This window comes from Brachyspira suanatina, assembly GCF_001049755.1.
Classification (GTDB): domain Bacteria; phylum Spirochaetota; class Brachyspiria; order Brachyspirales; family Brachyspiraceae; genus Brachyspira; species Brachyspira suanatina.
On sequence record NZ_CVLB01000001.1, the window covers coordinates 1787667 to 1903009 of the forward strand.

The 115343-nt window shown below is 27.3% G+C and carries 103 protein-coding genes, 2 tRNA genes and 2 pseudogenes (2 of these 107 cut by a window edge); 40 read left to right on the forward strand and 67 right to left on the reverse strand.

Annotation, left to right across the window (positions count from 1 at the left end):
- The 17 genes from BRSU_RS07660 to galT all read right to left on the reverse strand — a co-directional run.
- On the reverse strand, positions 1–145 hold the start of the coding sequence (locus BRSU_RS07660; protein ID WP_048594779.1) for a TSUP family transporter. 656 nt of this gene lie to the left of the window's left edge; the window shows 145 of its 801 coding nt (coding positions 1–145); it begins with the start codon at positions 143–145; the stop codon falls past the left edge of the window.
- On the reverse strand, positions 142–849 hold the full coding sequence (locus tag BRSU_RS07665; protein WP_048594780.1) for a phosphatase: 708 nt from the start codon (positions 847–849) through the stop codon (positions 142–144). Before BRSU_RS07665 ends, BRSU_RS07660 begins: the two co-directional genes overlap by 4 nt.
- Before the next feature lie 13 nt (positions 850–862).
- Positions 863–1480 (reverse strand): cytidylate kinase-like family protein, encoded by a 618-nt coding sequence (locus BRSU_RS07670; RefSeq protein ID WP_048595153.1) that lies wholly within the window; start codon positions 1478–1480, stop codon positions 863–865.
- Positions 1481–1706: 226 nt separating this feature from the next.
- Complete coding sequence (locus tag BRSU_RS07675; RefSeq protein ID WP_014487489.1) at positions 1707–2507, reverse strand: AAA family ATPase; 801 nt, start codon at positions 2505–2507, stop codon at positions 1707–1709.
- Positions 2508–2509: 2 nt separating this feature from the next.
- Positions 2510–2704, reverse strand: a complete 195-nt coding sequence (locus BRSU_RS07680) for a hypothetical protein (RefSeq protein WP_014487488.1) — start codon at positions 2702–2704, stop codon at positions 2510–2512.
- A gap of 124 nt (positions 2705–2828) precedes the next feature.
- Positions 2829–3797 (reverse strand): radical SAM protein, encoded by a 969-nt coding sequence (locus BRSU_RS07685; RefSeq protein ID WP_048594781.1) that lies wholly within the window; start codon positions 3795–3797, stop codon positions 2829–2831.
- A gap of 375 nt (positions 3798–4172) precedes the next feature.
- Positions 4173–5321 (reverse strand): M20 metallopeptidase family protein, encoded by a 1149-nt coding sequence (locus tag BRSU_RS07690; protein WP_014487486.1) that lies wholly within the window; start codon positions 5319–5321, stop codon positions 4173–4175.
- A 192-nt stretch (positions 5322–5513) separates the two neighbouring features.
- Complete coding sequence (nifS, locus tag BRSU_RS07695; RefSeq protein WP_048594782.1) at positions 5514–6680, reverse strand: cysteine desulfurase NifS; 1167 nt, start codon at positions 6678–6680, stop codon at positions 5514–5516.
- 18 nt (positions 6681–6698) lie between these two features.
- Positions 6699–7532, reverse strand: a complete 834-nt coding sequence (gene nifU / locus BRSU_RS07700; RefSeq protein ID WP_048594783.1) for a Fe-S cluster assembly protein NifU — start codon at positions 7530–7532, stop codon at positions 6699–6701.
- 89 nt (positions 7533–7621) lie between these two features.
- A complete protein-coding gene (locus BRSU_RS07705) occupies positions 7622–7798 on the reverse strand; it encodes a (2Fe-2S)-binding protein (RefSeq protein ID WP_014487483.1) in 177 nt (58 codons plus the stop codon).
- Between the two features lie 216 nt (positions 7799–8014).
- Complete coding sequence (locus BRSU_RS07710) at positions 8015–8467, reverse strand: hypothetical protein (protein WP_048595154.1); 453 nt, start codon at positions 8465–8467, stop codon at positions 8015–8017.
- 79 nt (positions 8468–8546) lie between these two features.
- The gene (locus BRSU_RS07715; RefSeq protein WP_048594784.1) at positions 8547–9680 is read right to left on the reverse strand and encodes an MGDG synthase family glycosyltransferase; all 1134 of its coding nucleotides are present in this window, start codon (positions 9678–9680) and stop codon (positions 8547–8549) included.
- Positions 9681–9844: 164 nt separating this feature from the next.
- On the reverse strand, positions 9845–11509 hold the full coding sequence (locus BRSU_RS07720) for a S1 RNA-binding domain-containing protein (RefSeq protein WP_048594785.1): 1665 nt from the start codon (positions 11507–11509) through the stop codon (positions 9845–9847).
- Between the two features lie 49 nt (positions 11510–11558).
- Positions 11559–12230: a (d)CMP kinase gene (gene cmk / locus BRSU_RS07725; protein ID WP_048594786.1), complete on the reverse strand. Its 672-nt coding sequence runs from the start codon at positions 12228–12230 to the stop codon at positions 11559–11561.
- Between the two features lie 139 nt (positions 12231–12369).
- Positions 12370–12795, reverse strand: a complete 426-nt coding sequence (locus tag BRSU_RS07730) for a hypothetical protein (protein ID WP_245158065.1) — start codon at positions 12793–12795, stop codon at positions 12370–12372.
- A 135-nt stretch (positions 12796–12930) separates the two neighbouring features.
- Positions 12931–13923, reverse strand: coding sequence for a glycosyltransferase (locus tag BRSU_RS07735; protein WP_048594788.1), 993 nt, complete (start codon positions 13921–13923; stop codon positions 12931–12933).
- A 3-nt stretch (positions 13924–13926) separates the two neighbouring features.
- Positions 13927–14901, reverse strand: coding sequence for a galactose-1-phosphate uridylyltransferase (gene galT / locus BRSU_RS07740; protein ID WP_048594789.1), 975 nt, complete (start codon positions 14899–14901; stop codon positions 13927–13929).
- 179 nt (positions 14902–15080) lie between these two features.
- Between galT and BRSU_RS07745 the strand changes: the two genes are divergently transcribed.
- Complete coding sequence (locus BRSU_RS07745) at positions 15081–16019, forward strand: glycosyltransferase family 92 protein (RefSeq protein WP_048594790.1); 939 nt, start codon at positions 15081–15083, stop codon at positions 16017–16019.
- Here the strand turns inward: BRSU_RS07745 and BRSU_RS07750 are convergent.
- A complete protein-coding gene (locus BRSU_RS07750; RefSeq protein WP_048594791.1) occupies positions 16016–16876 on the reverse strand; it encodes an alpha-1,2-fucosyltransferase in 861 nt (286 codons plus the stop codon). The genes BRSU_RS07745 and BRSU_RS07750 overlap by 4 nt on opposite strands.
- 114 nt (positions 16877–16990) lie before the next feature.
- On the opposite strand from BRSU_RS07750, the gene BRSU_RS07755 reads away from it, so the two are divergent.
- The gene (locus BRSU_RS07755) at positions 16991–18010 is read left to right on the forward strand and encodes a glycosyltransferase family 8 protein (RefSeq protein WP_048594792.1); all 1020 of its coding nucleotides are present in this window, start codon (positions 16991–16993) and stop codon (positions 18008–18010) included.
- A gap of 3 nt (positions 18011–18013) precedes the next feature.
- Here BRSU_RS07755 and BRSU_RS14325 read toward each other — a convergent pair whose 3' ends face one another.
- Positions 18014–18877: a putative sugar O-methyltransferase gene (locus BRSU_RS14325; protein WP_083997871.1), complete on the reverse strand. Its 864-nt coding sequence runs from the start codon at positions 18875–18877 to the stop codon at positions 18014–18016.
- Between the two features lie 183 nt (positions 18878–19060).
- On the opposite strand from BRSU_RS14325, the gene BRSU_RS07765 reads away from it, so the two are divergent.
- Complete coding sequence (locus tag BRSU_RS07765; RefSeq protein ID WP_048594793.1) at positions 19061–19300, forward strand: hypothetical protein; 240 nt, start codon at positions 19061–19063, stop codon at positions 19298–19300.
- A 9-nt stretch (positions 19301–19309) separates the two neighbouring features.
- Positions 19310–20305, forward strand: a complete 996-nt coding sequence (locus BRSU_RS07770; RefSeq protein ID WP_048594794.1) for a hypothetical protein — start codon at positions 19310–19312, stop codon at positions 20303–20305.
- Here the strand turns inward: BRSU_RS07770 and BRSU_RS07775 are convergent.
- Entirely contained in the window at positions 20298–21149 is an 852-nt protein-coding gene (locus BRSU_RS07775; RefSeq protein ID WP_048594795.1) for an O-fucosyltransferase family protein, read from the reverse strand. The two genes, BRSU_RS07770 and BRSU_RS07775, sit on opposite strands and share 8 nt — an antisense overlap.
- A gap of 567 nt (positions 21150–21716) precedes the next feature.
- Here BRSU_RS07775 and BRSU_RS07780 point away from each other — a divergent pair.
- Positions 21717–22901, forward strand: a complete 1185-nt coding sequence (locus BRSU_RS07780; protein WP_048594796.1) for a glycosyltransferase — start codon at positions 21717–21719, stop codon at positions 22899–22901.
- Between the two features lie 12 nt (positions 22902–22913).
- Here BRSU_RS07780 and BRSU_RS07785 read toward each other — a convergent pair whose 3' ends face one another.
- Complete coding sequence (locus BRSU_RS07785) at positions 22914–23771, reverse strand: aldo/keto reductase (RefSeq protein WP_048594797.1); 858 nt, start codon at positions 23769–23771, stop codon at positions 22914–22916.
- Positions 23772–23798: 27 nt separating this feature from the next.
- The gene (locus tag BRSU_RS07790; RefSeq protein WP_048594798.1) at positions 23799–24836 is read right to left on the reverse strand and encodes a mechanosensitive ion channel family protein; all 1038 of its coding nucleotides are present in this window, start codon (positions 24834–24836) and stop codon (positions 23799–23801) included.
- 133 nt (positions 24837–24969) lie between these two features.
- Here BRSU_RS07790 and BRSU_RS07795 point away from each other — a divergent pair, with 133 nt between their 5' ends.
- Together BRSU_RS07795 and BRSU_RS07800 are read left to right on the forward strand one after the other, a co-directional pair.
- Positions 24970–25731: a hypothetical protein gene (locus BRSU_RS07795; RefSeq protein WP_048594799.1), complete on the forward strand. Its 762-nt coding sequence runs from the start codon at positions 24970–24972 to the stop codon at positions 25729–25731.
- An 80-nt stretch (positions 25732–25811) separates the two neighbouring features.
- The gene (locus tag BRSU_RS07800) at positions 25812–26159 is read left to right on the forward strand and encodes a YqfO family protein (RefSeq protein WP_048594800.1); all 348 of its coding nucleotides are present in this window, start codon (positions 25812–25814) and stop codon (positions 26157–26159) included.
- 16 nt (positions 26160–26175) lie between these two features.
- Here the strand turns inward: BRSU_RS07800 and BRSU_RS07805 are convergent, their stop codons facing one another.
- The 6 genes from BRSU_RS07805 to BRSU_RS07830 all read right to left on the reverse strand — a co-directional run bounded on the left by BRSU_RS07805 (position 26176) and on the right by BRSU_RS07830 (position 30602).
- The gene (locus BRSU_RS07805; RefSeq protein ID WP_048594801.1) at positions 26176–26955 is read right to left on the reverse strand and encodes a hypothetical protein; all 780 of its coding nucleotides are present in this window, start codon (positions 26953–26955) and stop codon (positions 26176–26178) included.
- 26 nt (positions 26956–26981) lie between these two features.
- Positions 26982–27353, reverse strand: a complete 372-nt coding sequence (fliE, locus tag BRSU_RS07810; protein WP_012670384.1) for a flagellar hook-basal body complex protein FliE — start codon at positions 27351–27353, stop codon at positions 26982–26984.
- 38 nt (positions 27354–27391) lie between these two features.
- Positions 27392–27853, reverse strand: coding sequence for a flagellar basal body rod protein FlgC (gene flgC / locus BRSU_RS07815; RefSeq protein WP_012670385.1), 462 nt, complete (start codon positions 27851–27853; stop codon positions 27392–27394).
- Between the two features lie 35 nt (positions 27854–27888).
- A complete protein-coding gene (flgB, locus tag BRSU_RS07820; protein ID WP_012670386.1) occupies positions 27889–28317 on the reverse strand; it encodes a flagellar basal body rod protein FlgB in 429 nt (142 codons plus the stop codon).
- Between the two features lie 541 nt (positions 28318–28858).
- Positions 28859–29941: a tetratricopeptide repeat protein gene (locus tag BRSU_RS07825; protein WP_048594802.1), complete on the reverse strand. Its 1083-nt coding sequence runs from the start codon at positions 29939–29941 to the stop codon at positions 28859–28861.
- 1 nt (position 29942) lies between these two features.
- A complete protein-coding gene (locus BRSU_RS07830; protein WP_048594803.1) occupies positions 29943–30602 on the reverse strand; it encodes an HAD family hydrolase in 660 nt (219 codons plus the stop codon).
- Between the two features lie 196 nt (positions 30603–30798).
- Here BRSU_RS07830 and def point away from each other — a divergent pair, with 196 nt between their 5' ends.
- The 4 genes from def to BRSU_RS07850 all read left to right on the forward strand — a co-directional run bounded on the left by def (position 30799) and on the right by BRSU_RS07850 (position 34322).
- Positions 30799–31362 (forward strand): peptide deformylase, encoded by a 564-nt coding sequence (def, locus tag BRSU_RS07835; RefSeq protein ID WP_048594804.1) that lies wholly within the window; start codon positions 30799–30801, stop codon positions 31360–31362.
- 6 nt (positions 31363–31368) lie between these two features.
- Positions 31369–32031 carry an HAD family hydrolase gene (locus BRSU_RS07840; protein WP_048594805.1) on the forward strand — a complete coding sequence of 221 codons (663 nt, stop codon included), beginning with the start codon at positions 31369–31371 and terminating at the stop codon, positions 32029–32031.
- Positions 32032–32136: 105 nt separating this feature from the next.
- Entirely contained in the window at positions 32137–33381 is a 1245-nt protein-coding gene (locus BRSU_RS07845; RefSeq protein ID WP_048594806.1) for a M23 family metallopeptidase, read from the forward strand.
- A 113-nt stretch (positions 33382–33494) separates the two neighbouring features.
- Complete coding sequence (locus tag BRSU_RS07850) at positions 33495–34322, forward strand: GGDEF domain-containing protein (RefSeq protein WP_048594807.1); 828 nt, start codon at positions 33495–33497, stop codon at positions 34320–34322.
- A gap of 146 nt (positions 34323–34468) precedes the next feature.
- Here the strand turns inward: BRSU_RS07850 and BRSU_RS07855 are convergent, their stop codons facing one another.
- Positions 34469–36064, reverse strand: a complete 1596-nt coding sequence (locus BRSU_RS07855; protein ID WP_048594808.1) for a potassium/proton antiporter — start codon at positions 36062–36064, stop codon at positions 34469–34471.
- A 215-nt stretch (positions 36065–36279) separates the two neighbouring features.
- Here BRSU_RS07855 and BRSU_RS07860 point away from each other — a divergent pair, with 215 nt between their 5' ends.
- From BRSU_RS07860 to BRSU_RS07885, 6 genes and pseudogenes are all read left to right on the forward strand, one after another.
- Positions 36280–38256 carry a lysozyme inhibitor LprI family protein gene (locus BRSU_RS07860; protein ID WP_048594809.1) on the forward strand — a complete coding sequence of 659 codons (1977 nt, stop codon included), beginning with the start codon at positions 36280–36282 and terminating at the stop codon, positions 38254–38256.
- Between the two features lie 118 nt (positions 38257–38374).
- Positions 38375–39340: pseudogene (locus tag BRSU_RS07865) on the forward strand (Rpn family recombination-promoting nuclease/putative transposase).
- A gap of 143 nt (positions 39341–39483) precedes the next feature.
- The gene (locus BRSU_RS07870; RefSeq protein ID WP_048594810.1) at positions 39484–41412 is read left to right on the forward strand and encodes a lysozyme inhibitor LprI family protein; all 1929 of its coding nucleotides are present in this window, start codon (positions 39484–39486) and stop codon (positions 41410–41412) included.
- Positions 41413–41549: 137 nt separating this feature from the next.
- The gene (locus tag BRSU_RS07875) at positions 41550–43223 is read left to right on the forward strand and encodes an ankyrin repeat domain-containing protein (protein ID WP_048594811.1); all 1674 of its coding nucleotides are present in this window, start codon (positions 41550–41552) and stop codon (positions 43221–43223) included.
- Between the two features lie 134 nt (positions 43224–43357).
- Positions 43358–45286 carry a lysozyme inhibitor LprI family protein gene (locus BRSU_RS07880; protein WP_048594812.1) on the forward strand — a complete coding sequence of 643 codons (1929 nt, stop codon included), beginning with the start codon at positions 43358–43360 and terminating at the stop codon, positions 45284–45286.
- Between the two features lie 130 nt (positions 45287–45416).
- Positions 45417–47399 (forward strand): annotated as a pseudogene (locus BRSU_RS07885) (lysozyme inhibitor LprI family protein).
- 87 nt (positions 47400–47486) lie between these two features.
- Here BRSU_RS07885 and BRSU_RS07890 read toward each other — a convergent pair.
- The 5 genes from BRSU_RS07890 to BRSU_RS07910 all read right to left on the reverse strand — a co-directional run bounded on the left by BRSU_RS07890 (position 47487) and on the right by BRSU_RS07910 (position 53951).
- Complete coding sequence (locus BRSU_RS07890; protein ID WP_048594813.1) at positions 47487–47906, reverse strand: helix-turn-helix domain-containing protein; 420 nt, start codon at positions 47904–47906, stop codon at positions 47487–47489.
- A 2-nt stretch (positions 47907–47908) separates the two neighbouring features.
- A complete protein-coding gene (locus BRSU_RS07895) occupies positions 47909–48610 on the reverse strand; it encodes a JAB domain-containing protein (RefSeq protein WP_048594814.1) in 702 nt (233 codons plus the stop codon).
- Between the two features lie 150 nt (positions 48611–48760).
- Positions 48761–50278 carry a hypothetical protein gene (locus BRSU_RS07900; protein WP_048594815.1) on the reverse strand — a complete coding sequence of 506 codons (1518 nt, stop codon included), beginning with the start codon at positions 50276–50278 and terminating at the stop codon, positions 48761–48763.
- A gap of 177 nt (positions 50279–50455) precedes the next feature.
- Entirely contained in the window at positions 50456–52945 is a 2490-nt protein-coding gene (gene feoB, locus BRSU_RS07905) for a ferrous iron transport protein B (protein ID WP_048594816.1), read from the reverse strand.
- Positions 52946–53093: 148 nt separating this feature from the next.
- On the reverse strand, positions 53094–53951 hold the full coding sequence (locus BRSU_RS07910; RefSeq protein WP_048594817.1) for a DMT family transporter: 858 nt from the start codon (positions 53949–53951) through the stop codon (positions 53094–53096).
- Positions 53952–54243: 292 nt separating this feature from the next.
- On the opposite strand from BRSU_RS07910, the gene BRSU_RS07915 reads away from it, so the two are divergent.
- The 7 genes from BRSU_RS07915 (at position 54244) to secA (ending at position 64530) form a co-directional block, all read left to right on the forward strand.
- Positions 54244–55254: an ABC transporter substrate-binding protein gene (locus BRSU_RS07915; RefSeq protein WP_083997872.1), complete on the forward strand. Its 1011-nt coding sequence runs from the start codon at positions 54244–54246 to the stop codon at positions 55252–55254.
- A gap of 128 nt (positions 55255–55382) precedes the next feature.
- Positions 55383–56393, forward strand: a complete 1011-nt coding sequence (locus tag BRSU_RS07920; protein ID WP_048594818.1) for an ABC transporter substrate-binding protein — start codon at positions 55383–55385, stop codon at positions 56391–56393.
- 35 nt (positions 56394–56428) lie between these two features.
- On the forward strand, positions 56429–57457 hold the full coding sequence (locus BRSU_RS07925; protein WP_048594819.1) for an ABC transporter substrate-binding protein: 1029 nt from the start codon (positions 56429–56431) through the stop codon (positions 57455–57457).
- A gap of 81 nt (positions 57458–57538) precedes the next feature.
- Entirely contained in the window at positions 57539–58567 is a 1029-nt protein-coding gene (locus tag BRSU_RS07930) for an ABC transporter substrate-binding protein (protein WP_048594820.1), read from the forward strand.
- A 78-nt stretch (positions 58568–58645) separates the two neighbouring features.
- Positions 58646–59770, forward strand: coding sequence for an ABC transporter ATP-binding protein (locus BRSU_RS07935; RefSeq protein WP_048594821.1), 1125 nt, complete (start codon positions 58646–58648; stop codon positions 59768–59770).
- Positions 59763–61412 carry an ABC transporter permease gene (locus BRSU_RS07940; protein WP_048594822.1) on the forward strand — a complete coding sequence of 550 codons (1650 nt, stop codon included), beginning with the start codon at positions 59763–59765 and terminating at the stop codon, positions 61410–61412. Before BRSU_RS07935 ends, BRSU_RS07940 begins: the two co-directional genes overlap by 8 nt.
- A 175-nt stretch (positions 61413–61587) precedes the next feature.
- Positions 61588–64530, forward strand: coding sequence for a preprotein translocase subunit SecA (gene secA, locus BRSU_RS07945; RefSeq protein WP_048594823.1), 2943 nt, complete (start codon positions 61588–61590; stop codon positions 64528–64530).
- An 87-nt stretch (positions 64531–64617) separates the two neighbouring features.
- On the opposite strand, the gene BRSU_RS07950 is transcribed toward secA, so the two are convergent.
- The 11 genes from BRSU_RS07950 to BRSU_RS08000 form a co-directional block, all read right to left on the reverse strand.
- Positions 64618–64992: a hypothetical protein gene (locus BRSU_RS07950; RefSeq protein WP_048594824.1), complete on the reverse strand. Its 375-nt coding sequence runs from the start codon at positions 64990–64992 to the stop codon at positions 64618–64620.
- Positions 64993–65113: 121 nt separating this feature from the next.
- On the reverse strand, positions 65114–66805 hold the full coding sequence (locus BRSU_RS07955; RefSeq protein ID WP_048594825.1) for a hypothetical protein: 1692 nt from the start codon (positions 66803–66805) through the stop codon (positions 65114–65116).
- A gap of 34 nt (positions 66806–66839) precedes the next feature.
- Positions 66840–67652 carry a hypothetical protein gene (locus tag BRSU_RS07960; protein WP_048594826.1) on the reverse strand — a complete coding sequence of 271 codons (813 nt, stop codon included), beginning with the start codon at positions 67650–67652 and terminating at the stop codon, positions 66840–66842.
- A 262-nt stretch (positions 67653–67914) separates the two neighbouring features.
- Positions 67915–68883 (reverse strand): hypothetical protein, encoded by a 969-nt coding sequence (locus tag BRSU_RS07965; protein WP_048594827.1) that lies wholly within the window; start codon positions 68881–68883, stop codon positions 67915–67917.
- Positions 68867–70207: an LptA/OstA family protein gene (locus tag BRSU_RS07970; protein ID WP_048594828.1), complete on the reverse strand. Its 1341-nt coding sequence runs from the start codon at positions 70205–70207 to the stop codon at positions 68867–68869. The genes BRSU_RS07965 and BRSU_RS07970 overlap by 17 nt, the downstream gene beginning before the upstream one ends.
- Positions 70191–70754, reverse strand: coding sequence for an LPS export ABC transporter periplasmic protein LptC (lptC, locus tag BRSU_RS07975; RefSeq protein ID WP_048594829.1), 564 nt, complete (start codon positions 70752–70754; stop codon positions 70191–70193). Before lptC ends, BRSU_RS07970 begins: the two co-directional genes overlap by 17 nt.
- Entirely contained in the window at positions 70732–71283 is a 552-nt protein-coding gene (locus BRSU_RS07980) for a KdsC family phosphatase (RefSeq protein ID WP_048594830.1), read from the reverse strand. Before BRSU_RS07980 ends, lptC begins: the two co-directional genes overlap by 23 nt.
- Before the next feature lie 39 nt (positions 71284–71322).
- Positions 71323–71395: transfer RNA gene (locus tag BRSU_RS07985), tRNA-Arg, on the reverse strand.
- A gap of 33 nt (positions 71396–71428) precedes the next feature.
- Positions 71429–71511, reverse strand: a tRNA-Ser gene (locus BRSU_RS07990).
- Positions 71512–71586: 75 nt separating this feature from the next.
- Positions 71587–72336, reverse strand: coding sequence for a tRNA pseudouridine(38-40) synthase TruA (truA, locus tag BRSU_RS07995; RefSeq protein WP_048594831.1), 750 nt, complete (start codon positions 72334–72336; stop codon positions 71587–71589).
- A 68-nt stretch (positions 72337–72404) separates the two neighbouring features.
- On the reverse strand, positions 72405–73370 hold the full coding sequence (locus tag BRSU_RS08000; protein WP_048594832.1) for an ABC transporter substrate-binding protein: 966 nt from the start codon (positions 73368–73370) through the stop codon (positions 72405–72407).
- A 177-nt stretch (positions 73371–73547) separates the two neighbouring features.
- Here BRSU_RS08000 and BRSU_RS08005 point away from each other — a divergent pair, with 177 nt between their 5' ends.
- Both BRSU_RS08005 and BRSU_RS08010 read left to right on the forward strand, forming a co-directional pair.
- Positions 73548–74600, forward strand: a complete 1053-nt coding sequence (locus BRSU_RS08005; RefSeq protein ID WP_048594833.1) for a DegT/DnrJ/EryC1/StrS family aminotransferase — start codon at positions 73548–73550, stop codon at positions 74598–74600.
- Positions 74601–74635: 35 nt separating this feature from the next.
- Positions 74636–75451: a metal ABC transporter permease gene (locus BRSU_RS08010; protein WP_048594834.1), complete on the forward strand. Its 816-nt coding sequence runs from the start codon at positions 74636–74638 to the stop codon at positions 75449–75451.
- 405 nt (positions 75452–75856) lie between these two features.
- On the opposite strand, the gene BRSU_RS08015 is transcribed toward BRSU_RS08010, so the two are convergent.
- The 3 genes from BRSU_RS08015 to BRSU_RS08025 form a co-directional block, all read right to left on the reverse strand.
- Complete coding sequence (locus tag BRSU_RS08015; protein WP_048594835.1) at positions 75857–76912, reverse strand: variable surface family protein; 1056 nt, start codon at positions 76910–76912, stop codon at positions 75857–75859.
- 85 nt (positions 76913–76997) lie between these two features.
- Entirely contained in the window at positions 76998–77738 is a 741-nt protein-coding gene (locus BRSU_RS08020; RefSeq protein WP_048594836.1) for a metal ABC transporter ATP-binding protein, read from the reverse strand.
- Positions 77739–77747: 9 nt separating this feature from the next.
- Positions 77748–78611, reverse strand: coding sequence for a metal ABC transporter substrate-binding protein (locus BRSU_RS08025; protein WP_048594837.1), 864 nt, complete (start codon positions 78609–78611; stop codon positions 77748–77750).
- Positions 78612–78788: 177 nt separating this feature from the next.
- Here BRSU_RS08025 and BRSU_RS08030 point away from each other — a divergent pair, with 177 nt between their 5' ends.
- Genes BRSU_RS08030 through BRSU_RS08045 form a run of 4 tightly spaced genes read left to right on the forward strand, consistent with a single transcriptional unit; the run spans position 78789 to position 81064 of the window.
- A complete protein-coding gene (locus BRSU_RS08030) occupies positions 78789–79193 on the forward strand; it encodes an META domain-containing protein (RefSeq protein WP_048594838.1) in 405 nt (134 codons plus the stop codon).
- 32 nt (positions 79194–79225) lie between these two features.
- Positions 79226–79636, forward strand: a complete 411-nt coding sequence (locus BRSU_RS08035) for an META domain-containing protein (RefSeq protein WP_048594839.1) — start codon at positions 79226–79228, stop codon at positions 79634–79636.
- 2 nt (positions 79637–79638) lie between these two features.
- The gene (locus BRSU_RS08040) at positions 79639–80367 is read left to right on the forward strand and encodes an ABC transporter permease (protein WP_048594840.1); all 729 of its coding nucleotides are present in this window, start codon (positions 79639–79641) and stop codon (positions 80365–80367) included.
- Positions 80357–81064: an ATP-binding cassette domain-containing protein gene (locus tag BRSU_RS08045; protein ID WP_048594841.1), complete on the forward strand. Its 708-nt coding sequence runs from the start codon at positions 80357–80359 to the stop codon at positions 81062–81064. The genes BRSU_RS08040 and BRSU_RS08045 overlap by 11 nt, the downstream gene beginning before the upstream one ends.
- Here BRSU_RS08045 and BRSU_RS08050 read toward each other — a convergent pair whose 3' ends face one another.
- The 9 genes from BRSU_RS08050 to BRSU_RS08090 all read right to left on the reverse strand — a co-directional run bounded on the left by BRSU_RS08050 (position 81065) and on the right by BRSU_RS08090 (position 90089).
- A complete protein-coding gene (locus BRSU_RS08050; RefSeq protein WP_048594842.1) occupies positions 81065–82072 on the reverse strand; it encodes a calcium/sodium antiporter in 1008 nt (335 codons plus the stop codon). It lies immediately after the preceding gene.
- Between the two features lie 32 nt (positions 82073–82104).
- Positions 82105–82722, reverse strand: coding sequence for a membrane protein (locus BRSU_RS08055; RefSeq protein WP_048594843.1), 618 nt, complete (start codon positions 82720–82722; stop codon positions 82105–82107).
- 144 nt (positions 82723–82866) lie between these two features.
- A complete protein-coding gene (locus BRSU_RS08060) occupies positions 82867–83199 on the reverse strand; it encodes a cupin domain-containing protein (RefSeq protein WP_048594844.1) in 333 nt (110 codons plus the stop codon).
- Positions 83200–83318: 119 nt separating this feature from the next.
- On the reverse strand, positions 83319–84935 hold the full coding sequence (locus BRSU_RS08065; RefSeq protein WP_048594845.1) for a CTP synthase: 1617 nt from the start codon (positions 84933–84935) through the stop codon (positions 83319–83321).
- A gap of 103 nt (positions 84936–85038) precedes the next feature.
- A complete protein-coding gene (locus BRSU_RS08070) occupies positions 85039–87042 on the reverse strand; it encodes an alpha/beta hydrolase family protein (RefSeq protein ID WP_048594846.1) in 2004 nt (667 codons plus the stop codon).
- A 27-nt stretch (positions 87043–87069) separates the two neighbouring features.
- Entirely contained in the window at positions 87070–87996 is a 927-nt protein-coding gene (locus BRSU_RS08075) for a pseudouridine-5'-phosphate glycosidase (RefSeq protein ID WP_048594847.1), read from the reverse strand.
- Between the two features lie 40 nt (positions 87997–88036).
- The gene (locus tag BRSU_RS08080) at positions 88037–88981 is read right to left on the reverse strand and encodes a carbohydrate kinase family protein (RefSeq protein ID WP_048594848.1); all 945 of its coding nucleotides are present in this window, start codon (positions 88979–88981) and stop codon (positions 88037–88039) included.
- Positions 88982–89043: 62 nt separating this feature from the next.
- A complete protein-coding gene (gene recR, locus BRSU_RS08085; protein WP_048594849.1) occupies positions 89044–89649 on the reverse strand; it encodes a recombination mediator RecR in 606 nt (201 codons plus the stop codon).
- A gap of 5 nt (positions 89650–89654) precedes the next feature.
- A complete protein-coding gene (locus BRSU_RS08090) occupies positions 89655–90089 on the reverse strand; it encodes a YbaB/EbfC family nucleoid-associated protein (protein WP_048594850.1) in 435 nt (144 codons plus the stop codon).
- A 157-nt stretch (positions 90090–90246) separates the two neighbouring features.
- Between BRSU_RS08090 and BRSU_RS08095 the strand changes: the two genes are divergently transcribed.
- Both BRSU_RS08095 and BRSU_RS08100 read left to right on the forward strand, forming a co-directional pair.
- The gene (locus tag BRSU_RS08095; RefSeq protein WP_048594851.1) at positions 90247–91716 is read left to right on the forward strand and encodes a CsgG/HfaB family protein; all 1470 of its coding nucleotides are present in this window, start codon (positions 90247–90249) and stop codon (positions 91714–91716) included.
- A complete protein-coding gene (locus BRSU_RS08100) occupies positions 91716–92315 on the forward strand; it encodes a hypothetical protein (RefSeq protein ID WP_048594852.1) in 600 nt (199 codons plus the stop codon). Before BRSU_RS08095 ends, BRSU_RS08100 begins: the two co-directional genes overlap by 1 nt.
- Positions 92316–92397: 82 nt before the next feature.
- Here BRSU_RS08100 and BRSU_RS08105 read toward each other — a convergent pair whose 3' ends face one another.
- The 3 genes from BRSU_RS08105 to BRSU_RS08115 form a co-directional block, all read right to left on the reverse strand.
- Positions 92398–92889, reverse strand: a complete 492-nt coding sequence (locus BRSU_RS08105; RefSeq protein ID WP_048594853.1) for an FtsB family cell division protein — start codon at positions 92887–92889, stop codon at positions 92398–92400.
- A 320-nt stretch (positions 92890–93209) separates the two neighbouring features.
- The gene (hdhA, locus tag BRSU_RS08110; RefSeq protein ID WP_048595157.1) at positions 93210–94013 is read right to left on the reverse strand and encodes a 7alpha-hydroxysteroid dehydrogenase; all 804 of its coding nucleotides are present in this window, start codon (positions 94011–94013) and stop codon (positions 93210–93212) included.
- Between the two features lie 67 nt (positions 94014–94080).
- Positions 94081–95400 carry an MATE family efflux transporter gene (locus BRSU_RS08115; protein WP_048594854.1) on the reverse strand — a complete coding sequence of 440 codons (1320 nt, stop codon included), beginning with the start codon at positions 95398–95400 and terminating at the stop codon, positions 94081–94083.
- A 301-nt stretch (positions 95401–95701) separates the two neighbouring features.
- Here BRSU_RS08115 and BRSU_RS08120 point away from each other — a divergent pair, with 301 nt between their 5' ends.
- The 3 genes from BRSU_RS08120 to BRSU_RS08130 all read left to right on the forward strand — a co-directional run bounded on the left by BRSU_RS08120 (position 95702) and on the right by BRSU_RS08130 (position 98238).
- A complete protein-coding gene (locus BRSU_RS08120; RefSeq protein WP_048594855.1) occupies positions 95702–96448 on the forward strand; it encodes a hypothetical protein in 747 nt (248 codons plus the stop codon).
- Positions 96449–96655: 207 nt separating this feature from the next.
- Positions 96656–97159 (forward strand): BatD family protein, encoded by a 504-nt coding sequence (locus BRSU_RS08125; RefSeq protein ID WP_209435139.1) that lies wholly within the window; start codon positions 96656–96658, stop codon positions 97157–97159.
- A 35-nt stretch (positions 97160–97194) separates the two neighbouring features.
- Positions 97195–98238 (forward strand): AAA family ATPase, encoded by a 1044-nt coding sequence (locus BRSU_RS08130; RefSeq protein WP_083997873.1) that lies wholly within the window; start codon positions 97195–97197, stop codon positions 98236–98238.
- Positions 98239–98297: 59 nt separating this feature from the next.
- Here BRSU_RS08130 and BRSU_RS14820 read toward each other — a convergent pair whose 3' ends face one another.
- The 3 genes from BRSU_RS14820 to BRSU_RS08140 are packed head-to-tail and all read right to left on the reverse strand — an operon-like array spanning position 98298 to position 100313.
- Positions 98298–98699, reverse strand: coding sequence for a hypothetical protein (locus BRSU_RS14820; protein ID WP_245158066.1), 402 nt, complete (start codon positions 98697–98699; stop codon positions 98298–98300).
- Positions 98692–98919, reverse strand: a complete 228-nt coding sequence (locus BRSU_RS14825) for a hypothetical protein (protein ID WP_245158067.1) — start codon at positions 98917–98919, stop codon at positions 98692–98694. Before BRSU_RS14825 ends, BRSU_RS14820 begins: the two co-directional genes overlap by 8 nt.
- Positions 98920–98924: 5 nt before the next feature.
- On the reverse strand, positions 98925–100313 hold the full coding sequence (locus BRSU_RS08140) for an AAA family ATPase (RefSeq protein ID WP_048594856.1): 1389 nt from the start codon (positions 100311–100313) through the stop codon (positions 98925–98927).
- A gap of 431 nt (positions 100314–100744) precedes the next feature.
- On the opposite strand from BRSU_RS08140, the gene flgG reads away from it, so the two are divergent.
- Positions 100745–101539: a flagellar basal-body rod protein FlgG gene (gene flgG / locus BRSU_RS08145; protein WP_020063899.1), complete on the forward strand. Its 795-nt coding sequence runs from the start codon at positions 100745–100747 to the stop codon at positions 101537–101539.
- 37 nt (positions 101540–101576) lie between these two features.
- Here the strand turns inward: flgG and BRSU_RS08150 are convergent, their stop codons facing one another.
- The 3 genes from BRSU_RS08150 to BRSU_RS08160 form a co-directional block, all read right to left on the reverse strand.
- Complete coding sequence (locus BRSU_RS08150) at positions 101577–102134, reverse strand: lytic transglycosylase domain-containing protein (protein WP_048594857.1); 558 nt, start codon at positions 102132–102134, stop codon at positions 101577–101579.
- A gap of 190 nt (positions 102135–102324) precedes the next feature.
- Positions 102325–103164: a diaminopimelate epimerase gene (gene dapF / locus BRSU_RS08155; protein ID WP_048594858.1), complete on the reverse strand. Its 840-nt coding sequence runs from the start codon at positions 103162–103164 to the stop codon at positions 102325–102327.
- A 172-nt stretch (positions 103165–103336) separates the two neighbouring features.
- Positions 103337–104788 (reverse strand): catalase, encoded by a 1452-nt coding sequence (locus tag BRSU_RS08160; RefSeq protein WP_012670459.1) that lies wholly within the window; start codon positions 104786–104788, stop codon positions 103337–103339.
- Positions 104789–104994: 206 nt separating this feature from the next.
- Here BRSU_RS08160 and hemH point away from each other — a divergent pair, with 206 nt between their 5' ends.
- The 4 genes from hemH (at position 104995) to BRSU_RS08180 (ending at position 113906) form a co-directional block, all read left to right on the forward strand.
- The gene (gene hemH, locus BRSU_RS08165; RefSeq protein ID WP_048594859.1) at positions 104995–105990 is read left to right on the forward strand and encodes a ferrochelatase; all 996 of its coding nucleotides are present in this window, start codon (positions 104995–104997) and stop codon (positions 105988–105990) included.
- A 174-nt stretch (positions 105991–106164) separates the two neighbouring features.
- A complete protein-coding gene (locus BRSU_RS08170) occupies positions 106165–111954 on the forward strand; it encodes an Ig-like domain-containing alpha-2-macroglobulin family protein (RefSeq protein WP_048594860.1) in 5790 nt (1929 codons plus the stop codon).
- Positions 111955–112051: 97 nt separating this feature from the next.
- Positions 112052–113338, forward strand: a complete 1287-nt coding sequence (locus tag BRSU_RS08175; RefSeq protein ID WP_083997874.1) for a PDDEXK-like family protein — start codon at positions 112052–112054, stop codon at positions 113336–113338.
- A 13-nt stretch (positions 113339–113351) separates the two neighbouring features.
- Positions 113352–113906, forward strand: a complete 555-nt coding sequence (locus BRSU_RS08180) for a hypothetical protein (RefSeq protein WP_048594862.1) — start codon at positions 113352–113354, stop codon at positions 113904–113906.
- 542 nt (positions 113907–114448) lie between these two features.
- Here BRSU_RS08180 and BRSU_RS08185 read toward each other — a convergent pair.
- On the reverse strand, positions 114449–115343 hold the 3' portion of the coding sequence (locus BRSU_RS08185) for a BspA family leucine-rich repeat surface protein (protein WP_048594863.1). 1724 nt of this gene lie beyond the right edge of the window; only the last 895 of its 2619 coding nucleotides appear in the window; its start codon lies off the right edge, out of view — the gene reads right to left on this strand; its stop codon occupies positions 114449–114451.

The following is a 115343-nucleotide window of genomic DNA, read 5'->3' on the forward strand; positions in this document are numbered from 1 at the left end:
TACAGGATGATAAGAAACTTATTTTACTTACTTCAAGAACATTTAGAGAATCAAGTACAGGCTTTATTATAATACCGCCGCCTATTCCGCAAATAGCACCTATTACAGATGCTAATAAACTTACAATCAAAAAAAATACTATCATTTTTCTATACCAAGATATTCCATCAATTTATAATAATCAGTATTTAATATAAGATCTGCTGGAAAATCTATAGATAATAATAATTCTACAGCATCTTTAAAATCACCTACTTTATATTTTGAATGGGCGTCAGATGTTATTACAATATTAGTTTCATATCTTTTACAAGCTAAAGCAACTTCACGGCATATAGGGCTGCTTCCTTTTCTAACTTTAAAAGATGATGAATTAATCTCTATTAATTTATTATGCTCTTTGCATAATTTAACTATATATTCGATATCAAATTTAAATTTAGGATTACCAACATGACCTAAGCAATCAACATTAGCATTCTTTACAACTTCTGCATATCCATTTGTATGATCTTTTACAGTAAGAGGACCTATAGCATCTTCATGATAAGAAGCTACAACAAAGTCTAAATACTCTAATACATTTTCACTCAAATCTAGCTTACCGCTATAATCTACTATATTTGCCTCGCATCCTCTAAGAAGTCTAACTCCATTAATATAATCTGGCAGGCCATGCATAGCCTTAAAATGTACTGATTTAGCTCCATCACTAGAAGCAGGGCCATGATCTGTAATAGCTAAAGCTAGAAAACCTTTCTCCTTAGCTGAATTTACCATTTCATCAACTGTACTATATGCATGCTCGCTAACTAAAGTATGAGTATGCAAATCGGCTATTATATTCATAATAAATACCTTATCATAGCTTTGACTTAGCTATTTTTTCTATTAATTCTATTGTATTATCTATGCCTATAAAATCACTATTCAAACAGGCATGATAATTTCTCGCATCTCCCCAATTTTTTCCTGTATAATAATTATAATGTTTAGCCCTTAATTTATCTCTTTCTTTTAAAATTTTTTCTATATTTGCACTATCTAATTTATATTCTTCAACGGCTCTTTTTATCTTACTTTCCATATCAGAATAAATAAATATATTAATACAATTATCCATTCCTTCTAATATATGATTAGCACATCTTCCTACTATAACGCAAGAATGTTTAGATGCCACTTCTTTTATAACATTGCTTTGCGCAAAAAACATAGTATCTTGTAAAGATTCTCCATTACCAAATACCATATTTCCGGCATAAGAACCTGTTATAGCAAAATTAAAAAGAGAAGCTCCTGTTAATTTTTGTTCATTTTCTTTAATATATTCCGGAGAAAATCCTGTTTTATCTGATGCCATTTCTATTATAGCTTTATCATAAAAAGGTATATTTAAATCCTTAGCAACCATTTCTCCAATATATCTTCCGCCGCTGCCGAATTCTCTGCTGATAGTTATAACAATATTTTTACTCATAAGCATATACCTCATATTTTTTATATTAATAGTTTACCAATATTATCTGTATTTGTCAAATTTAAACAACTTCTTTTCTTATATTATATGCAAATATTTTATATTATTGCTATTAAATTAAAAAATAAAAGACTATATTACTACATTTTATATGATACAATTTTAATAAAAATCAGAAATTAGTTATGCTGAAAAGAAAGCACAATAGATAATAAATATATAAAAATCAGAAGAAATCAGAGAAAGTTTTTTCTCTTGCATTTTCATCTTTCATTACGCCTATATCATATAAATACCTAGTAACGGCTAATGAAAAACCGCCTTTGATTGGTGTTTTAGGATATAATATTATTATAGGTGTTCTCTTTTGAACGGATATCATAACCTTTTCTTCGTCAAACAAAACAGGCCCTAAAAGAACCAAATTAATATCAAGAGAAAATTTTGATGTTACTTTTTTTACTTCTCTGTATAAATTGATAGCCCAATCTATATTTTTTACTTTGTTTACTATCAAATACATCTTATCTGTCATGTTATTGACATATATCATCTTCATAAGTCTGTAAAGATCTGTAAGAGCTGTAATTTCAGGATTGGCAACAAGTATTATATCATCAGACATTTCATAGAAACGCATCATAGGCTGAGTAATTCCAGCAGCATAATCTATAATAACATAATCATATTCCTGTGATAATACTTTCAAATCTTTAGCTAAATTTGATAAATTGAAGTCATTTTCAAACTGAACAAATCTCTGTATATTAACTCCGGCACTGATAACATCTATACCATATTCACTTTTTATAACACAATCTTTTAATGTCAAAGTACCTTCAAAATATTCCTGAAGTTTAGATTGAGGTTTTACATGAAGTAAAATAAATACATTTGAACAGTTAATATCTATATCGAAAACCAAAACTTTATATCCTCTAGAAGCTAATTCTGCAGAGAAATTAACTGAGCATAAAGTTTTGCCTGCACCACCCTTTCCACTAGAAAAAGATATTATTCTTCCCATAATTATTGTCCTGTATACAATTTTAATACTTGAGCCACTTTAAGACGAACATTTTCATCCCAATCTAATATATGCGGCTTTAAAGCTTTAATTACAGTAATTTTATCGGAATTTTCTACATTTTTTGCTAACTCTTCAAGAGCCTCAAGTCTTTTTTCAACCTCTTCGCTTTCTAAAAGTGCAAAAATTTCATTCATAGTTTCTTCCTTAAAATCTAATAAATAATACTATACTTAATATATATTATACATCATATGATATTTTTGTCAAAAATAAAACTTATTTAATTAAATTTAAAATATAATTGTATCAATATGTAAATTACTGCATTTCAAAAGGCTTTTCTTTAGTAAAATCAGGATTATAATTGTCAGAGCTTTCCATTTCCTGAACAAGTAAATTTTCAAATCCCAAATCCAAAGCATAATCAACTAAATCATCATACTCTTTTTTGTATAATTTTCTGTTTATACTTTCAAAATTGCAGGCTTTAAATTTAGGATTATACTGCGACATCAAAGATATTGTAGTATTTAAAAAACCTCTCTCCTTAAGTTCTATCAATACATCATAAGAATCTGATTCATTATTTGGAAGTATCAAATGCCTTATTATTATACCTTTTTCAGCAATGCCTTTTTCATTAACAATTAAATCGCCTACTTGTTCTTTCATTATCTCTATTGCATTTATTGCAGTATTAAAATAATTTTCAGCCCTAGAATATTTAAAAGCCTTGTCATCAAAAACATATTTTAAATCAGGCAAATATATATCAACAATACCGTATAGACAATCCAATAATTCTTTAGTATCATAACCATTAGTATTATAAACTATAGGAAGATTAAGCCCTTTTTCAAAAGCTATTTTTAAACCTTTTAATACAGGATAAATAACATGAGTTGCACTTACAAGATTAATATTTTCTGCACCTTGTTTTTCTAAATCCAAAAAATAATCTGCCAATGTTTCAATATCAATTATCTCACCTACTCCGTCAGAACTTATTTGATGATTCTGACAAAACACACAGCTTAAATTACAGCTTGAAAAAAATACCGTACCGCTTCCGCCTTCACCTACAAGCATAGGTTCTTCACCGAAATGCAAAGTATGAGATGCAGTTTTTATATGATTGGTATCTTCAAAAATTTTGCATCTTCCTATTTTGTTTTTATTGCGATTAACATTGCATATATGTCCGCAACAAATACACTTATCATAAAGAAGTTCTGCCTTTACTAAAGCTTCATCTATATTTTTTAAATGTTTTTCATTATAGTTCACAGTATATCCCGATATTTTTTAGTATATACTAAAAATTTTTAACTTTGTCAATTTTTTATTGTTCTTTTTCCCGCCGCACGCCTGCCGAAGGCACGCACAGCGAGGCGGACTTCATCAAAGAACCATACGAAGTACGCCTACGGCGAAAGTGCAAGTATAAAATTAGCACTAAATAATATTAATTTTGTCTTACATGTAAGATAAAATATTAAATTTAAGCTAAAATATAGCCTTTTTGCTTCTTTGTGGAACAAAAGAAGTGGGGGTGTGGGTGCTAGTCCCCACTAATAACAAAAATAAAAAAATAATTTTTGATAAAATATAGTTGTTTAGTATATACTAAAATAATATTTTTTAATTAATCAAATTTTATTATCATTTATTATTTTCTAAATATTTAATAGCCCATTCGCTCATCAAAACAGGAGGCTGATATAATTTTGATTCATCTATCTCAAATTTACTATTATGATGAGGTATATTCTTTTCTGTCATAGTAGAAAATAATATAAAAGCTCCGTCAATCTTCTCTAAATAATCAGCAAAATCTTCACCTGCCATTGATAAACTATAATGAGATGCTTTTTTAAATCCAAGTTCATTACAAACTTCATTTAACTGCTCATATATTTTTGCATTATTAACAACAGGTGCCCCTCTTCTTTTTATAACAACTTCAGCCTTAGCTCTGTTAGCTGCTGCAATAGATTCTGCTACCTCTTTTATTCTCTCTGTTATAAATGCTCTATTCTCTTCGCTGAAAGTTCTGAAAGTACCTTCGATATTTACTTCTGTAGGTATTACATTATACTGAGTTCCGCCATGCAGCATACATATAGATATTATAACCGGATCTGTTGCAAGTATCTCTCTGCTTTTTATATTATAAATACCCTGCACTATTTGGCTTGCTGTAAGCATAGGATCAATAGAAAGATGAGGATATGCTCCATGTGCACCTTTTCCTATAACTTTAATAAATACTCTGTCATTAGAAGCCATTAAAGGACCTTCCTTCAATATAAACTCTCCGCTTGGAGTATCAGCAGACAATGTACCTATATGAGTACCTACTATAGCTTTAACTCCTTCAAGAAGTCCGGAATTAAGCATATTATGTGCCCCTACAGCCAATTCTTCTGCAGCCTGAAATACTAATCTTACTTTTCCTTTCAATCTTGATTCATTTTCTTTCAAATAATGAGCTGCACCTAAAAGACATGCAGTATGTGCATCATGTCCGCATGCATGCATATTACCATTTTTAGAAGCGTATTCGCATCCAGTTTCTTCTTGTATAGGTAAAGCATCCATATCTGCTCTTATAGCCACCACATTATCACCGCTTCCTATATCACAAACTAATCCGCTGTCAAGCGAAGATTCTTTATAAGAAAGTCCTAATTCTTTTAATTTATTTATAACATAATTTTTTGTCTGAGGAAGTTCTGTACCAACTTCAGGAATTTGATGCAGATCTCTTCTCATAGAAACTATAATATCATTTAATTTTTTGTAATCCATTTTATCTACCTTAATAATTATTTTTTAATAGTATATAGATATTAATCATTAAGTCAATATTAAATAAATTATTTCAAATTATATATTTATAAAAAAATTAGTATTATTTAGTACTAAAATTTTAAACTATCTAATAAAAAAGCCCATCATAATAATATGACAGGCTATTTAAAAATTTCAAAATATTAATTTTTAATTTCTATAAGGAGAGATATCTCTTAATCTTTTAACAATCTTTTCTATAGCATCGGCAGTGTACATTATCTCTTCCATAGTGTTGTCCAATGATAAAGAAAATCTTGTAGAACTATGTGCATATTCAAAAGGCACACCCATAGCTTGAAGCACGGGGGAAGGTTCTAATGTACCAGATGAACAGGCACTTCCGCTTGAAGTACAAATTCCATATCCGTCTAATAAAAGAAGTATGGCTTCGCCTTCTATATTTTTGAAACTAATATTCGCTGTATTGCTTACTCTATTAGCTCCTTTACCATTTATTTTAACATCAGTTATTCTCTTTAAAACTTCAGCCTCTAAAGTATCTCTAAGTTTAGCAGTATGCTCCATAAATCTAGGAAGTTCAGCCTTAACCATAGAAGCAGCTTTACCCAAACCAATAATATAAGGCACATTCTCAGTACCTGCACGGCGTCCTCTCTCCTGATGCCCTCCAGTTTGAACAGTTCTTAATTTAGTACCGTTCTTGATATATAAAGCTCCAATTCCTTTAGGTGCATGTATTTTATGACCTGCTATTGTAAGCATATCAATATAAGGCTCATCTTTCATATTAAGAGGCAATTTACCGGCAGCCTGAACAGCATCAACATGGAATACTGCTCCTGCATTTTTTACTATCTGACCTATTTCTCTTATAGGATAAATAACACCTGTTTCATTATTAGCATACATTATAGATACTATAGCTGTATTTTCATTGATGGCATTTTTTAATTCGTCAATATTTATATTTCCGTCATTATCAACAGAAAGATAAGTAACTCTATAACCATGTCGCTCTAGAGATTTGCATGTTTCTATAACTGCAGGATGTTCAACCTTTGTAGTTATAATATGATTCTTAGTAGGATATGCTTCTATAGTTCCTCTAATAGCCATATTATCGCCTTCACTTCCGCATGAAACAAAACATACTTCTATAGGCTCGCATCCAAGAAAATCAGCAACCTGTTCTCTTGCTTTTTCCATCTCTTTATGAACAGCTCCTGCAGGAGTGTACATACTAGAAGGATTAAAGTATTGATCCTTAAAATAAGGAAGCATAGCCTCCAATACTTCAGGGTATACTCTAGTTGTGGCATTATTATCCATATATATTATTTTTTTCTCTTCCATAATATCAACTCCATATAATCAAACACCTACAACTTCTAAATCTTTAGAAACAAGTTCCTGTAATTTAGGTTCAACAAAACCTTTCAAAGTATTTTTTGAAGAAGCACAAGCTGAACAAGCTCCTTTAAACTCTATCATAACTTTATTACCATCAACATCTACAAGTCTGCAGCTTCCTCCGTCCATTTTAAGCATAGGATTGATAACTCTCTCCAAAGCTTCCTCAATCTTTTTGATCTTCTGAACAGTAGTCATAGGAGCATTTTTAGCTTCTCTCTCTATCTCTGCTAACTCTTCATTGAGTATATCTTCGATTTTAACTTTACAAGCTCCGCATCCGCCACCTGCTTTAGTGTAGAAAGTAACTTCATCTACAGTCTTTAAGTTATTCTCTCTGATTGCCCTTTTTATTTTTGTATCTGTTATACCAAAACATTTACAAATGATAGCTCCTTCATCATGCTCATCATCTTCAGTAGCAATTCCTCTGTAATTATTAATGGCTTTTTCTAAAGTTTCCATTCCCATAACAGAACAATGCATTTTCTCCTCTGGAAGACCGCCTAATTCCAAAGCTATATCTCTGTTAGTGATTTTTGAAGCTTCATCAAGAGTTTTACCCTTAATCATCTCCGTTAATATGCTGCTGCTTGCTATAGCTGAAGCACAGCCGAATGTTTGAAATTTAGCATCTTCTATAACTTCAGTATCTTTATTTATTTTTAATGTTAATTTAAGTGCATCTCCGCACACGATACTACCTGTCATAGCTTCTGCATCAGGGTTTTCTATCTCCCCTACATTTCTAGGATTTATAAAATGATCCTTTACTTTATCTGTATATTCCCACATGTTCCTACCTCCATCTAAGTTAATTATTTAATAATATAAATATATTAAATAATTTTGGGATATAAAAATAATATTTTTTATTTTTTAAATTATTTATTCATTTCGTCTAATATTTGTTTTATAGCAACCTGACATCCGCCGCATCCTGTACCGGCTTTGGTTGCATTAGAAACTTCTTCTACTGTTTTTAATTTTTTTGATTTGATAGCATCTCTAATTTGATTTTCAGTTACTGCCATACAAAAACATATTGTTTTATCAGCCATTTTTAGATTCTCCTATTATCTAATTAATTTTAAGAAAATAGAAAAATATGAATATCACATTAATCTATTTTATAACCTTCCATTGTTAGAATATTATAACATTTTAATAAATAAATATCAAGCATATTTTACGTATATAATTTATTTTTTAATATACGGGTATGTATTAAGAATAAGTGTAAAGAATTTTATAAAATTATGATAAAACTTAAAATATTAGTTTTGATTAACTGTTTCTATTAAAATAGCTTCTGATTTATTATATTCAATATTTTCTAAATTCACCATTCTAAAATTATCTCTTACAGCATAGAATCTTATATTGGCATTAGGAGGAGCTTCATTACTGCCATCTGATAATGTAAGTATCAAGTCGAATATTTGATATGAATAATTTTCTTCAAGTATATTTTTTAAAGACATAAACATTTTTAATGCAAGATTAAGAACTTCTCTAACATTCAAACTATTTGAAATATATATCTCATTATTTTCCCATTCAAAATCTGTTAAATTTTTTCCAACAAAAGAAGTTCTGCATAAAGTACAGTCTGTTTCATTACTTATAACCCAATATTTTTCATTTTCAGAATTTTCTCTCTCGAATATAGAATAATAATTTTTTAATTCTATATTTGATAAATCTATATCAGAAATCAATTCTTTCATCTTTGCATTAGTAATCAATATATTAACCTCTTTAATTGATGAGATATTTTTTATATATCATTTTATTATAAAAAAGATTTTATTTATTTTCTGAGTCTTTATACAATTCATCAGCAATATATTTAACTATCTTTTCTCTTACATCTCTGCCGTAATAATCGAATTGCTTTTCTCTCATTTTTACTAGATTCTCTCTATTATTGGCAACAAGTAAGTCTATTTTGTTAAATATATCATCTGTAGAACTAGTATCATATCCTAAACCATTATTATCAATATATATAGGATTCTGCTCTTCCTGTCCAGGTAAAGCTCCCATAGATACAATAGGTATCAAACAGTTAATAGCTTCTATAATAGCTGTAGGGCCTGATCTTGTTATTAATATATCATTCTCATGGAATAATTTAGGGAGTTCTTGAGTATATCCCATTATAATAGGCTTATGCTCTTTTGAAGAATAAACTTTATTTAACTTATTAAATGTTTTTTCATTTCTTCCGCATACAACAGTTACTTCGCATTTATATCTTTCATATAAACCGTCTATTATATACATAAGTCTTTTAGTTCTTTCAGAATTATTAAGCAGAAGTATTTTCAATGTATTATTAATATTTGTATTTTTTATTACTTCTTCTTTAGTTTTATATAAAGCATTGAATCCCTCTCTAACAGGCAAACCAAATGTTATAATTTTTTCTTTATCCACTCCATTTTTCATCATATATTCAGAAGCTTCATAAGAAGGGCTTATAATTTTATCAGCTCTGTTATCAAACCACAATTTGCTTATTGTAATTAAATCTGTTATTATAATAAAAAATTTTGTATTTATCTTTTTCTTCTTTAAAATACTTAAAAGGCTTCCGCTAAACATTGGATGAACATTAACTATTATATCAGGTTTATATTCTTTTAAAAGCTTTAAAAATTTTCTTTTAACATGAATGGCATTATTTTTATTGATAATATCTCTATTTTTGAAGGAAAATCTAAAAATTCTATACCATAATTTAGGGGCATATTTTATACAGCTGTTATAAAGTCTTTCAGCAGCCATAAGATCAGGACCGCCAAGTGTGAAACCATTTACAACTTTACATTCTATTTCTTCTGAATATAATGCTTTGAAACCCTGTAAAAGTGAAGTATGAACGCTTTTATGACCATGACCTGTATATTCTGACGATATAATAAGAATCTTTTTCATAATATACCTTTACTTATAATAATTACATATAAATTATACTTTAATTGCTTCATTTGTCAATAAATATTTAAAATATTATTATATATAATAATATTAAATTTAATAAAAAATCCTAATACCATAATGATATTAGGATTTTTAATTTCAAATTATTATTTATTAAATCAATTGTTAATATTGTCAAAAGGATTATAAGTTAAAGAAGTAGGCTCAGCTTTAGAAATATAATTTTGTGTTTCTTTCTTGTTTTGAGCTTCCATATATTCTCTTCTTGACAATGAAATTCTTCTCTTACTTTGATTAACTTCTCTTACAACAAATGGATAAGTTTCTCCTACTTTAACAACCTCTTCTAAAGTGCTGCCTTTAGGAATTTCTACTTGAGAAACATGCATATATCCTTCTAAATCATCTTCCAAAGAAACGATAGCACCAGAATCAACTATAGCTTTTACAGTACCATCAACTATAGAACCCTGAGGATGTGCTTTTTCAAATAATCTCCAAGGACTATCTTTAGTATGTTTATAGCTTAACTTAATTCTTTGTTTATCTCTGTCTATAGACATGATAACCATATTAACTTCTTCGCCTTCTTTTATATAGTCTTTCATATTAACTATGTTGTTTCTCCAATCAAAATCGCTTATATCACATATACCTTCCAAACCATTAGGAAGTTCAAATACAGCAAAGTTTTTAATGATTCTTTTTACTTTACATTTTACAGCAGATTTAACAGGGAAATCTTTTTCAACTGTATCCCAAGGATTTTCTTTAACTTGTTTCAATCCTAAAGTAAGTTTTCTTTCAGCAGCATTCATATCAAGTATTTTACACTCTAAGAAAGCACCTTTCTTAACAAAATCACTAGGATTATTAACATGAGAATTCCAGCTTAAATCTGAAACATGAACAAGTCCTTCTATACCATCAGCAACTTTTACAAAAGCACCGAATTTTTTAACATTAGTAACTTCTCCATTTATAATATCACCTATATGATATTGCTCTACAAATTTACCCCAAGGATCTTCATCTAATTGTTTAATACCTAAATCAACTTTACGATTCTCTTTATCAATATGAAGAACTTTGAACATTCTTTCTTCACCTTTTGATATTATAGACTTAGGATTTACAACTTTATCCCAAGACATATTAGGTATAGCAAGGAATCCGTCAAAACCTGGTGTAATTTCAACAAAAGCTCCGAATTTTTCAATATTTTTAACTTTACCATTAATAATATCATTTTCCTGAAGATTGTTTAAGAATGTTTCTATTCCAGCATTTTGAGTTTCTTCTAATAATACTCTTCTAGAAACTACAACATCTCTTCCATTCTTCTTGATTACTCTAAACTCATACTCTTTACCTATATAATCAGCTTCTTTAATTCCTCTAGCTAAATCTATTTGAGAAAAAGGACAGAATGCCTGATGTCCCATTATAGATACTTTAAATCCGCCTTTGATAACTTCTTTAACAACACCTGTAATTGCAGTATTATTTTTAACAGCATTATCTATTAATTCTTGAGATTTTCTCTTATCTATTTCACTCTTAGACAATATAACATAACCTTTATCATCTTCGCCTGAAACAATAGCTTCTATTTCCTCTCCAATAGTAGGTTCTTTATCAAATTCGCTTCTTTTAATTTTACCTTCAGATTTAGAATCGAAATCTATAAAAACATCAGTGTCATCAAACTGAACCACTTTGCCTTTAACGATTTTTCCTCGGCTTAAAAATGTATTATCACTTTCCTCTAAAGCCTTGCGAAATTCAATTTCATCATTTGATAAATTTTTATTATCTTCCATTGTTCCTTCTCCCTCCTGTACTTTGACAGGTTAAAAAATAATCTAACATTTAATTAGACTTTATATTAAAAATCACATTAGCGATTTTTTCAACTACTTCATCAATAGTCATACTAGTAGTATCTATTATATTGGCATTTTTAGGCACCACAAGCGGACTATCTTCTCTATTTGAGTCAAACTCATCTCTTTTTCTTATACTCTCCCTAACCTCTTCATAAGTAATATTCTTACCTTTGGATATTTCTTCAGAATATCTTCTTTTAGCTCTTTCATCTAAAGAGGCATCCATATAAAATTTATATTTGGAATCAGGGAATACTACACTACCTATGTCTCTACCATCTACAACATAATTACCGCCTTCTGCTATTTTTCTTTGTAGAGATACCATATTCTGTCTTACAATGCTTATAGAAGAAACTTTAGATACAAGATTAACAACTTCCATACTTCTTATAGCTTCTGTTACATCTTCATTATCTAAATATATTCTGCCAGCATTATCAAAGTTAATACTTAAATTATTAAGAGCTGATATGACTTCACTATTATTATTTATATCAATATGATGCTTAATCATATAAAGGGTTACAGTTCTGTACATAGCTCCTGTATCTAAGTATTTAAAAGATAATTTTTTGGCTAATAATTTAGCTATTGTACTTTTACCTGCCCCGGAAGGACCATCTAAAGTGATTATTTCGTATGTACTTGACACCTATAACCTTTTTTAATTAATATAATTTTCTAGACAGTATATCATAAGTAATTATAATTTGCAAATATTTATTTTAATAAAAAACAAACTTTATTACATTTTTTAAATATTTTCTAATAAATAATACATACTATCAATCTTATAAATAAAAATGAATACTAAGCAATATATTTGTATCCGTATAAAATTGCAAATAAGATGCAGATAAATTTCTTATCATATTATTATAATTAACATTCATTGAACTAGAATATGAAAAAGAAGCAGATACTTTTTTGTTGTTATCTAAAAAATACCACTCTATAGTTTTTAAAGTCCTAAAAAAATTTAAATAGCTTACAGAAGTTTCTACAGATTTATTATATCCCATAAACTCATATAAATTAAAAAATATTGATATTATAGGAAGTTTATTTTGAATCATAAAAAAATTGCTTAGCATAGGAAAATCAATAGTATTTAAATTAATGGAATAATCTTCAAAAACTATATCATTTACATCTGTTATACCATCATTAGCAAAAGTTATACCATAAAAACTATCATTAACTGTTAAATTTTGCATACAATATATTTTAAATGAAAATATAAAAAAAATAAACAATATATATTTATAAATATACATTTTTTACAAACCCTAATAAATTTCACGGGTTAAAAATATAAAATATTTATATTTTTGCAATATGTAAATACAAATTTATTCAAAAGATTTATATTTTTTTATAGAAAAATTAGCTACTCGCTTGAATTTAGTTATTATTCTGACAATTCCATAAAAAAATCCAAGCCCATAAAAAAAATGGGTAATAAAAAACATAAATGGATATATAAATATGCCGCGAATTTTTGATATAATGCCTTTATCAGAAAAAGAGTAAACAATTCCTGCCAATGATGTCATTATTATGTAAACTAATAATGGAAGAAAATAAAATTTTAATATACTTAATTGAGAAAAATAATAAGCACATAATACTATTGGAAGCAAAAGTATATAATTAGCAAATAAAGAAGGCAAAATAAATATTAAATTTTTAACATTAAAATCTCTAAACAACTGTTCAAATCTTCCCCTGCCATAATTAAGAAGCATTTTTATATAAGATTTTAAATTTGATCTGGGAGGTCTTTGAACTATTATTTTAGGATTATATATCAATTTATAACCAAGAGAGAGTATTTTATCTATTAAGGCATTTTCTTCATTAGGATATAAATCTTCATTAAAAAGACCTGCTTCAAATAAAACATTTCTCCTTACAAATAAATTGCAAAGTATAACATCTCTATCGCTTCCTTCTTTTACATCATTATTATCAAATCTATATCTATTAGCTATAGGACCTACAGCATAATAAGCTCTCATGCATTTATCTATATACATTTCTATTAAAGAATTAACTTGATGTATAGCAGGTCCGCCAACTATTGCTATTTTTTCATCTGATTCAAATATAATATTAGCTTCTTTGATATTATCAGCACTAACAATAGAATCATTATCTAAAAAATATACAATATCCCCCAATGACTGTTTAATACATTCATTTCTTTGTACAGTAGGATGTGTTCCTTCTGCTTGAAAAATTTCAATATTTTCCTTAGGGTAATTAGATAGATACACCCCTTCTAATGTTTTTTCTATATTTTCACCAACTCGGTGCGGTATTATAATAGTAAATTTCAGCAATTTCTACATTCCCATATATCTTATATATGCCGTTCTCAATTGAGAAGCCATTTCCTCTGGACTTGTAGGATTGCAAGGTGCCCATGCTCCTGTTTCAGAAGAAGCATTAAATTTCTGTTTCTCCTTAGTTCTCATAGGAGGGAAAAATTCTATATGATAATTCCATATATCACTATAATTAAAGCCGTCATTTACAGGCGCACTATACATACACATCATATAAGGGAATTTCATATCAAACAATAAATCTAAAGTAGAAGTAGCTTTTTTCAAGGCATCTGCTAGAGATAAACTTTCATCTTTATCAAAATCTATGATAGAATTTTTCTGTTTTTTAGACATTATCATTATACCATAAGGATATTCTGATGCAAAAGGCAAGAAACATATAAAATGATCATTTTCAAATATGACTCTCTTATTATATTCTATTTCCTGCTCAATCATATCTAAAAATAGATTTCTGCAATTAACACTATAATAACTAGAAGCCATCTCAATTTTTCTTTTGACTCTCAAAGGTATCCAACTATAACCATATATCTGTCCATGAGGATGAGGCATTGTAACTCCTACAACTTCTCCTTTATTTTCAAACGGCATAATATATTTTATTTTTTTATTTTTAGATATTTCTTTCATTCTTTCCTGCCACAAAGCTACTAATTTAGCAATATGATCTACAGGAAGTTCTGGTAAAGTAGTATTATGATCTGGAGAGTATAAAATAACCTCACATTTACCTATAGAAGGAGCTGTTTTGAATAATTTTCCATTATCAACTTCATCAGGATAAGGAGGCTCAGAAGATAAAGCAGGAAAGTCATTATCATAACAAAGAACCTCATAACTATCTGGTACTTTTCCGCTGCCGGGACAAAATGGACAATAATCTTTAGGCATTTGAGGACGTGACTGTCTATGACTAGCTATCATAACATAATCTCCAAGCAATGGATTATAACGCAATTCTGCCATAATTAATTCTCCTTAAATTCATTTATATAAAAATATAATTTCTGATCTACAAATATATTATATACATTTTTTAATAATAAACAATATATAAAACAATTATAATTCAAAAATATAAAATTATTTATTTTTTATTATTTTTAATATATAATAAAACGAATATATTTTGGAGACATATTATTATGTTTAGAAGAATATTTAATATTGATACAATAAATAGAATAACTTGGTTTATACCCTTTAAACAGTTAAGAAACGATGTAAGAGATTTGCTTATAACATTACTAGATACATACAGAAGAACTAATATTATAAAAAATAGAATAAATTTCCCGGAAAACAATAAACCTAAAGATTATATATCAATATTGGCTACAGTGAAAAATGAAGCTCAATATATAAAGGAATGGATTGAATATCATAGAATTATAGGTGTAGAAAGATTCTATATATATGATAATGATAGCAATGATAATTTACAAGAAATATTGGAACCTTACATAAAAGATGGAATCGTTATATATAATTTTTTTGGAGGTATTGGAAAGCAGTTAGATATATATGAAGATGGAATAGATAGATATGGTAAAAATACATTTTGGATGGCTATAATTGATTTAGATGAATTCATAGTTCCAGTAGAAAATTATGATTTGAAAGATTTTTTAAAATATTATGAAAAATATCCTGCTATCGCAGTAAATTGGATACAATTTGATGGAAACGATCATATAGAAAAACCTAAAGGATTAGTAATAGAAAATTATAAAAGAGCATTTAAATTAAATCATCCATTAAACCAAATTACTAAATCTATAGTTCAGCCTAAATATGTAATGGAATATTTAACCGCACATCATTTCCAATATTTTAATGGATTTGCTGTAAATGAAAATTTTGAATATTCAAAAGAAAGAGATATGCCTAATTCTGTAAAAAAAATAAGAATACATCATTATGCTACAAAATCTTTAGAAGAATATAAAGCAAAAATTAATAAAAAAGATAATGATGGTATTATAAAAAATGATATGGGTATATATAAAGCAGAAGATTCATATATAGATAATACAATTGATAAATACATACCTGAATTAAAAAAAAGATTGAATATGAATTAATCTAAAACTTCAGGAGTATTGTTAATTTTAATATTAAAATTTGATACATTTATTATATCATCTTTACTATATATATGATATAAAGGCACATTTCCTATATAACTAGCCCATATTGTAAATGTAGAAGGGGCTCCAATTATATAATCGCATAAACTTAATAAACTATGATCCTCATGCCATTGGCATTTTGAAACTACATAATCATGATTTGGTTTTAAAGTTACCTCTTCATTAGAAAAAATTATAAATAAGATTTTTTTATTTGGAAATAAATTATAAAACTGATCTATCTTATCATTATAAACTTCATCTTCATAATAAAATCTGCCATTGTTCCAATATTTATAATCGCCTCTTCTTATATGAACACCAACTTTTAAATCATAATCCTCAAACTTATTTTTTATATTATTGTAATTTTCTGAATTAAGATTAATAGGAGTATATTTTTGTGCGAAATAATCCCTATATTGATATACTAAATTTGTAACTCTAAAATCCCAACCCGAAACAAATATAGTTTTATTTTTATTATCAAGTATTTGACTATTGTATAATTCTATATTTTGCCTTAAATTAATATCCATATAATCATATATTAAATAATTTTTTATATGCATTTTTTTACAGAAATTAGATATACCTTCAATAATACCATATCTAGTATTGAGTGATGGTAAAAGTATAGGAGGAAGTTTTTTAAAACTATATTTATCTTTAATACCATAAAAATCTTCCATATCATAAAATTCTAAATTATGATATTCTATATTATTATGTTTACAGTAAGCCTCAAAATGAATATTCTGAAGCAGTCTATTACTTTTATCTCCGAATCTTTTATAAAGAAAAACCATATCAAAACCTATAAATATTCTAACTTTATTATAAAGTATAAATTTAAATTTGCAAATTATAAAATTGATGATAATATTATTAAAATACTATAAAGATATTTAGGAAAAAATAAAATGATAGAAATGAATATATGCTTTGCATCCGACAATAATTATGCTCCGTATATGGGGACAGCTATAGCATCGGTATTAAAAAATAGCTTAGAAGATGAAAAAATAACATTTCATTTAATAGATGGCGGAATAACAAAAGAAAATAAAGATAAAATACTATCATTAAAAAGCATAAAAGACTGTGAAATAAAATTCTACACACCTGATATAGAAAGATACAATGATTGGTTTGAAAAAACTAAATACAAAATGTATTATTCCCCAGCAACATTTTATAGAATTTCAATACCTAGTTTAATAAAAAATGTAGATAAAATTTTATATTTAGATTGCGACATAATAGTTACAAAAAGTTTAAGAGAATTATTTTTAATGGATCTTGAAAATTATTATGCTTTCGTTGTTTTACATAAAGCAATAATGGAGGATGAAGTAGAATTTTATGGTGATTTATTTTGTGCAGGATTTTTAATGATAAATAATAAGTTATGGAAAGAAAACAATATAGAACAGAAATGTATAGAATATTACGAAAATAATTATGAAAATTGTTTTAATGATCAAGATGTTTTAAATGAAATATTAAAAAACAAAGTTAAATATTTACCTGAGAAATGGCTTTTTTTTGCTGATAAAAGATATCATTATGAAGATCCAAAATTGGAAGATGTTATTATTATTCACCATTTAGGATTAGTTAAACCTTGGGAAGAAAATTGTCATGGTAGTTTATTAATAGATGAATATTGGAAATATTATCAATATACACCTTGGTTTAGAGATGAGCCTATAACAGCTTTTCAAACTATTTTAAAACAGAAATTTTATGATTATGATGATGTACGTTTAAAGGGAAACTGGATAAAACTATTTGGTATATACAGCAGCAATAAAGTACTTCAAATAGTAATATTTGGAATACAAATAAATATAAAAGTAGATTATGTAAAGAGAAGAGATATAGGAAGACTTCTGCCTTTCAAAAAATGGCGTGACAGATTCAGAGAAAAATTCAAGTAAATATTATTTCCAAACTATTATTTTATTCTCTGGATGAGTCAGTGGCACCTCATCATATAAACTAATATTTGTAGGAATAAAATTACTATACTCCTTTAATTTATATGGATTTAACGAATGATTAGAAGTATTATTATATGTTATATATCCATTTTTAGAATATTTTATTGTATTATCAATATATAAATCTTGAATTTCTTTTTTTAATTCACTAAAAGCATAATTTGATATAAATAAATCATATTCTTTAGGTTCTAATTTATCTGCTGACACAAAATTTAATTGAGTTTTAATATCAGTAAAATTACTTAAATATTTTTTAGATAAAGATAATACAGGATCTAAATCAATAAACGTATAACTTTTAATATTTTTAAAATATGACATTATTATTCTAGCTTGTCCGCCATAACCAATACCTACCTCACATATATTAAAATCAGATAAATCTCCAAAATGCAAAATTAAATCAGATAGAACTTTTATATATCTTAAAGTGGATGGAGTTATTAAACCTATATCTTGATATTCTTTTTTTAAAGCACCGCCATATAAATCATTTCTTGTAAAATCTTTAAAATTTTCTTTATTAAAATAGTTTGTTTTATTAATAATATCTAAATAAATTTGAGCATGTTCATAGCTAGTATGTTCCAATACAGTAGTATATATAGGATTCTGTCTAAAAGTATTAAATACATCATCATCATTTGAAGCCAATTCACAGAAAGAAGTATAATCTAATGTATCAGATATACTAGTACCAGATGATGTTTCTGAATAATATCTTATCTTATTTTTTATTTTATCTCTTAATTTCTTATTTGGTATAAACCAAACTAATTTATTTATAAAATCTTTATTCATAAAAAAATCCAAATGGTAAATTATAACTTTGAATAGCATAAAGTATAAAGTATAAATATATAAAAGTCAAATTATATCATAAAACATTGACAAATATATATATAAATTTATAATAATATAGTTAAAAAAATAAAACTATTTCACATATATTTTTGTATATAAACATATCATTGGGATAAAATTATGCACTTCAAATTAATAAATGAACTAGTTTGGTATGTACCTATAAAAAAGTTAAGAAATACCGCTATAGAACTTTTAATACTTCATTTTAAAAAATTTTATCCTATTAAAAATAATCAATTTAAATCTATATCTTTATATAACTACAAAAATATATTTAATTATAATAAATACAATAATTATAAGCCATTTAATAATATAATTAATCATTATAAAAATAAATTATTATTAGATAATTAAGGAATTTTTATGAATAAAGCTGTTTTACTTATAGTATTCAATAGATTTGATACTGCCAAAAAAGTATTTGAAGCAATAAGAGAAGTAAAGCCTCCTCGTTTATATGTTGCTGCTGACGGTCCAAGAAAAAATAAAAGAGGAGAATATAAAAAATGCATGAAAGTGAGAGAAATCATAAAATATGTTGATTGGGAATGCGAAGTAAAAACTTTATTTAGGGATGAAAATTTAGGATGCGGAAAAGCTGTATCTGGTGCTATAAATTGGTTTTTTGAAAATGAAGAAGATGGTATAATACTTGAAGATGACTGTTTGCCTAATAAATCTTTCTTTTATTATTGTGAAGAACTATTAAATTATTATAAAGATAATGAAAAAATAATGCATATAGGATCAAATCATATAGGAGAGCCTTATTCTGAATATACTTACAATTTTACTTCTATAATGAGATGTTGGGGATGGGCTTCTTGGAGAAGAGCTTGGAAACATTTTGATTTTACATTAAAAAGATATGATTATAAAGATATAGAAAGAAAAATTGAAATAATATACAAAGATAAAAACATGCAGCATTATTGGAAATCTATCACTTTATGCATGATGAATTTAGGTATAGATACTTGGGATTATCAATGGGTTATATCCATAATAGCTAATGAAGGTCTTTGCATAGATCCTAATATTAATCTTGTAAGTAATATAGGATTTACAAAAGAAGGAACTCATACCTTTGATTCTGACTGTAATGTCGCTAATTTACCTACATACAATATAGAAAAAATAATACATCCTCCAAAAATAGAAAGAAATATGGAAATAGATGAAAAAATACTTCATAAATGGTTTGGGGTCAAATATTTAGAAGAATTAATACCTGAGGTTGAAAGACTAAACTACATAATAACTAAAATAATAGATAAAATAGCTTGGTATATACCTATTAGAAGCATTAGAAACAATTGGAGAGATAAGTTTAAAAAGAAAATGATGAATATTAAATAATATTATATATACCGTTTAATATAAAATCTGATAATTCTATATTTTTATGTTTATCTTTAATATGGTACATTGGAACATTACCTATAAAGCTAGCCCATGATGTAAAAGTCGAAGGCGGTCCTATCAAATAATCACATATACTCATTAAACTATGATCTTCATACCATTTGCATTTTGAAATAACATAATCATAATTTGGTTTTAAAGTAATTTCTTCATTTGAAAATAGAATAAACAATATTCTTTTATTTTTATGTAAATTTACAAACTGCTCTATTATATCATTATATACATTATCCTCATAATAATATTGTCCGCCATTCCACTCTTTATAATCACCTTTTCTTATATGAATACCTACTTTTATATCATAATTTACAAACATATTTTTTATACTATTATATTCTTCAGAATTAAGATTAATAGGGGTATACTTCTTTACAAAATAATCTCTATACATATTAATATAATTATTGCATCTAAAATACCAGCTTTTTACTAAAATAATAGATTTTTTATGTTTTAATATCTGCTTCTCATAAAGTTCATAATTATTTTCATGCCATTTTTGATCATATACATATAACAATATTAAACTAAATTTTACTTTATTAATTTCCCATATTACATTTTCTGTTATTTTTCTTTTTTTAGTTAACACATATGAAAGCAGTTTATTCATATTCGTATAATTTACTTCTGTTTTAATACCATAAATATCTTCCATATCATAAAAATCAAGATTATAAAATGGTATATTATAATGTTTACAGTATGCTTCAAAATGCATATTCTGGATCAATCTATTACTATGATTGCCGTATCTCTCATACAAAACTACCACATAAGTCTCCTAAATGTAGTTTTGTATAAAAGATGCAACATATATACTCTTATATTTTTTTTAAATATAAGGTATAATAGAAATATGTATAATATTACAATACTAGACTGTAGACTGTAGACTGTAGACTGTAGACTGTAGACTGTAGACTGTAGACTGTAGACTGTAGACTGTAGACTGTAGACTGTAGACTGTAGACTGTAGACTGTCTTTTACACTATAAAAAGATAAATATACTATCATTAATTTTATTTTATAGTATAATAAAAAAATGTCAATAAAGAATTTTTTAATGAATAAAATGATTTTATATAATTGATATATATTTATTTAATATACTAAATTTATTTTTTGATAATTAAAAATGCAATCAGCAATAAATTTAAAAAATCATATTATCACACACATTAACTTTAATATATTATTTAATTGCATTTTTTGAGAATAATATTCTAAATATTGTTTAAAATACAAATTATCAAAAATTTGGTATACAATTACAAATAAAATGTTTATTATAATTCTTAATAATATAATATCATTATATTTTTATAAATGGAGTTTATAATGGAGAATGTATGTCAATGCGAAGAATGTAAAAGCGGTAAATATAACCCTTTAGACTATGTTGTAAAAAATGAAGACTTAAAAATATTAGATGAAAAAAGACCTTTAGGAATATCCGGACATTTAAGAGTAAAAAATGAAGCAATGTCGCTTGCTCAATCTATAGATTCCTGTATTGATGCTTTAGATGAACTTATAGTAACATACAATACATCAGAAGATAATACAGAAGAAATTTTAAAAGAATATCAAAAAAAATATCCAGATAAAATAAAGCTTTACCATTATAAACCAGATATTATTAATTATACTTCTACTGAAAAAGAACTAGAAGAATTTAAAGCAAAAAAAATGTTTTATAATACAGAAAGTATACATAGTTTAGCAAATTACTACAATTTTGGTTGTATAAAAATTAAATATAGATATTATCTCAAAATAGATGCTGATCAAATTTATTTTAAAGATAAATTATTAGAAGTAAGAAAAGCTTTGCTCTATGATTTAAATAATGTAAATAAACTAAAAGAATATAAAAAAATTATAAAATTTGCTAAGTATAATATATTTATGGAAAAAATTGCTTGGCTAATACCTAATATGAAATTTAGATATGATTTTAAATTAAAATACACTTATAAATTATATAAAAAAATAATTGAAAATCTTGGATTATTTAATTTAATTATATTTTATAGATTAGCAAATAAAGATAATTGTTGTTATACAATTGCTGGAATACAAACAGTAATGTATAATAATAAAACATATGTACCTAAAAATGTTAATCATTTAAAACTTACAACTTTCAACAGCTGCGGAAATGATCATTCAATATGGATACCATATAGTAAGAATAAGTTTATAACATCAAATTCACCAATGGAAATAATAGAAAATAATAAAGAAGGTAAAGAATGTCCTTTAGGATTTTTTTGGCTTCATTTAGCACCAATAAAAAGAAAAATTAATGTTGATAAAAATGATTTGATTACAAATATATTAGATATAAAAAATATAAATTTAGAAGATTTTTCAAATTCCAAATTAAAATTTTCAGAAGATTTATCAATTTATTGGGCGAAAATATTTTTTAATTATGATAAAAAATACCTAACAAAAGAATTCTTTGACAAATATTTTAATAATATATTGGAATACATTATAAAACATTATAAACAATAATATATATTTGTTTTATACTATATCCAAAGGAACTTTTTTATTAGGCTTTGGAAATTCTTTATTTATCATCTCTATATCTTCATCAGTAAGTATAATATTTTGGCTTTTAATATTTTCAGCAAGATGTCTTCTGCTTGCACTCTTAGGTATAGGAATATATCCTGAAACCTTCATAATGAAAGCTAATGCTATCTGTGATGCTGATGCATTATGTTTTTTAGCTATTTCAAGAACTGTATTATTTCTAAAAATATTTCTTCCAAGTTCTCCTGCCCTTCCTAAAGGCGAATATGCCATAACAGATATGTTTCTATCCTTCATATATGGTGCTAAATCAAATTCAATTCCTCTTGAATCTAAGTGATATAATACCTGATTAAGTACGCATTTATCACCATCTTTCAATGACTCAAGTTCTTTCATATCATCAACATCAAAATTAGAAACGCCCCAATCTCTTATAAGCCCTTCCTTTTTGGCTTCTTCCATACATTCAACTGTTTCCTTTAAAGGTACTCTTCCCCTCCAATGAAGTAAATACATATCTAAATAATCTAATCCCAAACGCTTCAATGATGATTTTAAACTATCAAATATTTTATCTTTTCCTGCATTATGTGGATATACTTTAGAAATTATAAAAATATTTTCTCTTTTAATATCGGTTTGCTTTAATGCCTCATATATCAATATTTCAGCCATACCATTTCCATACATTTCAGCAGTATCTATTAATTTTACACCATTATTCAAAGCAAATAATATAGATCTTATTTCTTTATCTTTTTTGGCTTCATTCTCGCCTAATCCCCAAGTTCCTATACCAAAATTAGGCATTTTATTATTAGATTTTAATAATATATAATCCATAAATAATCCTTAAAATAATTTTATTTATCATTCTTTGCTTATATATAAAGTTCTTGAAGGGAATGCAAAACCCACACCTAATTTATTAAATTCATCTATTATTTTATAATTAATATCTTCAACTATTTTTACAAATTCAGCATAATCAGGTATAGTTACATGATATATAACTTCAAAATTAAGAGAAGAATCAGCAAATTCTATAAATCTAGCACTGTAAAACTCTGTATTATTAGTGCTTTCTATAATTGTCTGTATAGTATTTGGTATAACTTTTAATTTTTCTAATGGTGTAGAATATTCAACTCCTATTACCATATATTGTCTTCTCTTTTCTAATATTCTATAGTTTTGTATTCTAGAAGAAAGAAGATTTGTGTTAGATATTAAAAGCTGTTCTCCTGTATTTCTTCTAATACGAGTAGACTTTATTCCAATATATTCAACAACACCTTTATCGGCATCTACCTGTATAAAATCCCCTTTCAAAAAAGGCTTATCAAACACTATGACAAAATAATTGAATAGATCAGCTATTATACTCTGTGCTGCAAAAGCTACTGCTACACCGCCTACTCCAAGTCCTGTTATAAAAGTATTAACATTAACACCCAAATTTGAAAGTATAGTCAAAAAACCTATTACCCATACAAGAACTTTTAATATTGTAATAATACCATCAGATATAACAACATCTTTTTTCTTTGATAAATAATTATTGGTAAAGTTAGTTATTACATCGCATATAAACAATGTACTAAAAACTATTATAAATACCACAACTATTTTTCCAAAATATCCGCTGGCTTCCTTTGGAAGATGAAGTCCTATTCTAGCTATTGCCAATGAAGCGATAAATATAATAGGTTTTGTTCTTTTTTTAATACTCTTTGTTAAATCCACAACAAAAGGACTTTGAAATCTAGTATTTAATTTTAGTAAAATTTTTAATAGAAACATCAATGCCAAACGCATAGAAACTACACTAATAATTAATATTCCTATAGCTATTAAATATTGGAATAATGTATTATTCCAAAATACTGTTTCTTTAAGATACTGCATATTTTCTCCAACTTCGTACTAATTTTATTAACATTAATTTTACTATATAATATCAATTTTTCAAATACAATTTGACATAAAATAAATAGTATATTAGTATATATAACAATAAAAAAATAATGGAGTCAAAAGAATGAAACAAATTTTTAATATTATTATCATATCTATTTTATTTATTGCCTGCGGAGGAGAAAAAACAGATACAGCTGTTCCATCTGATACAACTAATACAGCAACTGCCAGAGATGCCGGCACATTAACAATAGATTTCCAAGCTATTATAGGCGATACAAATAATAGTGTAATAAGCAGCAATTCATATTTAAAAGTTACAGGTACTTATGGTGATATAGACGGAAAAATAGATGCAGCTACAGCTGCTTCTACTCCTTCAAGAACACCTGATCTATTAAACAAATACAGATCAACAGATAATAATGTATTAAATAATAGAATGGAAGTAAGTATGGGACAATTCTTACTATTCGGTACTGCTAATGCTTCAAGATATATAGATGATGGTATGTCTGGTTCTGGAATAGCTCAAAGAACTGCTGAAGGAAAAACAGGTCCTAAAGTTACAGGAACTGGAATAACAAAAGGAGCTGACGGAGTTATAACAATAAGATTCGTACATGCCGGCGGTAAAACAGTTGATCCTTATGTTTTTGAAATGAAATCAGATGCTAATGGTATTTTCAAAATTGGCGGCGGTACTGAAAACTTTAAAAGAAGCGAAGCTGTTGTTACAAATGATTTTGATTTCAATACTGATGCTGCTTCTTTGATAGTTGATAAAGCTAAAGAAGGTACTCCTTATTGGAAAGGTGATTTACAAGCTACTTTTGAAAATAATATAATAAAAATTACTGGTACTTTAACTGAAACAAAATAATATTTTAATATGATTATAAAAAGAGCATGGTATTTTTACTATGCTCTTTATTTTTAAATAATTTTTAATGGGAGTTAATCATGAATATAAGAAAAGTAAAAATAGAAATATATATACCTGAAAAATATACTCAAAAACTTAGAGAGGCTTTAAACAATATAGGAGCTTTAGGCGTTGGAAATTATGATAATGTAATGTCTGTAACAAAAATAACAGGTTATTGGCGTCCTTTAGAAAATGCTAATCCTTTTGACGGAAAAGTTAATGAAATATCAAAAGCCCCTGAAGATAAAGTAGAATTTTCAACAGATGTTAAAAATATAGAAAATATTATCAAAGTGATGAAAGAAGTTCACCCTTATGAAGAGCCTGTTATAAATATCATTCCGCTTTTAAATGATAGGTTCGATGTGAATTTAAATTATTAATTTTTTATTTATAAAGTTATAAAGAAAATATATCTTTTATAATATAAACAAAATCATTCTTTGGAAATTTATTTAAGTTTATTACATTTTCTATTGCATCAGCAAAATATAATTTATTATCACTTGGTAAATATGATATGCTGAATATTTGTGCATTGCTGTTTAATAATTTTTCTTTTGTATATCCATATTCTGACATGTCTATGAGTCTGCTTGGTATATTATCACCATAGAAAAGAAAAACAGCATGATTATATAATTTAGCTTTTACTATTTTGTCTTTATCATTATCATCTTTTTTGAAAAGTTTTTGATTATCATCTACATACAAATCAAATATTTCATTAAGTTCATTTTTTATATTATTTAAAACAGCTTCCCCATCTTTATCAATATCAACTAAAAAGAAATAGTAAGCATGTATTATAATAGATTTTTTATTTTTTATAACTTCAGCATTAATAAAAACTCTTGATGAATTAATAGAATACATACTGTATCCGAAATATCTTAATCTGTCTATTATATTTTCTTTACTTACTTTTTTATTTATATTATGCTCTAATATAGAATTATTTTTTATGAATAATAATTTTCTTTTATTGATATTAGAAGCATCAATATACAGAAATACCAAAGTTATTATTTCAAGTATTATTAAAATTATAGTTATATATATTTGATTATTGTTATAGATTGAAAAGAAAATTAAGTTGGCAAACGCTATGGCTATTATACCATAAACGCTTGCCCTTAATAACTCTTTTTTGAAGGAGAACAGCTTATTATTGTTCATTATTACTAATTTATTTGATGAATTTATTATCTATAAGTAGTTACTTCTTGATAAGCTCTTACAGCTCTATCAATTACAGCTTTTGTAAAGCTAAGAGATAATTCAGCTTCAGCAATGGCGTTCATTACATCTGATACATCAACCTGATCAGGTCTAATACCAGCTTGAACTATTATATTATCTCTGTCAACCTGTTTCTGATTTACAGCATCAATGGCATCGCTTAACATTGTACCGAAATTGCTTATTAAATCATTGCTTGAACTTCTTCTTAACTGCTGAGCAGGTCCATAATGTCTAGGGTCAGTAGTTTTAAGTACAAATCCGTAATTATCTCCTACATTACCTGTTCTTGTATTATTCATACTATAAGCATTCATTACATTATTAATATTCATAAAAATATCCTTAAAATATTATTGCTGTAGTAAAAAAATTAATATCTTATTATATTCAAAGCACTTCCAAACATAGTTTTAGCTGACTGAATCATAGTAGAGTTTGCTTCATAAGCTCTTGAAGCCTCCATCATATCAACCATTTCTGTAACAGGGTTAACGTTAGGCATTTCTACATAACCAGCTTTTTCACCATATTTGATAGCATCAGGATGAGAAGGATCATATACAAATCTAGTTGCAGTTTCCATATCCTTTTCTATGCTGAATACTCTTACTCCTGTACCAACATTAGGTTGTAAAGCATCTGGTAAAAATGGGCTTCTGTATTTATTGCCGTCATCTCTAGGCTTGAATATTACTCTGCTTCTTCTGAAAGCTCCGCCCTCTGTAGTTCTTGTTGTATTAACATTTGCTATATTATCAGCTATAACATCTAATCTAGTTCTTTGAGCAGTTAAACCGCTTCCTGATGTATTTATAATTGAAAATATTCCCATTTCTGTTACTCCTTTAATAATTTAAATAATACTGATTAAGCATTACCTATCATTCTTCTGATTTCTCTATATTGAGCATTAACTATTTGCGTAAACATTTGATATCTTAAAGTGTTTTTAGCTTCTTCAGCCATTTCTTTATCTATGTCCACATTATTTTTATCATTTCTATAGCTAGTATCATAATCTACTGTAATAGTAGGTGAAACTTGTTTATAATCCATAGGCATATGAAAAGGAAAATGTCTTGAATCAGTTCTTTTAGCTTCCATACCATTATAATTTTCACTGTCTAAAGCTCTAGCAAGCTGATATTCAAAAGTTACATCGCTTCTTTTGAAATTAGGTGTAGATACATTTGCTATATTATCGGCTATAACCTCAGCTCTAAGTCCATAAACATTTAAAAGCTTCTTGGCTACTGTCATAGTTTTAGCATAGGTTGTATCAGCAAACATACTCATAGTTATAACCTCTAAATTATAAAATTATACTTATGAATATTGTCGGTTTAATGAAAAAGTGCTTTAACAATTTTTTAGGATTATATTATGTAAATTATATTGGTATATACCTAAACAACTATATTTTGTCAATTTTAATTTTTTAATTTTATTGTTTGTGGTGGCTTTACCCACCGCTCTGCGTGCCGTAAGCAAGGACCTACTCAGTGTTGCCACAGGCGAATCCTGCCTCGCTGTGCGTGCCTTCGGCAGGCGAGAAGCTTATATCATCGATAAACTCGGATACGCTTCGCGAAAGGCTATATTTGGATTTAATTTAATAAAGTATCTTACATGTAATACAATTTTAATATAATTTACTACTAATTTTATACTTGCACTTTTTGCAACTTTGGCGAAGCCCTCAGAGCGTAAGCGGCGGGAAAAAGTTGAATAAAAAAATTGACAAACTTAAAAATTTTTAGTATATATTAATTTAACAATCAATATCGTAAAATACTATTTTATAAAATGTATTATAATTAGATTAAATTTTATATTTTTATTTGAAATACAAACTATTCATAACTTCTTTAGCGAATGATATTAAATTACTGCTCACTGTAACAGTTGCTGATATTGTAAGTATTATAGATTCTTCGCCTTTACCTACTACAGTTATAGCATTAAAGAAATCATTTTTATTTATCTTTGATATGAATATATACTCTGCAAATAAATCATTATATTCTTCTCTTTGTCTTATTGATATAGGTGTAATTATAGAGTAAAGCTCCCCTCTTCTGCTTCTAAATCCGTCAAAAAGCTCTTTTATAGCAACTTCATCATATTTTTTATCGCTATAGCTTATGATCATTGATATTCTCTTATCAGAACTTTCTATTTTTAATAAAGATCCTTCTATAGAGGCATCGAAATTTTCAGGAACTAATAAATTAAATCTGTCAGGATTAGCCTGTATTGCTGTTAATCTTCCTGTATCAAATTTTGAATTACCTATTAAATATTTTATATTATTTATTCTGTTTATAATATTTGAATCATTTTTATTTATAGTTAATGCTCTGTCTAAAATATTCAAGGCATCATCATATTTATATAATGCTCTATAAGCTACAGACATATTAATCATAGATAAAACATCTTCATTATCTATTGATATGGCTTTTTTATATTTTTCTATAGCCTCATTATGTTTTCCTTCTATAGAAAGTAAAATTCCGTACTGTCCGTAAACACTTGAATCAGCATTGCCAAAAGATATCAGCTTTTCTATTACATTCTTTGCTTCTTCATATTCATAAGTGCTTATAAGTGCCTCTATCTTGTTTTCAAGTAAATCTTTATCATCTTTTATAAAATTAAGAGCATTATCAATCAATTCTATTACAGATTTGAAATCATTTTCTTCATAATATATGTCAATTAAAACTAAGTATCCATATTTGTATTTATTATCTTTTTTTATCAGTTCTAAAGCTAATTTTTTGGCATAAGAAATATTATTTATATCTATAAGATTATTAATTTTTTCTGCAATAATATCATTATTTTCTTTGATGATATCTTTAATATCTTCATCTATTGCTGCATTATCATAGACATTATTAATATTTTCAGTCATATTATCTCCAATTAACTATAGTAAAACCTTTATCTTTATTTTTTAAAGCATGCTCTTTTAATTTATTATCAGGATTAACGCATACTTTAGTGTCGGCAAAATTAAAAAGAGGTAAATCACTTATAGAATCGCTGTATGCTATATTTTTATCGCTATGATGAGGAAAAAAATGCTCAGTAAATAATCTGTATCTTTTAGCAGCACCATAACAATTTTTACCGTACATATATCCTGTATATTTTCCCCTAAAAGTCCATAACTCAGTACCCATACATCTATCAAAACCTAAATTTTCAGCTATATATTTAGCATAAATCTCAAAACTAGCAGTAACTAAAATCAATGTATATCCCTGATTTTTTAGCTTCTTTATCTCTTCTAAAGCATCCTTATAATATAAAGAAGGTACAACCTCATCAGCAAATTCTTTACCTATTTTATCTCCAAATTCTATATCTATATTTTTGAATATATGTGCTATTTGGTATTTTATTTTTTGATTATCTATTATTTTTAAACAAAATAATAAAAAATAAGGTATCAAAGCTATATAATGCATTATACTTGAAGGATTTTTTTTTAAATAGAACATCATAAATGGAAATATGGAATCTTTATTTAATATAGTTTTATCCAAATCGAAATATGCAACTCTCATCATAAAATGTATTCTACTACAAAAAAATCATTTGTCAAAGGAATTTTCAGATTTTAACTTATAATTAATAAAAAAATTATGTAAACTAAAAAATCGCTTGACTATAAATAAAAAATTTAATATTATATATTAGATTTAATATTAATTAATAATTGTTATAAATAATAGTTTATAAATATATATAATTTTAGGAGATAATATGCTAAGAGAATTAGTGATATACGGAGATGATAGACTGCAGAAAGTATCAGAAAAGATAGAAAAAATAGATGATGAAATACTCACTTTAATAGATGATATGTTTGAAACTATGTATAAAGAGAGAGGAGTAGGACTTGCTGCTGTTCAGATAGGAGTATTGAAGAGACTTGTAGTTATATCTGTTCCTGATTTTGATGATGAAGAAAAACCTGATTTCAAATTAGCCTTAATAAATCCAGAGATAATATGGCATAATGATGAAACTGAAAGTTTAGAAGAAGGATGTCTTTCTTTCCCTGAAATAAGAGATGATGTTGCTAGATATACTCAAATTAAAGTAAAATATTTGGACAGAGACGGTAATGAACAGATACTTGAAGCTGAAAATTACATAGCTAAAGTACTTCAGCATGAAATAGATCATACAAATGGAATATCATTTATAGACAGATTAGAATCATATCAGAAGAGAAGATTAAAAAGAGAATTAAAAGAACTCAGAAACAATACAGTTAGAGGCATAAAAAAGGCAAGCAACAGAGAAATGTTAAAAAATAGCTGATTAATTATGATAAAAAATATAATATTCGATTTAGACGGAACTTTAGCTGATTCTATATTAGATATATATAATTGTGTAAATTCTGCATTAACACATTTTAATATAAAAACTATATCTTTAGAAGATGCCCGTCAATTTGTTGGAAAAGGCGCAGGAAGACTAGTAAAAAAAGCTGCTAATAAATATAGTGATAGTACTGAAAATGAAGAGGAAATATACCAATTTTACCTCAAATACTATGAACAACATTGTGTTGATAATACAAAACTTTATGATGGAGTTTATGAAACCTTAGAACTATTATACAATCATAATATTAATATGTTTGTAATAAGTAATAAACCTAATAAAATGACTCTAAAAACTACAGAAAAACTAAATATATCTAAATATTTCAAAGCAATTATAGGAGATGGTGTTTATCCATACAGGAAACCTGATGTTAATATATGGCATAGTTTAAAAAAAGATTATGATTTAACAGAAGATGAAACTATTATGGTTGGAGACGGAATACCTGATTATGAATTTGCTTGTAATGCAGGTATAAAATGTTTATTAGTTCTATATGGAATAACAGATAAAAACATTTTGTTAGAATTAAAAAACAATTATTATTTAAATTCATTCAATGAGATTGCCGATTATATAATTAATAAAAAATTTTAATTTAAAAAAATTATATACTTGACAATACTATAAAATATTTGTATATTAGAATGAATTATTTATTAGTAATATGATAAGTATTAATTTAACAGTAACAGTAACAATATGAAAAATAATAAATTTAAGTACACTAAAATCCGAGATAATAATACTATTTCTTCTTACATAGAGGATATATTATTCAAAATCAAATCAAAATTAAGTAATAGTAATAATATTCAAAGAATAAGAACAACTTATGTTCATTCTACAAGATATATAGGAAATAACAAAAAAAATAACATATTTCTAACAATAATTAAAAAGTTTTCATTAGCTGTAATATCATTATCGTTATTTATGATTTTAGCTAATTTTTTAATAATTAATATGCGTCATACTTCTAAAGGAGTGGTTTTACCTGATGATAAAGCACTTGCTAATGAAGCATATTCTAAAATATTGGATGAAATATCACCAGAACAAGTAAGCTATAATACTTCAAGCATATCAGAAGTACCTACGGTAACATCAGCTGTAACATTAGAAAATGCTACAGATATATTCTATAATTCTATAGCTTCTGATAATACTTTGGTTGGAGATGGCACTATTGGAATGAAATATGATGAATATATCATAGAAGAAGGTGATAATCTTACTACAATATCAAGAAAAATAGGTGCCAATTTAGATACTTTAGTTAGTGTTAATAAAATAACTAATGCCAATAGATTAAGACCTGGACAAAAAATCGTAATACCTAATCGTAACGGATTATTATACACAATAAAAAAAGATGAATCTATAGAAGAAATCGCTGAAAGATATGATGTATCATTAAATAGAGTTCTTTCTTTCAATAAAATAAGCGATCCTAATGACATTGAAGTTGGAGATGATATATTCCTACCAGGAGCTAAATATACTTTAGATGAAAGAATAGATAAATTCGGACAAATGTTCAGCATTCCTACTACTATAACTAGAATAAGCAGTGTATTTGGATATAGAGTTCACCCTATAACAGGTGTTAGAACTAAACATATGGGCGTTGATATACCTGGAAGACTTAATACTCCTGTATATGCAGCTAGAAAAGGAAAAGTAATATTTGCCGGATACAGCGGAGGTTATGGTAATTTAGTAATAGTTCGTCATGATAAGGGTTATACTACATATTACGGACACCTTAATTCAATAACTACAAAAGCAGGTGCTACTGTAGGTGTTGGCGTTATGATAGGAAGAATGGGAAGCACAGGAAGATCTACAGGAAGTCACTTACATTTTGAAGTTAGAAGAAATGGTGTGGCATTAAACCCTGCTGATTTTATACCTATAAAAAAATTCTTAAGAGGAAGAAGATAATAAATATTTAATAATAAATAAAGGGATTCTTATAATAAGAGTCCCTTATTTTTTATATTTCAGAAATTATTAGTATTTGCAATATATTTTGATTTTTGTATAATGTTTCAATTATGAATGATGTTATTAAAGTAATTAATATCCTAAATGATATACCAGAACCTTTTTCTGTAGACGGAATAATAAAGACTTTTGAAGCAAGCTCTAAAGATTTTATCAAAAGTTTTGCTGTCTACTTTTACAAAGAAGAAATAGGAGAAGCAAGATTATGGTATACATCTAAGAATAAATTAGTTATTAATGACAAAACAAATAATAAAGAATATACATTATTTGCTAGAGGTAATAAATTCGGATATATAATAATTAATACAGATAAAAACGAAGATAAGATACAAATACTCATAAATTATTTATCAATAATATTATATAGCGAAAAACTTTCATTTCTGGCAAACAGAGATAAGCTCACAGGTTTATACAATCGAGGATATATAATAAAATATCTGCAGGAAAAAGAAATTACTAATGAAATATATTCTATAGTTATAGTTGATCTAGATAAATTCAAACATTATAATGATACTTACGGACATAATATAGGAGATCATGTATTAAAATTAGTATCACAAGTAATGAAAAACTCTTTAAAAAACATGAAATATAAATCTGTATTAGCAAGATATGGAGGAGAAGAATTTATTATAGTATTTGATATCGATAATAAAAAAGATCTTCTCAATGCTATGGAAGAAATAAGAAGTTCAATAATAGAGACAGATTTATCTACAGAAGAATACTCCCTAAAAGCAACAGCATCTTTAGGCGGTGCTATAAAAGAAGAAAATACCACTTTAAGAACTTTTATAAATAAAGCAGATCAATCATTATATAATGCCAAAGAAACAGGAAGAAACAAATCTGTTATATTAGATTTTTAATTAATTTTTTGGAAAGATTAGAAATAATAGTCACTTTTATTTAGCTTTAGTATGTTAAAGCTAAATAAAAGTGGGAGATTATTTATGAAAAATACTATATAATATAACCATTACCACAAACTATGGTAAAAAATAAATATAAAAATTTAAATATCTCTAAGAAGAACTATATCTTTATATTTAATAGTTGTATTTCCTCTGGGTATAACAGTTCCACCTTCCCTTTTTATCATAACTATTAAATTATTTTTAGGTAAATTTAAATCTTTTAATTGCTTATCTTTCCAAGGATGACGATTATTAATATGTATCTCTCTAAGACTAATATCATAATATTTAGTTTTTTTAGCATTAAGTATAACAACATCCCCCTGCTCTATTACAGTTTTACCATGAGGAATAATAGTACTATCTCCCCTTTCAACTGTTACTATAATAGATTCTTCAGGAAGTTCTATTTCCATAATAGGTCTTCCAACCCAATGATGTGTAGGAGGTATTTTCACCTGTATAAGCTCCATATCTGAATCATCAACATAGTCGTTGAAAGTTTTAAGTACATCTTCATCAGAGTCTACCAAATCAAGCTTTTTAGCTATTATAGGAAGCAATGTACCCTGAAGCAATACAGATATTATAGCTAGGAAAAATACCACATGAAATATATCATAACTTATAGAATTATTATTAACTATTACAAATATAGCAAATACTATAGAAGCTGCTCCTCTAAGTCCTGCTGCCATAACAAGAATCTGCTTTTTCAATGATATTTTAAATGGTGTTAATATGGCAAATACAGCTATAGGTCTTGCTGCTAATGTTACAAATAATGCTACATAAATAGAAGTTGGTGCTACACTTAATATTCTTGAAGGAAAAGATAAAAGTCCAAGTAAGAAAAACAGAACCATTTGCATAAGACCAGTAACACCATCAAAGAAATGAACTAAAGCAACTTTATTTTTAATCTTTGTATTTCCCAAAACTATACCAACTACATAAACAGTTAAATATCCGTTTCCTCCTATAACAGAAGAAAAAGAATATGAAAGCAAAGCTACAGCAAGTACAAATATAGTATCAAGTCCATTAATAGGAAATCTGAACCTTTTTAACATATTATAAGCCATAAAAGATACAGCCGCTGCAACTGCCAAAGCAAAAACTATTTGAGAAAAAACCATATAGGCAATAGCTAAAGGAGATGTAAGAGTTTTTCCTATAAGCCCTAAAAATATAACTGTAAGCATATAAGACATAGGGTCATTACTTCCGCTTTCAAGCTCAAGCAATGAAGCAAGTCCGTCTTTAAGGTTCAAACTCCTAGAACGAAGTATTGAGAACACTGAAGCAGCATCTGTTGATCCTACAACAGAACCTATTAAAAAGCTTTCAAAAAAATTTAATTTAAGCAAATAATGACATAATAATCCTGTAATCATAGATGTTATAAAAGTACCTACAAATGAAAGGAGAAATGCCTGCTTTGATACAGGTTTGGCAGCTTTCCAATTAGTGCCGAATCCTCCGTAAAACATAATGAATATCAATGTTATAGTACATAGTTCTTCAGCAATTTTATAATCATTAAACTCTATTTTTAAAATACCATCTGTACCAAAAACCATTCCCAAAACTAAGAAGAGTAAAAGAGATGGTACACCTACTTTAACCGAAATTTTACTTACTATTATGCATAGTATAATTATTATAGAAGATAACAATATAGATGAATTCATAAAAACCTATTATTAAAAAATATATTTATATAAATTATATAAATATATATGGTTTTAAAAAAAATACAAATATTATTTTTTAATTAGTAATAAAAATATAATTGAATATATTATTTCAATTACATTTACAAAAAACTAATTGATTTATAATTGATTTTTTGTTTGTCATAATTTATCATTCCATAAAAAATAACAATACATACATTGGGTACTATATGAAAAATGTTATTTTTGTAATTACAGCATTTATTTTAGTGATTGCTGTAATTTCATGCGGCGGAAACAAAGAAACAAATCAATCAGAACAAAATACTCAAACTAATCAAAAATCACAAAACAACAATACACAATCTCAAAATATTCAAACTAATACATCACAAACAAATAATCAAAAAGAATTCTTTGATATGAAATATGTTTATAAAGGTATTAGAGCAGATAAAACCAAATTTGATGAAAAGCTTAAAAAATTAAGAGAAAATAATGAATATGCAAAAAGGAATTTTGATTTTCTTAATAGGAAATTTGCAAATGATGATGAAAGAAAAAAATATTCTATAGAGTTTATATCAAATGTTAATTATGCTACATTAGATCTGGAATTCTTAATAAGCTGGGGTAACTGGGGTATATATAGTGAAGTTGAAGATTATTATGCTGTTGGATATTTATATGTTGATCAAAATTTAGCATTAAAAAAAGCAAGAGAAGAATTATTAAAATTAAATAAAAAAGATGCTGATGTTTATTTAGCTTTATTCTTATCTCATTTTGCTTGCGATTCGCTTTATTATTTTGAAGAAGAGAAAAAATATTTAACAGAATGGAAAAAAGCAGGCGGAACTAATATATCTATGATGATAGAAAAGTATGATGATGATAATGCTTATAGTAATAAAATGAAATTAGTTGATTATATAATAGAAGCTCCCAATTCTTTAAGAGCAGAAAAATTAGTTGCTGATGCTTATAAAGATAATTTCTATAAGTACATTGTAAAAGATAATGGATATATAGATTTATTCAATGAAAATAATTATTCTTTAACTTCAATTGAATTGGAAGGTACAGCCCGTTTATCTTCAGTAGAAATAGCAGAAGAAATAGGCAATACAAATATAATGAAGAAATATATAAAAACTTATATAAATAATAGATTAGCTAATGATGATATACAAGACTATTTAGAATATTATCAAAATTATTACAATATTAATGCCGTTTATTGTTATGACGGTTGGAATAACCTTAATTTACTTGAGTTTAAAAAGAATACATTTTTAATTGAAAGCACTATGAAGGGATTAGTAAATATGCATTATTATAATCCTGATTTTATAAAAGATAATTTATATGCTCCATTTAAAGAAATAAAAAATTATAATTTCAGACTTGTAGATATAGATAAAGTAAAATCTGCTGAAATTAATTCGATTTCTACAAATGATTTGAAAGATTATACTAAAGACTCTAAATTTATAGATTCAGGCAATTTTGATATAAAACAATATTCATCTTATATAGCTAGCAACATGTATTATCCTTTACATAGCGTATCTTTCTTCTTATGTGATATCAATAATGACGGCAAAGAAGAATTAATGCTTTCAGGAAAATATACGAGTTCTACTGGAAGAGGCGGTATAGCACATTATACTTTACTTTTAAAAGATAATTTGGAAATAGATTTTGATTCAGAAACAGGACAGTTTATTAATTATCGAGATTTTCAAGATTTGGGATGTACTCAAAAAATATACACAGAAAATGGCAAAAATAAAATGTTTTTATTGGATACTCTTAATAATGAAGCATATAATATATTTATTGATAATAATGAAATAAAGAATGCAGATTATTTTGATTATATTACATATAGTTATCAGCCCAAATTGGAATGGAAAGGAAGTATACTTGACGGAGTACCTGAAGGAGCTTTAAAAACTGATGCAAGTTTTGATATGTCTAAAGCAGAGAATGCATCAGACAAAGCAATAGTGTCCGATAGAACTTTAAGAGTAGCTGATAAACTTATAAGCGATGCCTACTTTGCTAAAAAGACTACTTTGGATAAACAAGGTCAGGAAGAATTATTAGAACAAAGAAGAGCGGAAATAAAAACTATTCAGGAAGCAAAAGGCGATATTAAAGCAATAGAAGCTGAGATGCTTAAGATTTTGAATATACAATAATTTTTAATTGTTTAAATAAAAAGTGCATGCATTATATATGTATGCACTTTTTTTATTGATAAAAATATACAAATTTCATAAACTTTACTTTTATAATTATTTTTTGTATAATAATATTATGAGAGATTTTGATAAATTAAAACAAATATTAAATGAACCAGTTACCATTGAAAATTTAAATAGAATTAATGATTATTTTATACGCTATTTGTTTTCGCATGCGGGCAATGAAAATATAGCTTTAAATTTTATTAATGCAGTATTTAAAGATTTAGACTTTGAAACTTTTAAGAAAATAGAAATATTAAATCCTTTTAATATTGCAGAAAATTATGATGAAAAAGAAAGCATTGTTGATATAAAGGCTACTACAGAAAAAGGAATAACTGTTTTAATAGAAATACAATCCAGAGGAAATGAAGATTTTGTAAAAAGAGCTTTATATTATTGGGCTTATAATTATAGTTCTAGTTTAAATAGAGGTTCTTTTTATGATGGATTAAAGCCAACTGTAAGTATTAATATTACAAACTTTATACTAACAGATGAAGATAAAGTGCATAGCTGTTATATATTAAAAGAATTAAATAATAATAAGATTTTAACAGATCATTGTCAACTTCATTTTGTTGAGCTTCCTAAATTCAATTTTAACGATATTAATAAAATAGAAAATATTGATAATATACATAGAGAATTCATTTCTTGGGTAAAATTTTTTTATATAAAAAATTATGAGCGTCTAGTAAATTTATTTACTAGACTCAAAAAGCGAATAATTTTTTATTTATAAATTGGGGAAGATATGTCTATCTTAATGAAAGAAAATACTATATTTGAGGAAGTAGAAAAGAAATGCCGTACTTTTGTTAATGATAGTCCTGTAATGGATAAGTATAAAAAACGAGAAGTAGATACATATTTCTTTAATAAGAGTATGGAGTTGGATATAAAGAAAGCTAAAGAAGAAGGTATTAAAGAAAATCAAATATTAACAGCTAAAAATGTGAAAAAAGAAAATATAGATATTAATATTATAAGTAAAATAACAGGATTGAGTATAGAAGAAATAAAAAATTTATAATAAATATAAAAGTTATAATAAAAAAGTGCTTGCATATTTTTTATATGTATGCACTTTTTTTATTATGAAAAATATTTTTTAATTGAAATTTTGATAGTTTTAATTTATTATACAAAAATCAAAATACTTACGGACGGTTTAATATGAAAAATTTTATTTCTATAATTGCAGCATTTATTTTAATGATCGCTATTATTTCCTGCGGAGGCGGAAACAAAGAAGCAAATCAAACATCACAAAATACCAACTCTCAAACTTCATCAGACAATCAAAGTAAACAAACAGATAATCAAAAAGAATTCTTTGATATGAAATATGTTTATAAAGGTGTTAGAGTCGATAAAGCTAAATTTGATGAAGAGCTTAAAAATTTAAGAGAAAATAATGAATATGCAAAAAGAAATTTTGATTTTCTTAATAGGAAATTTGCAAATGATGATGAAAGAAAAAAATATTCTATAGAGTTTATATCAAATGTTAATTATGATCCATTTAGTGAAACATTCAGCAGTTGGGATAAATATAATGAAGATTTGACAGATTATTATGCTGATGAACATTTATATGTTGATCAGAATTTAGCATTAAAAAAGGCAAGAGAAGAATTATTAAAATTAAATAAAAAAGATGCTGATGTTTATTTAGCTTTGTTCTTATCTCATTTTGCTTGCGATTCGCTTTATTATTTTGAAGAAGAAAAAAAGTATTTAACAGAATGGAAAAAAGCAGGCGGAACTAATATATCTATGATGATAGCAAAGTATGATGATGATAATGCTTACAGCAATAAAATGAAATTAGTTGATTATATAATAGAAGCTCCTGATTCTTTAAGAGCAGAAAAATTAGTTGCTGATGCTTATAACAATGGTTTCTCTAGATATATTGCAAAAAATAATGGATATATAGATTTATTTAATGAAAATAATTATTCTTTAAGTTCAATTGAATTGGAAGGTACAGCTCATATAGCTTCAGTAAATATAGTACCGGAAATACTTAATACAAATATAATAAATAAATATTTAAAAACTTATGTTACAAATAGACTCAGCAATGATAAATTATATTTTGATGATGCGGAGTATTTTAGAAATTATTATGATCATAATAATGAAGATGCTTATGACGGATGGAATGGGCTTAGTTTTCTTCAGTTTAAGAAGAATACATTCTTAATTGAATCAAGAGTAAATATGCATTATTATAATCCTGAGTTTATGAATGATCATATATATGCTTCATTTGAAGAGGTAAAAAATTATAATTTCAGACTTGGAGATATAGGTGAAGTAGAATCTGCTGAAATTAATTTAATTTCTACAAATGATTTGAAAGATTATGCTAAAGGCTCTAAATTTATAAGTTTCGGTAAATTTGATGAAGAAAAATATTTGGAGTATATAGATGAAACAATGGGTTGGCGTGTATATCCATCTTTCTTTTTATGCGACATCAACAATGATGGTAAAGAAGAATTAATGCTTTCAGGGGATTATGATTATGGCGGAGGAAGAGGCGGTACAGTGAATTTTACTTTACTTTTGAAAGAGAATTTGGAAGTAGATTTTGATTCAGAAATAGGACAGCTTATTAATAATCAAGATTTTCAGGATTTAAATAAAAGTCAAAAAATATATACTGAAGACGGTAAAAATAAAATGTTTTTGTTAAATGAAGCTTCTAGTGAGGCTTTGGATATATTCATTGATAATAATGAAATAAAGAATGCAGATTATTTTAATTATATTACATATAGTTATCAGCCAAAATTGGAATGGAAAGGCACTATACTTGACGGAGTACCTGAAGGAGCTTTAAAAACTGATGCGAGCTTTGATATGTCTAAAGCAGAAAATGCATCAGATAAAGCAATAGTGTCAGACAGAACTTTGAGAATGGCTGATAAACTTATAAGCGATGCATATTTTGCTAAAAAAGCTACTTTGGATAAAAAAGGACAGGAAGAATTATTGGAGCAAAGAAGAGCAGAGATAAAAACTATTCAGGAAGCAAAAGGCGATATTAAAACAATAGAAGCTGAGATGCTTAAGATTTTGAACATACAATAATTTTAATAGTTTAAAAAAAGTGCATGCATATTTTTTTATATGTATGCACTTTTTTATTGGTAAAAATATTTTGTAATTGAAATTTTAATTATTTTAATTTATCATAAAAAATAACAATACATGAAGAGGGTAAAAACATGAAAAATATTATTTCCATTATTTCTATTTTTGTTTTAACGGTTTCGATAATTTCCTGCGGAGGCGGTAACAAAGAAACAGAACAAACAGAAAATACTCAAACTAATCAAACAGAAACTAATAAAGTATATGTTAATCCAACAACTACAAATGAAAATCATAATACAGATATTGATATTAACATTGATACAACTAAATATACTAATGAATATATTCAAGGTACAGAAATGGATCCTATACCTACAGGATATAAAAAAATAGATGAAATACTTAATGAACATAAATATAAAGCACCAATATACGAAATATCAAAATTATTGGCAGAGGAAGGCTTGGAAGGAAAAATCACTGAAATGACAAATTTTGGTGATAAATATATATATCAAGATTCTACTCCTTTGTTTTTGGCAGTACAATTCGGATACAATGATTTAGCAAAAGAGCTTATAAAAGAAGGTGCTGATGTTAATGCCAGAGCAAGCGGTATGGAAACAGAAACAGAAGGCGGTCTTGATATGCTTTACTATGCTGTTAGAAATAATAATCCTGAAATGACTAAAATCTTAATTGATAAAGGACTTGATAAAAATAGAGATTATGGTTATGAATATTCTACTTATTTGACAGATATTGCTATTGGCAACAACAATCTTGATATACTTAAACTTCTTGTAAAAAGAGGAGATTCAAAAGAAACTTTAATTCCTGATGCAGTAAGAGAAAATAATATAGAAATGGTTAAATATTTATTATCTATAGGACAAGATATAGATGCACAAAGATTTTTTGACGGTTTTTGGGTTGATTCTCCTTTGAAAGTAGCAGCTGAAAACGGATATATAGAAATGGCTAAATTTTTAATTGATGAAGGAGCAAATTTAAACTCAGCTGATGATTATATGCTTTATGCATATAATAATTATGATATAACTAAATTATTAGTAGATAATGATGTTTTTAATCTTAATACTAATACAACTAGAGAAGAAGCTATAGAATTAGTAAAAGACGGCAAATATTATGAAATAGAAAAATTATTATTAAGTGAAGATTCAAATAATATAGACGGATATGATGAATTAATGAATGCTATATCTAAAGGCGATATGAAAGCATTAGAAAAACTTGTAAAAGATGATACTGATTTGAATAAACAATATGATAAGATTACGCCTCTTGGTTTAGCTGCTGCTAGAAATGATAGAGAAATGGTTAAATTCCTAGTAGAGAAAGGTGCTGATATAAATTTAGAAGACGGATACGGATATACTCCTTTAATAATAGCAATGAAGTATCGTAATATTGGTTTAGCTAAAGATATTATTGATTTGAAGCCGGATTTAAATGCTATATGTTCAGCAACAGGAGATACTCCTTTAACATATTTAGTAGATAAAGTGAAATTTGGATCAGATATTTGTTATTATTTGATAAAAAATGGTGCTGATGTAAATAAAAAAAATAATAACGGAGATACTCCATTAATAGTTTCCGTACAAAATTTTATTTTAAGTTATGGTATATTAGGAGTTCTTATAAATATGGGTGCCGATTATAACATTAAAAACAAAGAAGGAAAAACAGCTATGGATATTGTTATGGAAAAAGATGACAAAGCAACACTTTATCATTTAAATAATCCTGACGATTTAGAATACTATCTTACTATATAAAAAATAATAAAATAAAAAGTGCATGCATATTTTTTTATATGTATGCACTTTTTTTATTCTTAAAAATATTTTGTTGAAAATTTAATTATTCTAATTTATAATGCGAAAACTACAATACATACGTGGGGTACTATATGAAAAATGTTATTTTTGTAATTACAGTATTTATTTTAATAATTGCTGTAATTTCATGCGGCGGAAACAAAGAAACAAATCAATCAGAACAAAATACTCAAACTAATCAAACATCACAAAACAACAATGCACAAAATACTCAAACCAATACTTTACAAACAAATAATCAAAAAGAATTCTTTGATATGAAATATGTTTATAAAGGTGTTAGAGTAGATAAATCTAAATTTGATGAGAGGCTTAAAAATTTAAGGAAAAATAATGAATATGCAAAAAGGAATTTTGATTTTCTTAATAGGAAATTTGCAAATGATGATGAAAGAAAAAAATATTCTATAGAGTTTATATCAAATGTTAATCATTCTCCTTTTGAAGCAGATTTCTATAAGCCTGATGAATATGATTATTATGCGGCTGAATATTTATATGTTGATCAAAATTTAGCATTAAAAAAAGCAAGAGAGGAATTATTAAAATTAAATAAAAAAGATGCTGATGTTTATTTCGCTTTGTTCTTATCGCATTTTGCTACAGATTCGCTTTACTATTTTGAAGAAGAAAAAAAGTATTTAACAAAATGGGATAAAGCAGGCGGCACTGATATATCTATGATGATGTCAAAAGGTTATGATAATAATAATACTTATATAAAAAAAATGAAATTAATTAATTATATAATAGAGGCTCCTAATTCTTTAAGTGCAGAACAATTACTTGCTTATGCTTATAACAATGATTTAAGTTATTATATTTTAAGAGAAGACGGATATATAGATTTATTTAATGAAAATAATTATTCTTTAATTTCAATTGTAGATGTAGGTAAATATAAGGTCTCTTCATTAAATATAGTACCAGAAATAGTTAATACAAATATAATGAACAAATATATAGAAACTTATATAAAAAATAGATTAAGTAATGATAATATTAATAAAGATTTAGATTATTATCAAAATTATTATAATCTTGATACTGAAGATGCTTATGATGGATGGAATGGACTTAGTTTTCTTCAGTTTAAGAAAAATACATTTTTAATTGAACCAAAAGCAAAGATGCATTATTATAATCCTGAGTTTATAAAAGATCATTTATACGCTTCATTTGAAGAGATAACAACTAATTTCAGACTTGGAGATATAAGTAATGTAAAATCTGCTGAAATTAAGTTAATTTCTACAAATGATTTGAAAGATTATACTAAAGGCTCTAAATTTATAAATTCAGGTAACTTTGATAAAGAAAAATATTCTAATTATATAAGTGAAAAAATTGGGTGGCCTTTGCATTCACCGTCTTTCTTTTTATGCGATATCAATAATGACGGCAAAGAAGAATTAATGGTTTCAGAGGGATATGATTATATAACAATAAGAACCAATATAGTGAATTGTACTTTACTTTTGAAAGAGAATTTGGAAGTAGATTCTGATTCAGAAATAGGACAGCTTATTAATTATAATTATTTTCAAAATTTAAACTGTATTCAAAAAATATATACTGAAGACGGTAAAAATAAAATGTTTTTCTTAGATGTAAATACTGATAAGGCTTTGGATATATTCATCGATAATAATGAAATAAAGAATTCAGATTATTTTAATTATTTCACATATAATCCTAAATTGGAATGGAAAGGCACTATACTTAAAGGAGTACCTGAAGGAGCCTTAAAAACTGATGCGAGCTTTGACATGTCTAAAGCAGAAAATGAATCAGATAAAGCAATGGTATCAGACAGAACTTTGAGAATGGCTGATAGACTTATAAGCGATGCATATTTTGATAAAATGGCTACTTTAGATAAACAAGGTCAGGAAGAATTGTTGGAGCAAAGAAAAGCAGAAATAAAAGCTATTCAGGAAGCAAAAGGAGATATTAAAGCGATAGAAGCTGAAATGCTTAAGATTTTGAATCTACAATAATTTTAATAGTTTCAAAAAAGTGTATGCATTATATATGTATGCACTTTTTTTATTCTTAAAAATATTTTGTTGAAAATTTAATTATTCTAATTTATAATGCGAAAACAACAATACATACAGAGGGTTTATTATGAAAAATGTTATTTTTGTAATTACAGCATTTATTTTAGTGATTGCTGTAATTTCATGTGGCGGCGGAAACAGCGGTAACAAAGAAACAAATCAATCAGAACAAAATACTCAAACTAATCAAAAATCACAAAACAACAATGCACAAAATACTCAAACAAATACTTCACAAACAAATAATCAAAAAGAATTCTTTGATATGAAATATGTTTATAAAGGTGTTAGAGCAGATAAAACCAAATTTGATGAAAAGCTTAAAAAATTAAGAGAAAATAATGAATATGCAAAAAGGAATTTTGATTTTCTTAATAGGAAATTTGCAAATGATGATGAAAGAAAAAAATATTCTATAGAGTTTATATCAAATGTTAATTATGCTACATTAGATCTGGAATTCTTAATAAGCTGGGGTAACTAGGGTATATATAGTGAAGTTGAAGATTATTATGCTGTTGGATATTTATATGTTGATCAAAATTTAGCATTAAAAAAAGCAAGAGAAGAATTATTAAAATTAAATAAAAAAGATGCTGATGTTTATTTAGCTTTATTCTTATCTCATTTTGCTTGCGATTCGCTTTATTATTTTGAAGAAGAGAAAAAATATTTAACAGAATGGAAAAAAGCAGGCGGAACTAATATATCTATGATGATAGAAAAGTATGATGATGATAATGCTTATAGTAATAAAATGAAATTAGTTGATTATATAATAGAAGCTCCCAATTCTTTAAGAGCAGAAAAATTAGTTGCTGATGCTTATAAAGATAATTTCTATAAGTACATTGTAAAAGATAATGGATATATAGATTTATTCAATGAAAATAATTATTCTTTAACTTCAATTGAATTAGAAGGTACTGCCCGTTCATCTTCAATAGAAATAGCAGAAGAAATAGGCAATACAAATATAATGAACAAATATATAAAAACTTATATAAATAATAGATTAGCTAATGATGATATACAAGACTATTTAGAATATTATCAAAATTACTACAATATTAATGCTGTTTATTGTTATGACGGTTGGAATAACCTTAATTTACTTGAGTTTAAAAAGAATACATTTTTAATTGAAAGCACTATGAAAGGATTAGTAAATATGCATTATTATAATCCTGATTTTATAAAAGATAATTTATATGCTTCATTTAAAGAAATAAAAAATTATAATTTCAGACTTGGAGATATAGATAAAGTAAAATCTGCTGAAATTAATTCAATTTCTACAAATGATTTGAAAGATTATACTAAAGGCTCTAAATTTATAGATTCAGGCAGCTTTGATATAGAACAATATTCATCTTATATAGCTAGCAACATGTATTATCCTTTACATAGCGTATCTTTCTTCTTATGTGATATCAATAATGACGGCAAAGAAGAATTAATGCTTTCAGGAGAATATACGAGTTCTACTGGAAGAGGCGGTATAGCACATTATACTTTACTTTTAAAAGATAATTTGGAAATAGATTTTGATTCAGAAACAGGACAGTTTATTAATTATCGTAGTTTTCAAGATTTGGGATGTACTCAAAAAATATACACAGAAAATGGTAAAAATAAAATGATTTTATTGGATACTCTTAATAATGAAGCATATGATATATTTATTGATAATAATGAAATAAAGAATGCAGAAGTTTTTGATTATATTGCATATAGTTATCAGCCAAAATTGGAATGGAAAGGCAATATACTTGATGGAATACCTGAAGGAGATTTAAAAACTGATGCCAGCTTTGATATGTCTAAAGCAGAGAATGCATCAGACAAAGCAATAGTATCAGACAGAACTTTAAGAGTAGCTGACAAACTTATAAGCGATGCGTATTTTGCTAAAAGGGCTACTTTAGATAAACAAGGTCAGGAAGAATTATTAGAACAAAGAAGAGCAGAAATAAAAACTATTCAGGAAGCAAAAGGAGATATTAAAGCGATAGAAGCTAAAATGCTTAAAATTTTGGGTATACAATAAAATAAATCAATCCCTTATATTTAATATAAAACTATATTAAAATATAAGGGATTTTACTAAAAGAAGATGGATAAAGTCTATAAAAATTCAATCTATGATATTTTTCAAATCCCTTATTATAGTATCTATATTAGATAACTGCAAAGCCGAATAATTTTTAAGTTTATTTGCTATATATAAAAGTTTCTTAGTTTTTTCTATATGATCATAACTAAATAATATAGCTATAGGCACATTCAAAGCATTAGCTATTTTATTTAAATTTATTATAGATATGTTTCTTTTACCTACCTCAACACTTTGAAGATATTTAGCTGATATTCCAGACATTTCTGCTATTTCTGATATTGTTTTAGTCTGTGATTTTCTTATAGCTCTTATATTTTTTCCAACAGAAGATATAAGCTCATCATCTTCTATCCATCTCTCTTTATTAGTATTATCTTCTTCTTTATTATCACTAAGCATATTATTATAAAAAGGTTTCTTTAAATTAGTAGTAAGCATACTCAAACCTCCGCATTATGTTTGTATTTGTCAAACATACCATCTTCCCTAAAACTATAAAAAGAATTACCGGCAACTATAATATGATCTATCATTTTTATTTCTACCATTAAAAATGCTTTATATAAAACCTTTGTAATTTCAATATCCTCTTTTGATGGTTTGGATATACCAGATGGGTGATTATGAGATATTATAACATAACTTGCTCCTAATGATAATGACTTTTCTACTAAATCCCTTGGATATATAGTAGCAGAATCTATTGTGCCTCTGAATATATGATCCATAGATATGAATCTTTTATTTACATCTAAACAAATAATAGAAAAAGTTTCAAATTTTAATTTTCCTAATTTTATAATAAGATAATTAATTAAATCTTTTTTCTTTATATGAGGGGAAGCTACTTTCAAACTGCTCAGTAAATAATACTCCAAAATAGAAGGAATACTTTTTATTAGACTAATCTTTTTTGAATTAAGCCCCTTAACCTTTGACAGTTCTTCTTCTGAAGCATTAACTATATTATGCAGATTGTAAAAATTATAATAAAGTTTTTCTACTATAGTATTTGCTTTCTCTAAGGATATGCCATTAGAGATAATTGAAGCTAATATTTGTTTTTCATTCACTATATCAGCATTACTGCTTGCTAAGGCACTACTGAATTTTGTATTATCATTATAAAAATCATTATACATACGCATTTCCTTAATAAATTATAGTATAGCCTTAGTTAAACAAATTCTTTTTTAAAAATAAGCCATTTATTAAAGAAAATAAACAGTATATATTTAACTTTTATAACTTTTTTAAAAAAATTATCATTATTATAAAAAATTTATATAATATCAATAAGATAATGTATATATTAATTTTATTCTTCCACTTGATTCTGCACCATTATTTTCACCAATAGCAGAATCTTCTATTACAGCATAGAAAACTTTAGTTTCACCTTTTTTCAAAGTAAATCCCTGAGTGTATTCTACTATTTTTGTATTATTGGCTCCGGTTATATCTTTAAAAATAAAAGCGTCTTGAGTACTGTCATAATTAAAATTAATATCAGGAGAATCATAATCAGTTATCAGAGTTTCAGTACCAATAGATAAACCTTTTTTATCATACATAGAAATTTTAGAATCTAAAGATATACTAATAGTATTTTTATCTTTATCTTCATACTGAATATCTGTGGTATAAATAGTGGAAAGAATACTTTTAGTTTCCCCTATATTCAATTTGAATAAAGAATCAAAAAATAAACTAGGTTTTTCTTTTGAAGTTATAGTGTTTATTGTTTTTGTTCCATTAATGGTATTAGCTATTCTCATATCATAGCTTAAACCAGCATGATCTAAATATTCATCACTTCCAATAGTTTTATCATTAAAACTTCTAGCACTGATATTTTCTATTTCTAAATTTTGAATCTGCAAAGCTATTTTATTTTTCTCTATAACTTTCATAGGCATATAAGGAGAACGTCCAGGTTTTCCAATATCAGCAATATCCCTTGATAAATCTATTTTACTGCCTTCTACTCTAGGAGCATAACTATTATCATTTGCTATAGATAAAGTGCACCAAGGATATATCTCTATAGTACCATCAGAATGAACTATACCTACAGGATCATATTCATAAAAATAAGTAAACCCATCAATAGCAAACTTAATCTGACTATTTAAATTAGCACTGTCAGCGCTAGCTTCCCAGCCTAATTCAACAGATCCCCATTCTATAGGGGCGGGTATTCCTAAAATTGATTTCCATTTCACAGGTATAGCAAAAGCAAATACTAATTTTGAATAACTATCTATTGCTATTAAATAATTATCAGTGTCAAGTCCGGCACTTCCTGTAAATCTATAAAACCAAAATCTTTTTAATCTATCGCTTTTATTGTATGCACTTGTTGATGAGAAAGTAGGATTCATATTCTTATACATATAATATTTAACTTTATTAACTGTGAACCCTGCTGCTTTAGTATTAGTTCCGTCATAATAATATTCATTTCTGGAAAGATCATTAATTTTCCAAGTATCATCTTTTATAAGCATATATTTAGGTTCATTTTTTAATCCAAAAGAAGCAGCTATAACATATTCACTGTCAAGATCAAGAGTAAAGTTTCTATAATTAGGAGTATTCCAAGGCTTTTTTCCGTCATCATTATTAAAAGGATCTTCACTAGGATCTAAAATATCCTCTCCTCCAATATCAGGTTCATCTGTACCATTTCCGCTGCTTGCACTACTCATTTGCTGATAATAATATCTGGGACTAAAATAACTTCCGCAAGTATTTAAAAATATTAAATTAAATATTAACAATAAAATAATAAATAAAGTATTTTTCATAAAAATAAAATCTCATATGTAATTTTACTTTAAATTATACTAATAAAATAAATTAAGTAAACAATATTTTTATTGATTATTCTACTAATTATCAATATAAAAAAAAACGCCCAAGACCTTGCCTAAGCAAAGCCTTGGACTAAACACTATATTAAAAAACTATCCTATGGATCAAAACTATATAATACCTGCTATTCTTCCAGCAATCTGATAGAAAGCAAAACTTACTACCCAAGCAACTATTAATGTATAAATCATTAAGAAAGGTATCCATTTATTACCTATCTCAGCACCTATAACACCAACAGACGCAAAACAAGGGAAATAAAGCAGTACAAAAAGAAGTAATGTATATGCCACTACAGGATTAAATACTGGATCATTCTGTAATGATTCTGTGAGAACTGTTTCATCTCCATCTTCTATAGATTTAATCTGTGCTATAGTAGAAACTAACACCTCTTTAGCAGCACCTCCAGCAACAAGCCCAATAGCTATTCTCCAATCGAAACCTAAAGGCTTTAATACTGGTTCTATAAATGTACCTATCTTACCAGCATAACTATTTTTTAAACCTTCAGAAGCAACTAATCTGTCATATTCAGCAGTGATAACTTCTTTATCATTAGCATCTAAACCCTGACTAACAGCCAATGATTTAGCTTCCTGCATAAGTCTTGCATTATCTTCATCGGTAGGCTTATATTGAGGGAATGTCATTAAAGCCCATATTATAACAGAAGCAGCAAATACATAAGTACCGGCTTTCTTAATATACATCCAGCCTCTGTCAAACATATGTCTTAATACAGCCTTAGCTCTTGGTATTCTATATGGAGGAAGTTCCATTACGAAAGGAGTTTCCTCACCTTTGAAAAATGCTTTTCTAAATATGAATGCCATTATAAATGCCATCAATACACCAATCATATATATACTAAACATCACAGAAGCGGCCATTTTAGGAGCAAAGAAAGCACCTATAAACAATATATAAACAGGAAGTCTAGCACCGCAACTCATAAATGTTGTAATTAGTATAGTTACTACCCTATCCTTTTTACTTCTCAATGTTCTAGCTGCCATAACAGCTGGTATAGTACATCCGAAACCTAAGAAAAGAGGTATAAATGACTGACCATGCAAACCTAATTTATGCATTATTTTATCCATTAAGAAAGCAGCTCTAGCCATATAACCGCAATCCTCTAAAAATGAAATTCCAGTGAACAATATCAATACTAATGGTAAGAATGATAGTACTGCCCCTACCCCTCCTATAATACCATCAACAACAACAGATTGTATCAAACTGCCTTCAGGAAGCAAACTGCCTACCAAACCAGATAATGCCCCTATTCCTGCTTCAAGCCAAGCTTGAGGATAAGCTCCTACAGTAAATGTTACTTTAAATATCAGCCATAATACAACTAAGAATATTGGAAGACCAAGCCATTTATTTAAGAATATTACATCAGCGGCCTCTGTAAAATTGAATGCCTGTATATTATCTTTATGAACAGCCTCCTGTAAAGCTCCTCTTATATATGAGTATCTTTTATCAGCCATTATAGAATCTGTTTTGGCATTCATAGAAGTTTCTAATTTAATTATTTCTTTATTTAATACTTCTATTACCTCGCCGCCATTATTACATTCTCTTCTTATAGAGTGAATAGCTCTTTCATCTTTTTCTAAAGTTTTAATAGCAAGCCATCTTTTATGAATCTCGCTTATATCTCCATGCATAGTATCTACAATATTCTTGATAGAGTTTTCTACTTCTTCTCCATATCTTATAGCAGAATCTCTATGAAGCTTATTTCCTGAAGTATGCATCTTTTCTATTTCATCTAATATTCTAACAACGCTTTCATATTTATTTCCATGAACTTTCATCACTGGGAATTTGAAAAGCTCACCCAAATTCTTTTCATCTATTTTAATACCATTCTTTTCAGCATGCTCATACATATTGAGTACGCATACAATAGGAATACCCAATTCTACAAGCTGCAATGTGAGATAAAGATTTCTTTCTAAATTTGTAGAGTCTATAACATTTATTATAAAATCAGGCTTTTCATTAAGAAGAACATCGCATGCCACTACTTCATCTTGAGAATAAGCACTTAAACTATAAACACCGGGTAAATCTATCAAATCATAAGTATAACCATTATAAAGCATATTAGCCTGTCTTTTTTCTACTGTTACACCCGGATAATTAGCAACTTTATAATTAGCACCTGTTAAAGCATTGAATATAGTTGTTTTTCCAGAGTTAGGATTTCCTGCCAAAGCTATTTTAAATTTAGTATTATTTGACGGAACTTTTATTTTCTTTGCTATATCACTTTTACTTTCTATTAAAGTATCATCTCCCTCTTTTACTTCTTTATGTTCTATATGCTTTAATACTCTTTCTTTTTTTATTTCTACATTTGATTTAGCAACTTCTATTCCATTAGCCTCAGATTTTCTAAGAGAAATTTCATAGTCCATAATATGAACTTGTATAGGATCTCCTAAAGGTGCTTTTCTAACAACCCAGCCTTTAGCACCGGGAGTAAATCCCATTTCTATAATTCTTTGTCTAATCTCACCATCAGTGGCTACTTTATCAACAACAAAACCTTCTTCAATATCTAGTTCTGTTAATTTCATAAATAACTATCTCCTTTATATATTTTTATAACAGAAATTAATAGACACTTACAAAGTGTTTGTACATTCTAACATTTAAAATAAAATTGTCAATATACTAAAATACATTTTTGTTATTTTATTACACAAAAAAGTAATAAAATAACAATTATTTTTTACTGCCTATCACCATACTTATTGTAGAGAGTATTATTAAAACAGAACCTATAATAATATTAATAGTAAGCTCTTCTTTATATATAAAAATAGATGCAACAACTGTAGTAGCCGGTTCAAACATATTAAGTATAGATGCTAAAGAAGAACCCAATCTTTTTACACCATAAAGCAAAAGCCCAAGAGAAAATATTGTACATACTAAAGATATTACAGCAAAATTTCCAAATACATAAAAATTATTAAGAATCTGTAAAGAACCCGTAAACATTCCAATTATAAAAAAAGCAATTGATACAAATAAAGACATATAGAAAAGCGAAACCATAGTATCAACTTCAGAAAAACTGCATTTTTTATTAGCTATTATATAAGAACCGTAAGTAACGGTAGTTATTAATGCATACACCACTCCCAAAAATGATTCAATCTCTACAACTTGAGTAAGCATTACTATTCCGACAAGAGCAAATATTATAGAAAAAACTTTTAATATATTAGCTTTTTCTTTAAACATAAATATCATTACAAGGAGAACTATAACAGGATATCCAAAATGTATCATATTACTTAATCCCGCAGATATATACAATAAAGATTGTGATAAGAAGAAGAATGTAAGTCCAAGACCTATTATACTAAATATTAATAATTCTATAAATTGTCTTTTTGTTATTTTAAAACTTTTTTTTGAAACAATAATAATTATAAACAAAAAAATTGCTGTAAGAAAATATCTATAAAAAACTATTGAAAGCGAAGAATAATTATAGGCAATAATATTCTTAACAAAAATAGGAAGAAAACCATAAGCAATAGAGCCTATTATAACTAATAAAATATTTAACATTGAAGTCCTCTATAATAATAATATAAATGTAATAAAATAAATATTTAGAATAAAAATTAGAATACTGTTTTAAAATTATGAAATAAAAGAAAATATCATTACATATATAAACCCTAAAATATTATAGTTAATTAATGATATATTATATTCTTAATAAATCAATATAGTGCTTATACAAAAAATATTCTTTTAATAATTTACATATTTAAAATAAGTATTTTCTATTTAGTATTGATTTACATAAAAATATCTACTATAATAAATATATAATAATAAATTAAGGATTTTTATTGTGAAAAAATATATACTAACTATATTATTTTGTGCTATGTTTTTCTATTCATGTTCTTCAAAAGAATCAAATATTTCAAATGATAATTCACTTGTAATATATTGTCCGCATCCTTTAGAGTTTATAAATCCTCTTATTGATGATTTTAAAGCTAAAAATCCAGGTATAAATGTTGATGTTATAGCAGCCGGAACAGGAGAACTTATAAAAAGAGTTGAATCTGAAAAAAATAATCCTTTAGGAGATATACTTTGGGGCGGAAGTTTGAATCTTATAAGAAATAAAATAGACCTATTTGAAAATTATACTTCTACTAATGAAGAAAATATTGCTGAAGCATATAAAAATACTGAAGGAGCTTTAACTAGATTCACTACTATGCCTAGTGTTATAATGGTTAATACAAATCTAGCAGGCAACATAAAAATAGAAGGTTATGAGGATTTACTTAATCCTGCATTAAAAGGAAAAATAGCTGCTGCTGATCCTTCTGCTTCTTCATCTGCTTTCGAGCATTTGGTAAATATGCTTTATGCTATGGGCAAAGGCGATCCTGAAAAAGGTTGGGATTATGTACAAAAATTATGTGCTAATTTAGACGGAAAATTATTAAGCGGTTCTTCTGCCGTTTATAAAGGTGTAGCTGACGGTGAATATACTGTTGGTTTAACTTTTGAGGAAGGCGGTGCTAATTATGTATCTGCTGGTTCTCCCGTTAAATTAATATATATGAAAGAAGGTGTTGTTTTTAAAGCAGATCCTATATGCATAATAAAAAATGCTAAGAACTTAGAAAATGCTAAAAAGTTCGTTGACTATGCCACAAGCTATGATGCTCAAAAAATAATAAATGATGAATTAAACAGAAGATCTGTAAGAGTTGATTTACCTTCTTCAACTATACTTCAGTCTGTAGATACTATTAATATAATCAAAGATGATGAAACTGTAGTTGATCAAAATAAACAAAATTGGCTAAATAAATTTAAAGATATTTTTACTAGTATATAAGAAATACAATATTTCATTATTGTAAAACATTTCTAGCCTTTTATAAAAGATGCATTTTTTATATTATACATCTTTTATTAAAGAATATATAATATTTTTCATAGATTAATAATTTAAAGGAGTTCGTTATGAAAAACTTTATTCTTTTCATCATACTGATGCTATCAATGACTTTATTCTATTCATGTTCTTCGGGAGATTCAAAAAATGCTAATTCATTAGTAATATACTGTTCTCATCCATTGGATTTAATGAATACTATTTTAGATGATTTCAAAGCTAAAAATCCTGATATAAATGTTGAAGTAGTTACAGCAGGTACTGGAGAATTATTAAAAAGAGTAGAAGCTGAAAAAATGAATCCATTAGGAGATGTTCTATGGGGAGGAACATTGAACAGTGTTAAATCAAAAACAGATTTATTTGAAAGTTATACTTCTACTAATGAAGCAAATATTTTAGATGATTTTAAAAATACAGAAGGACCTTTCACTAGATTTTCAGCAATACCTAGCATATTAATGGTTAATACAAATCTAGCAGGCAACATAAAAATAGAAGGCTATGAAGATTTACTTAATCCTGAATTAAAAGGAAAAATAGCTGCTGCTGATCCTTCTGCTTCTTCATCTGCTTTCGAGCATTTGGTAAATATGCTTTATGCTATGGGCAAAGGCGATCCTGAAAAAGGTTGGGATTATGTACAAAAATTATGTGCTAATTTAGACGGTAAATTATTAAGTGGTTCTTCTGCTGTTTATAAAGGTGTAGCTGATGGTGAATATGCTGTTGGTTTGACTTATGAAGAACCTGGAATAAGCTATATGTCTTCAGGCTCTCCTGTAAAAGTAGTATATATGAAAGAAGGCGTTATATCTAAGCCTGACGGAGTATATATTATAAAAGGTAGCAAAAATTTAGAAAATGCTAAAAAATTCATAGACTATTGCGTAAGTTTAGATGCCCAAAATATGCTTGTTGAAAAATTAAGCAGAAGGGCAATAAGAAATGATGCTGTTATTACAGATATGGTAAAACCTATGTCTGAAATATATTCTATTACTGATAATGCTGATGTTGTAGAAGAAAGCCGTCAAAAATGGTTGGATAAATTTAAGGATATTTTCACTAGTATCTAATAATTTATAAATAAAAATTAAAAAGGATTGATATCATGAAAAAAATTATTCTAATCTGCAGTGCAGTAATACTATCACTAGCACTATTTTATTCTTGTTCTTCAAGCGAATCTGGTACACAAAGCGGACAAGGCGGTAATTCACTTGTAATATATTGCCCTCATCCATTAGAATTTATAAATCCATTGGTAGATGATTTTAAAGCTAAAAATCCGGGAATAAATGTTGATATTATAGCTGCTGGAGTTGGAGAACTTCTTAAAAGAGTTGAATCTGAAAAAGATAATCCATTAGGCGACATACTTTGGGGAGGAAGTTTGAATACTGTAAAACCTAAAGTAGAATTATTTGAAAATTATACTACTACTAATGAAACAAGCATAGCAGATGCATATAAAAATGTTGAAGGAGCTATTACAAGATTCACTGCTATCCCAAGTGTTATAATGGTTAACACTAATTTAGCAGGAAATATAAAAATAGAAGGGTATGAAGATTTACTTAATCCTGCATTAAAAGGAAAAATAGCATTTGCTGATCCTTCTGCTTCTTCATCTTCTTTTGAGCATTTAGTAAATATGCTTTATGCTATGGGTAAAGGCGATCCTGAAAAAGGATGGGATTATGTACAAAAATTATGTGCTAATTTAGATGGTAAATTATTAAGCGGTTCTTCTGCTGTTTATAAAGGTGTAGCTGACGGTGAATATACTGTTGGTTTAACTTTTGAGGAAGGTGGCGCTAATTATGTATCCGCTGGTTCTCCTGTTAAATTAGTATATATGAAAGAAGGTGTTATCATTAAACCAGATGGTATATATATAATAAAAAATGCTAAAAACTTAGAAAATGCTAAAAAGTTTGTTGATTATGCAACAAGCTATGATGCTCAAAAAATAATTAATGACAAATTAAACAGAAGATCTGTAAGAAGTGATTTACCTCCTTCTGATATACTTCAATCTGTAGAGACTATAAATGTTATTACAGATGATGAAACTGTAGTTGATCAAAACAAACAAAATTGGCTAAATAAATTTAAAGATATTTTTACTAGTATCTAATAAATAAAAAACTAATATAAAAGAGTATAATATATTTTATACTCTTTTATATTATAAATTTAAATTAAAAAGGAATCATATATGAAAAAAATTGTTCTAATCTGCAGTGCAGTAATACTATCACTAGCACTATTTTATTCTTGTTCTTCAAGCGAATCTGGTACACAAAGCGGACAAGGCGGTAATTCACTTGTAATATATTGCCCTCACCCATTAGAATTTATAAATCCATTGGTAGATGATTTTAAAGCTAAAAATCCAGGAATAAATGTTGATATTATAGCTGCCGGAACAGGCGAACTTTTAAAAAGAGTTGAATCTGAAAAAGATAATCCATTAGGAGATATACTTTGGGGCGGAACTATAAGCATGGCTAAACCTAAAATTGATTTGTTTGAAAGCTATACATCTACAAATGAAGATAATATAGCAGAAATATATAAAAATACTGAAGGTGCTTTGACAAGATGTACTGCTGTTCCTAGTATATTAATGGTTAATACTAACTTGATAGGTGACATAAAAATAGAAGGTTATGAAGATTTACTTAATCCTGCCTTAAAAGGAAAAATAGCATTTGCTGATCCTTCTGCTTCTTCATCTTCTTTTGAGCATTTGGTAAATATGCTTTATGCTATGGGTAAAGGCGATCCTGAAAAAGGATGGGATTATGTACAAAAATTATGTGCTAATTTAGATGGTAAATTATTAAGCGGTTCTTCTGCTGTTTATAAAGGTGTAGCTGACGGTGAATATACTGTTGGTTTAACTTTTGAGGAAGGTGGCGCTAATTATGTATCCGCTGGTTCTCCTGTTAAATTAGTATATATGAAAGAAGGTGTTATCATTAAACCAGATGGTATATATATAATAAAAAATGCTAAAAACTTAGAAAATGCTAAAAAGTTTGTTGATTATGCAACAAGCTATGATGCTCAAAAAACAATAACTGATAAATTAAACAGAAGATCTGTAAGAAGTGATTTACCTCCTTCTGCCATACTTCAATCTGTAGATACTATAAATGTTATTACAGATGATGAAACTGTAGTTGATCAAAATAAACAAAATTGGCTAAATAAATTTAAAGATATTTTTACTAGTATCTAAAAACAAGAACTATGCAAAGAGTATAAATAGTTTTATACTCTTTGTGTTTATAAATAATAAATAAAAAGAGAGGTTATAATGAGTGTATCTATATCCATTGAAAATGTAGTAAAACGTTATGAGAAGCTGACAATAATACCTGATCTTTCATTAGAGATAAAAAATGGAGAATTTTTTACTCTGCTTGGACCATCTGGATGCGGCAAGACAACACTGCTTCGTATGATTGCAGGCTTTAATACAATAGAAGGAGGAGAAATAAAATTTGATAAAGATGTAATCAATAATATTCCTGCTCATAAAAGAAATATTGGTATGGTATTTCAAAACTATGCAATATTTCCACATATGACTGTTAGAGAAAATGTTGAATACGGATTAAAACTCAGAAAAGAAAATAAAGAATCTATGAAGAAAAAAGTAGATGAAATGCTTCATGTGGTAAAAATAGAAGAATATCAGGACAGACTTCCTGAAAGATTATCTGGAGGACAGCAGCAGAGAGTAGCTTTGGCCAGAGCAATAGTTATCACTCCAAGTGTTTTACTTATGGACGAGCCTCTTTCTAACCTAGATGCCAAATTAAGAATAGAAATGAGAAGTGCAATAAAAGATATACAAAGACATGTAGGCATTACAACTGTTTATGTTACACATGATCAGGAAGAAGCACTTGCAGTATCTGACAGAATAGCTGTAATGAAAAACGGAGTTATACAGCAAGTTGGAAGCCCTGTAAGTATTTATACAAGACCTTATAATGTATTTGTCGCTACTTTTATAGGACATTCAAATTTATTCTATGCCACTATAAAAATTGAAGGAAATGATACTTATCTTTTATTTAGATGCGGATATAAATTGAAAATGGATAATTTATCAGATGTAAAAAATGGCGATGAAGTTATTGTTGGAATAAGGCCTGAAGAATTTTTTGTTAATTCTGAAAATCAAGATGGCATCAAAGCAAAAATATTATCTAAAACTTTTCTTGGAAAATATACTAATTATTTCTTACATTTCAATGATAATGAAGTTGTTCCTGATCAGCCTAGCATAGAATATTCACAAGACTCATCATACACAGATAGAATGTATGAGAAAGATGAAGTTATAACTTTAAAACCTAATGCTAATAAAATCAATGTATTTACTCCAGATATGGAAAAAAGTCTTATTAAAGGAGTAAAAAAATATGAATAAACGTTTAAAAATAGATTTTTGGACTTATATTACTTTAATAATAGCTGTAATTTTTGCTTTATTTTTAGTATATCCATTATTCTCTTTGTTTATAAGCAGTTTTAAAGATCCTGAAACAGGAGCTTGGACTTTAGATAACTTTTTACGTTTCTTCAGCAGAAAATATTATTATCAGGCACTTGTAAATAGTTTTTCAGTAACTATATGTGTAACTATATTAGCTATAGTCATAGGGACTCCTATGGCATATTTTATGAGTGTTTATAAAATAAAAGGTAAAACTTTTTTGCAAATACTTATAATAATATCCATGATGTCTCCTGCTTTTATAGGTGCTTATTCTTGGATACTTTTATTAGGAAGAAGCGGAGTAGTAACTAAATTTTTTTCTGGATTTGGAATTTCAACTCCTACAATATATGGTTTCGGAGGAATATTATTAGTATTTACTTTGAAATTATATCCATTTATATTTATGTATGTTTCTGGAGCTTTAAGTAAAATAGATGTTTCTTTAATGGAAGCTGCAGAAAGCTTGGGCTGTTCTCCTTTCAAAAAGGTTGCTACTATAGCTATGCCTTTAATAACTCCTACTGTATTGGCTGGTTCATTATTGGTATTTATGAATGCATTGGCTGATTTCGGTACTCCTATGCTTATAGGTGAAGGATACAGAACTATGCCTACTATGATTTATTCTGAATTTGTAAGCGAAGTAGGAGGAAATGCCAATTTCTCTGCTTCTATGGCTAGTATTATGGTATTTATAACTGCTATGATGTTTATAGCTCAAAAATACTTTGTTAATAAAAAATCATTTACCATGAGTTCTATGAATCCTATAAAGCCTAAAGAAATCAAAGGAATTATGTCTGTATTAGTACATATATTCATTTATTTCATAGTATTTTTATCTATAATCCCTCAGCTCACAGTTATATATACTTCTTTCTTAAAAACAAACAGAGCTATATTTGTTAAAGGATTCTCTTTTAATAGTTATATTTCAATATTCTCTTCTCTTGGAACTTCTATAAAAAATACTTATCTATACGGAATTATAACTATATTTATTATTGTTATAATGGGTATGTTTATAGCATATATTTCAATAAGAAGAAAAAATATTTTAACAAGCGTTATAGATACAATAACTATGTTTCCATATATAATACCTGGATCTGTTTTGGGTATTACACTTCTTTTAGCTTTTAATAAACCTCCTATAATATTAAGCGGAACATCTATGATAATAATAATGTCATTAGTTATAAGAAGAATGCCTTATACTTTGAGATCAAGCTCTGCCATACTATATCAAATAAGCACGAGTATGGAAGAAGCCTCTATAAGTTTAGGAGCTTCTCAAGTAAAAACTTTCTTCAAGATAACCGCTATGATGATGCTTCCCGGTGTTATTTCAGGAGCTATATTAAGCTGGATAACAGTAATTAATGAATTGAGTTCCTCTGTAATATTATATACAGGAAAATCAAGAACAATGGCTGTTTCTATTTACCAAGAAGTTATAAGGGCTAGTTACGGAACTGCTGCTGCTTTATCCACAATATTAACCTTATCAACTATAATATCTCTTTTAATATTCTTCAAATTAACTGGTAAAAAAGAAGTAAGTTTATAATATACAATTAATAACAATTACTATGGGATCATAGGATAAATATCTTATGATCCTATTTTTATATTATCTAAAATTGCAATTTTTCTACTTTATTATATTTACATTTTATGTTATTATTAAGTTTTAATAAAAAAATATTTTACCTATATATTAGATTTTTAAGGAGTTTATACTAATGGGAGCAATGGACTTAGTATTCAAATTAATATTCGGCTCTAAAGAACAAAATGATGCTAAAATATTAAAACCTATAGCAGAAAAGACATTAACATTTGAAGAAGAAATAAAGAAATTAAGCAATGAAGAACTTACAAATAAAACAAAAGAATTCAGAGAAAGAGTAGAAAAATACATAGGATGCAAAACAGAAGAATTAGATTTAAGCAAAGAAGAAAATAAGAAAAAACTTCAAAATATATTAGATGATATACTTCCAGAGGCATTTGCCGTGGTTCGTGAGGCTAGTATAAGAACTACAGGAATGAGACACTTTGATGTACAGGTTATGGGAGGAGCAGTACTTCATCAAGGAAGAATCGCTGAAATGAAAACAGGTGAAGGTAAAACTCTTGTTGCTACACTTGCCGTTTATCTTAATGCTTTAACAGGACTTGGAGTGCATGTAGTTACAGTAAACGATTATCTTGCTAAAAGGGACGCTGAATGGATGACTCCTATATATTCTATGCTTGGTATAAGTGTAGGAATACTTGATAATACTAGACCTCATTCACCGGAAAGAAGAGCCGTTTATAACTGCGATGTTGTTTATGGTACTAATAATGAGTTCGGATTCGACTATTTAAGAGATAATATGGTAACTAGAAAAGAGGATAAAGTTCAGAGAAAATTCTACTTTGCCATAGTCGATGAGGTAGACAGTATTTTGATAGACGAAGCTAGAACACCTCTTATCATATCAGGACCTGCTGAGAAAAACATAAAAATGTACTATGAAATTGACAGAATAATACCAATGCTTAAACAGGCTGAAGTTGACGAGAGAATGCGTGAGGTGGCCGGCACTGGTGATTATGTATTAGATGAAAAAGATAAAAACGTATACCTTACAGAAGAAGGCGTACACAAGGTAGAAAAACTCCTTAATGTTGAGAACTTATACGGAGCCCAAAGCAGTACTATAGTTCACCATGTTAATCAGGCATTAAAAGCACATAAAGTGTTCAAAAAAGATGTTGATTATATGGTTACAGATGGAGAAGTTTTGATTGTAGATGAATTTACAGGACGTGTACTTGAAGGAAGAAGATATAGTGACGGACTTCACCAAGCAATAGAAGCTAAAGAAAAAGTTGCTATACAAAATGAATCACAAACTTATGCTACAATTACATTCCAGAACTATTTCAGAATGTATCCTAAACTTTCAGGTATGACTGGTACTGCTGAAACAGAGGCAGAAGAATTCTATAAAATATACAAATTAGACGTTGCTGTTATACCTACTAATAAACCTATAGCAAGACAGGATTTATCAGATAGAATATACAGAACAAGAAAGGCTAAATTTGAGGCTTTGGCAAAATATATTAAAGAACTTCAGGATGCCGGAAAACCTGCTCTTGTTGGTACTGTATCAGTGGAAATGAACGAAGAATTATCAAAAGTATTCAAAAGACATAAAATCAATCATGAAGTATTGAATGCCAAAAACCACTCAAGAGAGGCTGCAATAATAGCACAGGCAGGAGAACCAGGAGCCGTTACACTTGCTACAAACATGGCAGGACGTGGTACGGATATTGTGCTTGGAGGAAACCCTGTTGCTAAAGGTGTTGCTGAAATAGAGCAAATACTTGTACTTATGAGAGATAAAGCTTTCAAAGAGAGAGATCCTTACAAAAAAGAAGAATTAACAAAGAAAGTAAAATCAATAGACCTTTATAAAGAGGCTTTTGTAAGAAGTGTTATATCTGGAAAGATTGAAGAAGCTAAAGAATTGGCACAAAAAAACAATGCCGATGAAATGATAGAAAAGATTGACAGAATAATACAAATAAATGAAAAAGCTAAAACAGATAAAGAAAGAGTACTTGCAGCTGGAGGTTTGCATGTTATAGGAAGTGAAAGACATGAGGCAAGACGTATTGACAATCAGCTTAGAGGTAGAAGCGGAAGACAGGGAGACCCAGGACTTAGCGTATTTTTCTTATCTCTTGAAGATGATTTAATGCGTTTATTCGGCGGTGAGAGAGTTTCTAAGATGATGCTTGCTATGGGAATGGGTGAAGAAGAAGAACTTGGACATAAATGGCTTAACAAATCAATAGAAAATGCTCAAAGAAAGGTTGAAGGCAGAAACTTTGATATAAGAAAGCATTTGCTTGAGTATGATGATGTTATGAATCAGCAGCGTATGGCTGTTTACGGTGAGAGAGATTATATACTTTACTCTGATGATATATCTCCTAGAGTAGAAGAAATCATATCTGAAGTAACTGAAGAAACTATTCAAGACATATCAGATAATAAAAAACATGTTGATCCTTTAGAAGTAACTAAGTGGCTTAACAGTTATTTAATAGGCATAGATGAAGATGCTGCTAACAAAGCTGTAGAGGGCGGTGTTGACAATGCTGTAAAAAATCTTACTAACCTATTATTAGAAGCATACAGAAAAAAAGCGTCCGAAATAGATGAAAAAATATTTAGAGAGGTAGAAAAAAACATATTCCTTTCTATAATAGATAACAGATGGAAGGATCATTTATTTGCTATGGACAGTTTAAGAGAAGGTATAGGACTTAGAGGATATGCCGAGAAAAACCCTCTTACAGAATACAAACTTGAAGGTTATAAAATGTTCGTAGCTACTATGAATGTTATACATAATGAGCTTGTGAACTTGATAATGAGAGTAAGAATAATACCTAATTCATTTGACAGTATGGAAAGAGAGAGTGCATTTGATGGCGGTGTTGAAGAGAAAAGCAGTGCTAGTGCTATGAATGGAGGTAATGCACAAGCTATTCAAAGCAAAGTAAAAACTGCACAGGCTAATGTTAAAATGACTCAGAAAATAGGAAGAAATGATCCTTGTCCTTGCGGAAGCGGTAAGAAATATAAACATTGCCATGGAAAGGATAATCCTCAGTAAGTAAAAGAAAAAAGAATTAATGCAAAAATTAAAGGTATATATAATTGATTTTATATATACCTTTTTTATTTATAAAATATTAATTTTTTACTTTGTATTTTTTAATTCCTTATTACTTATAGGGTGATTTGAACCTTTTCTCACACTGAAAACTATACTAGTATTACCATAAAAATTAATTATATAAGTATAATCTTTATTATTAACTGATTTAAGAGTAAAATTTCCAGTAGTTACTGCAGATGTTATATCATAAGTATCATTAAGAGCTACGCCATCTACATTTAGAACACTAATAGTTAAATTTTGACTATCTGCTTCTGTTACAGTTACTGTAATATTTTTAGCAGTATCTTGATAAGTACCATTTCTGTCTTTGAACTTAATACCTTGCTGCGTAAAAGGTGAAGTACAAGAAAGTAAAAATAAAGATATTAATAATAAAATAATTTTTTTATACATTTTATTTATCCTAACATTATATAGTATATATTATATAAAAAATATAGTTTTTGTAAATACTAATTGATAAAAAAGCGGAGAGAGTTTTTTATTCCTCCCCGCTTAATTTCCTTATTATAAATTATTTTCTGTTAGCGGCATATCCATACGAAGAACCTGAACCAGGTGTTAATATTGTTCCATAACTTCCGCTTACTTTTATAGTGCCATCATTATTACCCTCTAGAACAACCCATCCATGTCTAATATCACCTAATGTACCTGAAGTGCCTTGAGGAACTCCATAAACAGCCCTGTAATTATTATTTGCATCATTATCAAATCTGCTTAATGTATATGTAAATGATTTACTTCTCCATTTATATTCAAACCATTCCCAATATTCCTCTTCATAAGTCAAAGTAAATTCAGTTCCATCAGAATTAAATTGATAAACTATATTTCTAGTAGAGCTATCTCCAGTTCCTTCAAATCTAGCACCAATAACTCTATCTGTAAATATAGGACCATAATCTTTAAAATCTGGATCTAATGAAGTACCATTAAAAGATATTGTATCTTTATTATTTACTTTTACCAATGACACTATAACAGTATCTGAAGGATTAGCAGTATTTTCATATATAGCCTTATACTTAGAAGTAATAGTTTTTACTTTATATGTTTTTTCTTCTCTAGCGCCAGCATTATTATATGTTTCTACTACAAATCTTATATTTGGGACATTCACATCTGTTCCTGTACCATTTTCAAATGTATAAGAATATGATTTAAGACTAAGACTGCCATAATTTCCTGATTTCCATAAATTCAAATCTATTGCTGATGTTCCATCAACCATATATCCTGAATAATCACGATATTTAAATTCCTGATAATTAGCTTTAACAGCATTTATATTATCTTTAAAAGTTTTTTGATCTTCTTCAGGAGCAGGTTCTGTAGATGATGCATCTAAAGGTCTGTAAGGAGAATAACCATGACCTGTAGGAGTAGGTTCAGCCCTTTTATCAAAATTATGATCTTTAGGCATATAAGAAGTAGGTGCATCTGTAAACTCTTTTTTATAATGTTCATATAAAATAACAGCTCCATTTGCTGTAACATATCCTATAGGATCATATTCATAAAAGGCTTTTTTATCTCCATGTTTTTCAATAGCTTCAAATTGAGTAGGTATTTTATCACCAAGAACTGATTCTGTACCTGTAATAGCTCCAAAAGCAAATATAAATTTAGAATAAGTATCCACTGCTATAAGATATTGCTTAAGTGTAGCTGCTGAAGTAGCCTTACCATTTATAGCATAAAAATTAAACCTATCCATTCTTCCAGGCAAATATCCTAAACTGCTGTATAGAGGGTTATTTGCAGCATATTTATATACTTTTAATTCAGTGATACCAATAGTTAAAGGACCACTAACAACATAATTTTCTCCGTCTTTACCATCATAATATTCTGCAGGTATATTATTCCAATCAGAGCCGCCCGGTATCCAACTTCTAGTATTATCATTAAAGAAATTGTATATAGGAAGTTTATCTCCTTGAAAGCTTGCTTTAAATAACCAGCTTTTAAAATTTTCTGCAGGAAACTGATAATTAGGATCATTATAATCTTCAGGAAGTTTAAATGGATCTTCATCAGCAGGAACATCATCCGGAAGTTTTTCAGGACCTGTATCAGGTGCCTCACCCGATGAAGAGCTGCTTGATTTATTATAATAATACCTAGGATTAAAGAAATGCCCTCCGCATGACATCATAAAAATAGATATTATAAGCAAAAATAATAAATAAATCTTTTTCATATAATTTTCCTTACAATTTATAAACAATAATTAATTATCCTTTAAATGCTAGACCTAATGTTATACCAAAATCTAATGAGTTGATATAATAAGATTTTAATGGTGTTTCTAATGTAAAATTAGGATCTTTAACAGGCTCCATTAACTTATACAAACTATCCGGCATTGTTATATATCCAGGTGAATATACATTAAATCTTGTATAAGCACCTAATATTACCTCAACTCTGTCATTTACAGGCTGATTATATTCTATCATAAATTTCATACTAAACATTACAGGATTCATATTTTTGATCATAAAATCTGTTACTATTATTTCACCTATTTCTGGGAAACCAGCCATCTCTTGGTCAAAATATGCTAAATATTCAGGAGATAAATCTGCAATTAATTTTCCTCCTATATGTAAACCTAATGCTAATCTACTATTTAAGAAATAAGCTTTAGTTCCAACACCAAAACTTATTACAGGAGCATAACTAACATTTATATAAGCAGCTGCTGTAACATCTCCTACTTTATTACCAGCAATCTGTCCTGCAAATCCATTTCCAATACCTATAGAAACAAATAAACTCATACCGCTGAATTTATCTGGAGCCATACCATTAAACCATCTTTCAGAACCAAATAAATAACCAAGTTCCGCTTCACCATCCATAGTATATCCTACAGACCCCTTCATATATGCAGCACCTATTTTAGCTAAATCTTCTTTACTGATAGAAGGTAGTGTTGCTGTACCATTAAAATTTGCCTTTAATGCCCAAATAAAACCTTCGTCAAAACCATGCACCAGTGAAAAACTAACTAGTAGTAAAATGTTAATAAATATCTTTTTCATAATAAAATAATTTTCTCCATATATTAAAAATCGACATAATAATAAAAATGTTTATATGTGAATTGTACTATCTTTTAATTTTTAGTAAATACTGTTTTTATATGGTTTTACAAAAAATTTACCATTATCTTTATTTAATAACCAAAAACACTACATATCAAACATATATTTTAGACACTTAATAATTTTTGTATTAATTTTTATAGACATTTTTTGCATAATGTTGATTTTTACATAGTTAATTTATACTATTTTATTATGTTTAATTTTTAATACTATCCTTATAATATTTAATTGTTTTATAAGGAGTATTTAATTGAAAATTTATTATGTTACTATACCAGTTAACATAATCAAATCTATTAACTTCAGACATTATAGAATGTTTTTCATCAGAATGTATATCATATTTTGGAAACATCATTGCTATAGTTTGAATAATATAATATGAGAATATATTCTTTAATGTTTCATTATCAATTGATGAATTTAAAAATTGATAAGTACTTATTATGGAAATTGATTTGCAAGGTCTTATATTATTATTTTCACATACTATTCTATCTACAAATCCTCCATCAGAAATAGATTTAGCACTCATTCCCCTATAATTTGAAGTTAATGGCATATTCACTATCACTATAGAACTATCTCTAAATTCATTAGCAACTATCCTCCAATACAAAGATGTAAATATAAATAATCTTTTAGCATCAATAAGTTCATTCCTTCCTTTTACAGGACTATTCCAAACATTCAGTATACTCTGTTCATAAGAAGGTGCTATATTTTCTGCTATTACTTTTAGAGGAGTTCCATATTCATATCCGAATAATTTTTTTATATTTGCACTGGTTTCATTTGAAAGTGAATATAATATATCTTTCTCTAATTGATTGTAATCTATATTCTTTATATCTATAAAATCTCTTTTAAAAATATCTGAATTTTCTATTATTATTTTTCTATTGTCTGAATAAAATTTATTATCATCAATACCATTTTTCAAATTGTATTTTATTTTATAACCTAATATATCATAAGTAAGTTTTGATAAATCATCATCGAAAATATCAAGAAAATCACCAGGAGTAAAACCGACAATACTATCATCTTTTATATAAGTTATATTAACATCATATACTTTATCTTTATTAAGAGGTTCATTACTTTTTTGACATGATAAAAAGAATATCAAAAACAAAAATACTATATTACTCAGGTATTTCACCGCTTACACCTATAGCTTCAACTTTTTCAGTATCTATATAATATTTTATCTCTCTTGCTCTTACTACACTATCTTTTTGTTTTAAATAAGGACTTTCACCCCAAAGCCTCAAATATTTATCTTCATCAAAATAAGTAGCCCAAGCACTTTGAGAATTCATATCTTTACCCTCTACATGTACATTTCCATTAGCACGGAGTTTTTCTTCATCATTAAACATCTGCATAGTAACTGATGTTATTTTGATACTTCTATCCTCTACATAGGCTTTAGGACTTCCGCTTACCGTAGCAACTTTTGTATCAGGATCTAAATGAAGCAAATCTCCTTCTAATGATAAACTTTCATCATAATCAATCATAACAACATCATTATGAAATATAACATCTTTAAACTTTTCGTCTTTTTTATATTCTATCCATTCACCAAAAGCTATAATCCCTCTGTCAGGTATTCTAACGGAAGGATCCTGATACATATAGATATGTTCATTATCTATTTCATACTCTATATATCCGCCCTTAAGTATCATATTCTCTTCATAAAAATAAGCTGTTACATTTCCATAAGCATATAAAGTACGTGTATTATTGTCTTTTCCTCCATATTCATTCAAAAACAATCTGTCTGCTACTACAATATTATAATTACTTACATTACTATTTTTTTTATTTGTTTCAGAAGAATTAATATAATTATTAGTTTGAAGTACATATATCTTACCTCTTCCCATAACATTAGCAGTAGCTGTTCTAGCATTATACTCTAATATTTCACCTTCAAGTCTGTCAGCACCTTGATAAAGTCTAGGATTGCCTGTAAGAAGCGCTGTTTCAGCATCCATATCATAAATCAAATTATCAGCATATCCGTCCGTTTTTCTTTTACTTTCTCTATCAACATGTGTTAAATGTACGTTACTAATAGCTTTAGCTATTGGAGTATTAAAATCTCTCTCCATAAATGAACTTCTTATAGTCATATTATTTGTAGGAGATTTTAACACAGGTTTATTCTTCACATAAGCATATCTAGTTTTACCATTATAGCTTGCATATCCGCCTGTTATTGTAGAACCATTTGTTTTACTTAAAAGTCTAACTCCTCCGCTAAATGTAGCTAATTCTGTTTCCTGATAGAATGTCATAACATGACTTGTAATTACTGCAGATGAGTCCTCCATTTTAGAATTACCTGTATATTGAAAAACTTTTGTTTTATTATTATAAGTGAATTTATCGGCACTTCTTCTTGATTGGGCGATTAATGACAATGCCAATATAAATAATATAACTGTAACAAAAACTTTATTGACCTTCAGCAACTGGAACTCCTATAGCATCACCTTCATCAACTTCATTATATATAGTAATATGCTCTAAACCCATATCACCTTCCATACTGCTTCCTGTAAGCCAACTTCCATCTTCCTGCTCTACTCTAATAGGAACTGGGCTTCTAAATTGCTGTTTTTCATTATCCCATTGCAAATACTCTGTATAAAGTATTGTATTATTTGATGCTTTTACTATTACGTTTGTATATATTTGAGTAAATAATGTTTCCTGATTTATAGTTATAAATTCACCAGACAAACTAGCAGCTATAGTATTATTAGAATCATATGTATATGTTCTGCTTTCATAAAGTTCAACCAATTTCTGTTTATTATAGAATTTAGCATTGGTGGCAAAAGAATCTAACTGTTTAAAATTAGTATCATAATTTTCTCTTCTAAAACCATAAAATTCCATATCAGGTGGAGGAACAAAATTATCTTCTTGTTGGAATTCTTTACCAAGATTATTAAAATTAGTGCAGGAAACACATAGTATTAAAGACAAGATGCTAAAATTTACTAACAATTTCATTATAAATACCCTTAGATTTGAGTATCATATCTATTACCACTCTAACTGCACCGTATCCGCCTCTTTTATGAATTATAACATTAGCAACTTTTAAAGCTTCATTATGAGCATCTTTAGGAGAAAAAGATATTCCTACATATCTCATAACACTCAAATCTATTAAATCATCACCTATATAAGCTATCTCTTCTTTTTTTAAACCATATTTTTCCATTAAAGTTAAAATAACAGGCATTTTATTTTCCTGACCAAGTATCAAATCTTCAAACCCATGCCTTCTAAATTTATCAAATCTTGTTTTTATGGCATTAGAATTGCTTCCGGAAATAACTGCAATTTTTATACCAGCTTTTAATGCTAAAACTACCCCCATACCATCTTGAGTATTAAAAAATTTACTTTCAACACCATTATCATCAAATATTAATCTGCCGTCAGTCATAACTCCGTCTATATCTGATACTAAAAGCTTAACTTTCTTTAATTTATTTTTATTTAATAGATATGAAATATAATCTCTGATATTCATTTTAAGAAACTTTTATTAAAGTATTAGGACAAAACATTTTGGGGCTTACAGGACTCGAACCTGCCCACCCGGTTTAGGAAACCAGTGCTCTATCCTGATGAGCTAAAGCCCCTTATAATAAAGAAGCTATCAAGTTTTATAAAATCGGAGAGTGTGGGACTCGAACCCACATGGGTGTTAGCCCGGCGGTTTTCAAGACCGCTGCTCTACCAATTGAACGAACTCTCCAAACAAATATAAAAGGTATTATAACATATATAAAATTTATTTCAAGTTTTTTTTAAATTTTTATAAATTAAAAATTCATTCGTCTTTAAAAAATGCTCTTCTGAAGTAAAGTCCATGTGCAGGTGCTGTAACAAATGCTTTTGACCTATCTTCACTCTTTAGTATATCTTCTATAAAATTAGTAGGCATTTTCTTTTTTTGACCTTCTACTAAAGTACCTACTATAATTCTAACCATATTATGTAAAAAAGCATTGCCCCTTATTATAAAATATATTGTATCTCCTTTTCTTATAGCTTTAAGTCTCTCTAAATATCTAAATTTAGAATCATTTTCATCTTCTGTAGAACAAAAAGAAGTAAAATTATGCTCACCTATCAAATATTTAGCATATTCATTAATCAACTTCTCATCTATAACATTTTTTCTATAGAACCATGCATATCTTTCATAGAAAGGAAAAGATGTACTACTGTTATGAACTATATATAAATATTCTCTAAATGTAGCTGAAGCCCTTGCATTAAAGTTATCAGGCATTTCTTCAGCTTTTATTATTCTTAAATCTCTATCCAAATACGAATTCAAAGCTATATGAACCTTATTAATAGGAACAAGCATTTTAGGGACTCTAAAATTTGCAACCTGTCCTAAAGCATGAACCCCAGCATCCGTTCTTCCGCATCCGTATATAGTTATCTTTTCTCCATATACCTTTTGAACAGCCTTATATATCTCACCCTGAACAGTTCTCAAATTAGGCTGTATCTGCCAACCATAAAAATCTGTACCGTCATATTGTATTGTTATCTTTATATTATTCATATCTACTAAAAAATAAAAGCCTATATAAATATTTATACAGGCTTTTGTATAGTTATAAAATTATATTATTATAAATCTGCAGGTATTGTAATATTTAATTTTTTAGCTGCATTAGTATTAATTTCTAATACAGGATTTTCCATATATTCTATAGGCATATCTGCAGGTTTAGCTTCACCTTTTAATATTTTTACTGCCTGATTAGCAGTTAATTTTCCTAGCTCATAATAATCTATACCATAAGTAGCAAGTCCGCCGGCATTAAGCATAGCAGCCTCTCCGCATATTACAGGTATATTAGCAGGTCCTGTAACACCTATAACATTAGCCATACCAGCTGATACCATATTATCTGTAGGTACATATATAACATCTACTTTACCTATTAAACTCTGAACAACTTGCTGTAAATCATTAGGAGTTGTTACTGTAGCATCTACATATGATAATCCTAATTCATTTGCTTTTGCTTTAGCAATATCTATTTGGAATTTGGAATTCTGTTCGCTGGAACTATATAAAAAACCTATATTTTTAGCTGAAGGAACTAATTTTTTTAGCAAATCCATTTGTTCTTTTACAGGAGTTAAATCTGAAGTACCTGTCACATTTCCTCCTGGCATTTTATTATCTGCAACCAATTTTGAATCTGCAGGATCTGTAACAGCTGTTACAAGTATAGGTATATCTTTAGTTAAATTAGCTACAGCCTGTGCTGCTGGTGTTGCTATTGCTAATATTAAATCTACTTTGTCATTAATAAATTTTTGAGATATTGTAACACAGTTTGCCTGCTCGCCTTGAGCATTTTGATAATCTATGACAATATTTTTACCATCTTCATATCCTGCTTCTTTCAAACCATCTACAAAACCTTTATTAGCTTGATCCAATGCATAATGCTCAACAAGCTGAAGTATTCCTATTTTTTTAAAGTCGCTATTTAAAGATGAAACACTAGCATTATCTTTTTTTGATGAACATGATGTAATAAACAAGATTGCAATTGACAAAGTAATAAATAACTTTTTCATAATAAAATCTCCTTTATAAAAAAATGACACAATTACTACTAATAGTATATAATACGAAAACAATAAAGTCAAATAAAATTTACAAATATACATTCATCATAATTGAATTTTATTGAAAATAATGTATTTTATGATATCATCATTGATAATATTTTAATTTGATATGGGGAATAAAAATTGATTAGACATTCCAGACCTACTATAAGAAAAAAAGATTTAGAATCTGCTTTGAAAGTAATGATTAGCGATAATCTTGCTACAGGTAATGTTATACAAGAATTCGAAAGAAGTTTTGCTAATTATTTCGGAAAAGGTTTTACAGCAATATTTGTTAATAGCGGAACTGCTGCATTAGAACTTATATTAAGACATTTAAAAGTTGGTGAAGGAGATGAAGTTATAATGTCATCTTTTCTTAATGCCTCACCTCTTCAAGTAGTTACAAGTTTAAAAGCTACTCCTGTTTTAATAGATATAGATGAAGACAGTTTCCAAATATCTATGGATAATGTTATAGAGGCTATCAATGAAAAAACTAAAGCAATTATAGTTTCTCATATGTTTGGAAATTGTGCATTAATTGATGAGCTTGCTGATATTAAAGTACCTGTTATAGAGGATGCATCTCATAGCTTGGGAGGAAAGTACAGAGATACTTTGCTTGGAAGTTTCGGAGATTTTGCATACTTCTCTCTTTCTGCAACTAGAATGATAACTTCAGGCGGTGCTGGAGGAATGATACTTACAAAGAAAAAAGGAATGGATGCTATAAGAGATATTATTCATTATGATAAAAAAGAAAATTTTGTAAGAAGATTCAATTATTGTGCCACAGATCTTCAGGCTTCAATAGGAATAGAAGAGCTTAAGCATCTTGAAAGAATGGTAGAAGTGAGAGGCGATATAGCTTCATTTTATGATAATGCAATACTTGAAAGTAATTTGATGAAATTATCTACTCATGATAGTGAAAGCCCTTCATATTACAGATATGTATGTATGCTTAACGGCAGCATGAATATATATGATGCTATAAAAATGTTTGAAAGACATAATGTAGAAGCGGCTAGACCTATATTCAAGCCTTTGCATCAGTATCTTAATTTACCTAATGAGAATTATCCTAATACTGAGAATGCATATTTAAAAAGCATATCATTGCCTATATACCCTACTTTGCAAAAAAATGAGGCTGAACTCATTTGCAAACTTATAAAGCAAATAAGATAATAATATACTTTTTAGCGATTATACGGGAAAATCCTATGGAAATATTTGAATATGATTTTATGCGTAAAGCTTTCCTAGTAGGTATTATGCTTGCTGTGATAATACCTTGCATAGGTGTAGTTGTTGTATTAAAAAGGCTTTCTATGATAGGAGATGCTATTTCTCATACTTCGCTTGCAGGTGTTACATTCGGACTAGTTTTTAATATAAATCCAATAGTAGCTTCAATAATATTCTGCATACTGTCTGCATTATCAATAGAGTTCATAAGAAAAAAAATAGCTAAATATGGTGAGATGTCTATATCGATAATAATGTCTTTATCTATAGGGATTGCTGGGCTTCTTTCAGGGTTCGTAGCTAACAATTCAAACTTTAACAGTTTCTTATTTGGAAGTATTGTTGCTATAAGCGATTTTGAATTGAAATTAGTAATATTAATAAGTTCTATATCAATACTAATATTCATTTTCTTATACAAAGAAATTTTTTATATAACTTTTAATGAGAGATTGGCAAAACTTTCAGGAGTGCCTGTCAATAGAATTAATTTTATTTTCACAATATTAACTGCTGTTACTGTATCAATATCAGCAAGGGCTGTAGGAGCTTTAATAGTTTCATCGATGATGGTAGTTCCTGTTGCCTGTTCTATGCAAATTGCTAACAGTTATAAAAAAACTATTATTTTTGCTGTGATATTCAATCTATTTTTTACAATATTAGGGATATTTATTTCATATTATCAAGGTCTTAAGCCTGGGGCTACTATAGTTTTAATAAGCATAATTACTTTTATAATTATAATATTATTAAAGTCTTTATTATCATCAAGGCATAATGTATCATAAAATTCTATTACATCTGCCACCATCTAGATTTATAATCTAATTTGATACTATAATATTAAATTTTTTTTTTTGCTTTTTCTGTAACTATAACACCCACCCTAATTTTTTTTAAATAGAAAAATATTTAACGCACGCAGAACAAAATTAAAAATATAGATTGATTAAAAATAGAATTTAAATTATATCAAAAAACTCGTACATCGTGCGTTTAATAAAATTCTAAATTTAATCAAAGCTTGGGCGGGTGCTGAAAATTCTAATTAGGTAAAAAATATAATGAAGATTAAAGTACAAAATGAAACATCAAAGAATAAAGGGCAGGGAATTAAAATAAAGTTAAATAAAAAAGGCTTAAATATTAGTCATATTCAAGCCCTTTTCATTATTTCTAATTTATGTTATTTATTATTGTGCTGCTCCGAAAGAAGGTAAATACCAAGTAATACCAGTAGTAGATGCAAAGCTAACAGGAACTCCTGTGTTTTCATTATTAGAATTATTAACATCCATCTCAAAATACCATTCTAAATCTTCAACAGGAGTAATATAAAGCTCTGCATAAGCTGACCAAGCTAAAGAATGCTCAAGCTTAGAACCTTTCATACCATAATCAGTAATAGAATAACCTATACCAGGCTCTAAATAAAGAGAAACTATATCGCTGTTTGCCTCTAAAGCTAAAGTAGGAAGTATAGCTACAGTATAAGTTTCTCTATCAAGCACATCACCTGTAGTTGTAGGTATAACTACGCTGTCTGATAATACTTCATAACTTCCAACAGATTTTCCTTTAGCACCTAAAGAAGTATCATAAGTCACTTTGATGAAAGGATTAAGCGTAACATTTCCAACTGAAGCACCAAAATATAATCTGAAATCAAAACCAAAAGATGAAGCTGTATATGTTTCTGATGCAGTTTTAGTTTGATTCATACCATATTTTACTATTAATCTTATTTGATTGATCAAATCCATTCCTGTATAGTATCTGATTTGAGGATCTAAGCTAATACCCATGTAATTATCGTAAGTATTATCTAATTTATCTTTTACAGCTACTTGAATAGGAACTACTATCCTTAGATTATTAGCTAAAGCATTAACAGCTAAAACAGGAGTATGTACATCTAATTTATATCCTTCAGAATAAGTATAATTATAACCAAGTCCTATACCTATTATATCAGAAGTATAACCTATACCAGCTGAAACTGTTGCATCTAATTTAGTATTTGCTGAAGAAGTTAAAATAGATCCCCAATATCCTGTATTAGCTCTGAAACCAACAGTACCTTTAATACTATCATTTCCTAATACAAAACCTAACTGATCCATTCTTGCTCTGAATTGATTTCCGTCTGTAAGAAAATCAATCCAATCATTGTTGTTGCCGTACATAGCAAATACTAAAGAATTTGTAATTGATAATAAAGCAATCATAGTTAATAAAATCTTTTTCATATTTCATTCTCCTAAAAAATTTCGAGAATTATAAGTTTTATTTACAAAAAAATCAAATTTATTTTACAAGAATATTTTAATTAGACTAACATGAACAAACACTATCGCTATTAGGATGTTTATGTTTATGAGAAAGCTCATCATATATTTGCTTCTTCTCTAGTTCAACTAAAGAACCTTCTTCAAAGCAAAATACTCTGTTAGATATATTAGACATCTTCTCAACATCATGTGTAACCATTATTATAGTTACTTTTTTTTCTTTATTTAAATCCTGTAAGATTTTGTATATTAAGTCAATAGTTTCTCTGTCCACACCATTTGTAGGCTCATCTAGTACAAGTAAATCTGGTTCTGATATTAATGTCCTAGCTAAAAATACCCTTTGAATCTGTCCGCCTGAAAGCTTTGATATCATTCTATTTTTATATTTTTCCATACCTAAAAGCTCTAATGCATTAATAACTTTAATACTATGAGTCTTATTTGGAAATTTAAACAAACCTATATCAGCAAAATTATTGGACATAACTATCTCATAAACTGTAGCAGGAAAATTAACAATTTTAGAATATGCATTCTGTTCCAAATACCCTATTCTTTTCCAGTCTTTAAATTTATTTATGTCCTCTTCATATAATTTGATGCTTCCTCTGAATTGGTTAATCTCTCCTAAAATAAGTTTTAATATAGTACTCTTCCCTGCACCATTAGAACCTATTATAGATACAAAATCCCCTTTATTAACATCAAAACTTATACATTTAAGTATATCATCAGAAGTATATCCAAAATGTACATTTTTAAATTCTATAATCTTATTCATAATATTATTTTAATTAAGTCCATTAGTCAAAGAAATAAAATTCTCTTCCATTACAGAAAAATAATCCTCTCCAGCATTAATATATTCTTCGCTTAAAGATTCTATAGGATTTAATGTAAGTATTTTTACTCCTGTTTCTTTCGCTATAGAATCTACTAGCTTAGAACTTGAAAAATCTTCATAAAATATAGCTTTTACATTATTATTTTTTATAAAAGCTATAGTATCAGACATAGCCTTAGGATCAGCCTCATCTCTTGCGATAGCAACTTGATTTAAAGAATATTCTTTACAAAAATGTCCGAAAGCTGGATGAGTTACTACCAAATTAGTATTTTGTACATTTAATAAAACATCTCTAAAATGATTATCCAATTCATCTAATCTGTCAGCATAAAAATTATAATTAGAATTGTAATAATCAGCATTAGCGGCATCTATTTCTGCCAATGCATTTTTTATATTCTCCATTTGTTTTTTAGCTTTTATAGGAGAAAGCCAAAAATGAGGATCTAATCCTTCATTATCAATATTAGAAGAACTTTCTATATATTTTAATTCCTTTATGCTGTCTTTAACTGTATCAACCCAATGCTCCATTCCTCCGCCATTATAAATAAATAAATTAGCCTTTGTTAAATTAGCCATATCTTTTGAAGTTATTTCAAAATCATGCGGTTCTGATCCTGCAGAAGTCATATTATATACATCCGCTTTATCTCCGCATATTTTTTTAGCAAAATCATACATAGGATAAATACTAGCATAAACTTTTAATTTATCTGAAGAATCTTGTTTTTGATTATTTTTTGAAGCATTACTGCATCCTACCAACAATGATAATATAAAAATGATTGTTAAAATTTTTTTCATTAATCTTTATATCCTTATAATTATTATATAATATTTTCAATTATATATGAGAATCATCAAATTTCAATATGTTTTATCATACTAACATTATAAAATAATATATAAAGTTACATTATCAAAAATAAAAAGTTTTTACCGACAATATAAATAATATTATAAATTAAATTTAGGATAATTATGAAATATATTGTACATATTTTAATAGCAGCATTATTTATATTTTCATGCTCAACAGCAAAAGTTACTCATATAGAAGAACCAAAAAATGATTCTCTTTTTGGTAGAAAATTTAAATTGGTAAGTATATATCCTGATATGGATATTACAATAGAATTCACACCAGATACAATATATGGTTTTTCTGCTGTTAATAATTATTCATCTTCATATACTATAGATGGAGATATATTTAACATATTATCTATATCAATGACTAAAAAATCTGGTACAAGTGACAAAATTGCTGCTGAAATAGAATATCTTAATATGCTGCAAAATGCTACTTCCTATAAAATTAATGGAAAGCAATTAATAATATATACATTATTATCCAGTGAAAATTTAGTTTTTGAAGAATTTTAAGCAATATTGTATAATATATATAGGATATTTTAATGGCTAGAAAGTTTATTTTAATACTAAGTTTAACTATAATAATATTTATAAGCTCCTGTGCTACAACATCGCAATCAATAAATATATCTACAAGTACTTTAAATGGAAAAACTTTTCAGCTTACAAATATGTTTGCAGGACGAGGAATTACAATATCATTTTATAATGATGAATTTTACGGATACAGCGGATTCAATACATATCTTGGAAACTATGAAATGCGCAGAGGTAATATGATAATATTCACCGATATGGTAGTTACTAAAATGGGCGGTACTTCAGAAGCGGTAGAAGAAGAAAAAAAATATATAGAACTGCTAAGCAAAGCATCTTCAATAGAACTTACTAGCAATACTCTCACAATCACTACTTTAGATAATGATACACTTATATTTAAAAGAATAAAATAATAATGAAAAATAAAAAATTTATATATTTGATATTGGGCATTATTATATTCATAAGTTTATGGTATTTTGCTGCTTTAAAAATAAATTCTGAGATAATATTTCCAAATATACCAAATATATTAAAAAAATTTATAGAAATAATATCTGAAAAATCATTCTATAAAGATTTATTATCAAGTTTATTTAGAGTATTAATAACATTTGCTTTATCTTTATTATTATCATTTATAATAGGAATATCAGCAGGAATATTTATGCCTATTAGATATACATTAATACCTATTATAAATTTCATAAGAACAATACCTACTATACCATTAATATTAGTTGCTATAATATGGTTCGATAATAATACAGTGCCTATATTCGTTTCTATGCTTGTTATTTTCCCAATAATGTATGATTCTATAACTAATGGAATAATAAGCGTAGATAAAAAATTAATAGAAATGTCAATATCATACAATGTATCTTTAAGAACTCAAATAATAAATCTTTATATACCATATATAAAACCATATATATTTACCGGAATATCGCAGTCTATGGGAATTACTTGGAAAAGTATATTAGCTGCAGAAATACTTGCTTTACCTACTTTGGGAATAGGAACTAAACTTTATGAATCTCATTTATATTTAGATAGCGTAAGTTTATTTGCTTATTGTCTTATTGCAATAATATTTAATGGCATATTTGAAATCATTATAAGGATAAATAATGACAAATAAAAAAAATGACTATACATTAAGATTAGAAAATATAAATCTTTCTTATAATGATTTAATAATATTTAAAAATTTCAATATAGATTTCCATTTAAATAAAATCAATATAATATTAGGTGCTTCAGGATCAGGAAAAACTTCCCTATTGAATATAATATCATCAAAAATAAATAAAGATGATAAAGCATTCGTATATCAAGAATCAAGACTATTGGATTTTTTAACTTCATACAAAAATATAGAATATGTATTAAAAGATAAAATAAAAAATAAAAATGATATTGACCAAATAATAAAGAATGCATTAGAAATGACGGGACTGATAAATAATATATACTCAAAACCTCATGAACTTAGCGGAGGAATGAAGCAAAGATTATCTTTAGCAAGAGCTTTGGCTTATGATTCAAATTTTATATTTATGGATGAACCATTACAAGGACAGGATATAAAAAGAAAAAAAGAACTTATTGACATAATAAAAAATATACAATCAAAAACAAATAAAACATTTTTCTATGTTACTCATGATGTATCAGAAGCAGTTATGCTTGGAGATTATGTATATATATTATCAAATAAAAATAACTTTACTCAATTAATATTTGAAACATATATTGAAAATAATGATACAGAAAATCAATTACAATATCATCAATCTCAGCAAGCAAAACTGACGGATATACTTATAAATAATTAATTATGCTGCTGATGTAGTTTTAAGCAAATAAATAACATAAGCTACATAAACTATTAAGAATATACAACCCTTTATTTTACCTAAACTTTTTCCTTTTGCTGTAAAAGCTAAAAGTAATAAACCAGCAAATACCATAATAGAAAAGTCTATTAGATAATTTTGAGTTTTACTTAATATAATTCCTCCGAATTTAAATGAAGCCATAGATGATATTCCAAGAACTCCGCCTACATTAAATATATTACTTCCAACTATATTTCCTATAGATATATCAGCTTCTTTTTTGATAGCAGCTATTACACTTGTAACAAGCTCAGGTATGCTAGTTCCAACTGCAACAACTATAAAACCTATTATATGCTCGCTTAGGAAATTTCTAAATATTCCTGTAACACCTTTAATAAAAATATCAGAACCGAATGCTAAAGCCAATATAGCAACTATTATTTTAAATATTGCTCTTCCTATAGAATGTGTTTTAGTAGATGATGATACTTCCTTTTCAAAAGCAGCTAATTCATCTTTATCTTTTGATATTACACTATATAAATAATAAATATATATGCATAATAAAATAAGAAGTATTACTCCTTCAATTATAGATATCTTATCTCCTGTTAAACTTTTAGTCTCTATATTAAAAAGCATAATTCCTAATGCGGCATACATTATAAACATAGATATCATAGAAACATAATATGACTTTTTACCAGCAGACATACTCATAAATAAAGCCGATACCCCAAGTACAAAAACCACATTAAATATATTACTTCCTATAACATTACCTACAGCAATAGCGCTCTCTCCTCTCAAAGCCCCGAATAAACTTACAAAAAGCTCAGGCATAGATGTACCCATAGCAACAACAGTAAGTCCTATAACTATAGGCGGAATTTTAAGCTTATTGGCTATCATAACACTTCCATCTACAATATATGTTCCGCCCAAATATAATAGCAATACGCCAGCTACCGTAAAAACTATATTCAACACAATATTTTCCATCGAATTATTTCCTTTTAATTTAATATATTTAATTATTCAGTTTTATTTTCTGTATTGTTTGTACTTTCTGTTTTTTCTGTATTATTTTCTGAATTTTCTGATGAAGGTATTTCAGAATTATTATCTTCTATTTTAGATCTATCTTTTTTACTTAATGCTGATGCTATAAATACTATTATAAATATTAATAATATAGCAAGCACCAATGCCGTAGAAAGCCATAATGGAGAAAGAACCCATACCCAGCTCCAAGGAACTGCATTAAATAATTTTAATATAACAAATATTATTCCTAAAAATGCAAAAAAGATAACAGCTATATTCAATACTGAAAATTTATTAGCAACTGCCACTTCAGATGTACCAGAATTTTCTTGTTTAGTATTATCTGATGAACTATTTGAAGCATTATCAGAAGCTTTCTTATTTTTGAAAAACATAGAATCAAAAGCCAATGCAAATATTACAAGTATAACTTCTATTAATAATATGCTTAGAACAAAATACCAACTTAAATCAATTAACGCTTTTGATACTTTTAATAAAGACAATATAATTATAAATACTGGCAGTAATCTTGAAGAAAAATTTAGTAAATTCTTAATAAGATATAAAGTTGCCATAGTAAAAACATTTTTCACTTTTCCCATAATATAAATCCTATAAAAAATATATCTAATAATATATATTATTTTCATTAAATTTTAAATAAGTATTTATAATATTTTTACATTAAATAAAGATGGTATGGGACAAGAAACAATCCCATACCATAATTATGAATTTATTTAGGGTTACTCTGGTTTCACTTGTATAACTAATATTTTGAATGCTTCTAAGGCTTTCAATGAATGAGGAGCATTAGCAGGAATTAAAATAGATTCTCCAGATGATATTTCAAATGAAACGACATCGACTGTTATTTCTGCCTTTCCGTCAATCACTGTAACCAAAACATCTCCTGTGCTTGTATGTGTGGGAATTTCTTTACTTTTATCAGCTGATATTATTGTCATAGCTAAACTTTTTCTATCAACTAATGAAAGCATAGATATATCTTTAATTGCTACTAAATCTTTTAAAGAGACTACCTTTTTATAATCTATATTGTTAATATAATTCCCCATATATAAAAACCTTAACTCATTTACTGCTATTATCTAACTTATATATATAAAAATCTGTTGCTGCAGCAACAAAAAAGATTTTTTTATAAAAATATCCACTATTAACTAATAATAAAAAATCATGCTTTTAATTTTTTAGCAGCCTCTACAAATCCTACAAATAAAGGATGAGGATTAGTAATTCTTGATTTTAATTCAGGATGAAACTGAACACCTATCATAAAAGGATGATCTTTTATTTCTACAATCTCAACTAAATCAGCATTTTTCATACGTCCTGTTACAACAAATCCAGCTTTTTCCATTACTTCTATATATTCATTATTGAATTCATATCTATGTCTATGTCTTTCACTAATTTCAGTTTTATTATATAGTTTATTAGCTAAACTTCCTTCTTTTATATCGCATGCAAAGGCTCCCAATCTCATAGTACCGCCTTTTAATATGCTTTTTTTCTGTTCTTCCATAAGCGTGATTATAGGGTTTTTAGCATCTTCTTTAACTTCTATTGTATTGGCATCTTCTAATTTAAGTACATTTCTAGCAAATTCAACGCTCATAAGCTGCATACCTAAACATATTCCTAAATAAGGTATTTTATTTTCTCTTGCATATCTTATAGCCTGTATTTTACCCTCTATTCCTCTCTCTCCGAATCCTCCGGGTATTATAAGCCCTTGAATATCCTTAAAATAATCTGCTATATTATCTTTATTTTCTAATTCTTCAGCAGAAATCCATTCTATATCAACGTTAATATCATTATATATGCCACCATGATTCAAAGCCTCTATCAAAGATATATATGCATCTTTCATGGATATGTATTTTCCAACTATAGCTATTCTAACTCTATCATTTGTTATAGAAATATTTTTCTGCCTGATTATTAAATCTGTCCATTCAGTTAAATCTATTTTGGCAGTCTGCAATTTAAAATGTTTGCATACAACATCTGAAAGTCCTTGCGATTCAAGCATTATAGGTACATTATAAATATTAGGCTCATCAAAGTTTTCAAATACATTTTCTTTTGGAAGATTACAGAACAATGCTATCTTTGATTTATGAGAATCCTGCAAATGCTTACTTGTTCTGCATACCAAAATATCAGGTATAATACCGCTTTGCATAAGCTCTTTTACACTATGCTGAGTAGGTTTGGTTTTTATTTCTTCAGATGAACTAATAAATGGTATCAATGTTACATGTATATATAAAACATTATCCTGACCTAATTCTGTTTTTACTTGTCTTATAGCTTCAATATAAGGTAAAGATTCTATATCACCTATAGTTCCGCCTATTTCTGTTATTACTATATCAGTCTTTTTTATATCATTTTCTCTATATATTCTTCTTTTTATTTCATTGGTAATATGAGGTATAACTTGAACAGTCTCTCCTAAATATTTACCCTCTCTTTCCATATTTATAACATGCTGATATATTTTGCCTGTTGTTACATTACTGAATTTATTTAAATTTTCATCTATAAATCTCTCATAATGCCCAATATCCAAATCTGTTTCTGCCCCATCATCAGTAACAAAAACCTCACCATGCTGAAAAGGGCTCATAGTGCCAGGGTCAACATTGATATAAGGATCAAATTTTTGTATAGTTACACTTAATCCCCTAGCTTTTAAAAGTCTTCCTAATGAAGATGCTGTTATTCCCTTTCCTAAACCAGATACAACTCCGCCTGTTACAAATATGTATTTAGTATTCATATAATCCTCAATTAATTATTTTATTTTTATTTATTATTATCAAACCTTTTAACATTATCATAAATTATTATTAAATCAAGTAATTATTAATTTTTAATTCAATCTATTTTAAATATTTTTCAAACCAATCGGTAATTTCTTTTAGTCTTCTAAGTCTGTGCTTAGGTTTTCCGCTTCTTGAAAGTTCATGATTTTCACCTTTAAATAAACATATCCTAGATTCAACACCATAATATTTTAAAGCAGTAAACATTTGAAAAGCCTGACTCTGATAGCATCTGTAATCTTCTTCGCTATGTATAAATAATGTAGGAGTCTTTGCATTATTAGCATATTTTAGTGGCGACTGTTCCCATAACTTATTAAAACCGCTGCATACATCTCCGCCTAATTCATCAGGATTGAAATAATAACCTATATCAGTAGTTCCAAAATCATCTATCCAATTTGATATAGAACGCTGAGAAGCTGCACATTTAAATCTGTCAGTATGCCCTATTATCCAGTTAACCATAAATCCGCCATAAGAACCGCCTGTTACACCTACTCTGCCTTTATCTATATTGGTATATTTTTCAAGAACAATATCAGTAAACTTCATTATATCTTCATAATCTATAGTTCCGTATATTCTTCTTATATCAGCGAATGCATTTCCTTTTCCTTCGCTTCCTCTAGGATTGCAGAAAAATACAAAATACCCCATATTAGCCCAAACCTGCATTTCATTAAAGAATATTTCTCCGTAAGCAGTTTTCGGCCCGCCATGTATATCAAGTATTGCAGGATATTTTTTATTAACATCATAATTTATAGGCTTTAATACCCAGCCATCTATTTCAAAATTATTAGGAGTCTTGAATGAAACTTTCTCCGGTATTGATAAACTTTTTTCTTTTAATATATCTTCATTAAAATGAGTTAATTGCTTTTCTGTTTCCTTATTAATACAATATATTTCTTCTAGTTTCAAATCTCTGAAAGCTATAAAATATATATCATCATTATTAGAAACATCAAAATAATTAACTGCTCCTTGTTTATTAGTTATATTTTTTATATTTCCTTTTAAATCTAAGCATTTAATATGAGCATTTTCATTTTCTGTGCCTATGAAATATATTTGATTTTTATAAACTCTAATATCCTTACCGCCTCCGAAGGAACAATCGGTTCCTATCATATTTCCAAGTCCATTATCATAATGATATACAAGATTAATATTATTATTTTCATCTATTAAATATAAACTGCTGTTTTCATTGAGTCCGTATTTTTTCATATCTGTCATAACAGAAATAATTTTTTCTTTATTATCATCATCGATTATAAAATCAGCGAAGTATATTGCATATTTATTATAATCTATAATATTTTTTTCTTTTATATTATTAATATCATTTATATCATATAAACGAAGTTCAGAAGTAGTAGGAGATTTATCTTTAAAAGAGTTTATAATACATAATACTTTACAGTCTTTATATTTAAAAGAATTAACATTACTGTATTCATCTGTAATGACAGTTAATTTATTTTCTTTTTTATTATAATGATAAAGTCTATCCCTTTTCTTGTTTGTTATACCTACATTATTAATCCAAAAAGGAATTTCATCAAATACTTCATAATCAATTTCTTCTTTAGCCCATTCTAAATAATTATCTTCTTTTCTTTTTTTATCTCTGTTAATATCATAAATTGCTTTTATCAAAAAATTATTTTCATCTATAGAATATAAATCTATTACTTCAAGTTCAATATTAAATAAACTTTCAGCCTCTCCTCCGTTTATATTAATAGAATAAATTAAAGAATAATCAATAAACTCTTCATCTTTTTTACTTTTCAATTCTTCATCTCTTAATGATGATTTAAATATCACAGTATCATTATCAAGCCAAGAAACAAGAGAAGCATCTTTTACTGAAGTGAGTTTATAAATTTTATTTTTCTCAATATTATAAATAAAAGCATCTGAAATATAATTATTATTCTCATAATCCTGATTGCTTTTAACAAACAGTAAATTTTTATTATCCTTTGAAAGATCTATGTTGGATAAAAAATTGAATTTCAAAAAATCTTTGATGTTTAAATTTTCCATATAAAAATCCATTATTAAATAATTATGTTACCTAATCAAATTTGAATAGTCATAAGCTATATTAGCAGCAACACGGCAATTATTATAAACTAGCTCTTTATTAGCTTTAAGACTTTTATTTTCTGTAACACTATGAAGCTTAGCCAATATAAAAGGTGTAACGTCTTTTCCAGATATGTTTTTATCTCTAGCCTCTTTTACTGTTTCATCTATTATTTTATTAATGTAATTTTTATCCATTTCATATTCTTCCGGTATAGGATTACAAACTAAAACTCCCCCATTTAAACCTAATCTCCATTTTGTATCAAGTATATTAGCTATATCTTTTGTAGTATCTATTTTATAATCAACTTTATATCCGCTTTCTCTTGTATAGAATGCAGGAAAATTTTCTGTTTTATAACCAAGAACAGGTATTCCGAAAGTTTCAAGATATTCTATAGTAAGCCCTATATCAAGTATTGATTTTGCTCCAGCACATACAACAGCAACATTTGTTTTGCTTAATTCCTGCAAATCTGCTGATATATCAAAAGTTTCCTGAGCATATCTGTGAACTCCTCCTATTCCTCCTGTAGCAAATACTTTTATTCCTGCTAAAGAAGCACCTATCATAGTAGTTGTTACAGTAGTAGCTCCGTCTTTTTTTAAAGCAAGCATAACAGGCAAATCTCTTCTGCTTGATTTAGCTATATTTTTATTGGAGCCCATATATTCAAGTTCTTCTTTATTTAAACCTACTTTTATTCTTCCTTTTATTATTGCAATAGTAGCTGGTACTGCATTATTTTCACGTATGTTTTTTTCAGAGTTTAAAGCACTTTCAACATTTTCAGGATAAGGCATGCCATGTGATATTATTGTACTTTCTAATGCCACAACAGCTTTCTTCTCATGTAAAGCCTCTTTCACTTCTTCGCTTATATCTAAAAATTCTTCTAAATTATTCATATTTATTCTCCAATATTTAATTAACTATATTAATTTTTTATTATCTTTTAATTTTGAAAATATCTTCTACTCTTTTGGCAACTTTTTCAAAATTAGTATTATCATTTACAGTTTCTTCACTCTCTAAAGCAAACATAGCCATAACAGCAGCAAACTTTACTTTATAATCTAAATCATAATCATGAAATATAGAATATACAATTCCAGCCATAAAAGAATCTCCTGCCCCTGTAGCATTTACAATATTCACTTTTGGAGCTTTAAGATAATATGCTTCATTAATATTATTATAAGTGCCATAACATATACCTAAAGCACCGAATGTTATATAAATTTCTTTGACGCCTTTTTCTAAAAATATTTTTACAGCCTCTTTTCCTTCTTCTATAGTATTTATATCTCTGTCAAGAAGAAAAGATGCTTCATTAGAATTAAGCTTCAAAGCATAAATATGTTTTTCTAATCCTTTTATATGTTCTGACTTTTTTATAGAAACGGCATCGGTAAGAAGTTTTTTATTTGGAAAGTTTTTTATAATATATTCAAATATATCTCTATTCATAACAGCATCCATAGTTATGAACTCAGCATTTTCTATAATATCTCTTATACTTTCTAAATACTTAATATTTATATTCTCATCTAAAGTATCCATATCAGACATAGCTATTTCCATATCTCTGTCATTATTCATAATAGCTATATATGAAGTGCTGCTTCCATTCCTTACTATATAAGAAACATCAACACCTAATGATTTAATATTATTGAAAAGTATATCTCCGAAAAGATCATCTCCTATAGAAGTAACAAATTTTATATTTTTTAATCCTATATTCGATAAGTTATTAATTATATTTCTTTCTACTCCTCCTGTACATACTCTTATTTTTCCGGGATTGGATTCTTTTAAAAGTATTCTGCTTTTTGAAAATCCTTGTATATCTATATTGGATCCGCCGATAGATAGTATATAATTTTTCATTTAATGCCTTTTATATAATAATTATAATAACTATAAACAAAAAAACTAAAAAAAATTAAAAATTAATTCATTTCGACTCTGTCTAAAATACTTCTAGCTAAAGATCTGGAATCTGCATTTTCTATATCGCTTGCCAAAGAGATTCCATAAGTAATGCGTGTTACTCTGCCATTAAAATTATTTTCTTTTAATGTTTTATAAATATATGATGCAGTTGTATCAGCTTCTAAAGATGCACTGAATGCTATCATTATTTCTTCTATATTATTTTTATTAACTCTTTCTATAAGTTCTTTTATTCTTATGTCGCTTATACCTATACCTTTTAGAGGAGATATAAGCCCTCCTAATATATGATAAACTCCATTATATTCTTCTGTCTTTTCTATGGCAAGCATATCAGGATAAGATTCTACAATACATATTTTATTATGCTCTCTTTTATCATTACTGCATATATCACAAATATCATTATCACTCAAACTATAGCATATATTGCATAACTTAATATTTTCATGCAAAGAAGATAAAACCTCTGAAAATTCTTTTAAATATTCATCATCACAGTCAAATAAATACAAGGCAAGCCTCATAGCTGTCCTTGTACCTATGCCTGGAAGTCTTGATATAATCTGTGTGAGTTTATCCAAAGATTGTATATTATTCAAAATGATTATTCCTTTTTATTATCATCATCATTTTTATTATTCATGTTATTCATCATATCATTCATCTTTGATATCATGTCTGGAGTTATGGAATCCAAAGAAATATTTATTTTACCGTCTTTATACTCTACAGAAGTCATTTTGCTTATATCATTAAACATCTGATTCATATCTTTAAAATTCATATTAAATAAATTAGGCTGAGGTTTAACTTGTTCTCTATCGATATCAGAATCTTCTTCTTCCAATTTTTTTCTTAACTCATTTACTTTAGAAACAGCTTCATTAATACTAGAGCTTATCATTTCTTCTAATAATTCTTTCTGATCCTTTGTTAAAAGGCTTTCATCTATACTAAAACTAGTTATATTATATGATTTATTCATAGTCAAAGATACTAAATTTCCTGCCGAACTATATTTTATACTATTTTCACTCATAATTTTACGCTCCTTTTTATTAATATTATAATAATATATATTCTTTTTAATAATTTATCAACAAGAATAAAGTTACATAAATTTGACTTTTTTATTCTAAGAATATAACATATACTGTACTAGGCTAATTGAAATCAAAAGAAAATTATAGATAAGAATGTTTATAAAAAAAATTATAATTTTAATATTTATATTTCCAACTATATTGCTATCTCAGCAAATAAAAAAAGAAATAGGCGAAACTTACGAAAAAGAAAATATAGCTGTCTTTGAAATACAAAGCACATCATCTAGATATGGAGAAGAATTAGGCCCTAAAATGACAGCATTAATAGAAAATTCATTAACAAGAATGAATAGGTTTAATATAGTAGATAGGAAAAATTTAGATAAATATTTAAAAGAAATGGAACTTCAATTAACTGGTATAACTGAAAAACAAGTAATTGAAGTTGGTAAAATATATGGATATTCAAAAGCAGTAACAGGTAAAATAGTATCTGCTAATGTTACCGTAGAATATAATGATGACGGTAGTTTCAGTTTATATTCTACAGTTGATATGGTGCTTCAAATAGTTGATGTTGAAACTACTAAAATACTTTACTCTTCACAATTACAGGGTTATGATTATTACACTACTAGTAGTTATCCTTCTTATTCTTTAAGGCAAAGTCTTATAGATAATGCCTGCAATAATTTAGCATATAAAGTAGAAAATAAAATGAGGAGTATATTCAAAATAACATTAACTATAGCAAATGTAGACGGCGGAAATGTTATACTACTTGCAGGTAAAAACCATGGAGTAAGTTCAAAAACTAGATTTAAAGTTTATTCCAAAAAAGAAGATATAGTACTGCCTTCTGGAAATGTAATAAGCGGAGGATATAACTATAAAGGTACTTTAAGAGTAAAAGAACTTAATAATGAATATTCAATAGCAAAAATATCAAGAGGAAATAATATACAGGCTGGTGATATTGCAAGGGAAACTGTTATAGGGGATTTTGGAATTGGAATATCATTAAATTATGCCTCATATAATATACAGGCTACAGAAAAAATATATCAAAGTAGTTTTAGACCAGATGCTGGAAAAATAAAAATCTCCCTAAATAAAAATGAATATGCTTTAGGACTGCATTTAAAAATAGGATATAATGGAGTATTATTCTCACCAAATTTAAGTTTAGGTATATTATTTGGTGACTTTTTAAAATCAAGTTATGCTGTAGATACTAGATTTAATTTCGATATTAATATAAATTTATATCAGGAAGTTTTAAGATTAGTAATTTCTCCTTATATAGGTATGGGAATATCCTTTACAACTATAGGAGAAGTAATCGGAGGAAATTACTATACTGATAATTACGGCTATTTAAAAAGCGGAGCTAAAATAGACTCAAGAGACATTATGTTTGGTGTAGGTGCAATAGCATCTTTACAATATAATGTTACAGATACTATAGGATTAAATTTAGGAGTCGGATATAGATTTTATACTAATCCTATTAATTTAGGCGTTTTTAGTGATGGTCAGGAAGTTTCTTTACCTGAAAAGATTAAAACGGTTAATCTTACAGGATTAGAATTTACATTTGGAGCATTTTTCATATTATAATGAGTACAAAAATTATATTAATATTATTTATCATATCAAACACCTTCTTTGGTGCTTTTTATTTTTCAGATATAGCTAAAGAATACGGTACTAATGAAAACAATAATACAGAAAAAAAACCTGTAATAGAAACAAATGAACAATTAAAAACAGATTATAATATAGACACAAACAGTATTGAATCCTTCTTTACTATGGAAGGAACTAATATTATAAATCAAAAAGGAGTTATAAGTTCTCCTGTTATATTAGAAGATAGTTATAAAAGTAATCCTTTCAGATATACAGAAGTTACATTTATTTTAACTGCATTTTTCTCATACACTTATGCTACTTATTTAACATTAGGTTTAAGCTCGATAGAAAATGCCAATGTAGTTACAACTTCCGGAAGAAGCAGATATAAAACTTTGTGGATATCATCTATGCTATTTGAAATAACTGCTGGAATATTCTGTGGTGCTGCTGTAGCATATGATAGCTATCAAAGAGTTTATGGTAAAAATAAAAATGAAGGATTCAGCTTCAGTTTTGTACCTTTTTATGAGCCTATAAATAAAGATGCCGGATTTGTATTTTCTTTGAATCATCCTCTTTAGAATTTTTCTAATAATTAATTAATATATTATTTAAAAATATATGACAATATAATATATATTTATATCTTTTGATAAAAATAAATTAACCTTTTGAAGGTATTATTCTTTTCTTTTTTAATTTTGGAAGTAAATTTCTGTTTATTAGAAGTAAATACGTTATGAAACATAGAGCTATCATTGATGCTAATATCAAGGCTCCCCTAATATTAATATAATTATCATTTTCTTTTATATCTGATAATGATGATACATTTTTAGTATTTTTTCTTTCTCCATCATTTTTAATGATTTTTATAATCTTCTCATTTTTAGTATCATCTAAATATCCGAATGTTTTCGCATAAGATAGTATATATTCTTTATCTGTTTTTAATCTTTCTATATTATTTGATATCTGAATTTTTCTTCTATTTAATTCTTCAACTTTCTTTTTTTTAGTTTCTATAATAACTTTTTTAGCATCTAATGTAAGAAATCCTTTAGGACTGAATATGAATACATATACCATAAAAGCTATTCCAACTAATATGATACCATAGAATATTTTAGAGCTGATTCTCACATTGAAATACATAAAATTATTAACCTTATTAAATATACAACTTATTATCGGAAGTAATTTATTAAAGTTAATACTATTACATATAAATATTAGAACCATATATATGTTTATATAGTGTTTTTAATATTTAAAATACTGTAATTATTTACTATTTTTATATTCTATAGAGTATTTACTGCATTTTTGTTTGAATTTCTATTATGGTTACTATTATCAAAGCACAATTAAGAGAAATTAAAACCTATTTTAAACTCTCAGTAAATTATAAAAAATGTCAATAAAAAAGACATGCCAAAAACAGCATGCCTTTTAAATTTTAAAATAATAAATAATTAACCTTTCTTCCCGCCCATATCCATGTACTGACTATACATAGGTGAAGGAAGCCCAAAACCTCCTGCTACAGGCATAGTTTCACCTGTTATAAATGAAGAATTATCGCTAGCAAAGAATAATACCGCATTAGCTATATCTTCAGGTGATGCAGGTCTATTTAACGGTACATTCTTCAAAAATGATTTTAGAAACTCTTCTGACATACTCTCCATTGCCCCATCTGTTGCTACAAACCCAGGTAATACAGCATTGCATCTTATATTATTTCTAGCATACTGTACTGCAATGTTTTTTGTAAGGAAGTTTATTGCTGATTTTGATATGCCGTAAGCTAGTCTTGACATATCAGGAAAAATTCCGCCTACAGATGATATATTTATTATACTTCCGCCTCCTGTTTTAATCATTTGTTTAACAGCAGCCTTTGAAGGAAGATAAACACTCTTTAGGTTTTCATTAACTATTTTAAAAAATGCTTCAGTCTCCCCATTAACTAAATCAAAATCTTTACTAGTATCAGTAGTACCAAAATTATTTACTAATATGTCTATTCTATTTTCTTTTTTTATAACATCTTCAATCATAGAAGTAAATGTTTCTTCTTTAGTAGCGTCAAAATATACAACATCAGCTTCTCCTCCATTTTTTATTATCTCATTTGCCACTTCTTTTCCTGCATCAAGTCTTCTCACAGCTAAATAAACTTTAGCACCATTTTCTGCAAGCTTCTTTGAGCATGCTAAGCCTATACCTCTTGTAGATGATGTTACTAATGCTATTTTTTTATCTAAAAGTTTCATAACCATATATCTCCTTTATATTTTATAATTACATTAAATTTAATAAATATTTTTATAATTAATATAACTATTTTGAATATATAGTTCTGTATTTCATAAAAAATACCATAGCAATGATAAAAGTTATAACTTCTGTAATAGGCATGACATACCAAATGCTATTCTTTACAAATATTAAAGGCATTATAAATATTAAAATACCGCTTATTATAAGTCCTCTTAATACAGCAATTATAAAAGAAGATGAAGGCTTCATTATTGCCTGAAAATAGTAAGTTGCATATACATTGAAAGGCAATATTAAAAATGATATAAAATAGGCTCTCATAATATTTTTTGATATAGACAAAGCTTCTTCTGAAGGCTTCATAAATGCTTTCATTAAAAAATCTGTATTAAAATATGTGAATAAAGTATATACTATGCTAAGAACCAAAGCTGAAAATATACTGCATTTTACTGCTGATTTTATTCTCTCTATTTTTCCAGCACCTAGATTCGTTGATATTATAGGCTGAGCTGCCTGCCCTATTGCATAAGCCGATGACTGAACTAATATATTAATATTTATTATTACAGAATAAACTGCCAATGCTGATGTTCCGAAATACTTCATTATTTGCCTATTAAACATTAAAGCTAGTATTCCCATCGCTATATCTATAAAGAATGTAGAAAAACCAATAGATGCAATACTCTTTGATAATGAAAATACTTTATTAACCTTTTGAAATTTCAAAGTATTTTTTTTAGTGAATAAATGAGATATCAATATAGAAGCAGTAATAATTTGTCCTATAGCTGTTGCAAGTCCTGCACCAAATATACCCATATCGCATATAAATACAAAGAAATAATCACCGAATACATTGAAAATACCTCCTGCCATAACTCCTAAAGTAGCTTTCATAGGGGCATTATCGTTTCTAAGAAATGCTGCAAAAAATTGACTGAAAGCAAATAAAGGAAGAATAATTTTTATAGGAAGAAAATATCTTTTAGCTAAATTGAGCAGTACTTCATCAGCACCGAAAAAATAAAGTATATTATCTTCAAAAACAATCGATAATATCCAAACTATAAATATTACTATTGATAAAGCAATAAATGAGGCTGTAAAGAAATTATTTTGTTTATCATATTCTCCTGAGCCTTTTGCCTTACTAAAAAGTACAGAACCGCCTATACCAAAAAGAAGCCCTATGCCATATATAACATTCCATATAGGAGCAAATACTGCCAAAGCAGCAGCCCCATTATCACCCTCGTATTGTCCAACCATAGCAACATCAACTATAGAATAAATTGCAGCTATCAATGCACTTCCAAAACTAGCAGATAAATATTTAAAAAATATTTTTTTTACATCTGTTTTTAGCATATCCATAAATAAACTCCAATATTAAAAGTTTAAAAACAAAAAAGGCTGAATAAGAAATCTAATAATTAGACATCTTATCCAACCTTTGGTATTTTTTCTCTCCAATAAGTCCTCCGATGAACTTGACATGTATTATATCATATACAATTTATAAGTCAAATTTTGGACTAATATTTTTTCACAAATACTAAATTTTATTTCAGTACTTATCATATTTATTTATTGATATTTTTTACATAATATATTATATTAGTATAGTATAAAGTGTATTATTATAGAAAAAATATAAATTAAGAAGATTAAATTTATGAAAAAGTTTTTATTTACATCTATTTTAATGTTAATACTATCCGCATTAGCTTACTCTTTCCCATACAAAATGTATACAGGTATGACTGGAGCATTACGTCTTGGCGGAACTCTTTATCTTAACAATGACAGAATAGGTACATCAAAATATACTTTATCAAGCCCGTTAATGATAAATTTTGGAATATTAAGAAATTTAGATATATTTGCAAGAGTAGTTCCTATAACTTATGTACCTGAAATAGGCGTAGGTGTAGAAGGACAGCCTCAATTTTCTATAATGCCTAGATTCCAATTTTTTAATGGATTCATAGGAGCTATTGAAGTATTATTTCCTGGATCATCTAAACAGAAATTCGGACTTAATCCTCAAATCCATTATTTAATAGGTTTAGGAGACTTTTTTACAGCCTTCTTCAATTTTGAACTTCCTATGTATTTCGATGATCCAAGGGGAGTTGTTGAATCTATAAGATTAAAAACGGCTTTCGGAGTTTATCCTGGAGCATTATTCGGATTCTCTTTAGCTGGTATATATTTAGAATATCATTTCGCTTATGACTTTTATAATAGCGCCCTATTATATCTTAATCATTTAGGAGTAGGTCTTTATTTGGTATTAAACAGTGATGCAAGCCTATCTCTAAACTTTACTCCTTATTTGGAGCAGTTATCAACAGGATTCTATTTTGGAATAGGTGCTTCTATATCATATACATTTGATTTCAGCCAATTCCTTAGATAATATAATTGAATTAACTAATGCAGTTATAAAAACTATACTATTATTTTTTAGTGTAATGAAAGTTTGAAAGTATCAGGATTTTGATTTGAATTAAAGCTTATAAAATATATTCAGAATATTAATCTATTAATAATTTTATATATTGACTTTTTTTATGTTTTTATATAATCTACTTCAATGATTAAATACTATATTTTTTTAATAATAATGATAACAGTAAATGCCCTATACCCCATAGTGATAGTAGAAGAAAAAGTAAGTAAAAAGAGTATGTACCTTTGGCAGAATTTAGAGTATACCCTAACATATACAGGAGATGCTGATAAATTTAAACCTGAAGGTATAAACACAAATGCTATAAGCGATTTTGAAGTGCTTAATGAAAGAGTGGAAATAGAAACTATACATAAAGATAATGAAATTCCAACTATGAATTATAAAATAATATATACTATGAAGCCTTTAAGAAACGGTAAATTAAAAATACCTGAGTTGGAAGCAAGATATTATAATGTAGAGAGAGGAAACAGTTTAGTACCTAAAGAACAGATGATAAATGAACATAATATAAGAGTATTTAGTTCATGGTTCTTATTAATAATGATAGGACAGTGGATTGTAATAATACTTATAGCACTTTTAATTTATAAGTTCATAAAAGATCAGCATAAATTAAATAAAAAGAACTTTGCAAATAAACAAACATCATAATTTTAATATATATAAAGAACTATGAGGGATAACATATGACAGACAATATCAATAACAGCGAAAATACAAATGAAATCAGCAGTGAAATAGCTAATGCCAGCAAGGATTTACAAGCTATATCAGAAGCTTCAAAAATGGCTCTCGATGTTGTAAATGCTATAAAAAATGAAATAAAAAAAGTAATTATCGGACAGGAAAACATGCTCGATAAGCTCCTATTAGGAATTATATGTGATGGGCATGTATTGTTAGAAGGTGTGCCAGGACTTGCAAAAACATTAACTGTAAAATCATTGGCAAGCACAATAGATGCTAGCTACAAAAGAATACAGTTTACACCGGATTTGCTTCCTGCAGATATAGTAGGTACAGAAATTTACGATATAAAAAATTCAGTATTTCTTCCTAAACAAGGTCCTATATTTTCTAATATAATATTAGCCGATGAGATAAACCGTTCACCTGCTAAAGTACAGTCAGCACTTTTGGAGGCTATGGGAGAACATCAGGTTACTATAGGAGATAAAACATATAGACTTCCTGATGTATTCTTAGTATTAGCAACTCAAAACCCTATAGAACAGGAAGGAACCTACCCTCTTCCAGAAGCTCAGGTTGACAGATTTATGCTTAAAGTTATAGTAAAATACCCTACTAAAAGCGAAGAAAAAACTATAATAAAAAATATGTCATCTTCAAAACCTGCAGAATTAAAGCCTATAACTACTATAGAAACTATAGAAAAATTAAGAAAATTGGCTAATCAAATACATATAGAAGAAAGATTGATTGATTATATAGTAAACATTATAGATGCCACAAGAAATCCAAAAGATTATAAACTTCAAAGCGAATATATAGAATACGGAGCTTCTCCAAGAGCAGGAATATATTTAACTAAAGCAGCAAAAGCAAATGCTATGATGCAGGGCAGAGGATTCGTAATGCCTGAAGATATAAGAGCTGTTGCTTATGAGGTATTAAGACATAGAATAAGCGTAAGCTATGAAGCACAGGCTGAAAATGTTAATAGCGATATGATAATAGAAAATCTTTTAGCGAATATCAATGTACCTTAATAGTTTATAAAATATGATTGATTATTAAAGCCTGATTATTGAATAATCGGGCTTTTTTATTAAATAAAAATTTCATTATTGTCAGTTATATCATGCTTTATAATATCTAAAGTATAAGAATTAAAAGGATAGATTTTTAAAAGTACATTATTGATTATCTTTTTTTTCTTAAACAAACGTCTCTCATTTATTTCATCTTTCTTCTTATTTGTACTATTATCTGTTTCAGAACAACTTTTAGAATCAATATTATTTTTATACACTAAATGAAAGTTTATATTTTCTATATCATTAGAATAAGCAAGAAAAATAGCTCTTATTCTCAAATATGCACCTAAAAACTGTTGATGAATCCATTTTAAATCATCATCATGAATATCATTTTTTAATTCTATTATATGTAAATCAAATTTATCATTTTCATTTTTATTTATAATCACAGCATCAGCACATTTATTCATTCTTAAATGGCTGAACTTTCTCTCTCCTTCTATATCTGAACTGCAAATAGAATTCAGAGCTTAATTTTACATGGCATTCCATTTCTGAGTTTTTATCTTTTATAGTAAAAATATCTTCTATCACATCAATTTTACACATTGTATTATCAAATAAATATTTTTTTTCACCTTTTTTATTAACTATAAAAGCAGAATTATAAAGTTTATTAAAATCGTCCATAATCATTAATCTTCATTTATTGCATCATATTCTATAGAGGCATTATTTATATATTTATGAAATGTTTCTATATAAAATCCTGTTTCTCTATCGCCTTTCAATTCTTTTATGGTTGTAATATCATTGTTATCAGTATCAAATTGATATATTCTAATTTTATCTATATCTATAGTGTCATTTTCAGTATATGAATACTCTTTTAATATTTGATTCTTTTTATCCTCATCTTTCATGCTATGAAGAACTGCCATATTATTTATATGTTCTAGTATAGTGTCGCTGTGAGTAGATACTATAATATTTCTTTTTTTATTAACTAAATTTATTAATACACGGGCTAATTGTTTCTGCAATTTTAAATGCAATGATAATTCAGGCTCCTCTATAAATAAATCACCAACTATATCTTTATATTTCAAAAATAAATACAATGGTGCAACTTCTGTAATAACGGCTGAACATAAATGCATAGGTACTTTCAAGTCTTTGTTATTCGGCTGATAATACATAGCATCAGTTTCTTCATTAATATTTATTTTTCCTTTTAATATATTATTTTCAAATATTTCTATTACATCTTTAAATTCTTTATTTTCTTCATAATTAGATAAACCTATTAAACTGTTAATAAAATCTATAATAGGTTTTTGAAATAAAGTTTTTTCTTTTTTATCTCCAATACTAAATTGATTCATATTTGATATTTTTGATAATTCTTTATATGTTAATAAAAAACCTGTCCTTGATGTAGGTAAGAAATCAGTATTAATTGATAATATACCTATTAATATTAGTTTCAATATAAAAATATATGACATATTATCAAATCCCATAGAACCTATTGATCTTTCACTATAATAAAATATATAATCTTTTGCTAAAAAAATATTATATAAAAAATTAGAAAAATCAAAGCGTATAACTTCTAAATTAATTATCTTACTACTATCATTAAAAATAAATTTTAAAATTTCTGTTTTATATTTATCAAATAATTTATTCAAAATACTAATGAATATATTTACTTCTTTTTTTTGTAATAAATTATATTTATTTTGTATATACTTATCTATTATTGATATGTTTTTATCTTCTTTTACCATATCTAGATAGTCTTTAAAAATACTATTATTATTTTCTATATCATTTGTTTTTATATATTTATCAATTATATCTTTAATTTTTTCATATTCTTCCAAACTGTAAATAAAATCCTTATTTTGAAACATAATATCTACAATATCTCTACTATATTCCATCAATCCATATATCAATGTCATTAAATAGCTTTTTCCGCTGTTATTATCACCTATAAACAATATAAGATTAGAAAGTTCTATTTCTGCCTCTTTAATCTTACCGAAATTTTTAATTATTAGCTTGGAATATGACATTTTCAAAATACCTTTTTTAATTTGCATTATTTTATAATAGAATTTTATCTTTAACAAGTATTTTAATATATACATAAGTAAATATATTTTATCAAAAATAAAATTATATTTTTAATATATGGGGCTTTGCCCCATACCCCACTTCTTTTGTTGTCACAAAGAAGCAAAAAGACTGCATTTTTGACCTAAAATTATGGTATTATCATTATTAAATACATATTCTTAAAAATTAAGCTGTAATATGTGCATTTTCGCGAAGCGTGTAAAAAAAGTAGATAATATTAATATATTTATATAGTTTTGAAATAGTTTTAATGTAAAAAAGCATTTAAATAACTTAACATAATATTTTTTATATAAATTCTATAAAGCAATTTTTATAATTACCGAAGATATAATATAATAAATTTATAGATAATGGAGTGTATTATATGGTACGTTCTTTATGGACAGCTGCAAGCGGTATGAATGGTATGCAGTTCAAAACTGATACTATAGCCAATAACCTTGCAAATGTTAATACTATAGGATATAAAAAAGTTAGAGCTGATTTTGAAGATTTAATATATCAAAACTTAAAAATACAAGGAACTCCTGCTACAGAAGATACTGTAACACCTGTAGGACTTCAAACAGGACTAGGTGTGAAAAGTGCTGCTACTCAAAAAATGTTTGATCAGGGTTCTTTACAGGCAACAGGAAATAAACTTGATTTAGCATTAGAAGGAGAAGGATTCTTCCAAGTATTAATGCCTGATGGAAGTGTTTCTTATACTAGAGACGGTTCTTTCAAAATTGATGCTAACGGACAATTAGTTACATCAAACGGATACAGATTGGTTCCTGAAATAGTATTCCCTGAAAATTTCTTGGTAGAGCAGATAAGCATATCAAGAGAGGGTGTTGTTTCTGTGAAAATAGGTGATGAAAATGATCCTGTAGAAATAGGACAAATTACACTTCATAGATTCATCAATCAGCCTGGACTTTTATCTATAGGCGATAACTTATATAAAGAAACTATAGCAAGCGGACCAGCTTTTGAAGGCGAACCGGGTGCTAATGGATTCCCTAGAATTCACCAAGGCTTCGTTGAAATGTCAAACGTTAAAGTTGTTGACGAAATGGTTGATATGATAGTTGCACAAAGAGCTTATGAGATGAACTCAAAAGCAGTACAAACTAGCGATAACTTACTTGCTACTGTTGTAAACTTGAAAAGATAATAAAAAATAATACATGACTAGTGATAGATAAGGGGCTTTAAAAGGCCTCTTTTCTATATATAGCACCATAAGAACTATTGTCTTTCACATAAAGACTAACCATTGTATTATATTCATACTTTATCTTCTCAGCGTAGGACTCACCGTATACATCATAAGCATTGCCAGCATTATAATATCTAAGAGATTTTACGATATCGCCATCGAATTTATCCAAAATTTTATCTATGAATCTTACACCAAGAACAATATTATCTCTAGGATCATATCTATTCAATTTGGGATCAACATCTTTATTGGCAATAGGTGTTATTTGGCAGTATCCGTAAGCATTTTTTCTTGAAAGTGCTGTAGGTATAAAACTGCTTTCCACCTTAATTAAAGCCACCATTAAAAGAGGATCAACATCATAATTACTGCAAACATCGAAAACATCTTTAATAAACCAAAAATCCTGACTATAATGATTAGATACATCTTTAATCAATGTTACCCAATCATTAGAAGGAAAGGAATAATCACTGATATTGAAATTATGCGTCTCCAAATTGAGATTGCAAAGAAATAAAACTAATATTATAACTATTCTTTTCATAAACTTCCTGTTAAATTTTAATATCCTATTAATTATAAATTAGCTAATATCAAAAAACATAAACTATATTTTAAATATTAACATTTTTTTGAAAAAAGTCAGTTAAAAAATATATTTTTTTTACATTGCATTAAATAAATACGAATAATGATTAAATAATTGTTATTAATATTTATTATGTATAAAAATTCTATAGTAAAACTTTACCTTCAAAAGAATATCTCGCTTCCCCTTTCATAAAAACGCTGTTATTTTCATATCTCAACACTAAATCGCCACCTAAAAGATGATTAAGTATAATATTATCAGTTCTTTTGCTTATAAATCCGGCAACACATACGGCTGAAGCACCTGTACCGCAGGCTAAAGTTTCCCCGCTTCCTCTCTCCCAAGTTCTTTGTTTTACCTCTCCCATATTTATTATCTCCACAAATTCAACATTAGTTCTGTTTGGAAATATACTATTATTTTCTATATAGCTTCCTATAGAATTTATATCTAAATCCTCTATATTATCCATAAATATTACAGAATGAGGATTCCCCATAGATACTGCAGTAAAATAATATGTTTTGCCGTTAAATGTTATAGGCTCATCAATAATAGGATTTTTATCTATGGTAGTAGGTATTTTAAGCCCTTCAAGTATAGGAGAACTCATATTTATTTCAACTTTATCAACTTCATCATTCTCTATGAATAGCTTAGCCTCTAATATACCTCTTAAGGTTTCTATTTTTAGAGGATTATTTTTACTTATTCCTTTATCATAAACATATTTAGCCACACATCTTATACCATTACCGCACATTTCAGATTCGCTTCCGTCAGCATTAAACATTCTCATTTTAGCATCAGCTTTATCGCTTGGCATTATAAGTATTATTCCATCAGCTCCTATAGAATAATTTCTATTGCTTAATATAGGAGAATATTTTGAAGCATCTTCCGGAGTGAATTTTTCTTTAAAACAATTCACATAAATATAGTCATTTCCTATTCCATGCATTTTAGTAAAAGATAAAGTCATAATAAACCCTTAAAATATTTTTTATGTTTTATTCTATTCTATAATATAATATGAATTAAGTAAATATTTTATAAAAAAACAGCTAATACCTTTAATATGATAAAGATATTAGCCGCAGAGATTAAAATTTGATAATTTATTTAATATTTATTCGTATATATTCTATTATTATTTATTTTATGTCTTTCTCATCAAAGCCCAATGCTTTAGCAACCCCAAGTCCGTAAGCTTTATCAACATTCATACAATTTTTTATATGTCTTAATTGTACTTCTTTAGTAACGCCGTTCATATCTCTTGCAGTATTTTCAAATAATACTTGCTTCTGTGCATCTGTCATAAGATTGAATAAAGCTCTTGCATCTGTGTAATAATCATCATCATCTTCTCTATGATCATATCTGTAAGCATCGCCGTAAATTTTTAGAGGCGGTTCAGCATATTCTTTCTGCTCTTTCCATTCGCCTTGAGAGTTTGGTTCATATTCTACTTTAGAACCATTAGACTCTACTCTCATATATCCATCTCTATGATAAGTATTAGGTTTAAATTTTGGAGCATTTACTGGTATGCTTGAATAGTTAACACCTAATCTATATCTTTGTGTATCAGTATAAGAGAATAATCTTCCCTGAAGCATTCTGTCTGGTGAGAATCCTATACCAGGAACTATTGTAGAAGGGCTGAATGCTGATTGTTCTACTTCTGCGAAATAGTTTTCAGGGTTTCTATTTAATTCTAAAACTCCAACATCAATTAGAGGATATTCTTTTTGAGACCAAGTTTTTGTTAAGTCAAATGGATTTCTTTTGCTTGCATTAGCCTGTTCTTCAGTCATTATTTGAATTTTCATATTCCATCTAGGGAAATCGCCTCTTTCTATAGCTTCAAATAAGTCTTTTTGAGAACTTTCTCTGTCTTTTGCTATGATTGCTTCAGCTTCCTGATCTGTTAAATTTTTAATTCCTTGCTGAGTTTTGAAATGGAATTTTACCCAATATCTTTTGCCTTCTTTATTTATGAAACTATAAGCATGACTGCTGAAACCATGCATATGTCTGTAACTATAAGGTATACCTCTGTCGCTCATATCTATAGTTATTTGGTGAATAGCTTCTGGTAAAGAAGTAAGGAAATCCCATTTATTTTGAGCACTTCTCATATTAGTTTTTGGATCTCTTTTTACAGCATGGTTCAAATCAGGGAATTTTAAAGGATCTCTGAAATAAAATACAGGAGTGTTATTTCCAACTAAATCCCAGTTTCCTTCTTCAGTATAGAATTTAATAGCAAAACCTCTTATATCTCTTTCAGCATCTGCTGCACCTCTCTCACCTGCCACTGTAGAAAATCTTACAAATAAATCAGTTTTCTTTCCAACTTCAGAGAATATTTTTGCCTTAGTATATTGTGTGATATCATGAGTTACAGTGAATGTACCATAAGCACCTGAACCTTTAGCATGCATTCTTCTTTCTGGTATAACTTCTCTGTCAAAATGTGCCATCTTTTCCATAAACCATACATCTTGTAAAAGCATAGGACCTCTGGCACCTGCTGTCATAGAATGCTGATTATTTTCAACCGGAGCACCGAATTCAGTTGTTAATTTTTTATCTGACATATTAAAACTCCTTAATAGTATTTATTATCAATAAATATATTATACTAAATAAATATTTTATTTCAAGTCTATTGATAAAAATTATTATAAAATATTAAAAAATTATTAATAAAAAATATTAAATAATAAAAATTAGAATAAGTATTGACTAATAATAAAAAAACTATATACTTAATAATAAATATTACTAATAAGGATTATATATTATGAGTAGAACAAAAGAAACAACTATACTTCTAAATATGGGAGGACCTAGAAATTTTGATGAAATAAATACTTTTTTAGTAAATATGTTTAATGACTATTATATACTAAACATAAAAAATAGTTTCATAAGAGGCATGATAGCCAAAAAAATAGTAAATAAAATAAGACCTGATGTAATAAGACATTATGAAGCTATAGGAGGAAAATCACCAATAAATGAATATACTGAAAAACTCATAAATAAATTAAATGAATTAGACAGTTCAAGAGATTATAAATACATAATGAATTATACTCCGCCCTACTCTTACGATGTATTAAAAGAGTTAAAAGAAAACAATATATATAATATTACATTATTCAGTATGTATCCTCAATATTCAGAAGTTACAGTAAAATCATCTTTAGAAAGCGTTTATAAAGCTATGAAAAAATTAAAATATAATCCTAAAGTCAATATAATAGACAGATACTATGACAATGAATACTATAATGATTCTATAGTACAATTAATAAAAAATACCATTGCTGATAAAAATGCAGAAGAATACATATTAATATTTTCTGCCCATTCTATACCAAAAATGTATGCTGATAAAGGAGATCCTTATGAGCATGAATGCAATTATAATGTTCAGATATTAAGAGAAAAACTTCATAATGCAGGTTTAAATTTCAAAGATATTGTTATTTCTTATCAGTCAAAAATAGGAAAAATTGAATGGCTTGAACCATCAACTATAGATACAATAAAAAAATATAATAGCGAAAAATTAATAATATATCCTTTAGCATTCACTGTAGACAATTCAGAAACTATTTATGAAATAGATATTGAATATAGAGAAGAATCCATAAATAAATACAATATTAAAGATTTCATATTATGTCCTTGCTTGAATGATAATATAAATTTTGCTCAAAGTATAATAGAAATACAAAATATACATCAAAAACAGAATTTAAATATGCATTATAATAGAAAAATAGTTTAAAAAATATATATAACTTTTTTATATTCCCTAAGTTTTATAATAAGTATAGAATTTTAAAGTAAATAATATTCTCATAAAATATTTTATAATTAAAATATTTTTACTTTCATTATTTACTTTAAAATTATTTATGATATAACATTACAAGATAAAAATATCGTTTTTGGAGCTTTTATGAGAAAACTTATTGTAAAACTAAAAACTATTTACTGTATTATGATAATGTCATTAATTTTAACAATGATAACAGGAGTTAGTATGTTTGCAGCAGTGGCTATCGATAGAACTACTCCAATTGGGGAAAATACAAGTAGAGCAAATTATGAAGCAATAACAGTTACATTCAATCAGCAAATGGTAGCTTTACAGGCTATTAAAGAAGTAACTAATCAATATTTCAATTTTAATATAGATGTTAAAGGTACATATAAATGGCTTTCTATTAATACATTAGCATTCTACCCTAGCGAGCCTTTACCAGATAACACAAAAATAGAAGTTACATTAAAGAAAGGAATAAAAAGCGAACTTACAGGCGATGTATTAGAAAATGATTATACTTGGACTTTTAATACTTTAAGACCTATAATGCAGAAAAGTTCTCCTTATGACAGACAATCAGAACTTCCTACAGATGTTAATATAGTTGTTTATTACAATATGCCTATATATCTTCAAAGTGCAAAAGAAAAAATACAATTAATCGCAAGCAATAATACTACTATAGATTTTGATGTAAGATATGCAAAAATAGAAGATTTAAGAGAATGGGAAACTAATGAATACAAATTAGAACAAGTATTAGTTATAAAACCTAAAAAAGCTTTAGCTAAAAATGATGAGATAACAGTACATATAGGAGAAGGACTTGCTGCTGTTAATGGAGATTTAGGCACAGCAAATGCTAAAAGCTTTAATTTTTCTACACATGATGAATTCTATTTCAGCGGAAACAGCGAGCAAACTGTAACAGCATCATATTCTCCTGAAGCTCCTAAATTAGAGTTCAGTACAAGAGTTGAATGGGCTGATTTAATAAGAAACATTGAAATCACTCCGGCAATTCAGCTTCCTACAGAAGAAGAAATTCAGCAAAATTCTTGGTCATCTAAAAGTTTTTCACTTTATCAATTAAGATTCAATCCAAATGTTACATATAATATAAAAATTAATGGAAGTTTAAAAGACGCTTACGGACAAACTTTGGCTCAGGAACAAAATATCACTTTAAATGTTACTGATTATAACCCAAGCGTTTCTATACCTTCAGGAATGGGAGTTGTTGAATCTTATGAGGGAATAAAACTTCCTGTACAGGTAATGAACCCTAATACTATTAATATACAAAGCAGATATGTTGATAAAGAAAATATCATACCTTTCCTATTTGTAAATAAACAAGTATACAGATATGATGAAACTCCTGAATTCAGAAGATATACAAATCAATATAAAAATTTATTCGGTTACAATAATACTACAGAATATACTCCAAATGTTGAAAGAAACAGATATATTACAACAGCATTATATTTAACTAATTATATGAATAATAAACAGTACGGACTTTTATCTATAGAGTTTAAGACTAAAACAGGATATCAAAGTCAGTACGATTATTCTACTGCTTCACAGATACAAATAACATCTATGGGATTAACAGGTAAATTCTCAGGCGATTCAAACACTATATTTGTAACTGATTTAAAAACAGGAATGCCTGTTGAAGGAGCTGAAGTAGAAATAAGAGATGATTTCAACAGAGTTTTAGCAAGAGCTACTACAGATAAAAACGGAATAGCAACTACTAAAGGATTTAGAGAATTAGGAATAAAAAGAGCAAGCAGATGGGATACTCCAAGACAATGGGCTATAGTTACAAAAGGTGATGATGTATCTTTTATAAATAGTGATTGGGGCACAGGCGTTTCACCTTGGAGAATGGATATAAGTTATGATTATTCACCTGCTGACAGAGATTATAATGGTTCTATGTTCACAGAAAGAGGACTTTATAAACCTGGTGAAGAAGTACATATAAAAGGTGTTATAAGAGAAAATATATTAGGAAATTGGAAAATAGCTAGAGATTTCAAAACAGGATTATACACTGTTAATAATTCAAGAGGCGAAGAAATACATAAAGGAACAGTTACTTTAAATGAATACGGTTCTTATTTAATTGACTTTACTCTTCCAGCTGATGCTCCTACAGGATATTACAGTGTAAATGTTGAATTCAAAAGCGATTCAAATAAACAAAGCGATGAAGAAAAACAAGAAGGCGTAAAAGATCAAACATATAGTTTATCTCAAAGCTTCAGAGTAGAAGAATTCAAACCTTTAGAATATGAAAGCAGACTTTGGGTTGAAGATAAAAATTATTATTTAGGCGATACAATGCCTATTAAGATGTCAGGCTGGTATTTATTCGGCGAGCCTATGATATCTAATCAAGTAGATTATAATATATCTATGAACGAAACTTTCTTCACTCCTCCTAATAATGCAGGATTCAGATTCACAAAATTAAGCTGGTTTGAAGATGAGTATTATAATAATTATTATTCTATGATAGCAAATGGTACAGGTGCATTAGATGAAAACGGTGAATATGCTTATGCTCCTACTATAGATGCAAGCCGCTCAATACATGCTGCTTATGTTACTATAGAATCAACTGTATCAGGTGAAGACTCTCAAAGAGTAAGCACAACTAAAAGCGTATTAGTTCATGGAAGCGATTATTATATAGGTATAAAAAGACAAGGCTATTTCTTAGAAACAGATAAGCCTGCACAATTAGAATTCATAGCTGTTGATCCTGAAGGAAACAGACTCGAAGGCAAGAAAATAGAAGTTCAGGTTATAAGAAGACATTGGGAATCAGTAAGAAAAGCTATAACAGGCGGAAGATTTGAATGGGAATCAAAACAGATAGATGATGTTGTTGAAACTACTACAGTTACAACAAAAAAAGATCCTGTTGCATATAGCTTTACTCCTACAAATTCAGGACTTTACATAATATTAGCAAGAGCAAAAGACTCTAAAAACAGAGAAGTTGCTTCTGATGAATATATGTATGTTATAGGTAAAGATTATGCTCCTTGGGCTATGTTCGATGATGATTTGTTAGAGCTTATCACAGAAAAAGAAGAATATCAGCCAGGCGAAACAGCTAAGATAATGATAAAATCTCCTTATGAATCTGCTACTGCTTTAGTAACAGTTGAAAGGGAATATGTAATAGATTCTTATGTTACAAATATTGAAGGTTCTACTGCTTTAATAGAAGTACCTATAAAACCAGAATATTTACCTAATATTTATGTAGGTGTTTCACTTGTTAAGGGAAGAGTTGAAAATGAAGCATATACTAATTATGCTACTGATGAGGGAAAACCTTCATTTAAAATAGGTTATGCAGGACTTTCAGTATCACCTCGTGAGAAAGAACTTAATGTAAAAATAACAAAATCTGCTGATACTTTAGAGCCTCGAGATGAAATGACAGTAGATTTATATGTAGAAACTAAAGAAAGCCAGCCTATGGAAACAGAAATTATGTTAAGCGTAGTTGATGTTGGAGTATTAAATTTAATAGGTTATAAAACTCCTAACTGGTTCAATACTTTCTATGGACAAAGACCTTTGAGTGTAGCAAGTGCCGACACAAGAATACACTTAATAGGACAGAGAAACTATGGAGAGAAAGGAGATACTCCTGGCGGTGATGGTATGAGAGCTGCTAATGATATGATGGCTAAAGCTGAAGCTATGGGTATGGATGTATTCAGTATAAGAAAGAATTTCTTGACAACTGCATTCTATCAAGGAAGAGTAAAAACTGATGCTAACGGTAAAGCTACAGTTACATTCAATTTACCTGATAATATTACATCATTTAGAATAATGGCTTCTGCTATAAATAAAGATGGTTATTTCGGTGCTTCTGATGATGTTGTAGTAGTTAAGAAAAATATCATGCTTATGCCTACCCTACCTGAATTTACTTATGTTGAAGATAAATTCAAAGCAGGAAGTATAGTATATAATTATTCCGATCAGGATTTAGAAATAGAAGTTCAGGCTGTTGCTTCTAATGCTGTAATAGAAAATGCATCTCAAAAAATTACTGTTCCTAAAGGCGGTAATGCTGATGTAAGATTCGATATTATAGCTACAAACAGAGGAGAGGCTAAAGTTACAATATTAGCTAAAGGCGGAGAATATACTGATGCTGTAGAAAAAGCATTTAAAGTTAATGTTCCTATGACTACAGAATCTGTTGCTCTATTCTCAAGCACTACAAATAATAATACTGATTTAATGCTTAAAATTCCTAATATATCAGAAGCGTATAAAGGTGCCGGAGATTTAGAAGTTTATATGTCTCCTAGTGCATTCAGCGAACTTACAGGCGGTATAAATTATCTTATAAATTATCCTTATCTTTGTTTAGAACAGCAGTTATCAAGAGTTTATCCTATAATAACAAGTAAGAGATTATTAGTAGACATGAAGCTTACTGATATATCTGAAGAAAATTTAGATAAAACAGTTCAGGATTTCTTAAAAATGATGCCTACATATCAAAGTCCTGACGGAGGATTCTCTTACTGGCCTAGCAAAACTTGGATATCTCCATGGCTTACTGCTTATGCTGCTGATGCTATGATTAAGGCCAAAAAAGAGGGATACACAGTTGATGAAAACTCTTTAAAACTAGCATTAGAATACATCAATAATTATGCTAAGAGCGGAGAGGCTGAAAAACCTAGCTTCTGGCAGGATGAATATATCAATCTTTCATCTATAGCTTATATTGCTGCAGTTCTTTCTGAAGGCGGATACAATGCTAATGATGTAAAAACTATAATAGACAGAATATATCCTCAAGTTAATAATATACCTTTCTATGGACAGGTTCAATTAATGAGAGCTATGTATTATAACAAATATGATAATAAAGCATTAACTGAAGTTAGACAGTATATACTTAACACTATTAAAGAAGATCCTAACACAGCACATTATGAGCTTGAAGCATATTATTCTAATCTTTATTGGATACACTCTTCTTCAGTAAGAGACACATCTGTTGCTTTATATGCTTTAATAGAAACAGGTTATGACAATGCTATCAATGAAAAAGTAGTTCGTTGGTTAGTTCAGTCAAGAAAAAACGGCAGATATTTAAATACTCAGGACAATGTTTCAGTATTTGCTGCTATGAATATGTATTATAAAAAATATGAAAATGTTAAGCCTAATTTCAAAGCAGAGTTTATATATCAAGGAAAAACTTTACTTGAAGAAACATTCACGGCAAGAACTCAGCCTAGCCTAACTAAAAAATATACTTTAGATGAGTTTATGAATGAAAGATTAAGTAATTCAAATACTAGATCTGCTTTAGCTAATATAAAACGTAATGGAGACGGAAGACTTTATTATGGTGTTAGACTTACTTATGCTCCTCGTGAATTAGCTGTTAATAGAGATATGGGTATAAAAGTAGAAAGAAGATACGAAACTAAAGACGGCAGAGTATTAGACTTAACTAAAGATAAATTCAAGCAAGGTGAGGAATATGTTGTTGTAGTAAAAGTAACAGCTCCTTTTGAAAGACATTTCGTTGTAGTTGATACTCCTATTGCGGCAGGTATGAGAATATTGAATGCTAGCTTTGCTACAGAAAGCAGCGAAGTTAAAAACTTAACTGGAAATGCTGGCAAACCTACTTGGTGGTGGGGCGGATTCAATCACACTGAAAACTACAATGACAAAATATTATTGTTTGCTGATATGCTTAGTGACGGCGAACATGAATATAGATATGTAGTTCGTGCTGTTACTCCTGGTGAATATTTACTTCCTGCTACTAAGGCTGAAGAAATGTACAATCCTGAAGTATTCGGTTATGACGGACAGCATAAAGTTGTTATAGAAGCTAAATAAATTTAAACAATAATTTTATAAAATTAAAGGCGGTATCTTTTTTGAGGTATCGCCTTTTTTATTTGATATAAAATTTATTTGTATTTATAATACTTATATGAAAAAAATGCATTTAGATATAATAAATTTTTTATTTGATAAAAATAGAGAATTAATTAATAATAAAGAAACCATTTTAAATCTTTTATTAGAAAATTATGAAAGTCTTATTAATTCTTTAAAAGAATATAAATTAAGTAAACCACCAAGAATTAATATATTTAAACTAATTGATATAGAAGAATTAGAACGTAAAAATTCTACAATATTATATGAATTACTGAAAATAAATATTAATAATGAAAATGTACGATTCAATTTTATAAACTCTTTTTTACAATATATTTTTAAAGAAGATATTATAAATGATAGTAATGAAACATTTGAAATAGAAAAAGAGTATAGTCCAAAAGGAACTCAAAAATCTATAGATTTGTATATTCATAATAGAAATTTTTCTGTTATTATTGAAAATAAAATTAACAGCGGAGATAATGGAGATAATCAGCTATTAAATTATATCAAGTATGTAAAAGATGAAATAAGTCATAATAATATTTATATTATATATTTAACTAGAGGCGGTTATTTACCTTCAGAAAATAGTTTACCAACAAAAGAAAGAATAAAATTAAAAAATAAATTTATTAATATATCACATAGAAATATTGCTGATTGGCTTAAATATATTATTTATGAAGATGAAAATTGTAATTTTATACATATGAAAGAATATGATAATTTGAAATCTGCAATAGTTCAAATTATAGAAGAAGAGGAATATTTAAGTTCAAGCAGCGAAGAGGATACTTTTATGCAAGATAAATTAAAAGAATTATTACAAAGCAATGATGCATATAATAATATTAGTACTCCTGAAGAAGCACAGGAATATATTGATTTGATTGAAAGTACAATAGAAATATTAAGACACCAAAAAACTGATAATATGCAAGATTATATAGATTATATTAAAAAAGTATCTGATATTTTGAGAGAAGATAAAAAATATAAATTTGAAATAGAAGATTCTGATACTATAAAAGATAATTTATTTAATAAAAATTTCTCTCACACAATATATAAAGGATCTGATCAAATAGAAGGTTTGTATATTATTTTAGTACTTAAATATAATCATATAAGTGTAGGATTTGATACAGGAGGAATTAAAAAAAGAGAATTAGGAAATATAATAGAAAAAATAAAAAACTATAAAATAAAATGGCTTAATATAAATGATAATGAAGGTATATGGTATGATATAGATATAAATAATAAAAGTGCTGAAGATACAGCTTCTAAAATGAAAGAATTATATGATGCATTAAAAAATATAAAATAATTAGGTATTAAATATGAATGATAAATTATTGAAGCAAATATTAGAAAACAATAAAAATTATAAACAAATATCATCTATAGAAGATATAGATAATTTTATTGATATATTAGAAAATACAAAAGAAGTTCTTATTGAAAAAAGACGGGAATTAGTACAAAAAAATGTACAGAATCATATTAATTTTTCTGAATATGTTGATAAATTGATAAAATCTAAATATGAATTGATAAAATCTAAAAATGAACATTTTAATTTAAAAAAAGAAAAAAATACTTTATTAGATGAGATTTATAACAAGACAGAATCTGATATAATATATTGTGATGTAAATGACTTTAGTATTTGTATAAAGATTGGTCAAGGAGAAGAATATATATATATTTGTATTTACTCTAAAAATACAAAACTAATAAATAAATTAAAAAGTATAATATATTTAGATGAAGAATTCTCTTTCCTTGATGGAAATGACGATCATAATATATGGGGACCTGTTGCTCAAAATGATGCAGAAGAAACAGCAAATAGAATGCTTACTATATTTAATGTAGTAAAGAAAATTAAATAGTTATTATAATTAATTTAATATATTTTTTATCGCTTTTTCTAACTTTATGGCACTGTATTTGAGTTTATAAAATAATCTTATATTTTATTATGCTTTTGAAAGCGTAAGTTAAATATTGTATTAAATAATACTAAGACAAAGCCTTGCAAATATTAAAATTAAAAAGCTTAGTATAATTTGTTATTTTTAATCTATTTACATTTGCCCGCCCTATATATTTAAAACTTTTATTTGTTATTTTATATTTTATACTTCTTTAAAACTAATACTGCAATTATAGAACCCACCCAAAATTTTATTTAACTTTATAATCTATTCACCGCACGCAGAATGAAATTATAAATATATATTAATTATGAATTCTAATTTTTACTATATTTGAAATTTTACTTACCGTGCGTATAGTAAAGTCTTAAATTTAAAAAAATCTTGGGAGGGTGCTAAAATTTCTAATAAAGCTATAAATATAATAACACCACAATTACAGAAAAAACTATAAAGGATAAAGGGCGGGACTTCAAAATAATTTTTTATATTAATAATTAAGAAAACATATCAGTAAGCCTAAAATCCCAAATCATCAAAATAAGTAATGTATAAATAAATCTATCCTGCAATTTTTGATTATCATTAAAAAAATTAATATTTATTTTTACTTTATCTTTGTAATCAATATCATTATTAGCATTTATAGTGATTTCAAGACTATCTCCATTTTCTAGTTTTAAATTATAAGTTTCAACTACACCATAATCTAAATAACTAGGATTCATTGAATACCTAGTACCGAAAGCCTTAAAAGTACCATAAGATATTTCAATGTTTTGTAATTTTTTTATTTCATTTTCCAAATTATTTTTATCTAATTTTATTATACTTAATTGATTTATTGTTTGAGTAAGTTCGTAATCTTCTAATTGTTTTCTCCATTTTGTAATAGTTTCATTATTCATTTCTATAGGACTTGCCAAACTTATAAAGCTGTCATCATCAATATTTACTTCTTCATCATCGCAATTTGTATAACTTCCGTCACCTGCATATCTAAATGTAGTTAAAAACAAATTATCTTTATCATACAAATTCCAAATAAGTGAAGAAGCAAATTTATTCATTATAGAATTATCAATAAATACTTCTTTGAAAAAACTATAATTATATTTCTTTTCATACATCAATAATTTTGTTAAATTTATAGAAAGTTTCTTTATTACTTTTGGTATTTCTTTTTTGATATATTTAATTTCTTCTTTTTCAGTTTCTGTAAAATCTCTAGGTACTGCTTTTAACTCCTTATTATTTTTTATATCAAATATATTTACAGAATAATCTGCATTCAAAATTAATTTATAATTATCATTAATAATTTTTTCTCCTCTTGAATCGAATCCCAAATTTGAACTAAACTTTAATTCTAAATCATCAATATCAAGTCCT

Excerpts from the sequence above, each read along its gene's own strand:
- BRSU_RS07665 (WP_048594780.1), bottom strand. The coding sequence starts at position 849 with ATGAATATAATAGCCGATTTGCATACTCATACTTTAGTTAGCGAGCAT.
- BRSU_RS07670 (WP_048595153.1), bottom strand. The coding sequence starts at position 1,480 with ATGAGTAAAAATATTGTTATAACTATCAGCAGAGAATTCGGCAGCGGC.
- BRSU_RS07675 (WP_014487489.1), bottom strand. The coding sequence starts at position 2,507 with ATGGGAAGAATAATATCTTTTTCTAGTGGAAAGGGTGGTGCAGGCAAA.
- BRSU_RS07680 (WP_014487488.1), bottom strand. The coding sequence starts at position 2,704 with ATGAATGAAATTTTTGCACTTTTAGAAAGCGAAGAGGTTGAAAAAAGA.
- BRSU_RS07690 (WP_014487486.1), bottom strand. The coding sequence starts at position 5,321 with ATGGATTACAAAAAATTAAATGATATTATAGTTTCTATGAGAAGAGAT.
- nifS (WP_048594782.1), bottom strand. The coding sequence starts at position 6,680 with ATGGAAGAGAAAAAAATAATATATATGGATAATAATGCCACAACTAGA.
- nifU (WP_048594783.1), bottom strand. The coding sequence starts at position 7,532 with ATGTGGGAATATACAGATAAAGTAAAGGATCATTTTATAAATCCTAGA.
- BRSU_RS07705 (WP_014487483.1), bottom strand. The coding sequence starts at position 7,798 with ATGGCTGATAAAACAATATGTTTTTGTATGGCAGTAACTGAAAATCAA.
- BRSU_RS07710 (WP_048595154.1), bottom strand. The coding sequence starts at position 8,467 with ATGAAAGAATTGATTTCTGATATAGATTTATCAAATATAGAATTAAAA.
- BRSU_RS07715 (WP_048594784.1), bottom strand. The coding sequence starts at position 9,680 with ATGAAAAAGATTCTTATTATATCGTCAGAATATACAGGTCATGGTCAT.
- BRSU_RS07720 (WP_048594785.1), bottom strand. The coding sequence starts at position 11,509 with ATGGAAGATAATAAAAATTTATCAAATGATGAAATTGAATTTCGCAAG.
- BRSU_RS07730 (WP_245158065.1), bottom strand. The coding sequence starts at position 12,795 with ATGCAAAATTTAACAGTTAATGATAGTTTTTATGGTATAACTTTTGCT.
- galT (WP_048594789.1), bottom strand. The coding sequence starts at position 14,901 with ATGGCAGAATTGCGTTATAATCCATTGCTTGGAGATTATGTTATGATA.
- BRSU_RS07745 (WP_048594790.1), top strand. The coding sequence starts at position 15,081 with ATGTTTAGAAGAATATTTAATATTGATACAATAAATAGAATAACTTGG.
- BRSU_RS07750 (WP_048594791.1), bottom strand. The coding sequence starts at position 16,876 with ATGGTTTTTCTTTATAAAAGATTCGGAGATAAAAGTAATAGACTGCTT.
- BRSU_RS07755 (WP_048594792.1), top strand. The coding sequence starts at position 16,991 with ATGATAGAAATGAATATATGCTTTGCATCCGACAATAATTATGCTCCG.
- BRSU_RS14325 (WP_083997871.1), bottom strand. The coding sequence starts at position 18,877 with ATGAATAAAGATTTTATAAATAAATTAGTTTGGTTTATACCAAATAAG.
- BRSU_RS07765 (WP_048594793.1), top strand. The coding sequence starts at position 19,061 with ATGCACTTCAAATTAATAAATGAACTAGTTTGGTATGTACCTATAAAA.
- BRSU_RS07770 (WP_048594794.1), top strand. The coding sequence starts at position 19,310 with ATGAATAAAGCTGTTTTACTTATAGTATTCAATAGATTTGATACTGCC.
- BRSU_RS07780 (WP_048594796.1), top strand. The coding sequence starts at position 21,717 with ATGGAGAATGTATGTCAATGCGAAGAATGTAAAAGCGGTAAATATAAC.
- BRSU_RS07785 (WP_048594797.1), bottom strand. The coding sequence starts at position 23,771 with ATGGATTATATATTATTAAAATCTAATAATAAAATGCCTAATTTTGGT.
- BRSU_RS07790 (WP_048594798.1), bottom strand. The coding sequence starts at position 24,836 with ATGCAGTATCTTAAAGAAACAGTATTTTGGAATAATACATTATTCCAA.
- BRSU_RS07795 (WP_048594799.1), top strand. The coding sequence starts at position 24,970 with ATGAAACAAATTTTTAATATTATTATCATATCTATTTTATTTATTGCC.
- BRSU_RS07800 (WP_048594800.1), top strand. The coding sequence starts at position 25,812 with ATGAATATAAGAAAAGTAAAAATAGAAATATATATACCTGAAAAATAT.
- BRSU_RS07805 (WP_048594801.1), bottom strand. The coding sequence starts at position 26,955 with ATGAACAATAATAAGCTGTTCTCCTTCAAAAAAGAGTTATTAAGGGCA.
- fliE (WP_012670384.1), bottom strand. The coding sequence starts at position 27,353 with ATGAATATTAATAATGTAATGAATGCTTATAGTATGAATAATACAAGA.
- flgC (WP_012670385.1), bottom strand. The coding sequence starts at position 27,853 with ATGGGAATATTTTCAATTATAAATACATCAGGAAGCGGTTTAACTGCT.
- flgB (WP_012670386.1), bottom strand. The coding sequence starts at position 28,317 with ATGAGTATGTTTGCTGATACAACCTATGCTAAAACTATGACAGTAGCC.
- BRSU_RS07825 (WP_048594802.1), bottom strand. The coding sequence starts at position 29,941 with ATGACTGAAAATATTAATAATGTCTATGATAATGCAGCAATAGATGAA.
- BRSU_RS07830 (WP_048594803.1), bottom strand. The coding sequence starts at position 30,602 with ATGATGAGAGTTGCATATTTCGATTTGGATAAAACTATATTAAATAAA.
- def (WP_048594804.1), top strand. The coding sequence starts at position 30,799 with ATGCTAAGAGAATTAGTGATATACGGAGATGATAGACTGCAGAAAGTA.
- BRSU_RS07840 (WP_048594805.1), top strand. The coding sequence starts at position 31,369 with ATGATAAAAAATATAATATTCGATTTAGACGGAACTTTAGCTGATTCT.
- BRSU_RS07845 (WP_048594806.1), top strand. The coding sequence starts at position 32,137 with ATGAAAAATAATAAATTTAAGTACACTAAAATCCGAGATAATAATACT.
- BRSU_RS07850 (WP_048594807.1), top strand. The coding sequence starts at position 33,495 with ATGAATGATGTTATTAAAGTAATTAATATCCTAAATGATATACCAGAA.
- BRSU_RS07855 (WP_048594808.1), bottom strand. The coding sequence starts at position 36,064 with ATGAATTCATCTATATTGTTATCTTCTATAATAATTATACTATGCATA.
- BRSU_RS07860 (WP_048594809.1), top strand. The coding sequence starts at position 36,280 with ATGAAAAATGTTATTTTTGTAATTACAGCATTTATTTTAGTGATTGCT.
- BRSU_RS07870 (WP_048594810.1), top strand. The coding sequence starts at position 39,484 with ATGAAAAATTTTATTTCTATAATTGCAGCATTTATTTTAATGATCGCT.
- BRSU_RS07875 (WP_048594811.1), top strand. The coding sequence starts at position 41,550 with ATGAAAAATATTATTTCCATTATTTCTATTTTTGTTTTAACGGTTTCG.
- BRSU_RS07880 (WP_048594812.1), top strand. The coding sequence starts at position 43,358 with ATGAAAAATGTTATTTTTGTAATTACAGTATTTATTTTAATAATTGCT.
- BRSU_RS07890 (WP_048594813.1), bottom strand. The coding sequence starts at position 47,906 with ATGCTTACTACTAATTTAAAGAAACCTTTTTATAATAATATGCTTAGT.
- BRSU_RS07895 (WP_048594814.1), bottom strand. The coding sequence starts at position 48,610 with ATGTATAATGATTTTTATAATGATAATACAAAATTCAGTAGTGCCTTA.
- BRSU_RS07900 (WP_048594815.1), bottom strand. The coding sequence starts at position 50,278 with ATGAAAAATACTTTATTTATTATTTTATTGTTAATATTTAATTTAATA.
- feoB (WP_048594816.1), bottom strand. The coding sequence starts at position 52,945 with ATGAAATTAACAGAACTAGATATTGAAGAAGGTTTTGTTGTTGATAAA.
- BRSU_RS07910 (WP_048594817.1), bottom strand. The coding sequence starts at position 53,951 with ATGTTAAATATTTTATTAGTTATAATAGGCTCTATTGCTTATGGTTTT.
- BRSU_RS07920 (WP_048594818.1), top strand. The coding sequence starts at position 55,383 with ATGAAAAACTTTATTCTTTTCATCATACTGATGCTATCAATGACTTTA.
- BRSU_RS07925 (WP_048594819.1), top strand. The coding sequence starts at position 56,429 with ATGAAAAAAATTATTCTAATCTGCAGTGCAGTAATACTATCACTAGCA.
- BRSU_RS07930 (WP_048594820.1), top strand. The coding sequence starts at position 57,539 with ATGAAAAAAATTGTTCTAATCTGCAGTGCAGTAATACTATCACTAGCA.
- BRSU_RS07935 (WP_048594821.1), top strand. The coding sequence starts at position 58,646 with ATGAGTGTATCTATATCCATTGAAAATGTAGTAAAACGTTATGAGAAG.
- BRSU_RS07940 (WP_048594822.1), top strand. The coding sequence starts at position 59,763 with ATGAATAAACGTTTAAAAATAGATTTTTGGACTTATATTACTTTAATA.
- secA (WP_048594823.1), top strand. The coding sequence starts at position 61,588 with ATGGGAGCAATGGACTTAGTATTCAAATTAATATTCGGCTCTAAAGAA.
- BRSU_RS07950 (WP_048594824.1), bottom strand. The coding sequence starts at position 64,992 with ATGTATAAAAAAATTATTTTATTATTAATATCTTTATTTTTACTTTCT.
- BRSU_RS07955 (WP_048594825.1), bottom strand. The coding sequence starts at position 66,805 with ATGAAAAAGATTTATTTATTATTTTTGCTTATAATATCTATTTTTATG.
- BRSU_RS07960 (WP_048594826.1), bottom strand. The coding sequence starts at position 67,652 with ATGAAAAAGATATTTATTAACATTTTACTACTAGTTAGTTTTTCACTG.
- lptC (WP_048594829.1), bottom strand. The coding sequence starts at position 70,754 with ATGAAATTGTTAGTAAATTTTAGCATCTTGTCTTTAATACTATGTGTT.
- BRSU_RS07980 (WP_048594830.1), bottom strand. The coding sequence starts at position 71,283 with ATGAATATCAGAGATTATATTTCATATCTATTAAATAAAAATAAATTA.
- truA (WP_048594831.1), bottom strand. The coding sequence starts at position 72,336 with ATGAATAATATAAAGATAACAATACAATATGACGGTACAGATTTTTAT.
- BRSU_RS08000 (WP_048594832.1), bottom strand. The coding sequence starts at position 73,370 with ATGAAAAAGTTATTTATTACTTTGTCAATTGCAATCTTGTTTATTACA.
- BRSU_RS08010 (WP_048594834.1), top strand. The coding sequence starts at position 74,636 with ATGGAAATATTTGAATATGATTTTATGCGTAAAGCTTTCCTAGTAGGT.
- BRSU_RS08015 (WP_048594835.1), bottom strand. The coding sequence starts at position 76,912 with ATGAAAAAGATTTTATTAACTATGATTGCTTTATTATCAATTACAAAT.
- BRSU_RS08020 (WP_048594836.1), bottom strand. The coding sequence starts at position 77,738 with ATGAATAAGATTATAGAATTTAAAAATGTACATTTTGGATATACTTCT.
- BRSU_RS08025 (WP_048594837.1), bottom strand. The coding sequence starts at position 78,611 with ATGAAAAAAATTTTAACAATCATTTTTATATTATCATTGTTGGTAGGA.
- BRSU_RS08030 (WP_048594838.1), top strand. The coding sequence starts at position 78,789 with ATGAAATATATTGTACATATTTTAATAGCAGCATTATTTATATTTTCA.
- BRSU_RS08035 (WP_048594839.1), top strand. The coding sequence starts at position 79,226 with ATGGCTAGAAAGTTTATTTTAATACTAAGTTTAACTATAATAATATTT.
- BRSU_RS08040 (WP_048594840.1), top strand. The coding sequence starts at position 79,639 with ATGAAAAATAAAAAATTTATATATTTGATATTGGGCATTATTATATTC.
- BRSU_RS08045 (WP_048594841.1), top strand. The coding sequence starts at position 80,357 with ATGACAAATAAAAAAAATGACTATACATTAAGATTAGAAAATATAAAT.
- BRSU_RS08050 (WP_048594842.1), bottom strand. The coding sequence starts at position 82,072 with ATGGAAAATATTGTGTTGAATATAGTTTTTACGGTAGCTGGCGTATTG.
- BRSU_RS08055 (WP_048594843.1), bottom strand. The coding sequence starts at position 82,722 with ATGGGAAAAGTGAAAAATGTTTTTACTATGGCAACTTTATATCTTATT.
- BRSU_RS08060 (WP_048594844.1), bottom strand. The coding sequence starts at position 83,199 with ATGGGGAATTATATTAACAATATAGATTATAAAAAGGTAGTCTCTTTA.
- BRSU_RS08065 (WP_048594845.1), bottom strand. The coding sequence starts at position 84,935 with ATGAATACTAAATACATATTTGTAACAGGCGGAGTTGTATCTGGTTTA.
- BRSU_RS08070 (WP_048594846.1), bottom strand. The coding sequence starts at position 87,042 with ATGGAAAATTTAAACATCAAAGATTTTTTGAAATTCAATTTTTTATCC.
- BRSU_RS08075 (WP_048594847.1), bottom strand. The coding sequence starts at position 87,996 with ATGAATAATTTAGAAGAATTTTTAGATATAAGCGAAGAAGTGAAAGAG.
- BRSU_RS08080 (WP_048594848.1), bottom strand. The coding sequence starts at position 88,981 with ATGAAAAATTATATACTATCTATCGGCGGATCCAATATAGATATACAA.
- BRSU_RS08090 (WP_048594850.1), bottom strand. The coding sequence starts at position 90,089 with ATGAGTGAAAATAGTATAAAATATAGTTCGGCAGGAAATTTAGTATCT.
- BRSU_RS08095 (WP_048594851.1), top strand. The coding sequence starts at position 90,247 with ATGTTTATAAAAAAAATTATAATTTTAATATTTATATTTCCAACTATA.
- BRSU_RS08100 (WP_048594852.1), top strand. The coding sequence starts at position 91,716 with ATGAGTACAAAAATTATATTAATATTATTTATCATATCAAACACCTTC.
- BRSU_RS08105 (WP_048594853.1), bottom strand. The coding sequence starts at position 92,889 with ATGTATTTCAATGTGAGAATCAGCTCTAAAATATTCTATGGTATCATA.
- hdhA (WP_048595157.1), bottom strand. The coding sequence starts at position 94,013 with ATGAAACTTTTAGATAAAAAAATAGCATTAGTAACATCATCTACAAGA.
- BRSU_RS08115 (WP_048594854.1), bottom strand. The coding sequence starts at position 95,400 with ATGGATATGCTAAAAACAGATGTAAAAAAAATATTTTTTAAATATTTA.
- BRSU_RS08120 (WP_048594855.1), top strand. The coding sequence starts at position 95,702 with ATGAAAAAGTTTTTATTTACATCTATTTTAATGTTAATACTATCCGCA.
- BRSU_RS08125 (WP_209435139.1), top strand. The coding sequence starts at position 96,656 with ATGATAACAGTAAATGCCCTATACCCCATAGTGATAGTAGAAGAAAAA.
- BRSU_RS08130 (WP_083997873.1), top strand. The coding sequence starts at position 97,195 with ATGACAGACAATATCAATAACAGCGAAAATACAAATGAAATCAGCAGT.
- BRSU_RS14820 (WP_245158066.1), bottom strand. The coding sequence starts at position 98,699 with ATGAATAAATGTGCTGATGCTGTGATTATAAATAAAAATGAAAATGAT.
- BRSU_RS14825 (WP_245158067.1), bottom strand. The coding sequence starts at position 98,919 with ATGGACGATTTTAATAAACTTTATAATTCTGCTTTTATAGTTAATAAA.
- BRSU_RS08140 (WP_048594856.1), bottom strand. The coding sequence starts at position 100,313 with ATGTCATATTCCAAGCTAATAATTAAAAATTTCGGTAAGATTAAAGAG.
- flgG (WP_020063899.1), top strand. The coding sequence starts at position 100,745 with ATGGTACGTTCTTTATGGACAGCTGCAAGCGGTATGAATGGTATGCAG.
- BRSU_RS08150 (WP_048594857.1), bottom strand. The coding sequence starts at position 102,134 with ATGAAAAGAATAGTTATAATATTAGTTTTATTTCTTTGCAATCTCAAT.
- dapF (WP_048594858.1), bottom strand. The coding sequence starts at position 103,164 with ATGACTTTATCTTTTACTAAAATGCATGGAATAGGAAATGACTATATT.
- BRSU_RS08160 (WP_012670459.1), bottom strand. The coding sequence starts at position 104,788 with ATGTCAGATAAAAAATTAACAACTGAATTCGGTGCTCCGGTTGAAAAT.
- hemH (WP_048594859.1), top strand. The coding sequence starts at position 104,995 with ATGAGTAGAACAAAAGAAACAACTATACTTCTAAATATGGGAGGACCT.
- BRSU_RS08170 (WP_048594860.1), top strand. The coding sequence starts at position 106,165 with ATGAGAAAACTTATTGTAAAACTAAAAACTATTTACTGTATTATGATA.
- BRSU_RS08175 (WP_083997874.1), top strand. The coding sequence starts at position 112,052 with ATGAAAAAAATGCATTTAGATATAATAAATTTTTTATTTGATAAAAAT.
- BRSU_RS08180 (WP_048594862.1), top strand. The coding sequence starts at position 113,352 with ATGAATGATAAATTATTGAAGCAAATATTAGAAAACAATAAAAATTAT.